A 111,481-nucleotide genomic window follows, 5' to 3' on the forward strand; every position below is an offset into this window, starting at 1 on the left:
GGTCGTTGGAGATGGTGGCGGCGGTGTTGGCGGTGACGAAGGCGGGTGCGGCGTACCTGCCGATCGACCCGGGGTACCCGGCGGACCGGATCGGGTACATGCTCACCGACGCCGCCCCGGTCGCGGTGCTCACGAACCGGCAGGCCGGCGCGGGCCTCCCCGACCGGGAACGGGTGGTCGTCCTGGACGACCCGGAGGTGGCCGCCGCGGTGGCGGAGCAGCCCGGCGACCCCGTCACCGACCGGGACCGGATCGCGCCGCTGCTGCCCGCGCACCCCGCCTACGTGATCTACACGTCCGGTTCCACCGGGCGCCCCAAGGGCGTCGTGGTCAGCCACCAGGGGCTGTCCAACCTGGCCGCGTTCATGGTCGACACCCTGGCCGTCACCCCGGGGTCCCGGGTGGCCCAGCTCCTCTCCCTCAGCTTCGACATGTCGCTGCTGGAGCTGCTGTCGTCGTTGTCGTCCGGGGCGGCGCTGGTCCTCCCCGAGCCGGGGCAGCTGTCCGGGGAGGCGCTGGCGGGCACGTTGCGCGAGCTGCGGATCAGCCACGCCGTCGTGGCCCCGGCCGCCCTGGCCGGGGCGGCGCCCGACAGCCTGCCCGGGCTGGAGTGCCTGGTCGTCGGCGGTGAGGCCCTCCCGGGCGAGATCGTCGCCGAGTGGTCGGTGGGCAGGCGGTTGTTCAACGCCTACGGCCCGACCGAGACGACGGTGTGCACGACGATCAGCGGGCCGCTGTCGGGAGGCGGCCCCCCGCCGATCGGCGGACCGAACTGGAACGTGCGGACGTACGTGCTGGACGGCCGGCTGGCGCCGGTGCCACCGGGCGTGGCCGGAGAGCTCTACCTGGCCGGCCCGGGTCTCGCCCGCGGGTACCTGAACCAGCCCGGGCTGACCGCGCAGCGGTTCGTGGCCTGCCCCTTCGCGTCCGGGGAACGCATGTACCGGACCGGCGACCTGGTGCGCTGGCGGGAGGACGGCGAGCTGGAGTACCTGGGCCGGGTGGACCAGCAGGTGAAGATCCGCGGTTTCCGCGTCGAGCCGGGCGAGATCGAGGCCGTGCTCGCCGCGCAGCCGGGAGTGGAGCACGCCGTCGTCGTGGTCCGGGAGGACCGGCCGGGCGACCGGCGCCTGGTGGGCTACGTGCAACCGGAGGCGGGGCACGCGCCCGACCCGGCGGGGTTGCGGACCGCGGCCGCCCGGGTCCTGCCGGGGCACATGGTGCCCAACGCGGTGGTGGTCCTGGACGCGCTGCCGTTGTCGCTCAACGGGAAGCTCGACCGGAAGGCGCTGCCCGCGCCGACGTTCGCCGCCGCGGCCGGGCGGGAGCCGGCCACGGCCCTCGAAGAGCGCCTGTGCCGGCTGTTCGCCGAGGTCCTCGGGGTGGAGCGGGTCGGGGTCGAGGACAGCTTCTTCGACCTGGGCGGGCACTCGCTGCTCTCGGCCGTGCTCGTCGCCCGGCTGGAGGAGCAGTTCGGCATCACGATCAGCCTGCGGGACTTCCTGGGCGATCCGTCCGTCAGCGGTGTCGCCGGCCGGGGCGCGCTGCCCGCGGCCGGGCAGCCCTGACCCAACCACGCCCGAAGGAGGGAGGAACGATGATGGATCTCGCCGCCAGCGGCGTCACCGTCTACTCGACCTGTCGTTCCAGCATTGGGTACAACGAGCGGTCCCACCTGCGCAGGCTGGTGGAGATCGCCGGGTGGGCCGACGACGCCGGCTACCGCGGCGCCCTGATCTACAGCGACAACACCTCGATCGACTCCTTGATGGCTGCCCAGGCGGCCATCGCGGGCACCGCGGGCTTCGTGCCGCTCGTCGCCGTCCAACCGGTCGACCGGAGCCCGTTCACGCTGGCCCGTGCGGTGTCGTCCCTGGCGCACCTGTACGGCAGGCGGATCGACATCAACTTCGTCAGCGGCGGGTTCAGCCGCGATCTCGCCGTCCAGGGCGACACCGCGTCGCACGACGCCCGCTACGACCGGCTCACCGAGTACGCGAAGATCGTCGAGGAGCTGCTCACGGGCGGCATGGTGACCTTCGCGGGCGAGTACTACAACGTGCGCAGGGCGCGGCTCACCGCTCCGGTGCCCCACGACCTGCTCCCCAAGGTGTACGTGTCCGGCTCGTCGCCGGCCAGCCTCCAGGCGGGCGAGGCGCTGGGCGTCGGACAGCTCTCGTTCCCGCTGGTGCCGGAGGACTTCGTCAGCCCGGGCATCCGCAAGAACAAGTACGGCTCGGGCATCAGCGTGGGGATCATCGCGCGCGAGGACTCGGCCGAGGCGTGGCGGATCGCGCACAAGCGCTTCCCGGCCACCCCGGAGGGGGCCGAGAGGATGAAGATGCTCCTCTCCGCCGCCGTGTCGTCCTGGCAGCCCCAGCTCGCCGCCGTGCCCATCCCCGACGACGCGCCGGGCCAGGCGTACTGGCTGGTCCCGTTCCGCTACCACCACACGTTCTGCCCCTACCTGGTCGGGAGCTACGACGAGGTGGCGCGGGCGGTGGCGACGTACCTCGACGGCGGCATCCGCACATTCGTGCTCGACATCCCCGAGGAGCCGGACGACCTGTGGCACGCGCGCACGGCGATCGAGCGGGCTGTCGCGGCCATGGACAGGTAGCAGCAGCCAACTCGCTGAACGAAGGATGGACGATGACAGAGATCATTGAGACCGACGTCGTGGTCGTCGGCGGCGGGCCGTGCGGTTCGACCGTGTCGACGCTGGTCGCCCAGCAGGGGCACCGGGTGGTGCTGCTGGAGAAGGAGCGGTTCCCCCGCTACCAGATCGGCGAGTCGCTGCTGCCGTCCACCGTGCAGGGCATCTGCCGGCTGCTCGGGGTGTCCGACAAGCTCGACGCGGCCGGGTTCCCCCTCAAGCGGGGCGGCACGTTCCGCTGGGGCGCCAACCCCGAGCCGTGGACGTTCGCCTTCGGGATCTCGCCCAAGTTCGCCGGGACGGCGTCGACCGCCTACCAGGTGGAGCGGATGAAGTTCGACCAGATCCTGCTCGAGAACGCCAAGGAGCACGGCGTCGACGTGCGCGAGGAGCACGCCGTCACCGACGTCGTCGAGGAAGGCGGCCGGGTCGTCGGCGTCAAGTGCACCGACGCCGACGGCGTGCGCCGCGAGATCCGCGCCCGGTACGTGGTGGACGCCTCCGGCAACACCAGCCGGATCCACACCCGGGTCGGCGGGAAGAGGCAGTACTCGGAGTTCTTCCGCAACATCGCCCTGTTCGGCTACTTCACCGGCGGCAAGCGGATGCCCGCCCCGGTCTCGGGCAACATCCTGGCCGTCGCCTTCGAGTCCGGCTGGTTCTGGTACATCCCGCTGTCCGACGAGCTCACCAGCGTGGGCGTGGTGCTGCACCCGGACGCGCTGGAGCGGATCAGGGGCGACCGCGAGCGCGCGCTGCTCGACCTGATCGCGGAGTGCCCGATGATCGCGGACTACCTCTCCGACGCGGAGCGGGTCACCAGCGGCCCCTACGGCGAGATCCGGGTGCGCAAGGACTACTCCTACATCCAGGAGAAGTTCTGGCGGCCGGGCCTGGTGCTCGCGGGTGACGCGGCCTGCTTCATCGACCCGGTGTTCTCCTCCGGCGTGCACCTGGCCACCTACAGCGGGCTGCTCGCCGCGCGCTCGCTCAACACCGCCCTGCGCGGGACGGACGACGCGGACGAGACGGCCCTGTTCGAGGAGTTCGAGCTGCGGTACCGGCAGGAGTACGCGCGGTTCCACGACTTCCTCGTCGCCTTCTACGACAAGCACTCCGACGAGCAGTCGTACTTCTGGAAGGCCAAGAAGGTCACCGGCAGCGCGGCCTCGGAGGTGCAGTCCTTCGTGGACCTCGTCGGCGGCGGCTCGTCGGACGAGCGCGCGCTGGTCGACGCCGGCTCGTACCTCGACCGGCGGGACGGCGAGATCGACGACATGATCTGGGCGGTCGCCGAGGCCGGGGCCCGCATCCAGGTGCAGGCGGCCACCGGCAGCACCGAGGACGAGCAGGTCCCGATCCGCGCCGGCGGGCTGGTCCCCTCGACCGACGGACTGCACTGGTCGCTGCCGGGCCGGACGGCGGCCTGAGGGGAGGACCGGCGCCGCCCGTGGCGCGGCGCCGGTCCTCCGGCGGCTTCCGCGGTGGACCTCCTTCGCCGCACACGACGAGATGACACCGGTTTCCCCGGGTGCCAGTCTCGGCACTGGACCAGCGCAGACCTCGACCGGAGCGGGAATGGACGACAGCCGATGACCATCGAACAGCAGATCCCGAGGGCCGGCGACGTGAGAGCCACGCGCCCGCTCTCGGCCAACGAGGAATTCCTGTGCGCCTTCGACCGGGGCGACGAACTGGGCGTGTTCGGTCCGCGGGGGATCGTCCTGGCCGGCTGGCGCATCCGCGGGACGCTGGACGTGGCGACCGTGCAGCTCGCGCTGGACGACGTCGTCGCCCGGCACGAGGTGCTGCGCACCTCCATCATCCGGGGCGAGGGCGCCCCCCACGCCCTCGTCCGCCCGCCGTGCCCGGTGGACCTCACCGTCGTCGACCTCCCCCCGACGGGGCCGGACGACGACGAGCGCGGGCGCCGGGCGCACGAGTTCCTCGACGAGATCGACCGGACCGGCCGGCTCGGCGCCTCCGCGATGCCGCTGCTGCACGCCTCGCTGGGGCGGTTCGACGACGACGACGCGGTGCTCGTGCTCGTCACCAACCACCTGGTCAGCGACGGCTGGTCCATGCACGTGATCATGCGCGACTTCGCCGTCCGCTACGCGACGCGTCGCGGGCTGCCCGCGCCCGAACTGCCCGCGACCCGCCAGTACGGCGAGTTCACCCGCTGGCAGCAGCAGGCCCGCCGCAGCGACTCCGCCGCCGTGGCGCGCGAGTACTGGGAGGCCAAGCTGCGGGGCGGCACCATGTCCACCCTCGCCACCGACCGGTCCAGGCGGTTCGACGTCCCCCCGCTCTACGCCGTGCACCGGTTCCTGTTCGACCGGGAACTGGTCGACGCCACCGCCTCGCTGGCCGGGTCGCTCAACAGCTCCTCGTTCATGGTCCTCTTCGCCTGCTTCAACCTGTTCCTGCACCGCCGGACGGGATCGGACGACATCATCTCGCCGATCATCACCTCCGGCCGCACGGAACCCGGTTTCGAGGACGCGGTGGGGCCGCTGTTCAACTTCCTGCCCATCCGCACCGACCTGACCGGCTGCGCGAGCTTCGCCGACCTGGTGCACCGCACCCGCGCCGCGCTGCTCCAGGCCTACTCCCACGACCTGCCCTTCAACGACATCATCGCCCAGTCCGCGCCCGAACTGATGAGCGGCGCCGCCACGAGCGTCAACGGCGTCGTCACCGCCTTCCAGATCTCCCAGTTCCCGCCCGAGCCGGAGGAGGGGCGCGTCGGCGACATCCGCTACACGGCGCTCCGCCGCCGCCTCACGTCCACAGTGGACACCTCCGAGATCCCCGACGGCAACATGTGGGAGTTCGACCTCGACCCCGCCGGCGACCTGGTCGGCGTCGTCAAGTTCAACAGCCTCGACTTCGACCACGCCACCATCACCGCGATGGTCGACGAGTACCGCGAGCTGCTGCGCACCTCCCTCGCGTCCCCCGACGCCCCGCTCCCGCGGTAGACCCCGCACGACGACGCCGCACCGCGGAACCCCGCCCGGGCACGAGGGCGGGGTTCCGCGGTGCGCGCCGGGCGTCACGGGTCGCGCGGCGTCACCAGGCCCGATTCGTAGGCCAGGACGACCAGTTGGGCCCGGTCGCGGGCGTGGAGCTTGGTCATGGCCCGGTTGACGTGGGTCTTCGCCGTCAGCGGGCTGATCACCATGCGCTCGGCCACCTCGGTGGTGGACAGGCCCCGCGCCACCAGGGCCACGGCTTCGCGCTCGCGGGCGGTGAGGCGCGCCAGTTCCCGGCTCGGGGCGGCGTCCGGGTGCGGCTGGGCGACGTACCGGGCGATCAGCCTGCGGGTGATCGACGGCGCCAGCAGGGCGTCACCGCGCGCGGCCACGTGGACGGCGTGCAGGAAGTCCTCCGGGAGGACGTCCTTGACCAGGAAACCGGCCGCCCCGGCGCGCAGGGCCTCGAAGACGTAGGCGTCGAGGCCGTAGTTGGTCAGGATCACCACGCGCACCCCGGCGAGGGCCGGGTCCCCGGCGATGCGCCGCGTCGTCCCGATGCCGTCCAGGACGGGCATCCGGACGTCGACGAGCGCCACGTCGGGCAGGTGCTCCCGGGCCAGCGCCAGGCCCTCGCGGCCGTCGCCGGCCTCGGCCACCACCTCGATGTCGTCCTCCGCGTCGAGCAGCGCGCGGAAACCGCTGCGGATCAGCGGTTGGTCGTCGACCAGCAGGACGCGGATCACGGCGTCCGCCCCACAGGGAGTTCGGCGTGGACGGTGAAGCCGCCGCCGGTGCGCGGTGCTGCCCGCAGGCTGCCGCCCAGGGCGGTGACCCGCTCGCGCATCCCGAGCAGGCCGACGCCGGGGACGGGCGCGGTGGCCGGGGTGGCGGCGCCGTCGTCGTCGACCCGGATGACCAGGCTGCCGGGGCGGTGGTCGATCCGGACCGACGCGGTCCCGGCGTCGGCGTGGCGGGCGATGTTGGTCAGCGACTCCTGGACGATCCGGTACGCGGTCCGGTCCACGGCGGCGGGCACGTCGCCGTGCCGCCCGTCGATCGTCAGCGTCGCGTCCAGGCCGCTCGCGCGGGCCCGCCGCACGAGGTCCGGGACCTGGTCGAGCCCGTGCGGCGGCCGTTCGTCGTCGCGCAGCGCCTCCAGGGTCGCCCGCAGCTCCCGGGCCGCCTCTCGACCGGCGTCGCGGATCGCCAGCAGCGCCTCCGGCACCCGCTCGCCCCGCTTGGCCGCCAGGTGGACGGCGACCTCGGCCTGCACCGTGATGACGGAGATCTGGTGGGTGAGCGAGTCGTGCAGCTCGCGCGCGATGTGCAGCCGCTCCTCGTCGGCCCGCCGCCGCGCCGCCTCCTCGCGGGTGCGCTCGGCCTCGTCCGCCCGGCGCTCGGCCTGCCGCAGCGCCTCGCCCGCGGCGCCGGCGGCGATCAGCCACGCCAGCTGGAGGACGTCCCGGGACTCCGCGAACGCCTCGCCCGCGGACCCGTCGCGGAGGAGCAGCATCGAGAGCGGCAGGGCGGTCAGCATGACCACCGAGGCCACCACCGCGACGCCGCGGCGCCCCGCCCGCACGGCCGCGTACACCGCGAACAGGTACGCGACGACCGGCACGTCGAAGCCGACGGCCTGGTACCCCAGCGCGCACGCCCCGGTCACGACCAGCACGGCGACCGGGGCGCGGCGGCGCGCGGCCAGCGCCAGGCCGCCGGCCGCCAGCAACGCCCAGCCGAGCGCGTCGAGGGGCGGGGGCGGGGGCGGGTGCTGCCCGGACACGCCGGTGGTCAGCAGGGCCGCCGCCACGCCGACGGCGACCACCCAGTCCACGATCCGTGCCCCGCGCATGCGTGAACCCTATTCGGGCGCCCGCACGGGCAAGTCCTGCTCGCGGACGACCCCCGACTACCGCGGTGGCGGTAGTCGGGGATCGTCCGCGGCGTCGGCGGTAGCGCGGACCTCCCGCGCGCGCACGACGACCGGCGGCGCGGCGGCCGACACGATCGACACGTCCGCCGTGGGAAGTCGTGGAGAAGAGGAGCACCCCGATGTCCGTGCACCACCTGCTCGCCGCAGACGTCGTCACCCCGGGACCCGGGAGGGCCGCGGCCACCGCCGCCGCGGTGACGGGAGCGGCCGCGGTCGTCGTCGGCGGGATGGCGCTGGCCCGTTCCGCCGGCCGCGGCGCCGGGGACGGGCGGCGCGGAGCCGTCGCGGCCGTCGTGGCGGGGCTGGTCGCGGCGGTCGTCGGCGGGCTGGTCGTGATCACCGCCGACGGCGGCCTCGGCACCGGCAACGGGATGGGCGGCGGCGTCGTGGCCGTCGTGGTGGGGCTGGTCGGCGCGGTCCTCGGCGGGGCAGCCGTCAGGCGGCGCTCCACAGGGCGGGGGCGTTCGGCGGTTCCCAGCCCACCTGCGCCCGGTGGGCCTGGCGGCACGCGTAGGCCGCCCCGCCGTGGGTGACGCGGGCGCCCACCGCGTAGTCCACGCCCGCCGCCCACGTGCCGCCACCGGGCCGCGACGTGGTCGTGGTGGTCGGCCCGGCGCCCGGCACGGCGAGCACGAAGTCGAACGCCGCCGTGCGGCTGGTCCCGTTGTCCTGCACCGTCATCAGCAGCCGGGGGTCGAACAGCGGGTCGGTGTTGTTGCGCGGCTCGTTCGGGAAGTACAGCTGCGTGGTCAGCACCGGCCGGCCGGGTGCCTGCACCTTCACGTGGAGGTGCCTCGTGCGGCCGGGGTAGAGGCCCGGCACGATCGTGGACAGCGTGAACGCGCCCCGCGCGTCGGTGAACTGGTGGCCGCGGAACCGGAAGCCGGTGTTGTCGTACACGCCGTTGGCGTCGGCCTGCCAGAAGTCCAGCAGCACGTCCGCGATCGGTTGGCACGCCAGGCCGAACACGTAGCCGGACACGGTGAGCCGCGTGCCCGGTCCGTCGGGCATCGCGGTGCGCCGGGGCGAGTCCGGCTTGAAGTACGGGCCTTCCATCTGCGGCGGCGTCGGGTCGTCGCCGTCGTCGCACCGCGGCGTCGGCTCCGGGGCGCCGCCCGCGTCGCCGACGGTGCGCGCCAGCGCGGGCACGCCCATCAGGGCGACCGGCAGCGCGACACCGGCGGCGAGCGCGGCGCGCAGCACCGGGCGCCTGCCGAGCCCGCGGCCGTCGTCGCCGGGGGCGGCCTCCGTTGGCACATCCATGTTCGCTCCTCGTGGGGACGTGGTGGGGGACCACCCGAACCTACGAAGGCGCACGGGGTGCGGACGATGGACGCAACCGGCCCGTCGTGGTGATCCTCGCGGGCGCGGGCGGGCCTCACCGCGGAGGCAGGGCCCGCGGGAGCTGCGAACGCCGGAACCCGCCGGGGCTCGTCCCCGCCTCGCGCCGGAAGAAGCGGCAGAAGTACGCCGGGTCGGCGAACCCGACGCGCCCGGCGACCTGCCGCACGCTCAGGTCCGTGCGCGCCAGCAGCCGCTGCGCCTCGCGGGTCCGCGCCTCGCGCACCAGCTGCGACGGCGTCCGCCCGGTGGCCGCCTTCACCACCTCGGTCAGGTGACCCGGTGTCACGCCGATCCGGTCCGCGTGCGCGCGCACGGACCACAGGCCGTGGTCGGTGCGGCCGACCCGCCGGACGAACTCCTCCGCCACGGCCCCGGCCGGCGCGGGCGGCGGCGCGGGCGTCGCGGGCAGCCGGGCCGCGCGCACCACCAGCACGTGCAGCAGCGCCCGCAGCACGGACACCTCGCCGCCCCGCCGGTACTCCTCGTCCAGCTCGGCGACCAGCCGCCCGATCGGTCCGGGCTCGTCGAGCGTCGCCCACGGCCGGGCGCTCAGCCTGCGCAGCAGGTCCCGGTCGGCCGGGTGGTCGAGCAGGAAGTCGTCGGTGAACAGCAGCACGAACCCGTCGAGGCCGCGCGCCCCGTCCCAGTGGTGCACCTGGCCGGGCGAGACGACGCACAGGTGCGGCGGTGCCAGCTCCCACCGCGCGAGGTCGACGACGTGCGCCCCCGTGCCGCCGGTGACGTAGAGGATCTCGTGGAACGTGTGCCGGTGCGGGAACGCCGCCCGCGACAGCGGGCCGATCGTGTCGAACGTGCCGAGGGCGAACGGAGTGCCCACCACCTCCAGCCGGTGCATCGGCGGCCCGCCCCCGCTCGGCTCGTCGCAGGGGGTCCCGGGCAACACGGTGGTGCCGCGCATGTGCCGCTGTCCTCTCGGGGGCCGGACGGGCGGCGGCCACGTCCACCATGGCACGCCCGGCGGCGGGGCGGAACGCGACGGAAGTCGGTCACGGGGTTGATCGACGCCCTGGTCGACGCGTTCGCGTCTTTACCCGTTGCGCGGTGTGGTGGACTGCGTGGATGACCACCACCCCGCTCTGGCGCCGACCGCTGCACCAGCGCGTCGACCGGCTCGCCGTCGCCGACGACGCCGTGGTCGTGCACGAGCGCAACACCCGCCTGGTGCGCGTGGCCCCGGACTCGGGCGCGGCCACCTGGGACGTGCCGGTCGGGCCGTGGCCGCGTGAGCTGGTCGTGGCGGAGGACCGGTGCCTGGTCCTGCCGGCCGCCCCGCCGCACCTGCTGTGCCTGGACCTCGCCACGGGCCACGTCGTGTGGCGGGCGGACGTGCCCGACCACACCGGGAACCTCGTGGTGGCCGACGGCGCGGTGCTGGTCGGCGGGTGGCGCGGCTACACGCCGGTGCTCGCGTTCGACCTGGCGACCGGGCGACCGCTGTGGCGCGACGACCGGCCGGCCACCCGCCCCCTGGCGGTGGACGACGCGGTCGTGCTCGGCGACCCCGGCGGTGACCTGGTCCGGTCGGTGGGCGCGCGTGACGGCGCCACCCGCGTCCGCTGGACCCTGCCCGCTCCTCTGCCGACCGGCGACGGCGCGGTGTTCGCGAGGGCCGGCGCGGACGTCGTGGCCCGGTGCGCCGGTGACCTGCTGGCGAGGCTCGCGCCCGACGGCGGCCTGGACTTCGCCCGACTGCCCGCCACCCCGCTGTCCGCCACCTCGCCGTCCGGCGGCCTGCTGCCCGTCGCACCGATCGTGCTCGGCGACCTGCTGTGGCTGCCGGAGTGGCCCACGGGCTGCACCGCGCTCGACGCGCGGACCGGCGAGGTGGCCTGGCGGATCGACCCGGGCGCGCCCGTCACCTCCGTGCTGCCGCACCGGGGCGTCCACCTGGTCGCCTCCGGCGTCGTCCGCTCCGTGGGCGCGGACGGGCGCGTGCTCGGGCGCACGTGGACCGGCGAGCACGTCACCGCGCTGCACCGCCTCGGCGACGACGTGCTCGCGGTGGGGCGCAGCGCCCTGTCCCGCCTGCGCGGCCCCTGGCCGGGGGCCGATCCACCGGCCCCTCAGGTCGTCCGGTAGGACATCGTGCCGTGGCCCACCGCCACCCCGGGGTGCGCCACCGGCGAGGCCAGCGGCCCGGACCGCGGCCCTTCCGACCCGCCCAGCAGGACCCCGGTCAGCGAGCCGCGCTCGTCGGCCATCGCCCGCGCCACGTCGGCCAGCTCGTCGCCGACCACCGGTGCGACGTCCGGGTTCGCGCGCACGGCGTCCAGCACGGCCCGGCGCAGCAGCTCCTTGATGAACGACGCCGTGACGCCCTCCGTCGCCTCGACCACCGGCCCCAGGTCCGCCCGCAGGTCCACGCCCCGGCCGTACAGCTCCATCAGCCTGCGCCGGCCGTCCGCGTCGGGCCGCGGCACCTCCACCGCCAGGTCCACCCGGCCCGGCCGGTCGGCGAGGGCGCGCTCCAGGTCGTCCGCCCGGTTCGTGGTGAGCACGAACGTGACGTCCGCGTCCGCGCCGATGCCGTCCATCGCCTCCAGCAGCGCGAACAGCAGCGGGTTCGTGCCCGCCCCCGGCATGCCCCGGTCCATCGCGACCAGGTCCACGTCCTCCACCACCACCATCGACGGCTGCAACCGCCGCGCCAACCCCGCCGCCTGGCTGATGAGCCGCAGCGACGCACCGGTCAGCACGATCACCGTGGTGTCGCGCAGCCGGCTCATCAGGTAGCGGACGGTGTGCGTCTTGCCGGTGCCGGGCGGGCCGTGCAGCAGCAGCCCGCGCTTGAGGTGCTGACCGGCGGCGAGCAGCCGCTCCGAGTGCTCGGCGATGCCCACCACGTGCTGCTCGATCGTCTCCAGCACGCCGTCGGGCAGCACCACGGCGTCCGCCTCCAGCGTCGGCCGGGGCAGGAACGTCAGCAGCTCGTTGCCGCGGTGCTCGCTCCACCCGAACGACAGCACCTGGCCGCGGAACCCGTCGTGCTCGCGCACCAGCCGCTCCACCTCGGCCCCGACCGCCCGCGCCGCGGCCCGGTCGGCGGCCAGCACCTCCAGCCGGCACATCGGCGGTCCGAACTCGGTGGGCCCGCGCACACCCAGGAACACCGGGGTGCCGTCCGGCGCGGTGGTCGCCACCAGGCCGAGCTGCACGACGTCCACGGTCTCCGCCGGCCCCGCCGCCACCGTCGCGTAGTCGGCGGACCCGAGCCCGTACGCCTGCCCGTGCCGCGCCGCCAGGAGCGTCCCGAGGATGTCCTCGTGCCCCCGGTGCTGCCCGGACACGCCGAACCACTCGGCGTCGGGCGAGTGGGCGGCCAGGTAGGCGTCCGCTCCGCGCTGGACGTTGACGTGCTCCCACACCTCGAACCGCGTGGACACGGACAGGACCCGGGCCAGCTCGCACCCCAGGTGCCCGCGCACGCGCTCCATCAGCGGCGCCGCCTCCCCGCCCTCCTCGACCAGCGTGGCGGTCAGCTGCAACAACCGTCGCAGGCTGCCCGCGAGAGCCTTGGCGTCGTCCCCGCTCAGTTCGTCCCCCACCACCCCATCATGCACCGGTCCGGCCACGCCGACCCGTTGCTGTCTGGCAACGTGTACGGATGCTCGTGGACGACTCCGGGAACATGGTGAACGCCGCCTTCTCCATCGAGGTGGAAGAGGGCGGTCTGGCGTTGGTGCTCGAGAGCGCCGGCGGGAGGACCGCCGGCGGAGGGGTGCGCAACGCCGACTACAGGGCCGCGCTGGAGCTGTTGCTGCGCCGGCTCGCAGACCTGCGTGCGGTGCTGCACGAAGCGCTGGTGGACTCGAAACAGGCGCGGAAGCTGACCGAGGTGGAGCGGCGCCTGCTCGCGGGTCCGCTACCACTGGTCCCCGAACTGGACTTCCGCGGGCTGCGGCTCGCCCTCACCTCTGCCCAGGGCACGATCGGGCAGCGGGCGGGAGCGCCGAAGCCGGGGAACAACAGCAAGCGCATCCGCCTGCGCTTCGAGGTGCCGGGATACGGGATCGACGACCGCGAACGGGTGGAGCGCCACCTGGCCCAGGGGTACCGGGACTCGCACGACACCGCGTGGACCACGGGACGACTCGACGCGTCCGGCCTCCTGCGCTCGTTCGGGACGCTGCGCACCCACCGGGACGCCCCGCTGCACAAGCCGTTGTCGCTGGTCTGGGCCATCGCGCAGGTCGGGCGAGGGCACGGCCGACTCTTCCGTTGGCGCGAGTTCGAGAAGCCGGTCGCCGACCTCCTGGGCGCGTTCGGCGCCGGCCGGACCTCGAAGTACCCGTTCTGGCACCTCGGCTCGACGCCGGAGCTGTGGGAGGTGCACGGGTTGACCAAGGAGCCCGGTGCGCGTGACGGCGATGCGCAGGCCGGCTTCACCGAGGACGCGTTCCGCCTGCTGACCGACCCGGCGGTGCGGGCCGGCGCGCTGGACGCCCTGCACGCCACCCACCTGCGCGGGGTCGAGCGGCGGGCGCTGTGGCGGGAGGTCGGGCTGCCGGCCGAGCCGCTGGACCCCGCTGCCCGGAACTTCGGCGTGCTCGACGGCACGACGCGGGCCAAGTACCGCCGCGAACAGGGGTACCTCCGGGGCCTGCTGCTGCGCGGGGCCGAGGTGGCGGCGTGCGACCTGTGCGGACGCGAGTTCCCGAAGGCGTACCTCGTCGCGGCCCACATCAAGAAGCGCGAGGAGGCGACCGACGAGGAGAGGCTGGACCTGGCGAACATCGCGATGCTCGCCTGCTCGTTCGGCTGCGACAAGCTGTTCGAGCTGGGCGACATCGCCGTGGACCAGGACGGCACGGTGCTGACCGCACCCAGCGACGGCCCGCTGGACCCGCACCTGCGGCTGCTGGCGGGCCGGGTGGCCCGCGCCTTCCGCCCGGAGACCGAGACCTACTTCCAGTGGCACCGGGAGAACACGTTCGGCAGGGCTACGGGCGGTTGACCGGCTCGATCGCGCAGAGCTTCCGCTGGTGGGCGAGGTGGGCCGGGTCGACGTGGTGCTCGGGATGGCGGCGCAGCCGGCCGGCCCCGGCGCCGTCGTGGACCCACCGGACCACCTCGTGCTCGTCCACGTACAGCGCGAACGTGTCGAACTGGACGTGGCAGTTCGGGCACAGGCACAGGACGTTCTCCGGCACGTCCTCACCGCCGTGCACGCCCAGGCCCACGATGTGCGCGGCCTCGCTGTGGAAGCCGAAGGCGGTGCGCAGGCGCGTACCGCAGAACTGACACCGGTTGTCGTGCAGCGCCTTCACGTGCTTCGCCACCTCCCGGGAGCGCGCGACAGTGGTGCCGGAGACCGGCCGGCGGCCGGGCGTCGTCGTGCCCCGGGCGTCCACCCGCGCGTAGTCCGCGAGGCCGACGAACGCCAGCAGCGCCTCGTGGTCGTCGACGGCGCCGAGGAGACGCGCACGGACCGTGTTGCTCGCCCTGGTCCGGAACGAGACGTCGACCCGCAGGTGCTCGTGCGACCGCGCGGTGAAACCCGCGCGCGGCTCGGTGCCCCCGACCGGGACGACTTCCCACACGCCGGTCCGGCCCAGGTCGTGGAAGGCCGGCTCGGGGTCGCCACCGTCGCCGAACTCGGCCAGCACGGCATCGACGCCGGCCAGGAAGCCCTCCCGGTCGTGCAGGCGTTCGCCGTCACCGACCCGGCCGATCGCCTACAGCGCGGCGAGCGGTTCGCGCAGCGCGGTGCGGTCGAGCGCGAGCAGACCGGAGAGCAGGTCTTCCGCAGGGGAGTCCGGTCGAGCGCGAGCAGACCGGAGAGCAGGTCTTCCGCAGGGGAGTCCGGTCGGTCCTCGCGCAGGTCCACGACGGTGAAGCGCAGGCGCTTCCAGGACGCGGACCACCGACGCGATCCCGCCGGTGAAGTCCCTCGGCCGGAGCACCCGGCGGCCGGGGAGGAACCCGTGGGCGACGCCCACGATCGCCTTGGACGGGTAACGCCGACCGTCGTGGACCAGCAGGAGCGCCCGCGCCTCACCGAAGCCGTAACGCTCCAGGAACGCCTCCGCACCCAGCTCGTCGTGCCGCGCGATGGCGTCGAGCACGTCCTGGCGGCGGATCTCGGACAGGACCACTTCCGGCATCCGTCCATCATGCGCTCTGGCACGGTGTCGGGGTGCCGTTCACGAATGATTCCGGGCGTCCCGTGCACGCGGACTTCGCGATCGAAGCCGAGGGCGACGGGCTGTCCCTGGTGCTGGCGAGTTCCAGCGGGAGAGCTGCTGGTCGCGATGTGCGCAACCCCGACTACCGGGAGGCGTTGGAGCTGCTGTTGCGCCGGCTCGGGGACCGGCGCGCCGTGGTGCGCGAGGTGTTGGTCGACTCGCTCCGGACGCAGCAGCGGAACCTGCCGGAGGAGGAACGGCGGCTGGTGCGCGAGCCCTTGCGGTTGGCGCCCGGTATGGACTTCCTCGCTCTGCGCAGGCAGCTCACCGGGGCGCAACGACGGATCGGCCAGTCGAAGGACGCTACGACTGCGGGGAACGGCACCAGGCGCATCCGGCTGCGGTTGGCAGTACCGGGGTACGGGCCGCAGGACGCTGAGCGGCTGCAACGCGAGCTGGAGCGGCCGCAGATCGACGTCGTGTGGCCCGCCGGCCGCGTGGACGTCGCAGACGAGCTGCGTGTGCGGATCGGCGAGCAGTTGCCCGGCGGCGGGCAGATCGTCGCCGTGCCGGCGGGGGCCGTTGTCGTCGAGACCGCCGGCGGACGCGTGGAGGTCCCGGTGGGCGACGTCCAGGTCCGGCTCGACCGGTTCACGCGGACGGGGACAGCGCCGGTGGAAGACGTGGTGGGTGTGCTGGTCGCGGTGGCCGCAGGCGCGGGCGTGGAGGACGGCCGGGCCGTGCGCACACCTCTGAAGCGGGCCGTCCGGCAGTTCGCCGAGCTGGACGGGCGGGTCACGGCCAAGTACCGGAAGGAGCAGGGCGCGTTGCGCAGTCTGCTCGTCGGCGACGACGAGGTAGCGCCGTGCGCGTTGTGCGGTCGGCCGTTCCCCGTGGAGTTCCTGGTCGCCGCGCACGTCAAGAAGCGGCAGGTGGCGACGGACGATGAGCGCCAAGACCTGGAGAACATCGCGATGCTCGCCTGCTCGTTCGGCTGCGACAAGCTGTTCGAACTCGGCTACGTCACCGTGGGCGAGGACGGCGCGGTGCTCACCGTCTCCACCGGCGGCCCGCTTGACCTGCACCTGGAACTGCTGCGGGGACGGGTGACCGAGGCGCTCCACGCCAGCTCGGCGCCCTACTTCCGCTGGCACCGGGAGAACGTGTTCCGGGGTTGAGCGGGATCGCGCGGGGCGAACGGCGGTTCACGGGATGGTCACGCGGCCAGTGGTGCGGGGGTGGCCACGGGTGTGGGTGGTCGGTGGAGCAGGTTCTGGCGTGGTCGTCGTGCGGGGTCGACGTGTCGGGGCGGGATGAAGACCGGTGTCCCGCCGGTGGTGGTGATCCGCCACTGCGAGTGGTGGATGAGTGTGTGGTGGGTGCGGCAGAGCAGCACGAGGTTCGCCAGGTCGGTGGTGCCGCCGTCGGCCCAGTGGCGTACGTGGTGGGCGTCGCACCACTGGGGTGGTCGGTGGCAGCCCGGGAAGGCGCATCCCCGGTCGCGGGCGTGCAAAGCCCTGCGCTGGGCCACGCTCACCGTTCGCTTGGCGCGGCCGAGGTCGAGTATTTCGGAGTCGCCGCCGAGGACGACGGGGACGATTTTGGCGTCGCAGGCGATGCGGCGGGCTTGGGCGGCGCTGAGGTGGCGGTCGCCGTCGAGCACCGCGTGCCCGAGACCCCGGCACAGGGTGTCGTGGTCGATGGTGACGCTGATGTGCGGGCGCTCTCCGGCCTCCGAGGGCAGGTCGGTGGAGCGTGAGGCGAGGTGGATCAGGTCGGCGAACGCCTCGCCCCTGCGTCGTGCCGCGTCACGCGGGCCGTCCGGCCGTGGTGCGGAGAGCGGTTCGAGCATCGCGGTGAACCGCGCCCCGGTCTCGGCGGACAGTTCGCCGAAGAAATTCGAGTCGTCCGCCGGGCAGGTCGCGCAGGTGCAGTGTGTCGCCGGGGTCGGCGGCGGGTTCGTCCACCTCGTCCACGCGGTCCTGCTCGGCGCGGTCGCGAATCCGGTCGGCGAGCTGCCGCACCGCCTTCGGCTCCACCGACCGCGCCGCCTCGACCAGGATCTCCTCCGACCCCTCGGGCAGGCGCAAAGCGATGGCCCGCGCCAATGCGGTCAGGTGCCCGTCGGAGAGTTCCTCCAACACCGCACCCGTCACGGGGTGCAGGGGTGGGAGCGGTTGTCCGGTGGGGCTGAGCGAGGGCAGGAACAGGCTCACCTGCGCCGTCCACCGCTTGAGGTCACGCGGGTCGGCCCGCACCAACCGCTGGAAGGTGTCCGTGTCGAGCCCGCGCCGCAACACCTCGGCCAACAACCGCAATTGCCTCAGGTGCGCTGCCCGTGCCACAGCCGCGGTCTCGGCGACGGCGTTGAACACGTCGTCGTCGGAAAGTAGCGCGGGCGGGATCTCCATATTTCCCAAGCTATCCGAACACGCGTTCCCTTTCATCACTTGATCAGGTGAACCCGACGGTGTCAGGCGTCGAAGTGACCGGCTTTGATCGCCCCGAGCAGGCCGGTGAGGGTGACGCGGAGGTGTCGCCGGGGGTTCTTGCTGTCCCGGACCAGGGCGCTGTTGCCGCTCCGGGCCACTTCGACGCACTCGTTGCCGCCACCATCGCCGGTGCTGTAGCTGGACTTCCGCCACCCCGGGTGGTTGGTCATCACGCCGCCTCGCCTCCGTGGAGGTCAACTGCCCGTTGCGACCTCGAACCGGGTCGCGGCCTCCAGTATCAGGGCTTTGGACGCCCGGAGGTCCAGGGCGGCGACCTTCCGGCGGTCCCAGGCGACCCGGTAGGGCTCGGTGGCGGTCTCGCGGTCGCGGTAGAAGGACTCGGCGTGGCCGTGAACCTGGACGATGTCGGCGGCAGGGCCGTTGCGGAAGCGCAGCAGGTAGAAAGCCGCGTCCATGCCGGGGTAGGCGCCGGCGGAGATCGGTTGGACCTGGATCTCCACGTTGGGCAGGTCGCACGCCGCCGCGAGGTGGAGGAGCTGCTCCTGCATCACGGTCGGGCCGCCGACGGGCAGGCGCAGGGCGAGTTCGTGCACGACGGCGCGGATCGTGGGCGGGTTGCGCTTGGCGAGCACCTGCTGCCTGGCCTTGCGGAGGGCGACCAGTTCCTCGATGCGCTCGGGTGCGAGCAGGTCGCCGCTGCGCAGCCACAGTTCGCGCATGTACGCCTCGGTCTGGAAGTACAACGGCACGAGGGTCAGCGTCACGGCCAGGACCTCGACGGCCTCGGCGCGTTCCAGTTCCAGGAAGGCGCGGCTCTTGAGCGGGACGAACATGGGGAACTCGCCGCGCCTGGTGCCGGCCCGGACCTCGCGGGCCAGTTCGAGGAGCATGACCAGGTCGTCGCGCCCGATGTCGTACGCCCTGGCCAGCACCTCGATCTCCTGGCGCTTGAACTTGCTCTCGCCGCGCTCCTTGCGGGTCAGCGTCGGACCGGTCGCCTCGATCAGCTCGGCGGCCTCGTCGCGGTCGATGCCGGCCTCCTTGCGGAAGCTGCGCATGGCCGCGCCGAGTTGGCGGCGCTGACCGACGGGGCTGTCGTCAACGAGGTGGGGCACGGGTCGTCCTCTTCTTTATCCGTTGCCATTTCGCACGTGTTGAAAGTGCCCGTATTGAGTGATTCACGAGATTCACCCGGTCGATTAAGGGTGCTAAACGTACGTGCGTGTTCTACTGGTCGTGTTGTTGGCTTTCGATCGCACCTTGTCACACCGACAGCGGTCGGCTGGGGTTTCGCGGTGATCGGTCAACCGAAAGAGGAGATGACATGGCTGGAACGCGGGGGCAGGTCGTGACGAGCCTGGGCATCCACCTGGAGGAGGGCGTCCCGATCGACCTGCGGGGGAGCCTGGGTGCGACGGCGTTCCTGACGATCGGCGACGGCATCGAGGTCGTCCTCGGCGAGTCGCACCTCCGGGCGCTGCGGGACCGGGCCGACTCCGCCCTGGGCGACATGGCGCTGGTCGGGGCCGCCCAGCGGGTGCTGGGGGACGTCGGCGAAGCGGGCGCGCAGGCGTGCACGGCCGCCGCGTTCGCGCGGGCCGAGGCCGAGGCGGCGCGGCGGGCGGGCGCCGAGGATCAGGCCGCGTCGGCGTTCGCCGCGGCCGAGCGCGCGGCGCGGGCCGCGGAACGCGCGCGGGACGCCGTGCGGGCGGCGGTCGAGGCGATGGAGTCGGCCGACGACGCCGCCGAGCGCGCCAGGTACGCGGCCCTGACCGCCCGCGCGGCGACGGGGGACTGACCCGCTCCGGAGTCGTGCGGGCAGGGCTGTCGGAGGGGTCGGTTAGGATCGCGCGATGGCTTCGCAAGAGGTGCTGCGGAGGATCTTCGGCTACGAGTCCTTCCGCGGTGACCAGCAGGAGATCGTCGACCACGTCATCGCCGGCGGCGACGCGCTGGTGCTCATGCCCACCGGCGGCGGGAAGTCGTTGTGCTACCAGATCCCCGCCATCGTGCGCGAGGGCACCGGGGTCGTCATCTCGCCGCTCATCGCGTTGATGCAGGACCAGGTCGACGCGCTGCGGGACCTGGGCGTGCGGGCCGGCTTCCTGAACTCCACGCAGTTCCCCGACGAGCGCGCGCTGGTCGAGGCCGAGTTCCTGCGCGGCGAGCTGGACATGCTCTACCTCGCCCCCGAGCGGCTGCGGACCGAGCAGACGTCGCGGTTGCTGGAGCGCGGCAAGGTGTCGCTGTTCGCGATCGACGAGGCGCACTGCGTGTCGCAGTGGGGCCACGACTTCCGGCCCGAGTACCTGGCGCTGTCGCACCTGCACGAGCGGTGGCCCGAGGTGCCGCGCATCGCGCTCACCGCGACCGCCACGGAGGCCACGCACGCCGAGATCGCGCAGCGGCTGAACCTCGGTGACGCCAAGCACTTCGTGGCCAGCTTCGACCGGCCGAACATCCAGTACCGCATCGTGCCGAAGAACGAGCCCAAGAAGCAGCTGCTCGAACTGATCCGCACCGAGCACGACGGCGACGCTGGCATCGTCTACTGCCTGTCGCGCAACTCGGTGGAGAAGACCGCCGAGTTCCTGGTCCAGAACGGCATCCACGCCCTGCCCTACCACGCGGGGCTGGAGTCGGGCGTGCGCGCGAAGAACCAGGCGCGCTTCCTGCGCGAGGACGGCCTGGTCATGGTCGCCACCATCGCGTTCGGCATGGGCATCGACAAGCCGGACGTCCGGTTCGTCGCGCACCTCGACCTGCCGAAGTCCGTCGAGGGCTACTACCAGGAGACCGGCCGCGCGGGTCGCGACGGGCTGCCGTCCACCGCGTGGCTCGCCTACGGCCTCCAGGACGTCGTCCAGCAGCGCAAGATGATCGACGACTCCGAGGGCGACCAGCAGCACCGGCGCAAGCTCATGGCGCACCTCGACGCGATGCTCGCGCTGTGCGAGACGGTCGAGTGCCGCCGCGTGCGGCTGCTGAACTACTTCGGCCAGTCCGGCACCCCGTGCGGCAACTGCGACACGTGCCTGAACCCGCCCGAGACGTGGGACGGCACCGTGCCCGCGCAGAAGGTCCTCTCCACCGTCGTGCGGCTGCGCAACGAACGGCGGCAGAAGTTCGGCGCCGGCCAGACGATCGACATCCTGCTCGGCCGCAAGACCGCGAAGGTCATCCAGCACGACCACGACCAGCTCAAGGTCTTCGGCATCGGCACCGAGCTGAACGAGAGCGGCTGGCGCGGCGTCGTCCGCCAGCTCCTCGCGCAGGGCCTCCTCGAAGTCGAGGGCGAGTACTCCACGCTCGTCACCACCCCCGCGAGCGACGAGGTGCTGTTCCACGGCCGCGCGGTCTCGATGCGCCGCGAACCCGAGCGCGCCGCCAAGGTCCGCACGGCCAGGAGCACCGCGAAGTCCGCCGCGCCGCAGGTCGAGCTGTCGGCCGAGGCCACGTCGGTGTTCGAGAGGCTGCGGGCGTGGCGCGCCGCGACGGCCAAGGAGCAGGGCGTGCCCGCCTACGTGATCTTCCACGACGCGACGCTGCGGCAGATCGCGTCCACCGGGCCGAGCACCCTGTCCGAGCTGGGTACCGTGAACGGCGTGGGCGAGAACAAACTGGCCAAGTACGGGCAGCAGATCCTGGACGAGCTGAACGCGTGACCGGGCTCCAGCTCACCGACCTGCGCGCCGACTGCTCCCGCTGCACCGGCCTGTGCTGCGTGGTCCCGGCGTTCGGGAAGTCGGACGACTTCGCCATCGACAAGCCGGCGCGCACCCCGTGCCCGAACCTCGGCGGCGACTCCAGGTGCGGCATCCACGCCGAGCTGCGGCCGCGCGGGTTTCCCGGGTGCACGGTGTACGACTGCTTCGGCGCGGGCCAGCGCGTGACGCAGGCGACGTTCGGCGGCACGACGTGGCGCGACGACCCGTCGTCGGCGCGGCGGGTGTTCGACGTGTTCCCCGTGGTGCGGCAGCTGCACGAACTGCTCTGGTACCTCACCGCGGCGCTGGCCCTCGAACCCGCCCGCGAGCTGCACGCCGACCTCGCCGACGTCCGCGCGACCGTGGAGGCGCTGGCCGGGGGCACGCCCGACGAACTGCTCGCGCTCGACGTCGGCCCGCACTGGGGCCGGGCGAACGCGCTCCTGCTGCGGGCGAGCGAACTCGTGCGCGGGCGCGGTCGGAACCGGCGGGGCGCCGACCTCGTCGGCAAGGACCTGCGCGGGGCGCGGATGCGGGCCTCCACGTTGCGCGGCGCGTACCTCATCGGCGCGGACCTGCGGGGCGCGGACCTGCGGCTGGTCGACTTCATCGGCGCCGACCTGCGCGGCGCCGACCTCGCCGGGGCCGACCTGACCGGCGCGTTCTTCCTCACCCAGGCCCAGGTCGACGCGGCGCGCGGCGACGGGACGACGAAGCTGCCCGACGGCCTGCGCGCGCCCGCGCACTGGGCCTGACCGCGCTCCGGCGCTGTCGGTTCACGCCGCGGGGCCGGACCCGGTGGGGCCGAGGCCGGTGCGCCTGCGCCGCACGGTCGAGGCCAGGTCGACCGGGTCGCACGCGGCCAGGTGGTCGCGGACCAGTTCGTGCGGGAAGCGGTGCTCGTCGACCAGCAGCACGCGGTCGCGGGCGGCCTGGACGAGCGCGCCGCGCCGCAGCGGGAACTCGTCGAGCGCGAGCGGGCGGGCGAGCAGTTCGGCGACGACCTGCCAGGGACGGACCGCGAGCGGGGTGACGGCCAGCCCGAGCAGCAGACCGGTGGCCGGCGCCAGGGCGGCGGGCTGCGCGGCGGCCCCGGCGAGCGCGGCGAACCCGACGCCGACCAGGCCCGCGACCGGTAACCAGCGCAGCCTCGCGGCGGGCCGCGCGCCCACCCCGGACCACACCTCGCCGAGCCCTCCCGCGAACACCCCGACCGCCGCACCCGCGGCCAGTCCGGCGCCCAGCCCGGCCAGCACCCCGCCGGGGCCGGTCAGCACCATGACCCCGGCCGGCACGAGCGCGCACACCACCGCCCAGTACCGGTCGCGCGTGCTCCGGTAGGCGACCAGCAGGGACACCGCGACGACGAGCCCGAAACCGAGGGCGGCGGGCCACCGGGAGAGCTGCGCGCCGACCCACCCGCCGACGACCGCCAGGCCGCCGGCGAGCAGCGCGCCTGCCGTGAAGCCGATGGCGGCCCACCGGGCGCCGCGCCACCCGGGCACCCGCGAGCCCGCGCCCCCGGTCCCGTCCGCGTCGACCGGGAAGTCGCCTCGCGGCGCCGACAGCGTCGCCACCGCCGCGCACCCGGCGGCCGTCAGGCCGAACCGGACGCCGACCGCGAAGCACAGCGCCACCGCCGCGCCCGCCAGCGCGCTCGGCGCGGCCCGGCGGAACAGGCGCCACACCGGGGCCGGCCCCACGAAGTCCAGCCACACCCGGCGCGGCGGCAGGGTCGGGCTCACGGCCAGGTCACCGCGCCGCCGCGCGATCAGCGCCAGGAACCTCAGCGCCCGGACCAGCCGCTCCGGCCGCGTCGCGCCCCTGGCGGCCGACTCGACCAGGTAGGTGTCGACCACGCCCCGGTACTCGGCGCGACCCGTGCGATGGGCCAGCGCCAGCAGGCCGAACGCCAGCGGCGTGCGGATCTCGTCCCACAGGTCCGGCTCCTTGGTGAGCGTTTCCCGGAGGCCGTCCAGGCGGGGGGCGCAGGCGGCGATCAGGGCTTCCGCCTCGGCCCGCCGCAGCGGTTCGACCCGCAGCACGTCGTGGCCGGGCAGGGCGTCGACGTCGTCCACCGCGCACAGCACCAGTTGCGGCGGGCGCAGGGCGGCGACCCGGTCCAGGCACGCCGCCCGCTCCGGCCCGGCCAGTTCGTCCAGGCCGTCGAGCAGCAGGGCGAGGCCGCGGTCGCGCAGCCACACCCGGCCGACCCGCGTGCCGATGCCGTACCGCTCCGCGAGGAACAGCAGCAGCCACTCGGCGAAGTCCTCGTCGCGCCGCCACCCGCCGACGTCGACCACGACCGGCACGGGGCGGCCCGGGTCGTCGCGCGCCCGCACCACGAGCGTGCCCGCCAGGTCGAGCAGCAGCGTCGTCTTGCCCGCGCCCGGCTCGCCGACGACGACCAGCGGCACGCGCAGCCGGGTGGGCAGGCGCGGCCCGGCGCGCGGCGCGACGCCGAGCTTCAGCCGCACCTGCTCGGCGAGCGACCCGTCCAGCCTCTCCCGCACGAACCGCTCCACGCCGTCCAGCGCGGACGCCCGGTTGGCGGGGTGCGCGGGCCGGCGCGCCGACAGCCGGGCGCGCAGCGGGTTCCACGCGGCCAGGCACGCGGTCACGGCGGCCAGCACGGCCAGCGCGGGCCACAGCCAGGCCGCCCACGACCCGAGCACGCGGGGCGCCGTCCCGCCGGTGGCGGTGTTGACCGCGATCGGCACGAGCACGAGGCAGGTGACGCTCCCCGCGCCGATCAGGGCGACCAGGCGGGATGCGCGCGCGAGCCGTCGGGTGTCCATGTCGCGCACGACGGTAACGGCGTTCGGGACGCGGTGGTAGGCGAGTTCCCGTGGTCAGGGGGTCACGATGGGTCACGCCCCCAGGAAGTCCACGACCAGCCGGTTGACGGCCTCGGGCCGCTCCAGGAAGCCGTAGTGGCCCGCGTCGGCGACCTCCTCGTACCGCGCGCCGGGGATGGCGTCGGCCACCTCGCGCGCCAGGTGCGGCGGCAGCACGCGGTCGTCGGCGAACCCCACGACGAGGCACGGGACGGTGATGTCCCGGTAGGCGGCGAGGCGGTCGCCGAAGTCGTCCAGCTCCAGCTGCGCCCGCACGCCCTTGCCGGCGGACGGCCCGGCGTACTCCAGGACGTCGAGCCAGTCCCGGGCGGCCACGGGGTCGCGCAGCGTCGCGGGGGACAGGTTCAGCACCGCGGAGACCGCCGCGTGGTACTCGGCGGGCAGGGCGACGCCCTGGTCGTGCAGTGCCCGCTCGCCGCGCGACAGCGCCAGCTGGAGGGGGTCGTCGCGCCCGGCGGTCGCGAGCAGCACCGCCCGCGACACCAGGTCGGGGCGGGCCAGCGCCAGCTCCTGCGCCACCCGCGCGCCGAGGGACGTGCCGACGACGTGCGCCCGCCCGCCCAGCGATTCGACCAGCGCGGCCGTGTCGCCGACCAGGTCGGCCAGCCGCATGCCGGCCGCGCACTCGTCGGTCGGCGGGATGCCCCGGTTGTCGAAGGTGGCGACCCGGAACCCGGCGGCGCGCAGCGCGGGCACCTGGTGCGCGTGCCACACCCGCCCGGGGCTCCCGGTGCCCATCACGAGCACGACGAGGTCGCCCTCGCCGTCGACCTGGTAGCTGAGGTTGATCCCGTTGAGCGCGACGACCGGCATGGTCGGCAGGCTAGCGCGGCCCGTGCGCGGCCCACTCGATCGCCGGGCAGCGGTCCATGACCACGTCGAGACCGGCCGCGGTGACCCGTTCGTAGGCGGCCTCGTCGACCACGTCGAGCTGGAACCACACGGCCTTCGCACCGATCGCGGCGGCCTGGTCGGCGAACTCGCCCGCGGCCTCGGACCGGCGGAACACGTCCACCACGTCCACCGGGAACGGGATGTCGGCCAGCGAGGCGTAGCCGCGCTCGCCGTGCACGGTCTCGGCGTCGGGGTGCACGGGCACGATCCGCTTGCCGTGCCGCTGGAGGAAGCGCGCGACGCCGTACGCGGCGCGGCTCGGCGAGGAGGACAGGCCGACGACGGCCCACGTGTCGCCGTTCGCCAGGACGCGGCGGATCTTGTCGGGGTCGCCCCACGGTTCGGTCATGCCACCAGGGTAGGACCCCTGCATGTGAAGCGATTTCGCGTTTAGGCTGGGCGTGCCGCCGCCGCGGAGCCTTCGAGAGGACATCGTGATGCGCGCCACCCGACTACTCCTGATCGCCGCGCTCGCCGCCCCCCTGGTGACGCCGACGGCGCACGCGCGGCCCGCCGACGGCCGGTACTACGTGCAGAGCGCCACCACCGGGCTGAACGCGGGCGTCTCCGGCACGACCGTGCTCCAGCGCAGGCCCAAGGGCGACGAGGACCACCAGCAGTGGACCCTGTCCGGCCGCACCCTGCGCGAGGGCGACCGGTGCCTGGGCCGCGCCGGCGACCAGGCCGTCACCCTGCCCTGCGACAGCCCCGACGCCCAGTGGGACGTGCTCGACGACGGCGACCGGCACCGGCTCAAGGTCCCCGGCGCCGACCGCCACCTCGTGGCGGTCGGCACGGACCGGGTGCACGTCGGCGCCGGCGCCGACCGCTGGTACCTGACCCCGGTGTCACCGGTCCGCACGCCGGCGCCCGCCGAGGGGCGGCGCCGCCTCGACCAGGTCACCTTCCTCACCGCGCACAACGCCTACGCCAACGGCGTGGACGGCGGCTTCGCCCCGCCGTTCGTCAACCTGGCGCCCAACCAGGCCCGCGGCATCGCCCGGCAGCTCGCGGACGGCGTGCGCGGCTTCCAGTTCGACGTCCACCAGACGCCCGACGGCGCGATCCTGTGCCACAACAGCTGCGCACTGGTCAGCCGCCCGGTCGCGCTGTGGGTGGACCTCCAGCGGATCGTGGACTTCCTGGAGGCGAACCCGCGCGAGTTCGTCACCGTCTTCCTGGAGGACCACGTCTCCGCCGACGTGCTGCGCGCCGAGCTGGACCGGGTCGACGGCCTGGCCGACGTGCTGTTCCGCCCCGACCTGTCGAACGTGCGCGCCACCGGCTGGCCCACCCTCGACACGTTGCGCGCACGCAACGACAGGCTGCTGGTCTTCACCGACCGGACCCGCTCCGGCGACACCGTGCCGCGCGACGCGTTCGGGGTGATGTACCAGTCGGAGTGGACGGTGGAGAACCACTGGTCGATGGGGTCGGGCCTGGGCACGTCCGACTGGTCCTGCTACAGCCGCTGGAGCACGCCGCTCACCCGCACCGAACCCGGCTTCCGACCGCTGTTCGTGATGAACCACTTCCGGGACGTGCCGCTGACCGGCACCGCCACCACCGACAACGGCAAGCTCGCCGACCGGGCCCGCCGGTTCTGCGAACCCGCCGCGCGCACGACGCCGACCTACCTGGCCGTGGACCACTACCACCTGGGCAACCCGATGGCGGCCGTCGCGGCCCTGTCCGCCGAGCGCTTCTAGCGCCGGCCCGGGGGACGGGGCAGCGCGCACCCGGCGGCGGTCGGGTCCAGCCGGCCGCCGCCGACCAGGCACGGCGCCAGCCCGTGCACCGGCTGGCCGTAGCGGGCGCCGGGTCGCACCGTCACCGCGCCCGCCGCGTCCACCTCGCACGGGTTGTCGCGCGTGCAGCGCTCGCCGTTCTCGTTGGTGGTGTTGTTCACCGCCACCACCCGACCGGTCGAGACGTCGACCACGGGCGAGCCCGAGGTGCCGCCCCTGGTGTCGCACCGGCTCGTGTAGCGCATCGAGCCGTGCCACACCCAGGGGCCCTCGCGCAGCTCGTGCACGAACCCGTCGACGTGGCACGAGTAGACCTTGTGCCAGTACCCCGACACCACGCGGATGTCGGCGCCCTCGTCCGCGCGGGTGGTCGACAGCTCCAGGACCCGCGTGCCCAGCGCCTCCACCTCGGAGTTCGTGCTGGTGAGCCGGTACAGCGCCAGGTCGGTGCCGTGCATCGTCGCGTACAGCAGGCGGTCGGCGCGCAGCGTGCCCAGCGTCCCCTCGCCGTCGCGGGACAGCAGGGTGAACGCGCGCCCGCCCTCGGCGTCGACCACCACCTCGCCGGGGTCCATCAGGCGCACGCAGTGCCCGTTGGTCAGCACCAGCGCCGGCTCGTCCGGCCCGGCGCCCGGTGGCCGCACCACCGACCCCGAGCAGCCCTTCATCGACACCGCGCCGGCGAAGTCGACGTCCCGCCGGGCGGCGGCGGGAGCGGTGAGCAGGGGCAGGAGGAGCACGGCGGCGAGCACCGCAACCAGGTGGCGCATGGCGGTCGATCCAATCAGGACCCCTCGCCGGACGCACGCCCGCCCACCCGCCCGCGTTCACCGATACGGGCCGGTGGGCGGACTACTCGCCCGTCGCCCCGTCCGCCAGCTCGCGCAGCAGGTCGAGGTGGCCCACGTGCCGGGCGGTCTCCTGCACCAGGTGGGCGAGCACCCAGCGGACCGTGCGCCCCCGGCCGTCGCGGTCGGCACGGGTGCGGTCGTCCGGCCCGAGGCCCTCCAGCGCCCGCGCCGAGCGCTCCCACTCGGCCCGGTACGCGGCGACCACCGAGTCGACCGTGTCGTCCGCGCCCAGCCGCCACGACGCGTCGGCGTCCTCGCCCCACAGCGACGGCAGGTCCGCCCCGCCGGTCTCGATCGAGAACCACCAGCGCTCGACGGCCGTCAGGTGCTTCAGCACGCCCAGGGCGCTCACCACCGGCGACGTGCCGATCGGGGCCGCGGAGGCGTCGGCCGTGCCCAGGCCCTCGACCTTGGCCACGGCGGTGAGCCGCAGGAAGGTCAGGAACTCGGTCAGCAGGCGCAGCTCGTCGTGGGCGTCGACCCGGGGCCACGCGCGTTCGTTCGAACCCATGTTCGAACCTTAGGGCACCGGCGGGGCCACGCCGCCGGCCGGTCCTTTGCTATCGTCGGCAACGGCGTGTGCGGGCAGACGTCAGGCTGGAGCCACTCCCCGGCGACCGGGTGGCGAATCCGCCGCGGGGTGCAGGCACCCCTGCCCGACGGAGCACCACCAGGACACCGAACCGACGCGTGACCGCGTCCTTGTGCGCCGAGCCGGGCGGCGGGAGCGAGGACTGCCGTGTCGCGATCGTCGTTGACCGAACGACTGGTCGACCTCCGCCGGGCCTACACCGGCGAGAACCTCACCCAGGCCGTGCCCGCGGTCAAGGCCCTGCTGCACGACCTGCCCGACGACCGCCGCGAACGCGTGGTCGACGCGCTGAACGGCCGGGGCGACGCGCGGGGGCTGTTCCTGCCCGACGCCCCGGACGACGACCAGCGCGCGCTGGAGTCCGTCCTGTTCGTGGCGGGCCTCGACGCCGCGGGCCACCTCCAGCTGCGGCCTCCGGCGAGCATGCTGCGGCCCGCGCACGCGTTCCGCGCCGTCGAGCCGCTGCCGCACCCGCGCGTGCACCTCGCCGAGCACGCCCTCGGCCCGCTGCTCTACGAGCTGCTGCCCCGGCACGACGACGGGGGCGTGGCGGGCGTCGCGGGCCTGCGCGTCACCCACCACCCGCGCTCGGTCGAGCTGCGCCTGATCGGCTCGGAGGCGGCCGTGCGCCTGGCGGGCGTGGACGACCGCGCCTGGGAGGAGGGCCTGCGGTACGTCCGCACCCTCATGAAGGGGCGCGACCTGACCGGCGCGTTCGTCGACGGACCGCTCACCGCGGCCGAGCGCGACCAGCTCGCCGGGACCCCCCGCCCGACGGGCCTCGGCGGGCTCCTGCTCCGCCGTTACAACCTGTTCACACGAGCCCCGTGGCTGCGCGCGATGGCGCAGGTCGACCGGTGGTGGGTGGAGTGGCCGCGGAGCCTCGGCGTGGTCCCGGTGGCGGACCGGTTGCTGCACCCGGTGTTCGGGCTGCCCGGTGCCGTCGAGCTGCCCGCCGCGACCGGCGGACTGGCGCTCTCCACCGGCTGGTACGACCTCCACCTGCGGGAAGTCGAGGGACCGGACCCGGACCACGAGGCCGCGCTGGCCGCGTTCGACTGGCCCGAGGGTGTCACCGGGTGGTGGGAACCGCCGCACCCCGTGGCGTGACGGGGGAGGGGACGCCGGTCCGCGCCGGCGTCCCCACGGCCCTTCCGGCGGGGGAGCGCGGCCGGCCGGCGCGCTCGTCCGAACGGTCCCGTCCGACCCGTCGGAACCCGGGCCGGTGGCCGCGATCACGGCCCGACCGCCACGACGCCGACCTGACCGCCGGTAGACTGCGGTTTCGCCCGACGCGACCGCGTCGAACCGCCGCAGAGTGTCAGGAGGACCCCGGTGACCCAACAGGCTGCCGAGGCCCAGCACGAGGTCGCGCCCCGCCGCGTCCTCGTGGCCGAGGACGAAGCCCTCATCCGCCTCGACCTGGTCGAGATGCTGCGCGAAGAGGGCTACGAGGTGGCCGGTCAGGCCGCCGACGGTGACGAGGCGGTCACGCTGGCCACCGAGCTGCGCCCCGACCTGGTCATCATGGACGTGAAGATGCCCAAGGTGGACGGCATCGAGGCCGCGTCGGCCATCGCCGGCCAGCGCATCGCGCCCGTCGTCATCCTCACCGCGTTCAGCCAGCGCGAGCTCGTGGAGCGCGCCCGCGACGCCGGCGCCATGGCGTACCTGGTCAAGCCGTTCGCCAAGCGCGACCTCGTGCCCGCGATCGAGCTGGCCATGAGCCGCTTCGCCGAGCTGACCGCGCTGGAGGACGAGGTCGCCGGGCTCACCGACCGGCTGGAGACCCGCAAGGTCGTCGAGCGCGCCAAGGGCCTGCTGATGACCAAGCAGGGCCTGTCCGAGCCCGAGGCGTTCCGCTGGGTCCAGCGGACCGCGATGGACCGCCGCACGACCATGAAGGCCGTCGCCGAGGCGGTCATCGAAAACTTCGGCTGAGATCGCGCCATGGCGCATAGGGGGATCGGGTACTCCGTCGAGTGCCCGATCCCCTTCGCCGTTCGAGTATCGGACACTTCGGCCTGCCCATTGTTGGTCACTGTTCGCATTGGAGTTGTGACCCGAGGCTATTTGAGCTGGATTTAAGATTGTTAACTGTGGGGCATTTCCCGGTGACTACCGTCACGATGTGGACACAGAGCAGTAAGACCACCTGTTCAGCGAACTCAACTGAAGCTACGTTCCTGCCCTAACCCACGCTCTCGTGTGAGAGCCCGGCTCCGCCTACCGGCGGGCTGGTTGGTGTCATGGGAGGTATTCCGGTGTCAGGAGCACGACTCGGCCGAGTTCTGGTGCTGGCGGCGGCTTCGTCGCTGGTCCTCGCGGCTTGCGCCGGCGGCGGCGGTGGTGGCGGCGACGCGGGTGGCGACGTCACGTCGGTCAAGATCGGGTTCATGGGTGACCTCACCGGTGAGAACTCCGCGATCGTGATCCCGCCGCGGAACGGGGCGAAGATGGCGTTCGACGAGTACAACGCCAAGAACCCCAAGGTCAAGATCGAGATGGTCCAGTACGACAGCCAGGGCAAGCCCGACCAGGCCACCTCGCTGATCACGAAGGCCATCGGCACGGACAAGATCGTCGGCCTCATCGGCCCCGCCTTCTCGGGCGAGTCGAAGGCCATCGGCGGCGTGCTGGAGGAGAACAAGATCCCCAGCGTCTCCCCGTCGGCCACCAACCCGGGCCTGGCCTCCAACGGCTGGACCTTCTGGCACCGCGTCGTCGCCAACGACGACGACCAGGGCCCCGGCATCGCCGAGTTCCTGGTGACGGCGAAGTCGCCCAAGAAGGCGTTCGTCCTGTCCGACGACCAGGAGTACTCCGTCGGCCTGGCCGAGGCGGTCGCCAAGTCCTTCGAGGGCAAGGGCGTCACCGTGGAGAAGGACAAGTTCGCCAAGGACGCGTCCGACTACTCCTCGACCGTCACCAAGGTCGCTGCGGCGCAGCCCGACGTCATCGTCTTCGGTGGCTACTACGCCCAGGCCGGCCGCCTGCTCAAGCAGCTGCGCGACGGCGGCGTGACCGCCACGTTCGCCTCCGGTGACGGTTCGCTCGACCAGCAGCTCGTGACCGGCGCCGGTGCCCAGGCCGCCGAGGGCGCCGTCCTCGCCTGCCCGTGCAACATCCCGTCGGCCGACGTGACCGGCCCGCTCAAGACGTTCTTCGACAACTACAAGACGGCCGCCGGCGCCGACCCGGCCATCTACGCGACCGAGGGCTACGACGCGGCGACCGCGTACATCAAGGCCGTCGAGTCGGGTGCCACCACCCCCGAGAAGATCAACGAGTTCCTGAAGACGGTGAGCTTCGAGGGCGTGTCCAAGCCGATCAAGTTCAAGGCGAACGGCGAGCCGGAGAACAACTCCATCTTCGTCTACCAGGTCAAGAGTGGCGTCCTCAAGCTGCTGGGCCCGGCCGAGTCGGCCAAGCTCGAGGGCTGATCGGGACGGAATAGGCAAGCAAGCTAGCGCTGGGGAGCGGGAGCGTCGTGCCAACGACTGCTTCCGCTCCCCGCCACTATGGCGAAGTTTCTCTCCCCCCGCCCGTCTCGTGAGGCAAACCTGTCATGCTTGATGATTTCCTCAACCAGTTCCTACCCAGCACGGTGGGCGGACTGGTGTTCGGCTCCATCTACGCGCTCATCGCCCTCGGCTACACGATGGTCTACGGTGTGCTGCGCCTGATCAACTTCGCGCACTCCGAGATCTTCATGATCGGCACGTTCACGTCGCTGGTGGTCCTCACGGCCATCGCGCCGGCGTCGCCGCTCACGGGGATCGCCCTGGTCGGCGTGATGGTGTTGATCATCGTGCTCTCGGCGGCCGTCTCGGGCGGCGCCGCCATGCTGCTGGAGGTGGTGGCCTACCGGCCGCTGCGCAAGAAGGGCGCCACCCGGCTCACCGCCCTGATCTCCGCGATCGGCGCGTCGCTGTTCCTCCAGGAGCTGTTCGCGCTCGTCATCATCCCCTGGTTGACCGGCAAGCCCGGCCGCAACCAGCAGCCCGCCCCGCGCATCGTCGACCGCGACACGGTGTTCACCATCGGCAACGCGGCGATCCGCACCGACCACATCATCGTGATCGTGGCGGCGGTGATCATGATGATCGCGCTGGACCGCCTGGTGAACAAGACCAAGATCGGCCGGGGCATCCGGGCCACCGCGCAGGACCCCGAGTCCGCGGTCCTGATGGGCGTCAGCATCGACAACATCGTGCGGACCACGTTCCTCCTGGGCGGCGCGATGGCCGGCGTGGCGGGCGCGCTGTACCTGATGGAGTTCGAGAACACCGACTACCGCATCGGTTTCGTGCTGGGCATCAAGGCGTTCACCGCCGCGGTCCTCGGCGGCATCGGCAACCTGCGGGGCGCACTGCTCGGCGGCATCGTGCTCGGCCTCATCGAGAACTGGGGCGCGATCTTCCTCGGCTCGGAGTGGAAGGACGTCATCGCCTTCACCGTCCTGGTGATCGTGCTGATGTTCCGCCCCACCGGCATCCTCGGTGAATCCCTGCAGAAGGCCCGAGCATGAAAGGCAACGGAGTGTCTGGCAACTCGAACCCGTCGAGGCGCGTGGGCGCGCTGTTCGACGGCGCCCGCGACTGGTGGGCAACCGCGAAGGCGTGGCAGCGGTACGCCCTGTACCTGGCCGCGCTCGTGTTCGCGCTCATCCTGCCCGCGCCGTGGATCGGCTCGTTCATGTCGCCGGGAGCGGACTGGACGTCGGTCCTGATCTTCCCGATCGGCACGTACATCCTGCTGGCCATCGGCCTGAACGTCGTGGTCGGCCAGGCGGGTCTGCTCGACCTCGGGTTCGTGGCGTTCTTCGCCATCGGCGGGTACTCGGTCGCCTACTTCGGCACCCAGTACGGCTGGAACTACTGGGCCACCGCCGTGTTCGGCATCATCCTGGCCGCGGTGTCCGGCGTCATCCTCGGCGCGCCCACCCTGCGCCTGCGCGGCGACTACCTCGCCATCGTGACGCTGGGCTTCGGTGAGATCGTCCGCATCGTCGCGAACAACACCGACGAGATCGGCGGCGCGCGCGGCATCACCAACATCCCGCACCCGCCGGAGATGTTCGGGATGAAGTTCCTGCTCGACCCGGCGCCGTACTACTACCTGATGGTCGCCGCGATCGCGATCGTCATCGTCTTCTCGGTGCGGTTGCAGAAGTCCCGCGTCGGCCGCGCGTGGGCCGCGATCCGCGAGGACGAGGACGCCGCCGAGCTGATGGGCGTCCCGACGTTCAAGTTCAAGCTGCTCGCCTTCGCCATCGGCGCCATGATCGGCGGCCTGGCGGGCGGCATCTACGCGGGCAAGGCCGTGTTCATCGAGCCGAACACCTTCCCGTTCATCCTGTCCGCGACCATCCTCGCCGCGGTCGTGCTCGGCGGTTCGGGCAACCTGCCCGGCGTCATGCTGGGCGCGTTCATCATCGCCTGGCTGCCCGAGCGGTTCCGCGAGGCCGGTTGGCTGAAGGACCTGCTGGGCCGCGACCCCGCCGAGTACCGCATCCTGCTGTTCGGCGGTGTGCTGGTGCTGATGATGGCGCTGCGACCCGAGGGCCTGCTGCCGTCCCGGCGGCGCAGGGCGGAACTGCAGGAGGGGACCGGCGGCATGGGCGCCATGGGCGCCGAGGTCGCGGGTCCCGACAGCGAGGCATCGTCGGAGGTGTCCAAGTGAGCACGCCCGTCCTCCAGCTCGACGCCGTGACCATGCGCTTCGGCGGCGTGGTCGCGTTGCGCGAAGCGCGGATCAGCATCGACGAAGGCGAGATCTTCGCCCTCATCGGGCCGAACGGCGCCGGCAAGACCACCGTGTTCAACGTGGTCACCGGCGTGTACTCGCCCACCGAGGGGCGGGTGCTGTTCCGGGGCGAACCCATCAGCGGCGCCAAGCGGTTCAAGATCACCAAGATGGGCATCGCCCGCACGTTCCAGAACATCCGGCTGTTCCACAACATGTCGGCCCTGGAGAACGTGATGGTGGGCGCCGACGCGCACCACAAGACCGGTGCGATCGGCGCGACGCTGGGCCTGCCGTGGCACCGCAAGGAGGAGAAGCGCGGGCGCGAACTGGCGCGCGAGCTGCTCGACTTCGTCGGCATCCCCGGCCGGATGGACGAGACCGCGAAGAACCTCCCGTACGGCGACCAGCGACGCCTGGAGATCGCGCGGGCCCTGGCGACGGACCCGAAGCTGCTGCTGCTCGACGAGCCCGCGGCCGGCATGAACCCGGCCGAGAAGGAGTCGCTCCAGCACCTGATCCGCAAGATCCGCGACAGCGGGCGGACCGTCCTGCTCATCGAGCACGACATGAGCCTGGTCATGGGCGTCAGCGACCGCGTGGCGGTGCTCGACTTCGGCCAGCTGATCGCAGAAGGGCTGCCGGCAGAGGTGCAGAACGACCCGAAGGTCATCGAGGCCTACCTGGGGGTGTCCGAAGATGCTTCTTGAGATCAAGGACATCCACGTCCACTACGGCAAGATCGCGGCCATCAAGGGCATCAGCCTGGAGGTCGGCGACGGTGAGATCGTCTCGCTCATCGGCGCGAACGGCGCGGGCAAGACGACCACGCTCAAGACGATCTCCGGCCTGCGCCCGCTGACCAGCGGCAGCATCCTGTTCAACGGCGCGGACATCTCCAGGATGCCCGGCCACAAGCGGGTCGTGGCGGGCATCGGGCAGTCACCGGAAGGCCGCGGCGTGTTCCCCGGCATGACGGTGCAGGAGAACCTCCTGATGGGCGCCTACACCCGCAAGGACAGCCTGGACGCCGACCTGGCCGAGGTCTACGAGCTGTTCCCGAGGCTCAACGAGCGCAAGAACCAGTTCGGCGGCACCATGTCCGGCGGCGAGCAGCAGATGATCGCCATCGGCCGGGCGCTGATGACCAAGCCGAAGGTGCTCCTGCTCGACGAGCCGTCCATGGGTCTCGCGCCCATGCTCATCGCGCAGATCTTCGAGATCATCAAGGAGATCAACAAGCGCGGCACGACCGTGCTGCTGGTCGAGCAGAACGCGCAGCAGGCGCTGAAGCTCTCCGACCGCGCGTACGTGCTGGAGACCGGCCGGGTCGTCAAGAGCGCCCCCGGTCCGGAGCTGCTGGACGACCCCCAGGTGCGCGCCGCGTACCTCGGCGGTCACTGACCCGTCCCGCCAGGAGGGGGCCCCACCGCCCGCGGTGGGGCCCCTCGGCGGTTCCGGGGCCCGGCTCAGGGGCGGATGAGCGGGATGTCCGTGCCGGTCACGTCCTTCAGGTCCGTCAGCGTCGGCCCGCCGTACACCCGCAGCGCCAGCGGCTTCGCGTCCTCGGGCAGGTCGTAGTACACGTCGTACTCCAGCCGCACGTTCGCGCCGAGGTCGACGACGTCCGGCTGCCGCTTGATCGTCATCGCCTGCGCGTCGGTCGCGTGCTCGCCCTTCCGGTCGTCCACCAGCACGTGCCTGCGGGCCGCGAACGACACGCTGCTGCGGCCGTTGTTCACCACGCTCATCCGGACGCGCGCGAACCGGCCCTTCGCCTCGAACTCGGCGTGGCTGCCGATGATCGCGTCGATCCCCGTGGTGAGCCCCAGCAGGGTGAACGCCGTGTCGCCGTCCGAGGTGGTGGGCACGTGCAGCGCCCGCTCGTCCGGCCGCACCGTCTGCACGGGCACGGGGTAGGTCTCCGCCGCCGAGGCGGTCGGGGTCGAACCGGCCTGCACGGGGCCGCCCGTGCACCCGCCCGCCAGCACTGCCGCCGCCGCTACCGCCCAGACCGCGCGCACGGTCACCTCCCACGTCGCCGAGGTCCCCATTAGACCGCGCGGTCAGCCCTTCGGCGCGTCTTTCAGGAAGCACGTGAGGCGGGCCGTGCACACGCGGCGCCCCTGCTCGTCGCTGACCGCGATCTCGTAGGTCGCCGTGCTGCGCCCGCGGTGGATCGGTGTGCACACCCCCGTGACCAGGCCGTCCGTGACGCCCCGGTGGTGCGTGCAGGACAGCTCCAGCCCCACGGCCAGCCGCTCCGGCGCCGCGTGCATCGCCGCCGCGATCGACCCGAGGGTCTCCGCCAGGACCGCGCTCGCGCCGCCGTGCAGCAGCCCGTACGGCTGCCGGTTGCCCTTCACCGGCATCGTCCCGACCAGCCGGTCGGCATCCCATCGGGTGATCTCGATGCCCAGCTTGTCGGCGAGCTGTTCCGCGGCGACACCCTGGTCGGTGCCGGGGATGCCCTCAGGTGCTGACGTCACGTGCTGCTCCACTCGGTTCAACGCTGTCGGACCCTCACCCTAGACTCGGCGCGTGAGCACTCCAGGAGCCTCCCGCTTGCTGCTGATCGACGGCCACTCGATGGCCTACCGGGCGTTCTTCGCGCTGCCCAAGGAGAACTTCCAGACCGGGACCGGTCAGACCACCAACGCGGTGTACGGCTTCACGTCGATGCTGATCAACCTGCTGCGCGACGAGCGGCCCACGCACATCGCGGTGGCGTTCGACGTGTCGCGCAGGACGTTCCGCACCGAGGCGTACGCGGACTACAAGGCGGGCCGCAGCGAGACGCCCGACGAGTTCCGAGGCCAGGTCAGCCTCATCAAGGACGTCCTCGACACGCTGAACATCCGCACCCTGTCGAAGGACAACTACGAGGCCGACGACATCATCGCCACGCTCACGACCCAGGCGACGGCGCTCGGCCACGAGGTCCTCATCTCCACCGGCGACCGCGACGCGCTGCAACTGGTCACCGACAAGGTGACGGTGCTGTACCCCGTCAAGGGGGTGTCCGAGATGGCCCGCTACACCCCGGAGTTGGTGCTGGAGAAGCAGGGTGTCCGGCCGGAGCTGTACGCCGACTACGCGGCGGTGCGCGGCGACTCGTCCGACAACCTGCCCAACACCCCCGGCGTCGGGCCGAAGACGATCGTGAAGCTGCTCAACCAGTTCGGCTCGCTCGACGGGCTGGTCGACCACGTCGACCAGGTGCCCGGCAAGGTCGGCGACGCGATCCGCGCCAACCTGCCCAACATCATCCTCAACCGGCGGCTCACCGAGCTGGTCCGCGACGTCGAGCTGCCGTTCGGCCCCGAGGACCTGGCGGCGCGGCCGTGGGACCGCGACGCCGTGCACCGGCTGTTCGACGAGCTGGAGTTCCGCGTCCTGCGCGACCGGCTGTTCGCCACCCTGTCCACCGCCGAGCCGGAGGCCGACGAGGGCTTCGCCGTCAGCGGCGGCCCCGTGCCCGCCGGCACCCTCGGTGCCTGGCTGGACGCGCACGGCCGCGCGGGCCGCGTCGGCGTCGCGTTCCGCTCCGCCGGCGGGGACCTGGAGGGCCTCGCGTTCGCGACGCCCGGCGGCGAGGGCGGCTACGTCGAGGTCGCCTCGCTGACCGAGGAGGACGAGAACGCGCTGGCCGCGTGGCTCGCCGACGCCGACGTGCCGAAGGCGGCGCACGACCTGAAGCTGCCCCTGCGCGCGCTGCGCGCCCGGGGGTGGGTGCTGCGCGGCGTCACCAGCGACACCGCGCTCGCCGCCTACCTCGTGCGGCCCGGCCAGCGGTCGTTCGCCCTCGACGACCTCGCCCTGCGCTACCTCAAGCGCGAGCTGCGCGCCGAGGAGGTCGACGACGGCCAGCTGTCGCTGCTCGCCGACGAGGAGGAGGAGCGCGAGAAGACCGCGCAGGCCGCGATCGTGCGCGCGTTCGCCGTGTCCGAGCTGGCCGACGCGCTCGACGAGGAGCTGGTGCGCACCGGCCAGCAGTCGCTGCTCGCGTCGCTGGAGCTGCCGCTCATGCACGTGCTCGACGAGGTCGAGGCCGTCGGCATCGCGATCGACACCGACCACCTGGCCGAGCTGGAGGCGCACTTCGCGGCGGGCGTGAAGGAGGCCGCGCAGGCCGCGTACGCCGTCATCGGCAAGGAGATCAACCTCGGCTCGCCCAAGCAGCTCCAGGCGGTGCTGTTCGACGAGCTGAACATGCCGAAGACCAAGAAGACCAAGACCGGGTACACGACGGACGCCGACGCGCTCCAGACGCTGTTCGAGAGCACCGAGCACCCGTTCCTCCAGCACCTGCTGGCGCACCGCGACGTGACCAGGCTCAAGTCGACGGTCGACGGCCTGCTCAAGGCGGTCGCGGACGACGGGCGCATCCACACGACGTTCCACCAGACCATCGCCGCCACCGGCCGGCTGTCGTCCACCGACCCGAACCTCCAGAACATCCCGATCCGCACCGACGAGGGCCGCCGCATCCGCGAGGCGTTCGTCGTCGGGCCGGGCTTCGCCGAGCTGATGACCGCCGACTACAGCCAGATCGAGATGCGGATCATGGCGCACCTGTCGGAGGACGAGGGCCTGATCGAGGCGTTCCGGTCGGGGGAGGACCTGCACACGTTCGTGGCGTCCCGCGCGTTCTCGGTGCCGACGTCCGAGGTGAGCGCCGAGCAGCGCCGCCGGGTGAAGGCGATGTCGTACGGCCTGGCCTACGGGCTGTCCGAGTACGGCCTGGCGCAGCAGCTGCGCATCCCGGCGGCCGAGGCGCGCGAGCAGAAGGAGGCGTACTTCACCCGCTTCGGCGGCGTGCGCGACTACCTGAACACGATCGTCGTGGACGCCCGCGAGAAGGGCTACACGGAGACCATCCTGGGGCGGCGGCGCTACCTGCCGGACCTCAACAGCGACAACCGCCAGCGCCGCGAGATGGCCGAGCGGATGGCGTTGAACGCCCCCATCCAGGGCAGCGCGGCCGACATCATCAAGGTGGCGATGCTGGGCGTGTTCCGGGCGCTGGAGGCGTCGGGCCTGAGGTCCCGGATGCTGCTCCAGGTGCACGACGAACTGGTGCTGGAGATCGCCGAGGGCGAGCGCGAGGCCGTGGAGGCGCTGGTGCGCGAGGAGATGGGCAACGCCCACCACCTGGCGGTGCCCCTGGAGGTCTCGGTGGGCGTGGGCCGCTCCTGGGACACCGCCGCGCACTGACCCCCGACCGGGTGGGGCGGGGGAGGGGCGAGCCCTCCCCCGCCCCTCGGTTCCGCTCCCTCAGCGCAGCGGCGTCACGCGCACGTCCCGCGCCGTCAGCACCTCCGCGCACCCGGCGCAGGTGACCGCCACGTCCACCCCGCCCCCGCAGTCGCGGTGGTGCAGGTCGAACGACGGGCCGGGCTCGGGCGACATCCACCGGTCGCCCCACTTGCGCAGCGCCATCAGCACCGGGTAGAGGTCCAGGCCCTTCTCGGTCAGCCGGTACTCGTAGCGCGTCCGGACGTCCTTGTACGCCTCGCGCCGCAGGATGCCCTCCTCCACCAGCGTGCCCAGGCGCTCGGTGAGCACGCTGCGGGAGATCTCCATCGTCGACTGGAAGTCCTCGAACCGCCGCGTGCCGAGGAACGCCTGCCGCAGCAGCAGCAGCGTCCACCGCTCTCCCAGCAGCGCCGCCGGCAACGACACCGGGCACTGCTCGTCCACGACCCTGACCTGTCCCATGGACCCCGACGATACCGCTTGCGTTCGGAAAACGAATCCAGTTAGGGTTCGGAATCCGAACCCAAGGGGCGCCCGCCATGCGAGTCCGCGAACTGCACCGCGCCGAAGCGGCCGACGTCGTCGCCACCGTCTTCCGCGGCCTCTCCCCGCACAGCCGCCACCTGCGCTTCCACGCCCCCGTGCCCCGCCTCACCGCGGCCGTGCACCGCCGCCTCGCCGACCTCGACGGACGCCGCCGCGCCGCCCTCGTCGCCGAGTGCCACCACCGCCCCGTCGGCATCGCCCGGCTCGCGGCCACCGGGGACGCCGCCGCCGAGGTCGCGATCGCGGTCGTCGACCCGTGGCAGCGCAAGGGCGTCGGCACGCGCCTCGTCGCCGAACTCGCCACCCTCGCCGCCGCCCTCGACTACACCGCGCTGCACGGCGACGTCCTCCACGACAACCAGCCGATGCTCCGCCTCGTCCGCCGCCTCCTCCCCGGCGCGCGCCTCACCCGGGCCGAGGACGACGTGGTCCACGTCCGCTACCCGCTCACCGTCACCCACCAGGACCTGGTGGCCGACCTGCGGTGGTGAGCAGAATCGTGGTCATGCGACGCAGCGGCGGCACGCGACGGGTGTTCGGCTTGGTCCTGGCACTCCTCCTGGTCGCGCCGCCGGCCGTCCAGGCGACCCCGCCGGGGGACCGGCCCCTGCCCGGCTACACGATCGACAACCCGCCGCTGCCTCCCGCGCGGGTCGGCGGCCTGCCGTCGCGCGTCCTCCAGGGCGTGCACGAGCACGCCGCGTACACCGTCGAGGTCCCGCCCCGCTGGAACGGCCGCCTCGTCATGTGGGCGCACGGCTACCGCGGCGCGAGCACCGTCCTCACCGTCGACCCGCCCGGCTACGGCCTGCGCCAACGCCTCCTCGACCAGGGCTTCGCCTGGGCCGCGTCCAGCTACTACGCCAACGGCTACGACGTGAGGGCCGGCGTCGAGAGCACGCACGACCTCGCCGTGCGCGCCCAGCGGCTGATCGGGCGGGCGAAGGGCGTCCTCGTCGCCGGCGTCTCCATGGGCGGTCACGTCATCGGCCGCTCGCTGGAGCAGTACCCCGGCTTCTACGACGGCGCCCTCCCGCTGTGCGGCGTGCTCGGCGACCAGGAGCTGTTCGACTTCTTCCTCGACTACAACCTCGTCGCGCAGGCGCTGAGCGGCGTCCGCGCGTGGCCCCCGCCGGCCGACTACCTCGACGCCGTCGTGCCGCGCATCCAGGCCGAGCTGGGCCTGACCGGCACGCCGAACGAGCGCGGCCGGCAGCTCGTCGGGATCACCGTGAACCGCTCCGGCGGCCCGCGGCCCGGCGGCGAGCAGGCGTTCCGGCACTGGAAGGACTTCCTGTTCGGCCTGGGGGCCGCCTCGTCCGGCGAGGGCCTGGCCGCGGACCCCGGCCGGGTCGCCACCAACGCGCTCACCCGCTACGCGCCGAACACCCCGGTCGACGTGGACCGCGCCGTCCGGCGCGTCCTGCCGGAGGACCTCCGGGCCCGCCTCACGCCGTCGCTCACCGAGGTGCCGCGCATCGCGGGCCGGCCGACCGCGCCGGTGCTGTCGCTGCACGACCTGGGCGACCTGTTCGTGCCGTTCTCGATGGAGCAGCTCTACGAGCGCGACGTGCGCCGCAACGGCCGCGGCCACCTGCTGGCGCAGCGGGCGATCCGCGCCGTCGAGCACTGCGAGTTCAGCCCGGTCGAGGTGGGCACCGCCTGGGACGACCTGGTGAGGTGGGTGGACACGGGCCGCAAGCCCGCCGGGGACGTCGTGTCCGACCCCGCGGTCGTGGCCGCGCCCGACTACGGCTGCCGCTTCAGCGACCCGGCCGCCCACTCCGACCCGAACGGCACCCGCCGGCTGTTCCCGCCCTGCTGACGCGCGGTGGGCGCGGCCGGCGCCGCGCCGGCACCCCGACTCGCCGGCGGCCGAACGGCCGGGTGGCGGTCGACCGCGGCGGTAGCCTGACCCGGTGCCGCTCCTGGGACCGCGCGACGAGCTGCCGCACCCCCCGCGCCGGGTGCTCGTGACCGGCACGTCCGGCTCGGGCAAGTCCACCCTCGCCCGGCACGTCGCGGGGTGCCTCGGTCTGTCCTATGTGGAGATGGACTCGCTGTTCCACGGTCCACAGTGGACACCCAGGGCGGAGTTCGAGGCGGACGTGCGGCGGTTCCTGGAGAGGCCGGCGTGGGCGACCGAGTGGCAGTACCGCGCGGTGCGGCCGCTGCTGCTTTCGCACGCGGACACGCTGGTCTGGTTGGACCACCCGAAGCACGTCGTCATGCGCCGGGTCGCCGTGCGCACCACGATGAGGCGCGTGCGACGGGCGGAGCTGTGGAACGGCAACGTGGAACCGCCCCTGCGCACGGTGTTCACCGATCCCGAGCACCTGCTGCGGTGGGCGTGGAAGTCGCACCGCAGGACCGGTGAACGGGTGCGCGCCGTCCTCGGCGGCGAGCACGCGCACCGGCTCGTGGTGGTGCGGCTGCGGGGCCAGCGAGAGGTCGACCAGTGGCGTAGAGGCCCGTTGCGCAGAGCGGCGGAACGGGGTGAGGAGTCGGTGCGATGAGCGAGCGAACGGCGTTGGTGCTGGGCGGCACGGGGATGTTGAGGGGGTGCGCGGACGAACTGCTGGCGCTGGGGTGGCACGTCGTGCTGCCCAGCCGCAGACCCGACGCGGTCCTCGGGCAGGCGGCGAGAGCGTCGCTGAAGAGGGGCGGTCACGTGCCGCAGGCCGACGAGCGGGCGCGCGCGCTGCGCGTCGCGGCGGACTGGGCCAGGCCGGAGGAGCTGGCCGACAAGGTGCGCGACGCGCTGGCGGGGCGACCGGCCGACCTGCTGGTCGCCTGGGTGCACACGAGCTACCGCGCAGCCGTGCTGAGGGCCGTCGCGCCGCTGCTCGCGCCGCACGCGCCGGTGGTGGAGGTGCTCGACAGCAGCGAGATCAACCCGGTGCGCGGCGTGCCGGACCCGACGTTGGAGGGCCACCCGGCGCAGCAGGTCGTGCTCGGGTTCGTCCGGCACGGCGGCGGCACGCGCTGGCTCAGCCACGAGGAGACGTCGGTGGGCGTGCTCGACGCCGTGCACCGCGCCCTGGAGGGCCGCCCGCCGTCGGTGCACCAGGTGGGCGAGATCGACACCTGGGAAGCGCGCAACTAGGCCGCGCGGATCAGGCCGGCGGGCGCAGGCCGCGCACCAGCAGCAGCACCGACTCGCGCACCTCGGCGAGGTCCCGCTCCGGCTGGAACACCTGCCAGTCCAGGGCCACCACGAGCATCGTGCCGAACAGCGCGGCGGACGCGGTGCCGACCTGCACGCCCTCGGGCAGCCGGCCCGCGTCGGCCAGCCGCTGCACCTGGCCGCGCACGATCGACACGATGTCGTCGCGCAGCAGGCCCAGCGTGCCGTGCCACTGGCCGGGCGTGCGCCACAGCTCCGACACCAGCAGCTGCCCGAACGCCGGGTACTCGGCGAAGAACCCGAGCATCCCGTCCACCAGCGACGTCATCGCCGCCTCGGTCCCGTCCTCGTCCTCGGCGACCCTCAACCGCGCGGCCAGCAGGTCGACGCCGTGCCGCAGCAGGGCGTCGACCAGCGCGTCCTTGCTGGCGAAGTTGTAGTAGACGGTGCCCTTCGCGACCCCGGCCTCGGCGGCGATCTCGTCCACCGTCACGCTCGCCGCGCCCCGTTCGCCGACGAGCTTCAGCGCCGCGTCGAACAGCTTCTGCTTGGTGGCGGCGGTGCGGCCGGGGCGGGGGCCGGTCACAGCACCAGTTCGGGTTTGAGGCGAGACGGGGTCCACACCCGCTGCTTGTACGCGGCCAGCGTCGACAAGGCAAGCCCGGCGAGCAGGTAGCCGGCCAGGACCAGCGCGTCCCGACCGACGCCGCCCAGCGGCCCGCCGTACATGAGGTGCCGGAGGCCGTCCACGGCGTAGCCCATGGGCAGGCCGTGGTGCAGCGGGTACAGCGGCACCGGGATCGTCTGCCACGGGAACGTGCCGCCCGCGCTGACCAGCTGGAGGATCAGCAGCACCAGCCCGATGAACTTGCCGACCACCCCGAACAGGGCGTTGAGCCCGTGCAGCACGGCCACGAACGCCGCCGACACCAGGAACAGGAACGCCGGCGCGCCGATCGGGTGCGACGGGCGGATGTCCACCACGAGCGCGACCACCGAGTACCTGACGACGACCTGCGCCACGCCCAGCAGCGCGCCGGGCAGCCAGCCGCCGACCGCGACCCGCAGCGCGGACCGGCCGACCGCGAGACCGCGCCGCGACAGCGGCCTGAGCAGCAGGTACAGCACGAACGCGCCGATCCGCGTGGCCAGGCCGAGGAAGAACGGGGCCAGGCCCGCGCCGTAGCTGCCCGCCGACGTCTGGCTCACCCCGCGCACGGTCACCGGGTCGCCGATGGTGTGGGCGGTCGACTCGCGGGTCGGGTCGTCGGGGGCGGGGATCTCGGACACGCCCGCGGCGAGGCCGTCGTGCAGCTGGTTCGTGCCGTCGACCAGCTGTCGCTCGCCGTCGCGGAGCCGGCCGGCGCCGTCGCGCACCTGCGCCGCGCCGGACGCCAGCTGCGTCGCGCCGTCGTCGAGCCGCGTGATGGCGCCGGTCAGCGCCGGGGTGGAGGCGGCGAGCCGCGCGGCGCCGTCGGCGGCCTCGGCCGTCCTCTGCCGGATCGTGGAGAACCCGAGCAGCAGCTTGTCCGCCGCCTCCGCGCCGACCTCCACCGAGACGGAGCGGCGCACCTCGGTGCCCACCTGGTTGGCGATCGTGGACCCGAGGTAGTTGTTCGCGTCGTTCGTGGTCAGCACGATCACGCCCTGGCGCGGGGTGAACCCGCCGGTGGAGATCAGGGCCTGCGAGAAGTCCTCGGGCAGGGTGAGGGCGAACGTGAAGGTGCCGTCGCGCACGCCCCGCTCGGCCTCCTCCGCGCCCACCCGGCGCCAGTCGAAGCGCTTGCCGTCGACCAGCTCGTCGGCGACGTCCTCGCCCGCGTCGAGGCGGGTGCCGTCACCGGAGACGGCTCCCCGGTCCTCGACGACGAGCGCGGCCGGCACCCGGTCCAGGTTCGCGTACGGGTCCTTGTCGGCGTAGAGGTACAGCGCCGCGTACAGCAGCGGGACCAGCGTCAGCGCCAGCACCGCGAGCTTGGGCAGCCTGCCGGAGGTGATCCGGCGCAGCTCGTTGAACGCCATCCGGAGCGCGGTCACTCGGACTCCTCGGGGGTGTTGTCGGCCCCGATGCGGGCCGTCGGGACGCCGAGGAACCCGGCGGAGGTGGTCGTGCACAGCACCACGACGGAGCGGTCGCCGGTGACCTGGGCGCGGGCCGGCTCCCACCAGGTCGCCGGGTCGCCGTGGTAGCGGTCGGGGCTGTCCAGGACGAGGACGGCGGCGTCCGGGCGGCCCGCGGCCAGCTCCAGCAGCAGGGCGCGCCGGGTGTGCGGGGGACGTTCTCGAAGCGGTGGTCGTGGTAGCGGTCGGCGTCCCGCTCGACCAGCCAGTCGGCCACGGCCTTGCGCCCGCTGGGCGCGCCGTTCACGGCCAGCTCCTCGCCCACGACGCCGGCCAGGGACAGCGAGCCCTCGGGTTCGCTCACGTCGGGGGAGTCCACCGGCACGACCCGCCTGCGCAGCTCGCGCTCGTCGGGGGCCACCTCGCCGGTGCTCGGCCGCATCCGGCCGGACAGGACGAGCGCCAGCGCCGTGCGCCCGGTGCCCGGCCGCAACTCGGAGCGGTGTGATCCGGGTGTCGCCGACGAAGTGCCACCCGGTTCAGCGCAGCGCGCCGGCCGGGCGGACCTCCCACATCGTCCACAGCGGGCGGTAGCCCTGCCGGGGCCAGAACACCGAGGACAGCGGGTTCGGCGGGTTGTAGTAGAGGTAGGTGCCGACCGTGCCCAGCCGGGCCAGCTCGCGGTGCGCGAACGCCATCAGCTGCCGACCCACGCCGCCGCCCCGCGCGCCGGGCAGCACGGACACGCAGTTCACGTACCCCCAGCGGCCCGTCGGCAGGCGGGTCGAGGTCAGGTTGCCCGGCTCGGACGTCACCACCGCGCACTCGGCCAGCGCCACCGCGATGCCGTCCCGCTCCGCCAGCCACGCCGGACCGCCCGCCGCCAGCCGCTCGGCCAGCGCCCGCCGCTTCAGCCCGACCGCGTCCGGCCGGTGCACCGTGGAGCCGACCATCGACGAGTAGCGCAGCTCGGCCAGCGCCAGCGCGACCACGGTGTCCAGGTCCGCGGGCGTGGCCCGGCGGATCGTCGCGCCACCCGTCACCGGGGGCGGCGGGGCCTGCCGGACCGCGATCACGGTCAGCGGCACCAGGCCGTGGTCCAGCAGCGCCCGCGTCGACTCGGCGTCCCGGCTCGGCCAGGTCAGCACGCACGCCGAGTCCCGCTCCGCCGGGTGCAGCAGGTCCAGCCGCTGCCGCCACGCCCGCAGCAGCGCGTCCATGCCCGCCGCGCCCGTGCCGCCCAGCAGCGGCGTCAGCTCCCACACCTCGCTGGCCGACCACAGGCGGGCGGGGGAGCGGTGCTCGTGCACCCGGCGGGTGAGCACGCCCGCGACGCGCGTGCCGTCCGGCAGCGCCGCGGTCAGCACGTCCCCGTCCGCGGGCGCCACCGCGGGCGGCAGCAGCGGGTCGATGCTCGCGAAGCGCACGCCCTGCGCCTCCACCAGCCCCCGCCCGACGGTCATGCCCGGCAGATTACGACTTCCGCGTCCGGAAGATCGCGGTGCCCGGGAACAGCCGGCCGCGCAGCGGGCTCCACTGGCCCCAGGTGCGGGTGTGCCCGGCGGGCCACTCCGGCTCCACCACGTCGAGCAGCTCCAGGCCCGCGCCGACGAGCGCCCGCACGTAGTCGCCCGTGGTCCGGTGGTGCTCCACGTACGTCGCCCGCCCGGTCCCGTCGACCTCCACGTACGGGGTGCGGTCGAAGTAGGACTGCGTCACGGTGAGGCCGTTCGGACCCGGGTCGTCCGGGAAGATCCACCGGATCGGGTGAGTCACGGAGAAGACCCACGGGGCGCCGGGGCGCAGCACCCGGGACACCTCCCGGAACACCTCGCCCACGTCCGCCACGAACGGCACCGCGCCGAACGCGGAGCACGCCGCGTCGAACGACGAGTCCGCGAACGGGAGCTGGTCGGCGCTCGCCTGCACCAGGGGCACGGTCGTGCCGGTCCGCCCCGCCGCCGCGACCGCGTGCCGCAGCATCCCCGCCGAGATGTCGAACGCCACCGCGTCCGCGCCCCGCCGCTTCAGCCAGCGCGCGCACGGCGCCGAGCCGCAGCCGACCTCCAGCACGCGGCGTCCGCGCACGTCGCCGAGGTAGCCGACCTCCTCCTCGCGGACCCCCTCGGGGCACCACACGAAGTCCGCCTCGCCCAGGAAGTCGCCGTGCTCGGCGTGGTAGTCGTCGGCGTCGGCGTCCCACCAGACCCGGTTCGCCGCCCGCGACTCCGCCGCGTCGACGCCCCGCTTGGCGATGCCGGTCGTGCCGAGCGCCAGTTCGGCGCTCGCGTGCTGGTCGGACACACTGCTCCATTCACGCGGACCGGTTTGCCCGGTGGTCGTCGAGCCGCGTACGATACCGCGTGCGTGGTGCGTTCGCGCTGCCCATGATCGGTGATCTCCTGGTGAGTCGGTCTTCGCGGTGGGGCGCGCCCTCCGCGAAGCGTCGAACCCGCAGGCCGAAACCCCAATCCGTACCGGAGCCACCTACCTAATGTCCACCGACACCACCACTGTCCCGGTTGCCGCTGCGCCGAAGCAGGTCGCCATCAACGATATCGGGACGGAGGAGGACTTCCTCGCCGCTATCGACAAGACGATCAAGTACTTCAACGATGGCGATATCGTCGAAGGCACGATCGTCAAGGTCGACCGGGACGAGGTCCTGCTCGACATCGGCTACAAGACCGAGGGCGTCATCCCCTCGCGCGAGTTGTCGATCAAGCACGACGTCGACCCCAACGAGGTCGTCAAGGTCGGTGACGAGGTCGAGGCCCTCGTCCTCCAGAAGGAGGACAAGGAAGGTCGGCTGATCCTCTCCAAGAAGCGCGCTCAGTACGAGCGCGCCTGGGGCACCATCGAGGCGCTCAAGGAGAAGGACGAGCCCGTCAAGGGCACCGTCATCGAGGTCGTCAAGGGCGGCCTGATCCTGGACATCGGTCTGCGCGGCTTCCTCCCCGCCTCGCTCGTCGAGATGCGTCGCGTCCGCGACCTCCAGCCCTACGTGGGCCGCGAGCTCGAGGCGAAGATCATCGAGCTGGACAAGAACCGCAACAACGTGGTCCTGTCCCGCCGCGCGTGGCTGGAGCAGACCCAGTCCGAGGTCCGCAGCGAGTTCCTCAACCAGCTGCAGAAGGGCCAGGTCCGCAAGGGCGTCGTGTCCTCCATCGTCAACTTCGGTGCCTTCGTGGACCTGGGTGGCGTGGACGGCCTCGTGCACGTCTCGGAGCTGTCCTGGAAGCACATCGACCACCCGTCCGAGGTCGTCGAGGTCGGCCAGGAGGTCACGGTCGAGGTCCTCGACGTCGACATGGAGCGCGAGCGCGTGTCGCTGTCGCTCAAGGCGACGCAGGAAGACCCGTGGCGCCAGTTCGCCCGGACCCACGCGATCGGCCAGATCGTGCCGGGCAAGGTCACCAAGCTCGTCCCGTTCGGTGCGTTCGTCCGCGTGGACGAGGGCATCGAGGGCCTGGTCCACATCTCCGAGCTGGCCGAGCGCCACGTGGAGATCCCGGAGCAGGTCGTCCAGGTCGGCGACGACGTCATGGTCAAGGTCATCGACATCGACCTCGACCGCCGGCGGATCTCGCTGTCGCTCAAGCAGGCCAACGAGGGCTTCACGGTCGACTCCGAGTTCGACCCGACCCAGTACGGCATGGCCGCCGAGTACGACGACCAGGGCAACTACATCTACCCCGAGGGCTTCGACCCGGAGACCCAGGAGTGGCAGGAAGGCTTCGACAAGCAGCGCGAGGAGTGGGAGCGGCAGTACGCCGAGGCCCACACGCGCTACGAGGCCCACATGAAGCAGGTCGCCAAGGCCGCTGCCGCCGAGGAAGAGGCCGCGGGCGAGACGAACTACTCGTCCGGTGGCGACGCCCCGGCCGCCGCGTCGTCCAGCACGGGCGCCCCGGCTCAGGCCGGCGGCACCCTGGCCAGCGACGAGCAGCTGGCCGCGCTCCGCGAGAAGCTGTCGGGCGGCGCCTGATCAGCACCCCGGTCACCGACCGGTAGGCACGACGGGATCGCCCCCCACCCTCACGGGTGGGGGGCGATCCCCTTTCCCGCGAGTCGTACGCCCAGCCCCCGCGAGTCGTACGTCCAGGACCCGCGAGTCCAACGTCCAGGAGCTCTGGGTTCGGCGTTCGGGACCCCGGGTCCCGCGTTCCCGAACGGGCTGCGAACGCGGTGTCGTGCGCTAGGTTGGGAACCCTATGAGCGCGCGGATGATGCTGCTGCCGGTGGTGCTGGCCGTCGTCTTCTCGGCCCTCGCGCAGGCGTGCTCGTCCGTGGCGCCGCCGCCCGCGCCGCCGCCGCGGATCCCGACGATCCTGCCCCCGACGACGATCAGCCGGACGCCGCAGATGGCCGACCGGCCGCTGCCGGAGGACTGCGAGTTCGTCCTGACCGTCGAGGTGCTCGACCAGAAGCTCGGCCGCGAGCTGGGCGGCGAGCTGAAGCAGATCATCGGCGTCCCCGAACCGTCGCTCGGCCGCACGGGCAAGATCGACTGCTACTACGGGCTGGGCCAGCGGCAGCCGATCGCCGCCGCACCCGTGATCGTCGGCCTCGCCACCTACGTGGACGAGCCCACCGCGGCCGGACGGGTCGCCGACAGCGTCACCGCCGAGCGCGAGGACGGCGCCACGATCACCCCCGTCGAGGTGACCAGGCACAAGGCCAGCCTGGTCGTCACCAGGACCGAGCGCCTGCTGGTCGGCTCGCTCGGCAAGACCACGTACGTGGTGCGCGCGAAGGCCGGGTTCCTGCCGGACGAGCAGGTCGGGCCCTTCCTTGTCGCGCTCGCCCAGCAGTCCATGACGCCCGTCGAGGAGGACTGAAGATCGCGGCCGTGGCAGGCTGACCCCCATGTTGCGCGTGGGCCTCTCCGGGGGAATCGGGTCGGGCAAGTCGACGGTGGCGGGCAGGCTCGCCGAGCACGGCGCGGTGGTGATCGACGCCGACCGGCTGGCCCGCGAGGTCGTCGAACCCGGCACGGAGGGCCTGCGCGAGATCGTCGAGGCGTTCGGCGAGGACGTCGTGCGGGACGGCGCGCTCGACCGGGCGGCGCTGGCGGCGCGGGTGTTCACCGACGACGCCGCGAGGGCCACCCTCAACGGCATCACGCACCCGAGGATCGCCGCCCGCACGGCCGAGCTGATCGCCGCCGCGCCCGAGGACGCGATCGTCGTGCACGACGTGCCGCTGCTCGTGGAGAACGGCATGGCCCCGCTCTACCACCTCGTGCTCATCGTGCACGCCGACGTCGAGGAGCGCGTGGTGCGCCTCCGGGGGCGCGGCATGCCCGAGGAGGATGCCCGGCGGCGCATCGCGGCCCAGGCCGACGACGAGCGGCGCCGCGCGGTGGCGGACGTGTGGCTGGACAACTCCGGCACGCCCGACCTGGTGCTCGCGCGCGTCGACGAGCTGTGGGCGGACCGGCTGGTGCGCTACGAGTCGAACGTGCGGCTGCGCCGGTACGCCCCCGGCCCGCCGGTCGTCGTGCCCTACGACGCCACGTGGCCCGAGCAGGCCCGACGGGTCGCGGCGCGGATCGCCCTGGCGGCGGACGGCAGGCGGGTCGAGCACATCGGGTCGACGGCCGTGCCGGGGCTGGCCGCGAAGGACGTGCTGGACTTCCAGCTGGGCGTGGCGTCGCTGGAGGAGGCCGCCGGGCTGGAGGACGCGCTGGCGCGCGCCGGGTTCCCGGGACTGGGCCTCCGCGAGGACGCGGTGAAGCGGGTGGGGGACGCGCCGGAGCTGTGGCACAAGCGGCTGCACGCGGGCGCGGACCCGGGCCGGCGGGTCAACCTGCACGTCCGCGTCGAGGGCGGCCCGGCGTGGGAGTGGGCGGTGCGGTTCCGCGACTGGCTGCGGGCCGACGCGGCGGCGCGGGACGAGTACGCGGCGGTGAAGCTGGAACTGGCGGAGCGGCACCGGGGCGACGCGGAGGGGTTCGCCTACGGCGAGTCGAAGGAGCCGTGGATGTCGGCCGCCACGGCCCGCGTCGACGCGTTCTTCGCGTCGCAGGAGGGCTAGGGCGACGGCCAGGTGTCGAAGATGCCCCGGTGGGTGAGCCACGCGCCGAGGTCGTGGCGGTGCAGGCTCACCTCTTCCAGGGTGCGGTGCACGATCCGCAGGGCCTGGTCGGCGTCGTCGGCGTTCAGCACGCGACCGGCGACGGCGGCGGCGAACTCCTCGGAGCGCACGATGCGGGCCGTCGTGCCGCCCGGCACGGCCAGGCCGAGCAGGAGGTCCGTGGTGCGCCAGTGGCGGCTGTCGCGCTGCACCCGCACGGCGGACAGCACGCTCGGCCCGCTGCGCGCGTGCCGGGACCGCGGCTTGTGGTGGGTCAACCGGAGCCCCAGTTCGGGCATCAACCAGGTGACCTCCGAATCGGAGAACGGGTCCTCCGGGGTCGGGCACTCCAGGCGCAGGCCCCAGTGCTCCACCCGGCAGGTGGACAAGCGCCGCGCGCCGCCGCTGGAGTAGCTCCGAACAGCGCTGACGGTGTCGACGACGTCGACCAGCTGAGGTGTGATGACCGCTCCCACGCGACCCGAGGGTAGCCGCAGATGTGCGCCGGGTAACTGTGCGGGTCGATTCGTTATATCACGGTCTGTGGTGAGGGGGGTCTCTATCCGGTGACGGACTCAGGGGATGGTTGACCTGCGAGTGTGACTGTCTGTATTACCCGCGACGCCACGTCGTGATCATCCCCAGCGAGGCCAGCCAGCGCACGGCGTCGTGCCCGTGCGCGGCGATCCCGGCCACCGCGCGGTAGGTGTTCTCCAGCGCCCACTGGGCCCGCTCCGGCCGGAGGAGGCCCTGGTCGAGGGCGCCGAGCAGCTCGTCCGTGTCCAGCACCGTCACGCCGCGCCCCGTGCGCACGAGGATGTCCAGGTACAGGTCGACGGTCTTCCACACCGAGCCGCTGGAGCTGATCTCCACGAGGTCGATGTACAGGTCGTAGTCGCGCTCGTGGCCGGGGTGCCACGACTGCCTGGTCACCCGCAGGCCCTGGGACGGCAGCAGCCACGACTCGAAGTGCGACAGGTGCGGGTGGCCCGGCACCGGCCGGAACATGTACAGGCCGTGCGGGGTCAGCCGGTACTCCTCGACGCCCCGGAGGTGGCCCTTGGGGTCCGTGTTGCTCTTGGCGTCCAGGTCGAAGTACTCGATCTTCGGCGGGTGGATGTGCATGCGCGTCCCGGCGGAGCTCGTCGTCACAGCGCGACCCTAAGCACCGGAACCCGCTGAACACTCACTTTTGTCACCCGAAAGTAGGATGATCGCTTACTCTTCCGCCATGTTCGGCATCATCCGCCCCTGCCGCAACCGCCTGGCACCCGACCTGCGCGAGTCGTGGTTGGCGCACCTGTGCGGCCTCTGCCTCGCGCTGCGCGACGACCACGGCCACCTCGCGCGCGTGGTGACCAACTACGACGGCCTCGTCATCTCCGCCCTCGTGGAGGCGCAGTCGGGGCGTTCGCGCAGGTCCGCGGGGCCGTGCGCGCTGCGCGGGATGCGGTCGGCGGACGTCGCGACGGGCACGGGCGCCCGGCTGGCCGCGTCGGTGTCCCTCGTGCTCGCCTCGGCCAAGGTCGGCGACCACGTCGCGGACGGCGACGGCGTCTTCGGGCGCCCCGGCGCGCGCGGCGTGGGCAGGCAGGTCGCCCGCCGGTGGGCCGCGCAGGCCGCCACCACCGGGCACGACCTGGGCTTCGACACCGCCGTGCTGGTGGACGCGGTCGCCCGGCAGTCGTCCGTCGAGGCCGCGGCGGCCGGCGGGACGTCCGTGCTCGCGGTGACCGAACCGACCGAGACCGCCGCGGGCGAGGCCGTCGCGCAGACCGCCGTGCTGACCGGCAGGCCCGGGAACGCGGCGCCGCTGCGCGAGGTCGGCCGCCTCTTCGGCCGGTTGGCGCACCTGCTCGACGCCGTCGAGGACCTGGCCGAGGACCGCGCGTCCGGCGCGTGGAACCCGCTGGTCGCGACCGGGACGTCCCTGGAGGAGGCGCGCCGGCTGTGCGAGGACGCGGCCCTGGGCATCCGGCTCGCCATGGCCGAGGTGGAGTTCGCCGACGACCGGCTCGTCCACGTGCTGCTGGTGCACGAGGTGCGCGAGTCGATCGGGCGCGCGTTCGGCGAACCCCACGTCCACACGCCCGGCCATACCCCGCCGCCCGGGTGGCAGCCCGGCCCCGGCATGTACGACCCCTACCACCAGGGCGGCGTGGCGCCCCCGCCCCCGGTGCCGCCCGCCTCGGCGCCCGGTCGCGGCGGTCCGCCGACCCCGCCGAAGGGCGGCCGGCGCAAGCGCGGCGACGACCCGGCCGGCTCGGGCAGCGGCCTGTGGGCCTGGCCGAAGCTGCGGCAACCACCCGTCTCCCGCGGCCTCCTCACCGGCTGCCTGGCCGTGCTCTACCAGTGCGGGACGTGCCAGTACTGCTGCCGCGACCCCTACCCGGGCGCGTGGAGCGGCAAGTGGCGCGAGGCGTGGTGCAACTGCGACTGCTCGGGCTGCGACGGCTGCTGCACCTGTTGCGACTGCAGCTGCTAGCCCGTCCACCAGGGACGACGCGAAACTGTCGTACCCGGGGCGTACCTTCGTCACCGTGGCATTCCCTACCGAGATCCCGGTCAAGGCGCACTCGGCGCACCGCCCCGTCGGCGACATCCCGCGCACCGACGGGAAGTTCCGCGTGGTCAGCGACTACCAGCCCGCCGGCGACCAGCCGGCGGCGATCGCGGAGTTGGAGCGGCGCATCCGGGGCGGGGAGAAGGACGTCGTGCTGCTCGGCGCGACGGGCACCGGCAAGTCCGCCACCACGGCGTGGCTCGTGGAGAAGGTGCAGCGACCCACGCTCGTCATGGCGCCGAACAAGACGCTGGCCGCGCAGCTGGCCAACGAGCTGAAGGAGTACTTCCCCGACAACGCGGTGGAGTACTTCGTCAGCTACTACGACTACTACCAGCCCGAGGCGTACATCCCGCAGACCGACACCTACATCGAGAAGGACTCGTCGGTCAACGAGGACGTGGAACGGCTGCGCCACTCGGCCACCATGAGCCTGCTGACCAGGCGCGACGTGATCGTGGTCGCCTCGGTGTCGTGCATCTACGGCCTCGGCACGCCCCAGTCCTACCTCGACCGGTCGATCCAGCTGGAGGTCGGCGGCGAGATCGAGCGCGACCTGCTGCTGCGCGCCCTGGTCGACATCCAGTACTCGCGCAACGACCTCGCGTTCAACCGCGGCACGTTCCGCGTGCGCGGCGACACGGTGGAGATCATCCCGGCGTACGAGGAGCTGGCGATCCGCGTCGAGTTCTTCGGCGACGAGATCGACAAGCTGTACTACCTGCACCCGCTGACCGGTGACGTGGTCAAGGAGGTCGACGAGCTGCGGATCTTCCCGGCGACCCACTACGTCGCCGGGCCGGAGCGCATGGAGAAGGCGATCCGGAACATCGAGCTGGAGCTGGCCGAGCGGCTCGCCGAGCTGGAGCGCCAGGGCAAGCTGCTGGAGGCGCAGCGGCTGCGCATGCGCACCGCCTACGACGTCGAGATGATGCGCCAGGTCGGCTTCTGCAACGGCATCGAGAACTACTCGCGCCACATCGACGACCGCGCGGCCGGCACCGCGCCCGCCACGCTGATCGACTACTTCCCGGACGACTTCCTGCTGGTCATCGACGAGTCGCACGTGACCGTGCCGCAGATCGGCGGCATGTACGAGGGCGACGCGTCCCGCAAGCGCAACCTCGTCGAGCACGGCTTCCGGCTGCCCAGCGCGCTCGACAACCGCCCGCTCACGTGGGAGGAGTTCGCCGACCGCATCGGCCAGACCGTCTACCTGTCGGCCACCCCCGGCCCGTACGAGATGGGCCAGGCCGGCGGCGAGTTCGTCGAGCAGGTCATCCGCCCCACCGGCCTCGTCGACCCGAAGATCGTGGTGAAGCCGACCGAGGGGCAGATCGACGACCTGGTCCACGAGATCCGCGCCCGCGCCGAGCGCGACGAGCGCGTCCTGGTCACCACCCTGACCAAGAAGATGGCCGAGGACCTCACGGACTACCTGCTGGAACTGGGCATCCGGGTCCGCTACCTGCACTCGGACATCGACACGCTCCGCCGCGTGGAGCTGCTCCGCCAGCTGCGCCTGGGCGAGTACGACGTCCTGATCGGCATCAACCTGCTCCGCGAGGGCCTGGACCTCCCCGAGGTCTCCCTGGTCGCGATCCTCGACGCGGACAAGGAGGGCTTCCTCCGCTCGGGCACCAGCCTGATCCAGACGATCGGCCGCGCCGCCCGCAACGTCTCCGGCGAGGTCCACATGTACGCCGACCGCGTCACCGACTCGATGCAGCACGCGATCGACGAGACCAACCGCAGGCGGGCCAAGCAGATCGCGTACAACGAGGAGCGGGGCCTCGACCCCCAGCCGCTGCGCAAGAAGATCACCGACATCCTCGAACAGGTCTACTCCGAGGCCGAGGACGCCATCGAGCCGGGCGGCTCCGGCCGCAACGCCTCGCGCGGCAAGAAGCCGACCGGCGACCCGGGCGCCTCGGGCCGCAGCTCCGGCCTCCTGGCCGACCGCGACCCGTCGACCATGGCGAGGTCCGAGCTGGCCGACCTGGTGCAGAGCCTGACGGACCAGATGATGGCGGCGGCGCGCGAGCTGAAGTTCGAGCTGGCGGGCCGGTTGCGCGACGAGATCCAGGACCTGAAGAAGGAGCTGCGCGGCATGGACGCGGCCGGCGTCAAGTAGCGCGGGACCGCTGCCGCGACCCGACGACCGCGGAGGAACCGCCGTGACGCTCGACGACGTCGTCGCCCACTGCCTCGCCAAGCCGGGCGCCGAGGAGACCTACCCGTGGGGCGAGTCGGAACTGGTGTGCAAGGTGGGTGGCAAGGCGTTCGCGTTCATCGGGCTGGTCGAGCACACGGTGGGCGTCAAGTGCGGCGCGGACGCCGAGGACGCGGCGGCGTGGCGGGAGCGGTACCCCGGTGACATCGCGGTGAGCGCCTACGTGGGCCGCTACGGCTGGAACCGCGTCGACCTCACCGGCGCGGTGCCGGACGACGACCTGCTGGAGCTGCTCGACGGGTCCTACGACGCCGTCGTCGCCACGCTGCCGAGGAGCAGGCGGCCGAAGAGCGAGCCGTGACGAGGGGGCGCCGGGGAGAACCCCCGACGCCCCTCCGCACGTGGCGGGACGTCAGCTGGTGATGTCCTTGGTGGCGAACTTGCGCGCCGCCAGCAGGGTGAAGAACGCCCCGAAGCCGAGCGCCGAGAACGTCCCCATCGCCATCTGCGACCAGTCGACGTCGGTGGACAGCAGGTCGACCCACGCCAGCGCGTAGTGCGTCGGCAGGTAGTTCCGCAGGTCCTCCAGGGCGGTGATCTGGTCGAGGATCTGCGACAGGATCGACGCCAGCACCGCGCCGCCGACCGCGCCCAGCGGCGCGTCGGTGGACACCGACAGGTACAGCGCCAGCCCGGCCACCCAGAACAGGTGGATCGCGATGTAGACGACCGCCAGCGCGAGGCCGAGGACGCCGTCCGCGAACGGCGCCGCCTCGCCCGTCGGCGAGACCAGCTCGCCCGCCCCGTACCAGACCACGCCGACGCCCAGCGCCACCAGCGGCAGCAGGACGAGCGCGAACAGGGACAGCAGGCCCGACGCGATCGCCTTCTGCCGCAGCAGCCGGTGCCGCGGGATGGGTGCCGCCAGCAGGTACTTCAGCGACGACCACGACGCCTCGGACGCGATCGTGTCGCCGAAGAACAGCGCCACGATCATCGGCAGCAGGAAGCTGCCGGACACGAACAGCGTCAGGATGACGAAGTTCACGCCGCTGGCCGTGGCCAGGTCGACGAACCCGCCGGAACGCCGGTTGGCCTGCGCCTCGCCGATCTCGAACGCCACCACCAGGATGACCGGCAGCAGGACGAGGAACCCCAGCACGAGCTGGGTCCGCCGCCTGCGCAGCTGCCGGGCCAGTTCGACCCGCAGCGGCAGGGTCCGGCTCGCCCGGTAGCCGACCTTCGAGCCGTCCGGGGCGACGGAGGAGTGCTCCGCCGCCGCCGCGTTCGTCAGGTCGGCGATCGCCGCCGGGTCGGTGTGCACGCCGTTGGTGCTCATTCGCCCACCAGTTCCAGGAACGCGTCTTCCAGTCGTCGCCGCGGACCGGCCTGGTCCACCGCGACGCCCGCCGCCACGAGCGCCTCCAGCGCGGACGCGCGGGGCGTGCCGTTGAGGCTGGCGTGGACCTGTTCGCCGTCCACGCTCACGTCGTGCACGCCGGACAGCCCGCGCAGCACGTCGGCCGCCTCGTCGGGTCGGTCGACCCGGAAGCTGGCCTCGCCGCCGCCCGTCGCGATCTCCTCGACCGGACCGGCCGCGACCAGCGACCCCTTGTGCATCACCACGACGTGGGAGCACGTCTGCTCGACCTCGGCGAGCAGGTGCGAGGACACCAGCACGGTGCGCCCCGCCGCCGCGTAGCGGCGCAGGACCTCGCGCATCTGGTGGATCTGGGGCGGGTCGAGCCCGTTGGCCGGCTCGTCGAGCACCAGCAGGTCCGGCAGCCCGAGCATGGCCTGCGCGATGGCGAGGCGCTGCCGCATGCCCTGGCTGTAGGTCCGCACGCGCCGGTTCACGGCGCTGCCCAGGCCCGCGATCTCCAGGGCCTCCTCGACGTGCGCCTGCTCCGCCGGGCGGCCGGTGGCCGCCCAGTACAGCCGCAGGTTCTCCGCGCCGGACAGGTGCGGCAGGAAGCCGGAGCCCTCGACGAACGACCCGATGCGCGACAGCACCGGCGCGCCGGGGTGCACCTTGTGCCCGAACACCCGGATGCCGCCCTTGCTGGGCCGGATCAGGCCCATCAGCATCCGCAGCGTGGTGGTCTTGCCCGCGCCGTTGGGGCCGAGCAGGCCGAGCACCTGGCCGTGCTCCACCCGGAACGACAGGTCCTTCACCGCGGTCAGCCCGCCGGGGTAGGACTTGGTCAGGCCCTCGATGACGAGCGGCACCGATTCGAGCGACGGGTCGACGTCGGCCGACAGCCTGCGCCGGAACCAGGCGACCACGGCGGCGATCACGCACGCGATCAGCACGATCGCGATGCCCCACAGGGCGGTGGTCGGCACGTCGCTGGTCGCGTTCACGCCCGCCACCACCGGCACCGACAGCGCCGGGGACGCCAGCGACACGCGGTACGCGGCGGGCTCGCCGGCGTTGGCGTAGGCCTGGTCGGTGGTGGACACGACGACCTGGAAGCGGTGGTCGCTCTCGACCGGCCGCACCGCGCCGGGCAGGGTCACGGTCACGTCGACCGGTGTGCCGTCGGCGGGCAGGTTCGCGACCCGCACGGGCGCCACGGCCGAGCCGGGCAGCGTGCGCACGCCGTTGGCGTCCGCGTCGTAGAGCTTCACGAACAGCACGGCGCCGTCCGCGGGCACCGGCTGGCCGGGCACCGCGGCGACCCGCAGCCGCACGGTCGACGCGCCGGTCAGCAGGGTCTGCGAGGTCTGCGGCTCGCTCTGGAACACCGCGGACTGGCCGGGCAGGTCGAGCGCGAGCCGCGAGGACAGCGAGCTGGACCGCGACAGGATCGACCCGAGGCCGGGCAGGCTGGACACGGCGGCCGGGTTGCCGCCCGCCGGGTTGATCACGACCTGCTCGCGCCCGCTCAGCGCCACGTCGGTGCGCGACACCGGCGGGGAGCCCGCCAGGCCCGGGTAGGCCGGGGCGACGACGGTGCGCAGCGCGGGCGCGCCGCTGCTGCGGAACGCGCCCGCCACCGTGTACTCGAAGCCGGTGCCGGGGTCGGCGCCCTGGCCGCGCAGGTGGAAGTCGAGCCAGTCGGCGATCTGCCCGCGCAGCTCGGGGCCGGGGGAGCCGCCGTCGTGGCCGCCGGAGTACCAGACGACCTTCACCTTCGCGCCGTTGGCGGCGATCTGGCGGGCGTTGGCGTCGGCCTGGTCGAGGCCGAAGAGGGTGTCCTGCTCGCCCTGCACGATCAGCGTCGGCTGGGTGATCCTGCCGGTCACCGCCGCGGGGGACGCGCGGCGCAGCACCTCCAGCGTCTGCGGGCCGGCCTTGCCGGTGGTGGCGACCTCGGTGTACGCGGCGCAGACGTCGGCCTGGAACCGGCCGCACGCGCCGGCGACGGGACCGGCGGGCCGGTCGTCGCCCTGCTGGGGCGGCGCCGGCTGGGTGGCCGCCGCGGCGGCGCCCGCCACGTTCTGGTCGTCGTCCTCCTGGCCCGGCTCGACGGCTTCCTGACCGGGGTTGGCGGCGTCCGCGCCGGACAGGCCGGCGGAGAAGAAGATGCCCGCCCACGACCGCTTGAACACGCCGTTGTCGGCGAACGCGCCGGGCGAGGGCGTGGAGGCGTCGACCGCGTCCGGTCGCGCCGAGTTCGGCAGCAGCGCCTGGGCCAGGTCGTTGTAGGTGATGACCGGCGCGATGGTGTCCACGCGGGGGTCGACGCCGGCCAGCGACAGGGCCAGCGCGCCTCCGTAGGAGCCGCCGGTGACGCCGACGCGCGGGTCGCCGCCGCCGTCGCGCACGACCTCTTCGCGGGTGGCCAGCCAGTCGAGCAGCTTCTGCGCGTCGCGGACCTCGTGGTCCAGCGAGTTCAGCGCGATCTGCCCGGTGCTGCGGCCGAAGCCGCGGGCCGAGTAGGCCAGCACGACGAAGCCGCGCTGCGCCAGCTCGGTCGCCTGGGCGGCGACGCTCTGCTTGCTGCCGCCGAAGCCGTGCGGGAGCAGGACCGCGGGGGCGGGGGTGCGTTCGGGCAGGTACAGGGTGGTGTCGATCTGGACGGTGCCGTCGCTGTCCGGGCTTTCCGGCACGTCGATCACCGCATCGCGGGTGCTCACCGGGGCGGGTTCGTCGCCACCGCGCGTCCAGACCACGACAGCGCCCACCAGGGCTATGACGAGGACCAGCGCGGGGAGCGACCACCTGCCGCGGAGGCGGTTGAGGGAGGCCACGGCACGACCTTATGCGCGCACGGCTGAGAACGGCGTGTGAGCGGGGCGCGCCGCTCTCAGCGAATCACCCGAAAACGACGAAACGGCGTGCCCCTGATCACCTCGACTGGCGCGGACCGGCGGTCATGCGTGAGACTGTGCGCAGGTGGAGGGGAGTACTCCCTAACGCGGTGGTGTCGTCAGCACGGAGCCCGGCGTGGGGCTCCCGGTGCCACCGGTCGACCGGTGCGTTCGTCCGGTCGGCGGAGGAGACCTCCGGTCATTGGCGTGCGCGCGGTGTACCGGAGGGTTTCTCGATGTCTGTTCCCCTGTGGCTGTGGTTCGCCACGATCGCCGGCCTGGTCGTCCTGCTCGCCGTCGACCTCTTCATCGTCGATCGCAAACCGCACGAGGTCACGATCGGCGAGGCCGGCCGGTGGGTGATCTTCTACGTCGGCGTCGCGGTCGCCTTCGGCCTCGGCATCTGGTACTTCTCCGGCGGCACGTACGCGGGCGAGTTCTTCGCCGGGTACATCACCGAGTACTCGCTGAGCGTCGACAACCTCTTCATCTTCCTGATCATCATGACCACCTTCAAGGTGCCCGCGATCCACCAGCACAAGGTGCTGCTGATCGGCATCCTGATGGCGCTGGTCATGCGCGGCATCTTCATCGCCGTCGGCGCGGCGGTCATCGCCCAGTTCAGCTGGGTGTTCTACCTGTTCGGCGCGTTCCTCATCTACACCGGCTACAAGCTGGCGTTCGCCGGCCACGACGACGAGGAAGAGGAGTACAAGGAGAACGTCGCCACGCGGATCGTGCGCAAGGTCTACCCGGTCACCGACCGGTACCACGGCGGCGACTCGTTCGTGAAGATCGACGGCAGGCGCTTCGTCACGCCGATGTTCATCGTCATCGTGGCCATCGGCACCACGGACCTGCTGTTCGCGCTCGACTCGATCCCGGCGATCTTCGGCCTCACCAAGGAGCCGTTCCTGGTCTTCTCGGCCAACGCGTTCGCGCTCATGGGTCTGCGCCAGCTGTACTTCCTGCTCGGCGGCCTGCTCAACAAGCTGGTCTACCTGTCGATCGGCCTGTCGGTGATCCTCGGCTTCATCGGCGTGAAGCTGATCCTGGAGGCGCTGCACACCAACTCGCTGTCGTTCCTCAACGGCGGTGAGCCGCTGCACGTGCCGACCATCGGCATCGAGCTGTCGCTGTCGGTGATCGTGGGCGTCCTCGCCATCACCACCATCGCGAGCCTGATCAAGGTCAAGCGCCACCCCGAGGCGGCGCTGCACGCGGCCGCCGACAAGCCCGCCGACGTCCGCGTCGAGGACCGCTCCGAGTGACCGCCGGGTGACGGTCCGCGTGACGTTCTGTGAGCGTCAATAACTCGTAAGCCTTGCTAATAAACCGTCCGGTAACGTGCTGGGGCGTGCGCCCCGATGACTTGCAGCAGCTGACCCTCCCCGGCTCCGTGTCGGTACGGGGGGACCTCGTCCTGGTGAACGTCGCCACCCCGGACGTCGCCGCGAACACGTACCGGGGCGGGCTGCACCGCGTGCCCCTGGACGGTTCCGGGGCACGGCGCTGGACGTGGGCGGAACGCGACCTGGCCCCCCGGATCTCCCCGGACGGGCGCTGGGTCGCGTTCCTGCGCGTCGCGCGGCGGGGCACGCCGCCGCAGCTGCACGTCATGCCCGCCGACGGCGGCGACGCGCGTGCGCTGACCGACCTGCCGCTGGGCGCGGGCGCGCCGGTGTGGGCGCCCGACTCCCGCCGGCTCGCGTTCACCGCGCGGGTCCCCGAAGCCGGCCGCTACGGCACCGCGCTCGCCGACGGCGACGAGGCCCCGACCCCGGACGCCGAGGCGCCCCGCCACATCACCCGGCTCGACTACCGCATCGACGACGTCGGCTTCACCGCCGACCGGCACACCCGCCTGTTCACCGTCGACGCGCTCGACCCCGACGCCTCGCCGGTCGAGCTGACCGACGGCGCGTTCCCGGTGGCCGACCCGACCTGGAGCGCCGACGGCGACTCGGTCGTGTTCGTCGCCGACCGCGACCTCGGCCGCGCCGAGACCATGTACAGCGACCTGTACTCGGTGCCCGCCGCGGGCGGCGAGCCGACGCTGCTGGTCGCCTCCCGCGGCCAGGCCGCGTGCCCGGTGGCGCTGCCCGGCGGCGGCGTCCTGTTCTACGGCACCGAGTTCCCCGGCGGGCACAGCGTCGCCCGCAACCTCGGCCTGTGGCGCTTCGACGGCGAGGCGGGCGGCGAGGCCGTGCGGCTCACCGACACCGAGACCGTGGACTGCGAGAAGGCCGCCGGCCCCGCCGTGGTGACCGGCGACGGCGTGCTCGTGGCCGTGCGCAACCGGGGCGCCGTGGAACTGCGGCGCGTGCCGCTCGACGCCGTGGGCGCCGTGCTCGACGACCTCGAACCGCTCGCCGGCGAGCGCGCCGAGGTCAAGTCCTTCGCCGCGGACGGCGACGTCGTCGTGGCCGTCGTCTCCACCCCGGACAACACCGGCGAGGTCGTGCGGGTCGGCGGCGAGGTGCTCACCGCCCTCGGCTCGACCGTCCCGCTGCGGCCCGCCGTCGAGCTGACCGGCACCGCGCCCGACGGCTACCCGGTGCACGGCTGGCTCGTCCTGCCCGAGGGCGAGGGGCCGCACCCCGTCGTGCTCACCGTGCACGGCGGCCCGTTCATGTACCACGGCTGGGGCTTCTACGACGAGGCCCAGGTGTACGCGGCGGCCGGCTACGCGGTCGTGCTGCCCAACCCGCGCGGGTCCGCCGGGTACGGCCAGGCGCACGGCCAGGCCGTGGTCGGCGCGTTCGGCACGGTCGACGTCGACGACGTCCTCGCCGTGCTCGACGTCGCGCTGGAGCGGCCCGAGCTGGACGCCGACCGGGTCGGCGTGATGGGCGGCTCCTACGGCGGCTTCATGACCTCGTGGCTGGCCGCGCACCACGGCGAGCGGTTCCGGGCGGCGTGGAGCGAGCGCGCGGTCAACGCGTGGGACTCGTTCGCCGGGTCCTCCGACATCGGCTGGTTCTTCACCGACGCCTACTGCGGGCCGGGTCTGGAGAAGCAGCGCGCGATGAGCCCGCTGACCTACGCCGAGAAGATCTCCACGCCGTTCATGGTGGTGCACTCCGAGCACGACTGGCGCTGCCCGCTGGAGCAGGCCCAGCGCCTGTACGTGGCGCTGCGCCGCAACGGCGTCGAGGCCGAGATGCTGCTGTTCCCCGGTGAGGGCCACGAGCTGACCCGCTCGGGCAAGCCGCGCCACCGCGAGCAGCGGTTCGGGCACGTCCTCGCCTGGTGGGGTCGCCACCTGCGCTGAACCGGGCGAAATCCCGGGTCCCGGTATCCCGCGGGCGGCAGACTGGTGCCTCGTGGAGGAGGTCGAACCACATGGCGAACCCCTTGCCCCGACCCACCGGGACCTACCTGGAGACGCTGCCGGACGCCGCCCGGGGCGCGCTGCTCGACCTGGGCGCGTCCCGGCTCCACCGGCGCGGCGAGGCGCTGATGCGGGAGGGCGACCTCTCCGACCACGTCGTGCTGATCGAGCAGGGCCTGGTGAAGGCCACCGTCACCCTGGAGAACGGCCGGGTCGCGCTGCTCAACATCAAGGTGGGCGGCGACCTGATCGGCGAGATGGCGCTGATCACCGGCGAACCGCGCTCGGCGACCGTGACCGCGTGCGTCGACAGCCGGGTGCGGGTCGTGTCCGCCGCCACCTTCACCCGGTTCCTCACCGACCACCCGGCCGCGCACTTCGCCCTGGACCGGACCATCGTGCGCACCATGCGGTGGGGTGAGCAGCGGCGCACCGACTTCAACGGCTACCCCGCGTCCGCGCGGCTGGCCCGCGTCCTGGTGTACCTCGCCGACGCCTACGGCCGGAAGTCGGTCGGCGGCGTCGCGCTCGAGCTCGGCCTCACCCAGGGCGAGATCGGGTCTCTGGTCGGTGTGGAGGAGGACACCGCGCGGCGGGAGTTCCGGACGCTGCGCGACCGCGAGGCGATCAGCGTGGGGTACCGGTCGGTGACGATCGTCGACCGCGACAGGTTGCGCGAGATCGGCGAACTCACGTGAAACGGGAAACCCGGTGATAGCCCTACTTCCGTAGGCCCGTGCGGGGGATGCTCGCGGGGTGACGCTGGAAATGGTGACCCCGTTGCGCGGACTGGTCTACCGACTCGTGGTGGCCGTCGACGTGGAGGGGTACAGCAAGCTCGACGCCCTGGACCAGTCCCTGGTGCAGGCGCGGCTGAGCGACGTGCTGGACGCGGCCGCCCGCAACGCCGGGTTGGACCGCGACCTGTGGTACCGGCAGGTGCGGGGCGACGGCGAACTGGCCGTGCTGCCCGCCGACGCCGACGCCGCGTGGGTGGTCGCCCGCTTCACCGAGCAGCTGGCGCGCGCCCTGGCCGACCTGAGAGCCGCGGGGACCCCGCTGCGGATGCGCCTGGCGATGCACTGCGGTCCGCTCACGGCGGGCGCGTTCGGGCTGGTGGGCGACGCCCCGATCGTCGCCTGCCGGCTGCTGGACGCGAAGGTGGTGCGCGAGGAGCTGGCGACGTCCGACGACGACCTCGTGCTGGTGATCTCCGACCGCCTGTTCGCCGACGTGGTGCGCACCCGGTTCCACGACCTGGACCCCACCCGGTTCCGGCCGGCCAGGTTCCGGGTCAAGAGCACCCGGTACTCCGGTTACCTGTGCACCGTCGCCCCGGTGCGCGGTTGACCGAAAGCTAGCGGACGGCGAGCCGGTTGCGGCACGCTCTCCCGATGCAGTGGACCGTGCGGGCCGGACGGCCCGACGACGCGCCCGAGATCGCCAGGATCAACGTGGACGCCTGGCAGCACTCGTACCGGGGGATCGTGGACGACCCGGTGCTCGACCGGATGCTCCCGGAGAGCAGGCTCCCGGCGTGGGCGCGGGTGCTGCGGCTGCCCGAACCCAGCCGCGTGTTCGTCGCGGTCGAGGAGGGCACCGGGCGGATCGGGGCCTACTGCGCGGTGGACGCGGTGCGCGAGACCACCGACGCCCACCCCGACCTGCACACGGGTGAGCTGGTGGCGATCTACGCCGACCCCCGCTTCCGCGGCACGGGGGCGGGCCACGAGGTGCACGAGGCGGGTGTGCGCCACCTGCTCGACCAGGGTTTCCGGTACGCGGTCCTGTGGGTGTTCCAGGACAACTCGCGGAGCCGGGCGTTCTACGAGGCGCACGGGTGGCGCCACGACGGGCTGGTCCACCGCTACGAGCTGGGCGACCAGGAGCTGCCCGAGGTCAGGTACGGCCGGTTCCTGTCCGCGCCGCGCCGCCGCGCCCGCCAGGCCCGCAACCTGTGACCGGCGGGGCGTGACCGCCCGTCAGCCGAGCAGCGTGTAGTTCAGCTCGTCGCACACCCGGCCCAGCGGCAGGTCCAGCCCGGGGTGCTCCAGCGGCAGCAGCACGTCGGGCGAGACGGGCAGGCCGGTCGCCCCGGGCGGGTCCCACAGGCACACCGCCGGGGCGCCCGAGTCCATGGACGACCGGTACCACAGCCCGTCCAGCTCGGGGTAGGCCGCGCGGATCGCCCGCGCCCACTGCCGGGTCATGTGCTTGGGCCCGGAGCTGATCTCCTGCGAGGCGCCCACCCGGGTGGGCCACAGCCCGACCAGGTCGAGCAGCCGCAGCGTCCGCCGCGGTCGCATCACCACCAGGAACGGGCTGCGGGTGCGCCGGTCCACCACCGACGTCGCCTGGAACACCTCGGCCACCGACGTGCGCACGGTCAGCCCGAAGTACAGCACTCCCTGGTCCTGGGCGTGCGCGGGCGCCCCGTCCGCGGACGGGGGGTGGGTGTCGAAGCGGGCGTGCGCCAGCGGCCCGGTGTAGCGGAAGCTGTTCCAGCGCTGCGGGTGCAGGCCCTTGGCGGCGAAGATGCGCACCAGGCGGGTCGCCCGGTGAACGGCCACGACGTCCTCGGTGCGGCGGAGGCTCGCCTGGAGCACTGCGGGAGCTGGCGGCTGGGGAAGCCGTGACATGCGCGTCCAGGGTCTCGGGGGAGGGGGATCGCGGGACGCGTGGTCCCGCCGGGGCGCCGCTCAGGCGGGGGTGCCGAGCTGCGCGGCGAGCGCGGTCACGCGGCGGGGGTCACCGCCGGCCAACAACCACTCGCGGGGCGAGGTCGGCTCGCCGTCGACCGACAGGTCCTCCTGCTCGGTCGTCATGAACCCGGCCACCACCAGGGCGGGCTGGTCGGCGGGCACGGCGGCCAGCACGGCCTCCAGGCCCGGGAGCACGCCGTCGCCGGCGAACTGCCACGCGGGCAGCCGCCAGCTGCCCCGGTCCTTCCAGCCGACGAGGCGGCCCATGCCGAGCCGGTGCCGGATGCGGCTCGTGTCCACGCCCAGTTGGCGGGCCGCGTCGGCCACGGTCAGCGCCGAGTCGCGCAGCACCGCGTGCGCCACCACCGTCCGCGCGCGCCCCTGGTCGTCGGAGGGGCGGTGCGGGCCGAGGTCGAGGCCCACCTCCACCAGCGCGTCGCGCTGGTCCGGGGAGAAGTAGCCACCCGGGTCCGGGTGCGGAGGGGCGAGCCTCTTGGCGGCGTCGGCGACGAGGGACAGGAACTCGTCGGGGGTGACCTGGAGACCTGCCCTGGCCAACACCGCCTCAAGCGCTGGACTCATGCGCACAGGGTATCCCGTGCGTGCGCCTTTGTGCGGCCATGTAGCTCGAATGTCCGAAACCGGGAACTGTGCGCGCACAATGCACAACACTACGTAAACAACCGAGGTGGGGCATGGTGACCTGGGACTCACCCGGCCGCTGGATACGATGCCGCCGGACGAGAGGTCGGGGGTGGTCCGGTGGTGGTACCGGTGCGCGTGGACAAGCGGGTGGCCGGGGTGGCGGCCCTGTGGGCGGGGGCGGTCGTGACCGCGCTCGTCGTCGTCCTCCACCGCTCCGGGGGTGACATCGGCCTGCTCGACCTGCGCGTCTACCGCACGGGCGGCGAGGCGTGGCTGGAGGACGTGCGGCTGTACTCCGACGGGTTCCCGAAGCCCCTGGACGGCCCGCCGTTCCCGTTCACCTACCCGCCGCTGGCGGCGTTCCTGTTCAGCCCGCTCGCCCTGGTGCCGTGGTCGGCCGCCGTGCTGATCTGGACCGGCGTCGGCCTCGCGCTGCTCACCGGCGTCTGCCTGGTCACCGCCGAGCACGCCTACGGGCGCACGCAGCGCGCCCTGCTCGTCGGCCTCGGCGTGGCCCTCGGGTCGCTGCTGCTCGAACCCGTCACCGCGACGCTCGACTTCGGGCAGATCAACCTCGTGCTGCTCGGCCTCGCCGCGCTGGACTGCCTGCTGCCCAAGACCCCCTGGCCGAGGGGGCTGCTCATCGGCCTGGCCGCCGCCGTCAAGCTCACGCCGATGGTGTTCGTGCTGTTCTTCCTGCCGCGCCGGCAGATCAAGCCCGTCGTCACGGCGGTCGCCTCGTTCGTCGGGTTCGGCCTCGTCGGGTTCGCCGTCGCGCCGACCGACAGCGAGCAGTACTGGTTCGGCGCGCTGCTCGACCCCGGCCGCGTCGGCGGCCTCGACTACGTGGCCAACCAGTCGCTGCGCGGCCTGGTCAACCGGTGGGGGCTCACCGGCACCGCCGAGACCGCCGTGTGGGGGCTGCTGTGCCTGGCCGCCGTCGCGCTGGTGTGGGTCGCCGCGGCGCGGTCCGGGCAGGACCGGGTCGGCGCGTTCCTCGCGGTCGCCGTGGGCGGCCTGCTCGTCTCGCCCGTGTCGTGGACGCACCACTGGGTGTGGGTCGTGCCCGGCATCGTCTACCTGCTGCACCGGTCCTGGCCGTGGGCCGCCGCCGTCGCGCTCCTCTTCTGGCTCGCACCCCAGTGGTACATGCCGTACGAGGACAAGCTGGAGCAGACCTGGACCTGGTGGCAGCAGGTCGTCGGCAACGCCTACGTCTGGGCGGGCCTGGCCGCGCTCGTCGTGCTGGCGCTGCGACCCCGCCCCGCGGCGGTCACGACCCCGTGATCAGCGCGACCGCGCGTTCCCGGGTCGCCTCGTCCACCTCGCCCAGCCGGAAGCCGCGCGCCACGATGTGCGCCACCAGCTCCGGCTCCGGCGGGAGGCCGTGCTTGCGCAGGTAGTGCGGCACCGCGCCGGCCCACACCCAGGTGCCGTCGGTGCGGAAGTTCAGCGGCACGTCCACCTCGGCCGGCACGAACTCGTCCACGTCGAGGTTCCGCGCGGCCAGCACCACCGGCGCGGCCTCCAGGTAGGTCAGCAGGGCCTCGCCCAGCTGCCGGTCGATCGCCTGCCGGTTCACCACCGGGCGGCCCGCCCCGTCCCGCCCGTCGTACACGTGCGCGGTGCGCAGCTCCTGCCGCCGGGGCGGCAGGCCCACCCGCTGCCGCAGCCAGTCCGGGATGCGGTCGTCGTGCCGGGGGAACGCGCGCAGCTCGTCCCGGAAGCCGATGACCGGCGGCGGGTTGCGCCAGCGCGGCTCGTCCTCGGCGTTGAAGTCCACGGCGAACGCGGCGGGCGCCTCGATCTCGTACACCGCGCTCAGCCACGTGCCCCGGTCCGGCTGGTGCATGCCCGCCCGCAGCTGCCCGAACAGCTGGACCACGTCCAGCGGGGGCCGCACCGGCCGCCACTGCCCGTCCGGTCCGGCGAACGCCAGGTCGACCTCGACGTGCCTGCCCGCCGCCCGGTACTCGGCGCGGATGCGCTGCCACCCCGGGGGCAGCGCCGGCAGCATGGCACGGCCGATCTGCTTGACGAGCCTGCTCTGCTCCTCCTCGGACAGCGGTGTGGCTGGCTGGCTCATGCGACGAACACCCTTTCGGCTCCCCCCGACACGGTGCGCTGATCTTAACGGCCACGACACACCGCCGGGGTCCGGTCGGGTCAGCCCAGCCGCTCGTCCCGGACCAGTTCGCCCCGCTCGTTCCACTCCTTGACGTGCAGCGGCCAGCCGTTGGCGGAGAACGTGCGGTGCGCGGCGAGCGTGCCGTCGGGGTGCCACTCGTACCACTCGCCGACGGCCCTGCCCATGTGGTTCTCGCCCCGGGACTTCACCCTGCCGTCGGGGTAGTACTCCTCCTGGAGCCCGTTCGGGATGCCGTCGTAGTAGGTGGTGAGCTCCAGCAGTTCGCCGTTCTCGCCCCGGTACTCCGACTCGCCCGTGAACGGCCCGTCGTCGTACATGACCCGCTGGGTGTCGTCCACGTAGGTATCGGACTCGTCGATGCGCATCGTCATTCCGCCACTGGAGGTATCAGGTCGCCCTTCGCGCGGTAGTCGAACGGCGCGTACCGGAGCCTACCGCTGTAGCTCCCGACGTCCCGCAGGATGACGCTGCAGTTGCCGCACGCCGGACCGGGGTCGCCGATGTCGCCGGTCTTCACCTTCACGCCGTCGGCGTCCCTGCGCATCTGCTCCTGGAGGTTGCGCGGGTCGAAGCGCATGTCCCGCAACGCCTCGCGGGGCAGTGCCGGCGGCGGCGACTCCGGTCCGTGCTCGGCCGACCAGTCCTGCTCGTGCTGCCGCTGACGGGCCCACAGCAGTTCGTTGACCGCCTTCACCTCGGCGTGCCGCAGTGGCTGGTCCGGGTGCACCTGACCCGGGAGGACCCAGTCCTGCAACAGGTCGTCGCCGTTCTCGTCCTTGAGGTGCCCCGGGCCGTCCGGGTTCTTGACCGGCGCCTGCTTCACCCGGTCGGGGGCCTCCATGATCGGGTGCTCCCACACGTCCATGTCGCGGTGGTTCTCCCGGAGCAGCGGGTGGAGGTTCTTCGGCGGGATGAGGTCGCCGGTCCTGCCGTTGACGCCCTCGGTGACCAACCCGGTCCGCAGGTCGACCGCGACCGCCACGTAGGGGCCGTTCGCCCGTCCCTGGCGCCCGCCGTGGTTTGCGGCCCGCGCCTCGGCCAGCTCGCCGATGTACTGCTTGACGGGTTTCCCGTCGACCGTCTCGATCCGCCCGTCCTTCACCGTCACCCGGTCGGTGTCGGAGATGTCGATCCGCTCCAGCACCGCACCGCGGGTCCGGTCGGGCAGCGGACCCGACACCGGCGCGTCCGGTGTCGGGGACGGGGCGTCGGCCGGCGGGAACTCCGTGGGTTCGCGCGGCGTCGTGGCCGTCGGCGGCTTGTGCTCCTCGTCCGGGGGCGCGGCGCGGTCGCGGGCGTCGCCGGCGTCGGTGTGGTCGACCTCGTCGGCGCCGTGGGTGCCGGGCGCGTAGCCGTCGCCGCCCGCCGGGGTCCGCGTGCCGTCGGGGTGGTGGGTCTGCCACTCGCCGTTGGGCGGGATGCGGGGGTGGCGGTTGCCGTCGGGGCCGATGTCGGCGTCGCTGGTGTAGACGCGTCCGTCGGCGTCGGTCCAGGCGGGCTTGGTGGGGGCGAGGACGTCGGCGCCGGTGTGGCGGGAGAGGCGGTCGGCGAAGTCGTTGGTACCGGCGTCGCAGCCGATGAGGCGGACGGGGGTGCGGCCGTCCCAGCCGTTGCGGCGCAGGAGGTCGCCGTACTGCTCGGGGGTGTAGGTGTGGTTGCCGATGCGGGCGCGTCCGTCGGGGGTGATGTGGACGTCGGCGGTGAAGCGGTGGGGGTCGGGCGGGACGCGGTGGGGCAGGTCGCCCATGTCGGAGTCGCCCCGGTGGTGGCTGATGCCGGCCGGGGTGGTCTCGCCGTGGCGGGCGTGGGCCTCGTCGATGCTCGGCTGATCGCTGCCGGGGCGGTCGCTGTCGGCCCTGTCGCCGTCGACCCTGTCGCCGTCGACCCGGTTGTCGTCCGGGCGGTTGCTGTCGGGCCGGTTGCTGTCGGGCCGTTCCGTGTCGGGGCGGTCGTTGTCCGCTCGACCACCGGGTCGGCTGGGGTCGGCGCCGTCGTGGTGGCGGCCGGTGCCGGGCGTGGGGTCGGGATCGCGGCGCGGCGGGGTCCACGGCTCCGCGGCGCGCGGGCGGGCGCCGTCGGGGGCGTGAGGCGCGTCGGGCCGCACGGGCGGGCCGTGGTGGCCGACTGCCGGAGGGGTCGGTCCAGCGCCGCCACCGGGCCGGCCGTGCGGCGGAGTGCCGGGACCGGTGTGGGTCGGCCCCGTTCCTCCCGGCCGGCCGTGTCCCGGGCCGTTGTTGCCCGGTGCGCTGTGGCCGGGGCCGAAGTCGCCCGGACCGGTGCTGCCGGGACCGTTGGGGCCGGGGCTGTGGTGACCGGGGCCGTTGTGGCTGGGGGCCACGTGACTCGGGCCGGTGTGACTCGGGCCGGTGTGACCGGGACCCGCGTGGCTGGGGCCGAACGACGAAGGTCGAGGGGCTTCGGGGCCGCGTGCCGCGGGGACACCCGAGCCCGTGTCACCTCGACTGCCGGGGGTTCCGGTCCAGCCGCCACCGCTGCCGGGGCGCGGGCCACCGCCCGGCGCGCCACCACCAGCAGGGGGGCCACCGGGGTTGCCCCCACCGGGAGCACCGCCCGGTGCCCCGCCGGGCATGCCGCTGCCGGGCATGCCGCCGCCCATGCCGCCGGGCGGGTTGGGGTGGTTGCCGGGGGTGGGGGGCTGGTTGTGGCGCGGGGGCGCCTCGGGCGTCGCGGCGGTCGAGGTCGAGGTGTGGTCGTAGCGCGAAGGCGCGGGGGCGCCCGGTGCTCCGCCGGTCGGGGAGCCGCCGCCCGGTGCGCCGCCGTTGTGGTACCCGCCCGGGGTGTTGCCCGCGGGGGTGTTGCCCGCGGGGGTGTAGGTGCCCGGTGCGGGCCGGCCGCCCGGACCGCCCCGGTGCTCGCCGAGGGGCGTGGTGCCGCCACGCGGGTTGCCGGGGCCGGGAGTGCCCGGCACGGGGGCGCCGCCGCGCGGCAGGTCGTTGTCCGGGCCGTCCGGGGCGCGCCCCGGGCGTGGTGCGGACGGGGGCCCGTCGGGGTCGCGGCCCGGCCTGGGCGCGTCGGTGGCGGTGGAGGTGCCGGAGGTCGTGGTGGTGTCGCCGGGACGGCCGGTCGGGGTGCCGGGGTCGGAGGTCCCGCCGTCACGACCCGTGCCGCGGTCACCGCCGCCCGGGGTGCCGCTCGGTGCGCCGCCCGGTGTGCTGCCGGGTGTGCCGCCCGGCGTGTCGACGTCCGCGCGGCCGGTCTGCAGGAACCCGCCCCGCTTGATGTTCTTCGGGTCCAGCACGTCCAGGCCGGTCGCCTTGCCTGCGAGCTTGCCGACCACCTTCATGATCTTCTCGAAGATCTCGACCAGGCGCTTCAGCAGCGGTGAGACCCTCTTGATCGCGTCCAGCAGGTCCTGGACGATCTTCGCGATCTTCGCGGCCCACCGCGAGATCGCGGTCACCGCCTGCGCCACGATCACCGGCGTCCCGAACCCCAGCGTGAACGCCGCCTCCAGCACCCAGGCGATCAGCTTCCCCACCAGGTCGGCGATCAGGTCGCGCACCACTTCGCGCACGAACGCCACGACCATGCCCATCATGCCCACGACCGTGCCCACGGTTCCCGCGGCCGACGCCGCGCCGGACAGCGCGTCACCGTGGGCCTTCGAGTTCTCCGCGTACGCCTCCGCCGCCGAGCCCGTCCACCCGGCCAGGCCCGTGGACACCGCCGACGCGTAGTCCTCGGCGATCGTCCCGAGCTCGGTGGCGACGTTGGTCCAGGTCGTGGAGTACGACTCGATCACCGGAGGGTTCCCGGCCAGCCAGTCCAGCATGTCCTTGAGCGGCTGGACGTGCTCCATCAGGAACGACGCCGCCGAGGACATCAACGTCCCGAACGGGTCGATCGCCATGGCGGCGGCGTCCGCGGCCAACCCGACCATGCCCAGGCCGGCCCCGACCCAGTCACCGTCCTTGACGCCGTTGAACGTGTCCATCGCCGACTCGGCGATGGAGATCCCGGTCGCCCAGTCGTTGTCACCGGTGCCCGCGTTGACGAAGCCCCCCGGCTCCGCCGGCGCCTGCGCCACCAACGGGTTCTCGCCGGCCATCAGCCCGCCGACCCGAAGCCGTCGCGGATGGCGTCCTCCATCTCGCGGTACTGGGCCACCGTGTTCCGCACGGACTCGCCGGCGGCCTCCATGGCCTCGACCGCGCCCTGGAGCGCGTCCAGGCCCCACTGCTCGACGGGGTCCAGCATCATCCGGAACGGCTGGCAGATGACGCCGTAGGCGTCCGTCGGCATGCTCACCGTCCTGGCGGCGTCCACCGCGCCCTGGAGGCGCGAGCCCAGGTCGGTCAACTGCTTGCCGTGCGCGTCGAGGTTGTCCGCGACGATCTCGAAACCGGCCATTGCCTACCCCCTTGAACCGTGGTCACGACAGGAAGGACCGCCCGCCGAAGTCGTCGTCCTCGTCGTCCGGGCGCGCGTGCCGCCTTGGCGGTGGCGGCTGGGTGGGACGGGGCGGGCCGGGCGGCTGCCGGGGCGTGTCGTCCTCGATGCCGAACCGCATCTCGCGGTTGACCGGGGGCGGCGGCGGGACGTCCTCGTGCGGCGGGGCCGGGAAGGTGCGCTTGGCCTCGTCGAACAGGGCGTTGGCGGTCTGGTCCCCGGTGCCGATGGTCTCGGCCATCGCCTGCCGGAGCAGTTCCGGGATGCGGGACTGGGCGCGTTGCAGGGTGCGCATGACCTCGGCAGACACCTCCGCCATCCGCTTGTCCCGCGCGGACTCGGCGATCTCCAGGTGGGTCAGGATGCCGTTGGAGCCGATGGTGAGGCGGACCGAGCCGTCGCGCGAGGTCTCCGAGATGGACAGGCCCTGCACGCGGGCCGCCATCTCCTGGTAGCGCTCCGCCTTCCGCTCGATGTCCTGCTGCCACTGGCCGAGCATCCGCTCGGACGCCCCGACGTCCTCGGGCACGACGCCTTCCCCCTCGACGAACGGTCTTCTCGCGATCCCCGTCAGGATGACGCACACGGGAACGGCCCGGTTCCGCGACGGGGTCGAATGCTCCGGACGGAGCAGCCGCGGGACCGGGCCGGGCGCCTCGGCTAGTTCACGCCGAGCAGGTCCACCACGAAGATCAGCGTCTCGCCGGGCTTGATCACGCCGCCCGCGCCGCGGTTGCCGTAGCCCAGGTGGGCGGGGATGACCAGCTTGCGCCGGCCGCCGACCTTCATGCCGGCCACGCCCTGGTCCCAGCCGGCGATGACGCGGCCACCGCCCAGCGGGAACGAGAACGCCTCGCCGCGGTCCCAGGAGGCGTCGAACTGCTCACCGGTCGAGTGCGCCACACCGACGTAGTGGACGTGCACGAGCTGGCCGGGGGCCGCCTCGGGACCGTCGCCGACGGTGATGTCCTCGATCACCAGGTCGGCGGGCGCGGCGCCCTCGTAGGGCTCCACCACGGGCTTGCTCGGGGCCATGTCACTCTCCTGTGCTCGCTGTCAGCCCCTGTCGGGGCGGTCGGCGACTACTCAACCACGCCCGCCCGCGTGCGGCCGATCGGCCCAGCACGACCGCCGTCGGCGCGCTTCCCGCGGTGGCGCGCAACCGCTTCGCGCCCTCGTCCCGTCCTGGGGGCATGAGGCGATGGTCCTGGGCAACGCGGGCGGCGCTCGTGGGCGGCACGGCGCTGGTGGTGGGGGTGAGCGCGGCCTCGGCCGTGCCCGCGCCGGAGGTGGACTGGCGGATCGTGCCGCCGATCGAGGCGGTGCCGGTCGACCTGGTCGCGTACGACTCGTGCGAGAACGCGCTGCACGGGTTGCGCGCCGCGGTCGCGCCGCACGTGGGCGTGTACGGCCTGGGGGGCGGTGGCTACGCGGTCCCCGCCGCGGGCGACACGGGCGTGGCGCTCGACTCGCGGGCCGGCGGCACGCCACCGGTCGCGCCGCAGCGGTCCGCGGGCGAGAAGTCCGCGCCCGGCCAGTCCGCGCCCGACCCCTCGGCGCCCGACCCCTCGGCGCCGGAGCACTCGGGCACCAACACCCACGAGCGGGGCGTCGACGAGCCGGACCTGGTCAAGACCGACGGCAAGCGGGTCGTCACGGTGGTCGACGGCAGGCTCCGCGTCCTCGACGTCGCCTCGACCGCGGTCACCGGCACGCTGGACCTGGCCGACGCGCCCGCGTCCCAGCTGCTGCTGCACGGGGACCGCGCGCTGCTCGTCGGCGGGGCGCACTCCCCGGCGGAGGGGACCCCGGACGGCGGCGCCTCGATCACCCTGGTCGACCTGTCGGGCGAGCCGGAGGTGCTGGGCACGCTGCGCGTCGACGGCCGGTACGTCGACGCGCGGCAGGTCGGCGACGTGGTGCGGGTGGTCGTCCACTCGGGACCGCGACTGCCGTGGGTCCACCCGGTGGACGGCCGCGGCGAGGCCGAGTCGCTGATCGGGAACCGGGAGATCGCCGCCACCGCGCCGATCGACGCGTGGCTGCCGCGCTACGAGCTGAGCGACGCGGGGGGCCGGACCTCGCAGGGACGGCTGGTCGCGTGCGACCGGGTCAGCGCGCCCGTCGGCAGCTCGGCCGCCTCCATGCTCTCCGTGCTCACCTTCGACTTCCCCGGCGACCTGGGCACCGGTGACGCGGTGACGATCGTGGCCGACGGCGACACCGTCTACGGCACGGGCACGTCCCTCTACGTCGCCGACGACCACCACCTGCGCCCGCAGGCCCGCGGCGCGCCCACCGGACCGCCGACGACCGCGATCCACCAGTTCGACGTGTCCCGGCCCGGCCCGCCGGAGCACGTGGCGTCCGGCCGGGTCGCGGGCGCGCTGCTCAACCAGTACGCGCTGTCCGAGCACGCCGGCCACCTGCGGGTGGCGACGACGTACGGCGACGCGGCGGTCGTCACGAGGCGGGCCGCTCCCGCGACGCAGAGCGCGGTGATCGTGCTCAGGCGCGAGGGCGCGGAGCTGAAGGAGGTCGGCAAGGTCGAGGGCCTCGGCGTCGGCGAGCGGATCCACAGCGTCCGGTTCGTCGGCCCGGTCGGGTACGTGGTGACGTTCCGGCAGGTCGACCCGCTCTACACGCTGGACCTGTCCGACCCGACCGGGCCGCGCGCGGTGGGCGAGCTGAAGATCACCGGGTACTCGGCCTACCTGCACCCGGTCGGCGACGGCACGCTCATCGGCGTCGGCCAGGAGGCCACCACGCGGGGCCGCACCACGGGCACGCAGGTGTCGCTGTTCGACGTGTCGGACCCGGTCGCGCCGACCAGGGTCGCCGCGCACCACCTGCCCGGCGCGAACTCCGAGGTCGAGTACGACCCGCACGCGTTCCTGCACTGGCCGGACCGGGACCTGGTGGTGCTGCCGGTGGTGACCGCGCCGGTGGAGCCGGAGGTCGGGGCGCCGCCGAACGGGACGGCGGGGAAGCCGGTCGCGCCGCCGGTCGGCGGGGTGCTCGTGCTGCGGCTCGCCGACCGGGCGTTCTCCGCGCTCGGCGAGATCCGGCACGAGGCCGTGCCCTACGACGCGGGCATCCGCCGCGCCCTGGTGATCGGCGACGACCTGTGGACGCTGTCCGCCACCGGCGTGCGGGTCACCCGGATCGACGGGCTGGTCGAGCGGGCGTGGGTGCCGTTCACCTGATCCGGTCGTGCAGCAGGCGGTGCGCGAGGACCGTGCCGCCCGCCATCGCGGCGGGCAGCACGACCAGCGCCGCCAGCGGGACGAGGCACAGAAGGTAGACGGGCACGGCGAAGCCGAGCGTGACCGCGCGCCTGCGGCGCAGCACCTGCCTGCGCACCGTCAGGTTCAGGCCGCGCCGGGTGAAGGGGATCGCGGTGAGCTCGATGCCGAGCAGGGTGGCGTTGACGCACACCGCGACCACCGGCACCACGGTCTGGCCGACCACCGGGATGAACCCGGCGGCGAACAGCGGGATGGCGCACAGGATCGCGATGCCGACCAGCAGCACGGCGTCGCGCGCGCCGACCGCCGCGGACCTGAGCCAGCTCGCCCGCTCGGCCTCGGGCACGCCGCCGAGGTGCTCGTCCTCGATCGTCTCGGCGATGTGCTCGTAGAACGGGCCGCCGACGATCAGCGTGATCGCGGTGAACAGCAGCAGGCCGACCGCGACGAACGCGCCGATGACGCCGAACCCGGCGGCGAACCGGACGACCGAGCGGGTGGTCGCGCTCCAGTCGTCGGCGAACGGCGTGATCCACGCGGCGATGTCGTCGACGTAGACGGCGAGCCCGACCAGGCCGCCGATCAGCAGCACGGTGGTGAGGAGCGCCGGCACCGCGCCGATCAGCAGCAGCTTCGGCGAGCGGAACACCAACCCGAACCCCTGGCCGAGCAGTCGAACACCGGTCGAGAAGTCCCGCAGCACCCTGATCACGGCGGGGAGCATAACCGCGCGCCCGGAACGGCCGGTGCCCGTTGTCCGGAATGCCCGGACCGGCGGGTCCGCCCGCTGGTCGAGGTCGGTGCCCCGCACCCCCGAAACGGCGGTGTGCCCGCTCCGGGAGCGGTGCCAGGATGCGGGGTCTCGCGAAGGGATCGCCCGAAGGGACGGGGATGGCACTCGATCGCACCGACCCGACCGCGGGACGGCCCGACGCGGCGACCCCCGGCGGTCCGCTGCCGCCCCTGCCGCCGTCGCTGTGGCACGGCGCCGAGGTGCGCGAGGCGGTGCGCCACCGGTCGCCGGGCGCCGTCGTCGCGGCGGCCCGGCGCGCGCACGGCCTGCGCCAGGACGAGCTGGGGGCGCTCGCGGGCTTCTCGCAGTCCGCGATCTCCCGCCTGGAGGCGGGCAGCAACATCGCCTACGACCTGCGCGTGCTGCGGCCCCTCCAGCGGCTGCTCGGCATCCCCGCGCACCTGCTCGGCCTGTCCGACCACACCGTGCCGGTCGAGGCGGGGGACGTGCGCGGGCTCGCCCCCGACCGCGCGGCCGGCCTCGGCGCCGGCCCCGGGACCGACGCGCACGACGTGCTCGGCCTGGACGCGGCGGCGCTGACCGCGCTCACCGGCTCCGCGGTGTTCGGCGGCGGCCGGGACGGCGGGCCGATCGCCGACGACGCGTTCGAGCACCTGCTGGTGCTGCGCCGGGTCGTCAACGACGCGCACAACTGGCGCGGCTTCGCGGCGCTCGTGCCGACCGTGCGCGCCCTGCACGACTTCATCGACGCGCTGCGCCGCTCGGCGCGCGGGGAGCAGCGCCGCAGGCTGCTCGCCATCGGCGCGGTGTACGCGGAGTTCTCCGGCTGGCTGCACGAGGAGACCGACGACCCGCGCGGCGCGGTCGGCTGGACGGCCCGCGCGCTGGAGCAGGGCCAGGCGGCCGACGACCGCGACGTCGTGGCCTACTCCTACATCCGGCTGTCCCAGCTCGCCGAGGCCGACGGCGACGCGGACCGGGTCGTCGGCCTGGCCCGCGCGGCGCGCCGCGAGCACGGCGCGAGCCCCGTCGTGCGGGCCATGGCGCTGCGCCAGGAGGCCCGCGGCCTGGCCGCGGCGGGCGACGAGACGTGCATGGAGCGGCTCGACCTGGCCGACGCCGAGTTCCGGCGCGTCCGGTCGCCCGACGGCGACGCGTACTGGATCGGCTACTGCTTCACCGCCGAGCACATCGCGCTGGAGCGCGCGTCGAGCTGGCTGGAACTGGGCCGGCCCACCCGCGCCATCGAGGTCTACGAGGACCTCCAGCAGCGCCGGTGGCGGCGCATGTGCCTGTGGGAGCAGGGCGTGCACCTCGCGAAGCTGGCCTGCGCGCACGCCCTCGCGGGCCACCGCGACCGGGCCGCGGAGCTGGCCTGGGAGGCCCTCGACGCGGCCCGCGCCACCGGTTCGCCGCACGTGGTGCAGGAGCTGGCCAGGCTGGGGCACTGGGAGGGCGCGCCGGACGTCGCCGAACTGGCGCGCGGCGCCGGGTGGGACGGCGGGGCGTGACCGGTCCCATGCGAGTTCCGCATACGACCGCACCGATCGCGACGCGGGGCTTCGCCGACCGGCGGCCGACCCCCACGATGAGGGGATGACCCAACCGGAACCCACGGGCTCGCCACCGCGGGACGACACCGGTGACCGCGGGGACGACCACCCGGCCCGGGTGCGCCGGCGCTGCGGCCCCTACCGCCTGGACTTCTACGCCACCCCGGACGCGGTGGTGTGCGTCGTGACCGACGAACTGGTGGTGTCGTGAGCCCGTCCCCGCGCGCCGAGGAACCCGTGCTGCTGGTGCGCAGGCTCGACCACGCGCCGGGCGAGCGGGAGCGCGGCTGCCACCTCGTCCCGCTGCCGGACGGCACGCGGTCGGCCCTGGTCACCCTGTGCGGCGAGCGGATCGACGTCGCCGCGGCGGAGCTGCTGCCCGAACCGGACGGCGTGCCGTGCGTCGCGTGCCTGCTCTCCGCCCCGCCGGCGCGCCCCTGACCCGGGCGCGGGAAGGCCACGGGCACGGGGAAGGCCCCGGACCTGGTCGGTCCGGGGCCTTCCCGCGAGCGGCCGTCGGGTCAGCGCCGGCGGCGGAAGCTCAGGTTCCGCGCGCCCGCGCCCACACCCGCCAGGTGCAGTGCCACGCACAGCAGTCCCGCCAGCAGCAGCGTGCCGCCGTCCAGCACGGTGCCGAACGAGGCGTTCGCCAGGTCCAGCAGGAGGGCGAGGCCGAAGATGACCGCGGCGATGATCGCTAGCACGGGAGCCTCCCGGTGTAGTAGTTGACCGGGACTTACCCGGCGCCACCGGCGCCCAAGCGGGCATTCGGCCCAACTTCGGGGCCGGGCCGGGCCGGGCCGGGTCAGCGGTCCCGCGTCAGCCGCGGCACGCCGACACCGGACCCGGCCCAGGCGACCAGCCCGGCGACGTCGATCCCGTGCGGCGGCCCGTCGGTGTACGGTGCGATGTTGGCCGCGCCGCGGCCGAGCAGCGACCGCGCGCCCGAGGCGTTGCCGCGCGCGGAGTGCGTGAGGCCGACCGCGAGCTGCGCCAGCCCGCGCCACAGCTCGCGCTCGTGTTCGGGCGCGGCCTTCCACGCGTCCTCCAGCACCTCGTGCGCGTGGAACGGGCGGCCGTCGTCGAGCAGCCGCTGCGCCTCGGTCAGCGCCTCCGCCGGGGTGCGCGGCACGCCCTCGGGCTGGCGCTCCACACCCGGCAGCCCGTAGGGCAGCGGACGGCCGAGCCCGTCGCGCGGTCGCGCGTTGCGGGCCCGGCCCTGCTCGTCGCGGTCACGGGGGCTCGTGCTCATGCCGTGATCGTGTCACGAACCCGCGCGGACGTCAGCGCTCGGCCGCGGCCGCCCCGACCGCGCCGGCCTTGACCGGCCCGGAGAACCGGAGCTGGTTGCCCGACGGGTCGCGGAACGCGCAGTCGCGCACCCCGTACGCCTGGTCGACGGGCTCCTGCATGACCTCGGCGCCCGCGGCCCGCAGCTTCTCGAACGTGGCGTCGCAGTCGTCGACCCGGAAGATCAGGGAGCTGAGCGAGCCCTTGGCCGGCAGCGCGCGCAGCGCCCGGGCGTCGTCGGCCGGCCTGCCCATCGACGGGTCCTCCAGCACGATCTCCAGCCCCGGCTGGTCCGGGGACCCGAGGCTGAGCCGGCGGTACTGCTCGATCGGGGCGTCCCGGAGGCGCGGGCGGGCACGTCCGCGGGAGGGTCAGACGCCCGCCACCGACTGGATCCACGAGCGGTACCGCGTCACGTTCGTGTAGGCGGTGGTGGTCTGCCGGTCGCTGGTGGAGGCGACGCCGACCTGCACGCCGCCGGCCATCATCGGGCCGCCCGAGTCGCCGCCGGCGGTGATGCCGTCGCCGCGCCGGGCGCAGATCGCGCTGCCGCCGTAGGCGTCGGTGCAGCCGCCCGTGACGGTCACGTTCGCGACCTTCAGGTACCGCGACTGGCAGTTGATCTCCGAACCGCACTGGGACGTCGCGCCCCAGCCGTACACCTGCACGGACTGGCCGACGGTGACCGAACCCGGCTGGCCGAGCCGCGCGTAGCCGGCGCTCACCGAGCGGTCCAGGCGCACCAGCGACAGGTCGGACGAGTGGTTCACGGTCTGCACGCCGTTGGCGACGGTGCCGCCGGAGGTCTGGTCGAGGCTGCCGATCCGGAACGACAGCCCGCCACCGCTCACGCAGTGCTTCGCGGTGAGGATCCACGTGGGCGCGATGATCGTCGCGCTGCACGTCTGCCGGCCGTTGGAGAAGAGCCGGGCTGCCCACGGGGCGTTGCTCGCGTAGCCGCCGCCGATGATGTACGGCGTGACACCGCCGTCCGGGGCGGGCGCCGCCGCGCCGGACGGCACGGCGGTGGGCAGGGAGAGCAGCGCGGCCGCGATGGCGGGGACCAACCTGGTGATTCGCACGGTTCCTCGTTTCGTCGAGACACGCGATTCCTCGCGCGCAGGGATGTCTCGGGTCATGGGATTCGTACCACCCGACCGGGTGAAAAGGGCCATATCGAATCGGTTATAACGTGGGCCCCGTGCTTGTCGAAATGGCCATCGGGGGCGCCTGCGGGGCCGGCTTCGAGTACGCCGACGCGGACCACGTGGGCAGGCACGACACCCTCGTCGGGTACGTGCGCGACCCCGTGCGCCCGGGGTTGGCGTACGCGCGGGGTTTCCAGGGGCTCCCGGGGTCGGTGCGCACGGGGGAGGAGTTCCTCGCCCGCATCCGGCCGGACACCGACAAGAGCGGCGCGGCGATGCGGGTCGTCCCGGTCGGCCCGCTGCCCGACGTGCTGCACCACAGCGACGTGCAGCCCCGCGTCACGCACGACACCCCGGACGGGGTCGCCCCGGCGCGGGCCGCCGCGCTCGCCGTGCACTACTGCCACCGCGGGCTGCGGGTCGGGGCCGGTCGCCGACGTCGGCGCGTGGGTCGCGGACCGGCTGGGCTCACCGGTGTGGGCGACGCCGTGGCGGGGCGCGGTGGGCGCGAAGGGCGTGACGAGCGCGCGGGCCGCGCGGACGGCGTCCCTCGTGGACGGTCCGGAGGACGGGCCGTTCGGCCGCGCCCACCTGTCCGCTGTGGACGCCCTGCTCCCGTGGCGCGCGAGCGACCCGGGACCCGGTGCGGCGCACCGGGTCCCGGCGCGGACGCCGTCAAGCCCGGCGCACCGGCATCAGCGGCGTCGGCGTCAGCGGCGTCGGCGTGGAGGTGAGGAACCCGGCCACCAGTTCCACGCACAGGTCGGGCCGCTCGAACAGCATCAGGTGCGAGCTGCCCGGCACGATCGCCAACTGCGCGTCGGCGATCCCCCGGTACAGCGCGACGGTGTGCTCCAGGTGCACGATGTCGTCGTCGCTGCCCAGCACCAGGACGGGGCAGGTGATCGCCGCCAGGTCCACCACCTCCGGCGCACGCGCGGCGCGGGCGAACTTGTCCACCACCACCGGGAAGTGGTCCCGGCCGTCCGGCGACACCTCGGCGTACCGGTCGACGACCGCCGGGGGGAACCGCCCGTCCGGCTCCGGCAGGAACAGCCACCCGTCGGCGGAGAAGCCGGAGTTCAGCACCACCAGCCGGCGCACCAGGTCCGGCCGCCGCGCCGCCGCGCCCAGCGCCACCACCCCGCCCGCGCTGTAGCCCACCAGGTGCGCCGGGCCGCCCACGACCCGCTCCAGGAACCCGACCACGTCACCGGCGAGCAGGTCCGCGTCCACGTCGCCGGGCACGTCCGGGGTGCGGCCGTGGCCGCGCCGGTCCACCAGGAACACCCGGAACCGGTCGGCGAGCCGCACCAGGTTCGGCTCGAAGTCCCGCGAGTCGCCGAACCCGCCGTGCAGCAGCACCAGCGGCTCGCCCTCGCCGCGCACCTCGAACCAGGTGCGCACGCCGTTCACGTCCTCGTACATCGGTCGTCCTCCCGTGGGGTCTCACCCATCGGTACGGAGCCGACCGCCGAAAGTCATCGGCAGCCCGAACAACCCGAAGAGCGAATCGCCGAGGTACGTGGCGCAGGAGACCGCGCGCGAACCCGAGAACTCGACCACGACCAGCGCGAACGCCCGGAGCACGCCCTCCTCGTCCGGCCGGTACTGGCCGAACGCGGGCACGCCGTTCGCCCGGGTCGCGACCACCCGCGCCGCCTCGCAGCCCGTGCCGGGGACCGCGAGGACGGCGGCGACGGCCGCCCGCCCGCGCAGCCACCACGCGAACGGCGGCATGGTCATCGTCGCGTCCTCGTGCAGCACCGCCACGAGCGCGTCGACGTCGTACCGCTCGAACGCGGCCGTGTAGCGCTCCAGGAGGCCCTCGTCGACCGGCTCGAGCGGCTCCGGCTTCCGCGCGGCCAGGGTGGCGCGGGCCCGCTGGAGCACGCTGTTGACGGACGTGACGCTGGTGCCGAGCAGGTCGGCCACCTCGTGCGCCCGCCAGACCAGCACGTCGCGCAGGATCAGCACGGCCCGCTGCCTCGGCGGCAGGTGCTGGAGCGCCGCGACGAACGCGAGCCGCACCGACTCCCGCCGCTCGACGAGCACGTCGGCGGGCAGCACCCGCGCGTCGGGCACCGGCTGCACCCACGCCTCCGGCGGCAGCGGCTCGCCCAGCGGCGAACCCGGTGCGGCGGGACCGGTCAGGTCCGCGGCCAGCGCCCGGCGCCGCGCGCCGCGCAGCATGTCGAGGCACACGTTCGTGGCGATCGCGTACAGCCACCGCCGCAGCGGGCCGCGCGCCGGGTCGAACCCGCCGCGCCACGCCCGCACGAACGTCTCCTGCACGGCGTCCTCGGCCTCGAACGGCCCGCCGAGCATGCGGTAGCAGTACCCGGTCAACTCCACGCGGTGCTTCTCCAGGTCCAGGTCCAGGTCCACCGGCACACGGTAAACTCGCGGCGGCGCCCCTCGACCCCTCGGTGCAGCCCACCCCGCGTGGCACGACCGCGCGGACACCCCGCTCGACCGCCGCGTCCGACCGCCGCGTCCGACCGCCGCGTCCGACCGCCGCGTCCGACCGCTGTGTCCGATTACCGAAGCCACCCGAGGAGTCCCCGTGGCGCGCACGTTCACCAGTTCCCCGGTCCGCGACCTGCTCGCGCTCGCCAACCGCCCCGAGGTGATCTCGTTCGCGGGCGGCCTGCCCGCACCCGAGCTGTTCGACGTCGACGGCCTGCGCGCCGCGTTCGACCAGGCCCTGTCCCGCCGCACCCTCCAGTACGCGCCCACCGAGGGCGACGTGGACCTGCGTGCCCTCGTCGCCGCCCGGATGACCCGCCGCGGCCTGCCCACGACCGCCGCCGACCTGCTCGTCACCACCGGTTCGCAGCAGGCGCTCGCGCTCGTGGTCACCGCGCTGCTGGAGCCGGGCTCGGTCGTCGCCGTCGAGGAACCCACCTACCTCGCCGCGCTCCAGTGCTTCCAGCTCGCGGGCGCCCGCGTCGTGCCGGTCGCCGGCGACGAGCACGGCGTGGACCCGGCCGCGCTGGCCGAGGTCGTCGAGCGGGAGCGGCCCGGGCTGCTCTACCTCGTGCCGACGTTCGCCAACCCCACCGGCCGCACGCTCGACGCCGGGCGCCGCGCCGCGGTCGCCGCCGTCGCAGACCGGCACGGCCTGTGGGTGGTCGAGGACGACCCGTACGGCGAGCTGCGGTTCCGCGGCGAGCCGGTGCCCCCGCTGGCCTCCTTCAGCGACCGGGTCCTGCACCTGGGCAGCTTCTCCAAGATCGGCGCGCCCGGTCTGCGACTGGGCTGGCTGCGCGCGCCCGAGGCGCTCCTGCGCACCCTGGTGATCGTGAAGCAGGCCGCCGACCTGCACACCTCGGTCCTCGACCAGGCCGCCGCCGCGGTCTACCTCGGCGCCACGGACCTGGACGAGCACGTGCGCGGCCTGTGCGCCGCCTACCGGGAGCGGCGGGACGCGATGGTCGCGGCGCTGCCGTCCACCACGCCGGAGGGCACGCGGTGGACCGACCCCGACGGTGGCATGTTCGTGTGGCTGACCCTGCCCGGCGACGTCGACACCGGCGAGCTGGTGGGCAAGGCGCTGGAGCGGGACGTGGCGTTCGTGCCCGGCGCGGCGTTCTACGCCACCACACCGGACCGGTCGACGATGCGGCTGTCGTTCACCACGAACACGCCGGACGGGATCGCCGAGGGGATGCGCCGGCTGGCGACCGTGCTGCGGTAGACCGGTTCGCGCGGGCAGGCCGGTTCGCGCGCTGTCGCCGGTTCCCCGGTCCGGCCCGGTCCGGGGAACCGGGAACGGCAGGTCGGACGGCGTCGCGGCCCGCGCGCGACGGCCCCGCCCGGCGGCCGCGACCTAGCTTCGCCCCATGACAGAACCGCTCCCGAAGTCCGGACCGCGCCGGGTGGTCGTCGTGCTCGGTGCGCTCGTGGTGCTCCTGATCGGCGCGTCGGCGCTGGCGATCACGCTGTTCGCCGGCGTGCGCGACGACCGCGACCTGGAGTCGCAGCGCCTGGACCAGGTGTCGACCGCCCGGTCCGAGGCGCAGGGCAGGCTGTCGGGCACGACGGCGTCGATCGACGAGGTGGCCGACGGGATCGCCCGCCTGGAGGCCGCGAACGCCGAGCTGCACAAGTGCGCCGACCCGGCCAAGGACACCATCATCGCCGCGCGGGACGACGACGACGCGGCGCTGGGCCCCGCCGTGGGCCGCGCCTCGGACAACTGCTGAGCGAGGGGAACCGCACATGACGACGTCCGAACCCACCCGGCAGGCCGACCCCGTCGACGTCCGCACCGCCGACGTCCACCCCGCCGGTCGGCAGCCGACGGGGATTCCGCCGCTCACCCCGCCGCTCACGGCCGCCCCACGCCCCGGCAGGGCGCCGGTCGTCGTGCTCACCGCGCTGGCCGTCGTGTTCGCGGTCGTCGCCGCCGTCTTCACCGTGCTGCACGCCGACGCGGGCGACGAGCGGGACCGCCTCACCGCGGCGCGACTGGAGGAGGAACGCGCCCTCTCCGGGCTCCAGGCCGAGCAGGAGGAAGCCGACCGGGTGCTGGAGGACAACCGCTCCCGCCACACGACCCTGACCACCCGACACGACGTGCTCACCCGGTGCGTGGACGCCGCCAAGGCGTACTTCGACCTGCCGCCCGTCGATTCGCCCGAGTCGTCACGCCTGTTCCGCATCATGTACGAGGTCTGCCCGCAGGTCTGACTCCCGGGCCGCCTGCACGCCGCGGACCGCCAACCGGTCCGCGCGCTCGTTCTCCGGGTGCCCGGAGTGGCCCTTCACCCAGTGCCACTCGACGTCGTGCGGCACGAGCGCGGCGTCGAGCCGCTGCCACAGGTCGACGTTCTTCACGGGTTGGCGGGCGGAGGTGAGCCAGCCGTTGGACTTCCACTTCGCCATCCACGACAGGACGCCGTTGCGGACGTAGGTGCTGTCCGTGTGGATCCGCACGGTGGCCGGCCGCTTCAGCGTCTCCAGCGCCCGGATCGGCGCCATCAGCTCCATGCGGTTGTTGGTGGTGGCCGAGGACTCCCCGCCGAACAGGTCGCGCTCGTGCTCCCCGTACCGCAGCACCGCGCCCCACCCGCCCGGTCCCGGGTTCCCGCTGCACGCGCCGTCGGTGTAGATCTCCACCACCTGCTCCACGCGCAGAACATACCGGGGCGTTCGCCGACGGCCGATCAGCCGACGGCGGACCCGCTGCCGCCGGCCGCCGCCGGGGGTGCACGGTGTGCGGCATGGACCTGGGTTTCAGAGGAGAGGTGGCGGCCCTCTACCGCCGCTACCGCCGCGGCTACCCGCCGCCGGTGGTCGACGTGCTGGTGGACGCGTTCACCCTCACGCGTGACGACGTCGTGGTCGACCTGGGCTGCGGCACGGGCCAGCTCGCCGTGCCGCTGGCCGGACGGGTGCGCGGCGTGGTCGGAGTGGACCCCGAACCGGACATGCTCGCCGAAGCCCGGGCCGCCGCCGGCGACCTGCCGAACGCGACGTGGGTGGTCGGCTCGGACGCCGACGTGCCCGCGCTGCGCGCCGTCCTCGGCACCGGTTCGGTCGGCGCGGTGACCATCGGCCAGGCGCTGCACTGGATGGACCGCGAACGCCTGTTCGCCGAGTTGAAGACCCTGGTGAGGCCGGGCGGCGGCGTCGCCGTGGTCACCAACGGCACCCCGCTGTGGCAGCAGGGCAGCGGGTGGTCGCGGGCACTCGGGGCGTTCCTGCGCGACCACCTCGGCCCGGGCGGCGACCGCGCGTGCGGCACGGACGAGGAGTCCCAGCGGCAGTACGCCGCCGCCCTGTCGGCCGCCGGCTACGACGTCACCGCGACCACCGTCGAGTACACCGCGCCCCTGACGGCGGATGCGATCGCGGGCGGCGTCCTGTCCGCGCTCCCGGTGGACCGCCTGCCGGCCGACCGGGCCGCCTTCACCGCCGCCCTGGAGAACGCCGTGGCGCCGCACGCGCCGTTCGCCGAGGACGTGCGCGTCGCCGTGCTGACGGGGCGGCGCGGCTGACGCCCGCCCCGCCGGCTCACCCGGCGACGGGGACGGGGAGGCGGTCGAGCGCGGACAGCGCCGCCCGCACGGTCTCCGGGGCGGCGGGCAGCAGGGGCAGGCGGACGGCGGGGGTCGGGATGCGGCCCAGGGCGTGCAGGACGCCCTTGACGACTGTCGGGTTGGGCGCGGCGAACAGGGCGTCCGACAGCGGGGCGAGGGCGTTCGCCAGCGCGCGCGCCCTCGCCGGGTCGGTGCGCCAGGCGTCGACCAGGTCCGCGAACCCGGCCGTGACGACGTTCGCCGACGCCAGGATGCCGCCGTGCGCCCCCATGGCCAGCAGCGGCGAGATCACGAGGTCGTCGCCGCCCAGGACGGCGAAGTCCGCGGGCGCGTCGGCGAGCAGGGCCACGGTGTCGGCGTCGATCCCGCCCACGGCGTGCTTGACACCGGCCACGCCCGGCACGGCGGCCAGGTCGCGCAGCGCGCCCGCCGACAGGTGCTGCCCCGTCCGGTACGGGATGTTGTAGACGATCAGCGGCACCGGGCTGAGCGCCGCCAGGTGCGCGAAGTGCGCCACCACCCCCGCCTCGCCCGGCCGCACGAACGGCGGCACGGTCGCCAGCGCGGCGGTCACCTCCGACGGGTCCAGCGCGGCCAGCGCCTCGGCCGTGCTCGCGCCGACGGTCAGCGGCACGCCCCGCTCGCGGCACACGCCCGCGACGAGGTCCACCACGGCCCGCCGCTCGGCCTCGGTCAACGACCCCGGCTCGCCGGTCGTGCCGAGCGCCACCAACCCGGCCGCGCCCTCGTCCAGCACGTCGTCGGCCAGCCGTCGCAGGGCGTCGAGCGCCACGCGGCCGTCCGCGTCGAAGGGCGTGATGAGCGGGACGTGCACACCGGAGAGCGTCATGAGGTCCAGCGTCGAGCACGCGATGCGTAAGGTCCAGTTCGCATCCCTGACGAGAACCGTAAGCTCACCTTATGCTCGACGTGCGCCGCCTGAGTCTGCTCTGCGACCTGACCCGCCTCGGCACGATCGCCGCCGTCGCCCGCGCCAACGCCTACACGCCGTCCGCCGTCTCCCAGCAGCTGTCCGCGCTGGAGCGCGAGGCCGGCGTGCCGCTGCTGGAGCGCACCGGCCGCGGCGTCGCCCTCACCACCGCCGGCCGCGTCCTGGCCGAGCACGCCGAGTCCGTCCTGGCCGCCCTCGAACGCACGACGGCCGCCCTGGCCGCGGTGTCCACCGGCCTGTCCGGACCGCTGCGCATCGGCGCGTTCCCCACCGCCGTGCGCACGCTCCTCCCCGCCGCCCTGGTCGCGCTGGGCGAGCAGCACCCCGGCCTGGAGCTGATGGTGACCGAGCTGGACCCGGTGGACGTGCCCGCCGCCCTGCGCGAACGCCGACTCGACGTGGGCCTGCTCAACGACTACGACGTGGTCCCCGTCGTGCCCGACCCGTCCCTCGACGCCGTGCCGCTGCTGGACGAGACCGTGTACCTCGCCGTGCCCGCCACCGCGCCGATCACCGGCGACCCGCTGCGCGCCGTCCGCGACGCGGACTGGATCATGGCCGGCCCCGGCACCCTCTGCCACACCGCCACCACCCTGGTCTGCCGGGCCGCCGGCTTCGCCCCGCGAGCACGTCACCACGCGGACGAGTTCACCACCGTCCTGGCGCTGGTGGCGGCCGACCAGGGCGTCTCCCTGGTGCCCCAGCTCGCCGCCGAACACCCGCCCCCGGGCGTCCGCCTGATCCCCCTGCCGACCCGCCGGAGGACCCGCGTCGCCTACCGCGGGGGAGCGGCGACCCACCCGGTCACCGCCGCGTGCGTGACGGCGCTGCGCGACTCGGTGGACGCGTTCCTGCGCCGCTGACCTCCTGCTCGGGCCGTCCCGGCCGACGCCGGCCGGGTGGCCGACCGATCCGCGCGGCTCGTGCGTGAGGATGGCGCGGTGAAGTGGACGCGTGCGGTGCGGCACCTGTGGGACCTGGCGGAGAAGTGCGCGGAGCTGGACGGTCCGGCGGGGGCGGTCTACCAGGTGCGGGTCGTGGGGTTGTGGGCGGTCGGCGACGTGCTCGGCGAGGCGCGCGACGTCGACCGGGTCACCGTGGCGCTCGCGGTCGACCTGCCGGTGGACGAGGTGCCCTGGCGGAGCGAGCCGGCCGGTGCGGAGCACTGGGGCAACGCGACCCGCATGACGAGGAACCCGATCACGCCGTTGTGGCGGTCGGCGCGCGGCCCGGTCTGGAACCACCGCGTCGAACGGCCCGTCCTGGTGTGGGACCCGGCGGGCGGGGTGGCCGAGGAGACCCTGGAGGCCTTGGAGGCGGGACGCGGTGACCGGCTCCGACCACCCGCGCCGAGTGCGGGCGAACTGCGCGAGCGGCTCCACGACGAGTTGGACGTGAGCCTCCGCGCCCTGCGCGGCCGGACGCGCGCCTACGAGGAGAAGCGCTGGCGCCCCGGCAAGCTCGACCCGGTCGCCGACGACCTGTGGCGGGCCGGGGTCGGCTACCTCGACGTCCTGGACGCCCTCGAACGCACCGCGAGCGGCTGACCGCGCTCGGCCGGCGGATCGTGCCGGCGGAAGCGCCGGGTCCTCCCGCCGGGAGCGCTGTCACGCGTCGGACGGGAACCGGCGCGGCAGGAGCAGCGCTTCGAGTCCGCCCGTCCCGCTCTTCAAGAAGACCGGTGTTCGAGGGGACATCGACGCGCCCTCGTCCGGTGGAGTTCTTCTCGTCACGGGCGACACATGTCGCGGAGTTCGTGGGGATCGGCTGTTGCGCCGCGCCCGGGACCACGGAGCGATCTACGCCTGTGCAACACGTGAAACTGAATCGCGTTCACCGTCGTCACGGCTGGAAATGACTTCGGTCGACCTCTGGAAATGGATGGTCCGCAGGTTTGCCCTGCGATTGTACAAGTGAGGTGCGAATCTACCTCGTGTCAAGGTGGGCATCATGACGACTCCGCGGTACGAACCACGAGACCCGACCGCGCCTGCCGTTCGGAAGAAGAAGGGCAAGTTCAAGGTCTTCCTGGTCTTCCTGGCGGCGGTCATCGGTGTCGTGATCGTCGTCAACGTGGCGAGCGGTGGAGGAACCCGGACCTCCACGGGAGGTGCGGAAAGCACTGAGGGGCCGGCCGTCGCGCCGGTGGAGGGAGCGGTTGCCCCCGGGATCGGCACACCGGTGCGCGACGGCGCCTTCGAGTCCACGGTCCTGGGAGTCGAAAGGAAATCCCGGATCGGCGACGAAATCCTCGCCAAGGATGCTCGGGGTGAGTTCCTGCTGATCACCGCGACCGTGAAGAACATCGGTGACCGACCCCGGTCGTTCGCCGGTGAGAACCAGGACTTGTTCGACGTCTCGGGCAGGGAGTACTCCGCGGATTCGACGGCGGCGCTCTACCTCGGTGATGCCAAGTCGCTGTACGAAGAGATCAATCCCGGGAACCAGGTCACCGGAGTGGTGGTCTTCGACGTTCCGATCGGCTCGGAGGTCGCGCGGGTCGAGCTGCACGACTCCGCGTTCTCCGACGGCGTTTCCGTGGCTCTCGGGCGATAGGTTCTCCGTCGTGCCGCCACGCCGTCCCGAGGGTGACGTGGTCCTCCCCACCCGGTAACGGCGAGTCTCCCAACGGCGGACACGGTGCCGTCACCGGCGCGCGGTCTCCCACAGCGCGGCGATGGGCAGCGACACCAGTCGGTCGCCGAAGCCGATGCCCCCTTGGCGGCCGGTGTGGAAGACGACGCCCAACGTGAACTGATCGCCCAGCAGGTCCCGCAACGTGGTCAGTCCCCGGAAGTCCTCCGCGGTCACGGTGTCCTTCGCCTTGGCCTCGATGCCGACCACCTGGCCGTCGTCGCGCTCCAGGACGACGTCCACTTCCGCCCCTCCGCTGACCCGCCAGTGGTGCAAGCGGACCGCTGTCTCGCTCCACGTCGCGTGCTTCGCCAACTCGTTGACGATGAACGTCTCCACGAGGGGGCCGCGAGCCGGTGCGACCGGCTTCGCCAGGGACTCGGGGGAGATGCCCAGCAGCGACGCGGCCAGGCCGGTGTCCGTGAGGTGCAGTCTGGGGTGCTTGACGACACGTGCCGTCAGGTTCCTGGACCAGGCCGGCAGGCGGTGCACCAGGAAGACGGCTTCGAGGAGTTCGACGTAGCGGTTCACCGTGGTGCGGTGCAAGCCGGTCTTGTTCGACGTGTTGGCGCTGTTGTGCTCTTGAGCGGTGGTCGAAGCGAGGTGCGCGAGCAGTGACGTGATGGCGCTCGGCTCGTTGATCCGCGACATCTCGCGGATGTCGCGTTCCGCGATCGCCCGCACGTAGCTGCGGAACCAGGCGCGTCGCGCCCGGGCGGTCTTCATGAGCGCCGGTTCGGGAAAACCACCTCGGCACAGGCGTGTGAAGTAGCCCGCCCGGTCCACGGCGGACGGCGGGAGCGACTTCAGCGAGTCCGGGTCGTCGAACGCGATGTCGACGAAGTTCTCGAAACTGCCTTCGAACTCGCCTTGCGAGAACGGCCACACGTCCACGACCGCGCCGCGCCCGGCGAGCGACTCGGACAGGCTCGGTGTGGCGAGGAAGCGGGTGGACCCGGCGAGGACGTAACGACCCGGCGAGGGAGTGGCGTCGACCTCGGCCTCGATCGCTCGCACGAGCGGGTCACCGGCTCGTTGGACCTCGTCGATGAACCGCGGTTCCCCGCCGCTGGTCGCGAAGGCCAACGGATCGCCGACCGCCGCCTGCAGCAGCTGCTCGTCGTCGAGGTTGAGCAGCGTTCCGCAGTGCTCGTGTTGCATCTGCCTGAGCAGCGTGGTCTTCCCGGCTTGGCGCGGACCGTTGAGGGTGACAACCCTGAAGGTCGAGAGGTACTCCTCCGCCACGACACTGCAAGCGCGAGTCAGACTGGTGTGGTCCATCTGCCGCTCATCAGGGATTACGCCATGCGCCAGGCGGACTGACCGTACACCTCACATGCCTCCGAACCGACATTTGACGGACGATCCAACCGACATTCGACAGTAGTCCCGACCGACAAAGCGATGATCTTGCTCGATGCGCCTGCCCAGCGGGCGAGCGAGGATGAGCGGCCGTCCGCCGGTGGCGGGCGGGACGCGTCGGGCCGAGCGGCGACCGCGTGGACCGCTCACCAACGTCGCCCGCGTCCGATGCCGCTCCACCCCCGCCGGGAAGGCGAGGGCTGAGGTGGGCGTGCCACTCCTCGGACGTGGGGGTGACGCCGCCTGAAGGCCGGCGTCACCCGCACGGGACCTGGCTCACCAGCCGCGTGAACGCCACTCGTCCAGGTGAGGACGTTCAGCCCCGAGGGTGGTGTCGTCCCCGTGCCCCGGGTACACCCAGGTGTCGTCGGGCAGCACGTCGAACACCCGTTCCACCACATCGGTGAACAACGACGTGAAGGTTTCGGGCGACGTCGTCCTCCCCACCCCGCCCGGGAACAGCGAGTCGCCGGTGAACAGGTGCGGGTGGCCGTTCGGGTCGCGGTACAGCAGGGCGATCGACCCCGGCGTGTGGCCGCGCAGGTGGACCACCTCCAGGGCGACCTCGCCCACCCGCACGGTGTCGCCGTGCTCCACCAGGAAGTCCGGCGGGATGGGGAGCACCCCCGCGTCCGCCGGGTGCGCCACCGTGTTCGCCCCGTTGGCGCCCGCCACCGCGCCGAGGGCTCCCCAGTGGTCCGCGTGCTGGTGCGTCGTCACGACCGTCTTCAGCCTCGGCCGGTCGAGCGAGTGACCCACCACGTCGGACAGGCGCACCGGGTCCGCTGCGGCGTCGACGAGCAGCGCCTCGTTGGTGGCCCGGCAGACGAGCAGGTAGGCGTTGTTGTCCATCGGGCCCACGGAGACCTTCGTGATGGTCAGCGCGTCCAGGGTGCGTCGCGCGGCGGGGCCGTCCGGGGCCACGTGCCCCGCGTAGTCCTCGAGTACGTCCACAGTGGCCGACGGTAGCCGACCGCGCACCCTTCAGGGTCCCCACAGGTACCTGCCTTAGGGTTGTCGACGAACCCCGCCGCGCCGCCGATTCCTCCGAATAGGGTTTCTCCGCCTCGTGCCTACCAAACGCCGGATCAACTGGGACGTCCTGCGCATCGCCGCCGTGCTGTGCGTCCTCCTCCAGCACGCGACCCACGCCGGGCCGTCCGTCCACCCCGAGTTGAGCGCCCCGGTCTTCACGTTCAGCCTGGAGTTCGGGGCCAGCGCGCTCGTGGTGATCTCCGCGTTCTTCGCCTGCGCCTCGCTCGCCAAGGGCGCACCCGGACGCTTCCTGCGCAGCCGCCTGGCCCGCCTGCTGCCCGCCTACGTGGTGGCCGCCACGGTCACCTACCTCGTGCTGCGCCACGTCGCGCCGGCCGGCTGGAGCGAGCTGGAGCCGCGCGACCTGCTGTTCAACGCCCTGATGCTGCAGAACTGGGTGCCGGGGGTCCGCCTGGTCGACTTCTCCTACTGGACCCTGCCGGTGCAGGTCACGGGCTTCGTCGCGGGCGCGCTGCTGGCCTCGCGGGTCCGCGGCAACGGGGTCAAGGCGCTGGTGTGGGCGCTCGTCCTGGGGCCTCTGGTGATGCGCGTGTGGACCGAGGAACCCGGTGTCGTGCGCACCTTCTACGACGGCTTCGGCGTGCACCGGGGCCAGCTGTTCGCCATCGGCGTCGGCATCTGGCTCTGGGCGAGGGGCCGGCTGGGCGACACGCACCTGTTCGCCCTGCTCACGGCCGCGCTCCTGGCGCAGGCGGTGCACAGCGCGGACCTGGCGTCGACCATCGGGCTCGGCGTGCTGCTGATCGCCGTGTGCGCCGCGGCGGGCGGCGCGGACTGGGACGTGGCGCCGGTGCGGGCCCTGGCTCGCCCGATCAGGTGGTTGGCGGGCATCTCCTACGGCGTCTACCTGGTGCACCAGGAGATCGGCTACGTGGTCATGGCGAAGGTCGCCGCGTTCGGCCCGTGGGCCGAGCTGGCGGCGTTCACCGGGACGGCCGTCGTCCTCGGCTGGCTGCTCACGCGGTTCGTGGAACGGCCGGCGCACCGCGCGTTGACGGCCAACCCGAACGGGTCGGTCCTGGCCGGCCTGGTGCTCGCCGCGCGGCTGCTCGCCGCCCGGGTCGTGGGGGCTCAGAGCCACCTGGGCAGCGTCGGCGCCGTCCCGCTCAGCTTCGCCCCGCTCCGGCGGCCGGTCAGCCACCCGAGCACGTCCGCCGCCGCGCCGTCCACGTCGGGCGACGTCGCGTCCGCCGCGCCCAGCGACCAGCCGCGCTGACGGCCGTCCGGGAACACCGCCCGGACGTGCAGCGGCGGCACGTCCGGCCGGTTCGCGTACTGGCCCACCGCGTCGGCCAGCAGGTGGTCCAGCACGTCCTCGGGCAGGGCGTCGAACCCGGTGCCGCGGTCGAGGTCCACCAGGTGCACCCACACCTCGCGGACCCGCAACCACGGCACCCGGCTCGCGCTCATGGGCACGCCCGTCACGGGGTGCGCCAGCCGGTTCTCCCAGGCGCTGTCGGGCAGCTCACGCCCGGCCGTGGCGAACCGGTCGCACGCCGCGTCGAGGTCGGCGCGCAGCAGCTGCGGCAGGCGGCCCGCACCCTCGTCGATGTCGGCGTCGCGGTCGGCGCGACTGGGGTACATCAGGTGCTCGACCCCGGTCTTCGCCCAGGTCAGGAGGTTGACGAGGCCGTCGGCGTTGCGCGCGAGGTGGGTGACGACGTGCGCCCGCGTCCAGCCCGGCAGCAGGCTGGGGCCGCGCAGCGCGCGCTGGTCCAGCTCCGCGACCACCTCGTACAGCGCCTCCGTGGCCCGCTCCACGGCGGCCAGCCCGGCCTTCGCGTCGTGGATGGGCGCGGAGTGCCCGCGCGGCGCGGGTACGCTCGTCTGGGCGGATCGGACCTGGGCGGCATCAGCGAAGCTCATGGGCACCTCATCCCGGCGTCATGCGGCCGAACGGCCTATCGGTCCAGCGTAGGGGCGTCGTCCGCCCCCCGGTAGAGCCGTTGGCGCACGATCGTGGGAGAGCTGTCGCCACGTTTTTGTCGGTGGCCCCGCCTAGCATGGTCCGAGCCCCTCCCGACAGACCCCGACCCAGTGGTCCGATAGGCTTTTCGAACGTCTGTTCGGGGGAAGGTCAACTTCGAAGGGAACAGCTGTGGCCGACCGGCTCGTCGTTCGCGGGGCACGCGAGCACAACCTGCGGGGGGTGGACCTCGACCTGCCGAGGGACAGCCTCATCGTGTTCACCGGGCTGTCCGGCTCGGGCAAGTCCAGCCTCGCCTTCGACACCATCTTCGCCGAGGGGCAGAGACGGTACGTCGAGTCGCTCTCCGCCTACGCGCGGCAGTTCCTCGGCCAGATGGACAAGCCGGACGTGGACTTCATCGAGGGCCTCTCGCCCGCGGTGTCGATCGACCAGAAGTCGACCAGCCGCAACCCGCGCTCGACCGTGGGCACCATCACCGAGGTCTACGACTACCTGCGCCTGCTCTACGCGCGCGCCGGCAAGGCGCACTGCCCGCAGTGCGGCGAGGCGATCAGCAAGCAGACGCCGCAGCAGATCGTCGACCAGGTGCTCGCGATGGAGCAGGGCACGAAGTTCCAGGTGCTGGCCCCGGTCATCCGAGGCCGCAAGGGCGAGTACGTCGACCTGTTCTCCACGCTCCAGTCGCAGGGCTACTCCCGCGCCAAGGTCGACGGCGTCGTGCACGCCCTGGGCGAGGTGCCGAAGCTCAAGAAGCAGGAGAAGCACCACATCGCGGTCGTCATCGACCGGCTGAGCGTGAAGGCGAGCTCCAAGCAGCGGCTCACCGACTCGGTGGAGACCGCGCTGCGGCTGGCCGACGGCCTGGTCGAGCTGGAGTTCGTCGACGTGCCGGAGGGCGACCCGGGCCGGGTGCGCGGCTTCTCCGAGAACCTGGCCTGCCCCAACGGCCACCCGCTGGCGATCGAGGACCTGGAGCCCCGGTCGTTCTCGTTCAACTCGCCCTACGGCGCGTGCCCCACCTGCACCGGCATCGGCGTGCGCAAGGAGGTCGACCCGGAGCTGGTCGTGCCGGACGACGAGCTGTCGCTCGGCGAGGGCGCCATCGCGCCGTGGGCCTCGGGCCAGACCGCCGAGTACTTCACCCGCCTGCTGGAGTCGCTGTCGCTGGCGATCGGCTTCCGGATGGACACGCCGTGGCGGCAGCTGCCCGCGAAGGTGCAGAAGGCGGTGCTGCACGGCGTCGACGAGCAGGTCAACGTCCGCTACCGCAACCGCTACGGCCGCGAGCGCTCCTACTACGCCAACTTCGAGGGCGTGATCCCGTTCCTGGAGCGGCGCCAGGAGCAGACCGAGTCCGAGTACATGAAGGAGAAGTACGAGGGCTACATGCGGGAGGTGCCGTGCCCGGTGTGCCGGGGCACGCGCCTCAAGCCGGAGATCCTGGCCGTCACGCTGCACCACTCGACCAAGGGCGACAAGTCGATCGCCGAGGTCTGCAACATGTCGGTGGCCGAGTGCTCCGACTTCCTCGACGGGCTGCGGCTGGGCAGGCGCGAGGCGATGATCGCGGGCGCGGTGCTCAAGGAGATCCAGGCCCGGCTGCGGTTCCTGCTCGACGTCGGCTTGAACTACCTGTCGCTGGACCGCGCCTCGGGCACCCTGTCCGGCGGTGAGGCGCAGCGCATCCGGCTGGCCACGCAGATCGGCTCCGGCCTGGTCGGCGTGCTGTACGTGCTGGACGAGCCGTCGATCGGCCTGCACCAGCGCGACAACCACCGGCTGATCGAGACGCTGACCCGGCTGCGCGACCTGGGCAACACGCTGATCGTCGTCGAGCACGACGAGGACACCATCCGCACGTCCGACTGGGTCGTCGACATCGGCCCCGGCGCGGGCGAGCACGGCGGCCAGGTCGTGCACAGCGGCCCGTACAAGGCGCTGCTGAAGAACAAGGACTCGATCACCGGCGCGTACCTCGCGGGCCGCCGGGAGATCCCGATGCCCGCCGTCCGCCGCCCGGTCGACCGGAAGCGGCAGCTGACCGTGGTCGGCGCGCGCGAGCACAACCTGCGCGGCATCGACGTGTCGTTCCCGCTCGGGTGCCTGGTGTCGGTGACGGGCGTGTCCGGCTCGGGCAAGTCCACGCTGGTCAACGACATCCTGGCCACGGTGCTGGCGAACAAGCTCAACGGCGCCCGCCAGGTACCCGGCAGGCACACCCGGATCAAGGGCCTGGAGCACGTCGACAAGCTGGTGCAGGTCGACCAGTCGCCGATCGGCCGCACGCCCCGGTCCAACCCGGCCACGTACACGGGCGTGTTCGACCACATCCGCAAGCTGTTCGCGGCCACGACCGAGGCGAAGGTGCGCGGCTACCAGCCGGGCCGGTTCTCGTTCAACGTCAAGGGCGGGCGCTGCGAGGCGTGCGCGGGCGACGGCACCATCAAGATCGAGATGAACTTCCTGCCGGACGTCTACGTCCCGTGCGAGGTGTGCAAGGGCGCCCGCTACAACCGCGAGACGCTGGAAGTGCACTACAAGGGCAGGACGATCTCCGAGGTCCTCGACATGCCGATCGAGGAGGCCGCGACGTTCTTCGAGCCGATCAACGCGATCCACCGGCACCTGCGCACGCTGGTCGAGGTGGGCCTCGGGTACGTGCGGCTGGGCCAGCCCGCGCCGACCCTGTCGGGCGGTGAGGCGCAGCGCGTGAAGCTGGCCTCGGAGCTGCAGAAGCGGTCGACCGGCAAGACGGTCTACATCCTCGACGAGCCGACCACGGGCCTGCACTTCGAGGACATCCGCAAGCTGCTGGGCGTGATCAACGGGCTGGTCGACAAGGGCAACTCGGTGATCGTGATCGAGCACAACCTGGACGTCATCAAGACCTCCGACTGGCTGGTCGACATGGGTCCCGAGGGCGGTTCGGGCGGCGGCACGGTGGTCGCCGAGGGCACGCCGGAGCAGGTCGCCGCGGTGGCCGAGAGCTACACGGGCGAGTTCCTGCGCACGGTGCTGCCGCAGGCGGCGGCGGTCGGCTGAGCCCGGTCGGTTCGGGAGGGCGTCCCGGGGGTAGTGGGACGGCATGGGGCTGAACCACTACCGCTTCCGGAGCACCTGGTCGCTCGACGAGCCGCCCGCGCTGGTCCACGAGGTGCTGGCCGACCTCGCCGGCTACCCGCGCTGGTGGCGGGAGGTGCGCGGCGGACGGCGGCTGGACGACGACACCGCCGAGCTGCGCCTGCGCTCGGTCCTGCCGTACGAGCTGGTCGTGGTGCTGCGCCGGGACGTGGACGACCCGGCGGTGGGCGTGCTGCGGGCCGTGCTGTCCGGTGACATGGACGGCACGGCCACGTGGCGCGTCGCGCCCGAGGGCGGCGGGACGCGCCTGGTGTACGAGCAGGAGGTCGTGGTGCGCAGACGCCTGCTGCGGCTGCTCGCGCCGGTGGCCCGCCCGCTGCTCGTCGCCAACCACGCGCTGATGATGCGCAGCGGCCTGCGCGGCCTGCGCGCCCGACTGGCGGGTGAGCGGACCGCCTGGTACTCCAGCCGTAGTCGTGATCAGTAGCTGACGGCCCCTCAGACCGGCCCGGGCGCGACGTCGTGCAAGACGAAGGTGGCGAACCCGAGCTCACGCCGCAAGCCGCCGAGCCAGGTGTCACGGTGCTCGCGGGCGGCGGTGAGCGCCTGGTTGCGGTCCTCGACGGTCGGGGCCGACCGCACGGCCCAGTCGACGAGCGAGCCGGTCCAGCTGAACTCGTAGTCGTCCCATTCGGTCAGTGTGCTGACATGCCCGAAGGACGGCTCGAGGCCGTGCCGGTGGAAGGCCCGCACCAGGCCGGCGAGGTCGGGGACGGAGTCTGCCGGTAGTCCGAGCGCGGCCGGCGCTGCCGCGGACGGGGTCCCCTCCCAGATCATCTCGCCGATCAGCGCCTGACCGCCGGGGCGCAGGTGCTGCCGGACGGCGACCAGCATGTCCTCCAACCCGCCGAAGGCGTGCCGGGCGCCGACGCAGAGCACCACGTCGAAGAGCCCGTCGTTCCAGGTGGCGGCGTCGGTCTCGATCCATCGCACCCTGTCCGTCAGCCCGCGCTCGCCGGTGCGCCGGGCGGCCGAGGCCGGCAGCACGTGGTCGATCCCGACGCCTGTCGTCGCGGGATGGTCCAGCAGCACCCGCTGCAACCACTCGCCCTCACCGCAGCCGAGGTCGACCGCGCGGGCGCCGGCGGCGGGGCTCAACCACCCGATCAACTCGCGCAACCGGTCGGGCGCGACCGGCGCCGCGATGGGATGGCGCAGGTGCGCGATGTCGAAGATCTCCGATCGGTCCACCGAGGTAACGCTAGTACTCCAGCCGTCGTTCGTGATCCACGACTGATGGCGGCTGCTTGCCGTCGGTAGTGGCCGGCCTGGGCAGGGGCTTGGTGCCGACGACGCCACCGGGACCATGCCAGGGCTTGGGCAGCAGTCTGGGCCGGGGCTGTTGCTGCGGTGAACAGCCGCCGGATTTCGCTACGGGCAATGGGATCGGTTCCTCGATGGTGTCGACAGCCGCCCTGGTCTGGCCGGCGGTCGTGACCGACAGGAAGGAGCGGTGGAACGCCGGCATGTCGTGCGCGACGGCCCCACCGGCAGCCCGAGCACGAACCGCCCAGCTCGCCGGCGCGGCTCCACCCGGCCGAACCGGCTCCCGCCCCGGCTCGTGAGCTTCTCGAATGCAGCAGACCGGCCATCCACGTCTACGGTGTGATCAACGGCCATCGCCCGGTCCTCTCCGGTCCACAACCGCGGGTGTTCCAGGCGGTGCCGCCGCTCGAGCGGGCGGTGCTCCGGGAGCACGGGGAACGCTGAAGATCGTTGTGAACCACCTCGGGGTGGCGTCCGTGTCGGTGGCATCGGTTGCCGCGAAGGGACGCGGGCGATCACCCAGGGGAGGTCCACCATGACCCTCACTCGTGCGGTTGCACTCGGGGCCGCGGCCTTGCTCGGCACCGCTCTGCTCGGCGCGTGCGGCCAGGTCGCGACCCCCACCGCCGGCACGCCGCTCCAGGCGGGCGCGGCGGGCGACGAGCCGGTCGTCGAGCGGTTCGCCGGGGCCGCGGAACTGGCCACCACCGTCGTGCCGGAGCTGGGCGCGGTGCTCACCGACGGCGAGGGCCTGACGCTGTACCGGTTCGACGGGGACACGGCCAAGCCCCCGACCGCCACGTGCGCCGGCGCCTGCGCCCGGACCTGGCCGCCCGCCCTGGCCACCTCCGGGGACGTGGAGGTGCAGGGCGTCGACCAGGCTCTCGTCGGCACCGTCGACCGCGCGGACGGCACCCGGCAGATCACCGTCGCAGGCTGGCCCGTCTACCGCTTCGCCGAGGACACCGCGCCCGGCCAGGCGGGCGGGCAGGGCGTGGACGGCACGTGGTTCGTCGCCGCGCCGGACGGCGGGAAGGCGCTCGCCCCGGCCTCCGGCCTCGCGCTGACCACCGCGTCCGCCGGGGCGCTGGGCACCGTGCTGACCGACCGCGAGGGCATGACGCTGTACCGCTTCGACGAGGACTCCGCCGACCCCTCGACGTCGACCTGCGGCGGCGACTGCGCCGCCGCGTGGCCGCCGCTGCTGGTCGACACGGCGAACTTCGAGGTGCGGGGCGTCGACAGGTCGCTGGTGGGCACGGTGACCCGCGCGGACGGCACGCTCCAGGTCACCGCGGCCGGGTGGCCGCTGTACCTGTTCTCCGGGGATGGGCTGTGCGGCGACGCCGAGGGGCACGGCGCGGGCGGCGTGTGGTTCGCCGCGGCGCCGGACGGCTCGAAGGCCGGCTGACCCGCGCGGCCGGTGCCCCCTTCGAGGGGTGGGGGGCACCGGCCGCGCGCCACACCACCGGGCCGAGCGGCGCGGCCGCGGCGAAGCCCACCACCGACCGGGCCGTCTCCAGCGCGGTCCACGTCCGGAAGGTCTCCTCGACCGACGGGCCGAAGCGGCGGGGCGGTGCCGAGCCCGGACGGCGTCGGCAGCCTCCCGTCGAGTGCCGCGACCGGTCGATCACGGGCGGCTCCGGGGGTTGCGCAGGGACGTGCCGGGCAGGGCGCCGGTGCGCCGGCCGTCGTCGACCACGGGCACCCCGTTGACGACGACGTCGGTGATGCCCGCGGCGGCCTGCCGGGGCTCGTCGAACGTGGCGGTGTCGGCGACCGCGTCCGGGTCGAACAGCACCAGGTCGGCGGCGAAGCCCTCCCGAACGAGGCCGCGGTCGGCCAGCCGCAGCCGCCGCGCGGCCCGCCCGGTCAGGTGGTGCACGCACTCCTCCAGCCCGAGCACGCCCAGTTCGCGCACGTACCGGGCGAGGTAGCGGGGGAACGTGCCCCAGGCGCGCGGGTGCGGCCGGTCGCCGACGAGCAGGCCGTCGCTGCCGCCGGTGTGCGCGGGGTGGCGCATGATCGCCCGCACGTTGTCCTCGTGGCCCACGTGCATCAGGCACGAGGTGCCGAGGCGCTCGGAGACCAGCACGTCGAAGTACAGCTCGGCGGGCGGCCGACCGGCGCGGCGGGCGGCCTCGGCGACGGACAGCCCCACCAGGTGCCCGTTCCCGGGCCGGCGCACGCCGTTGACCTCGATCGCCTCCCAGTCGACGGGCACGCCGTGGCAGCCGTCCGAGCCGACCTCCTCGACCTCCGCCCGGATGCGCTCGCGGGTGGCCGGGTCGGACAGCCGGGCGAGCGTGGCGTCCGGGCCGCCCTCGCCGGCCCAGCTGGGCAGCAGCGCGGACAGGTACGTCGCGCCCGGCAGGTACGGGTAGCTGTCCAGCGTGATGTCCGCGCCGTCCGCGATCGCGCCGTCCAGCAGGGCCAGCAGCTCGCCCGCCCGGCCCCGGTTGACCTCGAAGTTCATCGTGGCGTGCGCGAGGTGCAGCGGGCAGCCGGAGTCACGCGACACGGCGATCATCTCCGCGTACGCCTCCAGCGCGCCCGCGCCGTAGCTGCGGTGGTGCGGGCTGTGGAACCCGCCGTGCTCGGCGACGACCCGGCACAGCGCGGTCAGCTCGGCGGTGTCGGCGTACATGCCGGGCGTGTAGGTCAGGCCGGACGACAGGCCCATCGCGCCCTCGCGCAGCGACGTGGCCAGCACCTCCCGCATGCGGTCCAGCTCGCGGTCGGTGGGCGGCCGGTCCTCGTGGCCGACGCACAGCATGCGCAGCGTGCCGTGCGGCACGAGGTAGGCGGCGTTGACGGCGATGCCCCGGTCGAGCCGGTCGAGGTACCCGCCGACCGAGCGCCAGTCCCAGTCGAACCCGGCCGGGTCGTCGTTCCACCCGGCCAGCTGGTCGCGCAGCACGGCGAGCACGTCGTCGTCCACGGGCGCGTAGGACAGGCCGTCCTGGCCCAGCACCTCGGTGGTGACGCCCTGGGTGACCTTGGCGAGGTGCTCGGGGTTCGCGAGCACCTGGAGGTCGGAGTGGGAGTGCATGTCGATGAAGCCGGGCGCGAGCACGCGCCCGTCGGCCTCGACGGTCCGGCCGCCGGTGACCCGGTCGCCGATCGCGGCGATCCGCCCGTCCCGCACGCCCACGTCCGCCCGGCGGCCGGGCGCGCCGGTGCCGTCGACCACCAGCGCGCCCCGGAAGACGATGTCCACGCCGCCGTCCCTAGAAGTAGGTGCGCACGAGGTCGACGACGGTGGTGCCGTCGACCACCGGGATGAGCTGCCACTTGTCGAACACCGTGCACGGGTGGGACAGGCCCAGCCCCACCCAGTCGCCGACCTCCACCGGGTCGTCGGGGGAGAGCCGCAGGAACGCGTGCTGGTCGTTGAGCGCGGTGACCTCCGCGTCCAGCGGCCGGACCGCGCCGTCCCGGCCCCGCACCAGCTGCGGCTCGGGCAGGCCCTCGTCGAACGACGCGTCGCGCTTGCCGAGCGTGAGCAGCGCCAGGCCGGGCTCGGGGCGGGAGGTGACCTGGGCCCAGGCCCGCAGCGCGGGCCTGAACGGCTCCGCGCCGGGCGTGCGGCCCAGTGGCGAGATGCCGCGGTAGAACCCGTCGTCGTGGGTGACGTACGCGCCGCTGCGCAGCACCGGCCGCACCGGGAACGGCCACTCGCGGGTCAGCGCGGCGGCCACCTGGTCGAAGTACGCGCTGCCGCCCGCGGTGACGACGGGTTCGTCCACTTCGAACTCGTCGCGCAGCCGGACCGCCAGGTCCCGCAACGACTCCAGGTAGCGGTCGATGGTGGCGCGGGCCCCCGGTGACGCGTCGTGCGCCAGCGCCCCCTCGTAGCCGCCGACGCCCGCGAGCCGCAGCGCGGGGCTGGCGCGCACCGCCCGCGCGACGGCCAGCGCGGTGTCGTGGTCGCGCGCGCCGGTCCGGCCGCCGGGCGCGCCGACCTCCACCAGCACGTCGACCGGGCGCGGCGGCGTGCCCAGCACCTCGGTCATCCGCTCGACGCCCGCCACGGAGTCCACCCAGCAGGTGAACTCGAACGTCTCGTCGGCCAGCTCGTCGGCCAGCCACCGCAGGCCCGCGGGGTCGACGAGCTGGTTGGCCAGCAGGACGCGGCCCACCTCGAACGCCCGGTAGACGCGCACCTGGCTGATGGTGGCGGCGGTGATGCCCCACGCGCCGTGCGCCAGCTGGCGGGCGAACAGCTGCGGGGCCATCGTCGTCTTGCCGTGCGGGGCGAGCAGCACGCCGTGCTCGGCGCACCAGCGGGCCATGGTGGCCAGGTTGTGCTCCAGGGCGGCGGCGTCGAGCACGACCAGCGGGCCGACGAACCCGTCGGCGAACAGGTCGGGCCGGCGGTCGACCAGCTCGCCGACCGTGCCGCCGAACGCGTCGGCGGGCAGGCCCTTGAAGCGCCAGTCCACGCGGTCGTGGCGGATGGCGTCCACAGCGTCGAGGTCCACGGGATCGGCACTCCTCACGTTGCATTATACGCAACGGCTATTGCGCGATGTGATGTCGAAGTGTGTAACATTCGGCTCGCCGCCCGTCAATGCGAAGGCGCTGGGAGGAGCACGGATGCGGTTCGACCTGCCGGGTGGCGTGGTGTGCCTCGGCGAGACCATGGCGGTGCTGGTGCCCGCCGAACCCGGACCGGTGCGCGCCGCGCGCACGTGGACCCGGGCGATCGGGGGCGCCGAGTCCAACGTGGCCATCCACCTGCACCGGCTCGGCGTGCGCAGCCGCTGGGTGGGTGCCGTCGGCGACGACGCGTTCGGCGGGGCCGTCCTCGACGCGGTCAGCGGCGCGGGCGTCGACGTCACCGGCGTGCGGGTCGACCCCGACCGGCCCACCGGCCTGTACGTCAAGGAGGCCGACGCCGCCGGCAGCCGCGTCCGCTACTACCGGCGCGGGTCGGCCGCCTCCGCGCTCGGCCCCGACGCGCTCGACCGCCTCGACCTCGGCGACGCGCTGCTCGTGCACGTCACCGGCATCACCGCCGCCCTGTCCGACAGCTGCCTCGACCTGCTGCGGGCCGTGCTCGCCGCGCCGCGCCGGTCGCCCGTGTCGTTCGACCTGAACTGGCGGCCCGCCCTGTGGCGCGACCGCGACCCCGCCGTGCTGCGGGAGCTGGCCGACGCCGCCGACGTCGTGCTCGCCGGGGCCGACGAGGCGCAGGCCGTGTGGGGCACCGGCGACCCCGACGGGCTGCGCGCCCTGCTGCCCGGCCCGAAGACGCTGGTCGTGAAGCACGGCGCGCGCGGCGCGACCGTCGTGGAGGACGGCGCGACGACGTTCCAGCCGGCCCTGCGGGTCGACGTCGTGGAACCCGTCGGGGCGGGCGACGCGTTCGCCGCCGGCTACCTCGCCGCCCACCTCGCGGGCGAACCGCCGGCCCGCCGGCTGCGCGTCGGGCACCTCCAAGCCGCCTCCGCGCTGCTCACCAGGGAGGATGTCGGCGAGTCGCTGCCGTCCCACGTCACCGCGCCGCTGCTGGACGCCGACTCGGACACGTGGGCCGCCGCACACCTGAGGAGACGTCGATGAGCCAGAGCCTGGACCGGGCCCTCACGCTGGTGGGTGAACTCGCGACGGGGCCGAAGACCCTGGAGGAGCTGTCCGGCGTCGTCGACGTCCACAAGTCGACCGCCCTGCGGCTGCTGCGCACCCTGGAGTCGCACCGGTTCGTGCAGCGCGACGGCGTGCACCACTACCGGCTGGGCACCGCCCTGTTCGACCTCGCCAACCGGGCGCTGGAGGAGCGCGACGTGCGGCGCAGCGCCGAGACCGCGCTGCGCGAGCTGAACTCCCGCACCGGCTACACCGTCCACCTCGCGTCCTACGAGGGCGGCGAGGTCATCTACATCGACAAGTACGACAGCACCCACCCGATGCGTATGTACTCCCGCATCGGCCGCCGCGCGCCGCTGCACTGCACGGCCGTGGCGAAGGTGCTGCTGGCCGACCTGCCCGAGGCGCGGCGGCGCGAGGTCGCCGCGACCATCGACTACGTGCCCCTGACCGCGAACACCCTCGTCACGCCCGAGGCGTACCTGGCCGAGCTGGAGCGCGTGCGCGCCGCCGGGTACGCCGTGGACAACGCCGAGCACGAGGACTTCATCCACTGCGTCGCCGCGCCGATCAGGGGCGCGCGCGGCGAGGTGGTGGCCGCCGTGTCGATGTCCGTGCCGAAGGTCCTGCTGGACTTCGACGGACTCCTCGGCCACCTGCCCGACCTGCTCGCGACCGCGCGGGCGGCGTCCGTCGAGTGCGGCTGGTCGCCGCGCGACTGAGGAAGAGGACAACGCATGTCGAAGACCGAGATCCGCACCGCCGCCGCGCCCACCCCCGTGGCCGCCTTCTCCCAGGGCGTCCGCAAGGGTCCGATCCTCCAGGTGGCGGGCCAGGTCGCGTTCGACCCGGGGAGCGGCGCGATCGTCGGCGACACCGTCGCCGAGCAGACCGAGCAGGCGATGCGCAACGTCGAGGCCGTCCTGGCGGCCGGCGGGGCGTCCCTGGCCGACGTGGTGATGCTGCGCGTCTACCTCACCGACACCGCGCACTTCGCCGAGATGAACGAGACCTACAACGCCCTGGTGACCGGGACCCCGTTCCCGGCCCGCACCACCGTCTACGTGGGCCTGCCCGAGGGCCTGCTGGTCGAGATCGACGCCCTGGCCGTCCTCGACTGACCCGCGCGTCGCGCGTTCGCGACCCGTGAGCCGCGCGTCCACGGTCGGGGAACCGGTGTACTTCTGCCGGTTGTTCTGCGTGGTGCCCCGCGACGCCGGGCGGTTGACTGGGACCACCCGAGAGCACGTCATGGAAGGACCCCGGCGATGGCGAGGAACGCGTCACCGATCGGCTGACCTCACGTGTGCGGCCCGGTCGCGGAACCCCCCGGCCGCGACCGGGTCGCCGAGGTCGTCGAGGACGTCGGCGAGCGCGTCGAGCACATCCGCCAGGTCGTGGCGGCGCTGCTCGTCGGCCAGTCCCGCGGCGCGCACCAGCTCGACCCGCGCACCCGCCGCGTCGCCGAGCCGGTGCAGCGCGACCCCGCGCAGGTGGTGCGCGTCGCACAGCGTCGACGGCGCCGTGGTCCCGCGCAGCGCGGCCAGCGCCTCGTCCGCCGCCGCCAGCACCTCCGGCCACCGGTCCAGCGGCGCCAGGCTGTGCGCGGTGCGCACCAGCAGCTGCGCCGTCATCTCCGCCGTCATCGCCGGTGCCAGGCCCAACCGGCCCGAGCGCACGACCCCCAGCAGCTCCCGGTGCACGACCACCGCGTCCCCGTACCGCTCCAGCCCGTGCAGCACCAGCCCGAGGCAGGACAGCGCGATCTGCTCGCCCAGCGCGTACCCCGCCCCGCGGAACAGCACCTGCGCCCGCCGCGCGTCGCCCCGCGCCGCCTCCAGCCGGCCGGACCGCATCTCCGACACCGCCCGGTAGTGCATCGCCCAGCCCTGCTCGACCACGTCCCCCGAGGCCACGGCCGCGCGCCACGCCTCGTCGTGCAGCGCCAGCGCCTCGTCGTGGCGGCGCAGCAGCACGCCCAGCGTCCAGGTCAGGAAGTTCAGCTGCACGGCCTCGTCGCGCACGCTGCCCAGCGCCCGCGCCGCCGCCACGCCCGCGGTGAACACCTCCACCCACGTCTCGCCGCGCCCCCGCTGGTCCGAGTACCAGTGCATCGCCGTGGCCAGCCGCAGCACGTCCCCGTGCCGACCGTCCCGCGCCGCCCACCGCAGCGCGCCCGTCCAGTTCGCGGTCTCCGCCGTGAGCCACGCGTCGGCGTCCTCCTGGCCGCGCAGGTCGCCCACCGGCGAGCCGTCCGCGTCCGGCCCGAAGAACCCGGCCGCCGCCACCGCGGTGTCCAGCAGCAGGTCCACCACCCGCTGCCGCGCCCGCTCCACCACGGGCGCCGGGTCCTCGTCGACCAGCCGCTCCCCGGCGAACACCCGGACCAGGTCGTGGAACACGTACCGGCCCGGCACCTCCGCGGTGTCGAGCAGGCTCACGTCGACCAGCTCCTCCAGCGTGTCCTCGGCGGAGAACCGGTCCACGTCGGCCAGCGCCGCCGCCAGGTCCGCCCCGAAGTCCGCACCCGGCACCAGCGACAGCCGCCGGAACAGCACCGCGGCCTTCCCGCCCAGCTGCCGGTAGGACATCTCGAACGCGGTGCGCACCTGGAGGTCGCCCGCCGTCAGCGCGGTCAGCCTGCGCCGCTCGTCGCCCAGCTGCTCCGCCAGGTGCGCGATCGTCCACTTCGGACGGCTGGCGAGCCGGTTGCCCGCGATGCGCAGCGCCAGCGGCAGGTGCCCGCACAGCGCGGCGACCCGCGCCGCCGCCACCGGTTCCGCGCCGACCCGCGCCCGACCCGCGATCGCGCCCAGCAGCTCCAGCGAGTCGTCGGCGTCGAGCACGTCGAGCCCCAGCCGCAGGCCCGCCTCCAGCCCGCCCAGCACCAACCGCGACGTCACCAGGACCAGCGACCCGGCGCCGGTCGCCAGCAGCGGACGCACCTGCCCCTCGTCGGAGGCGTTGTCCAGCACCAGCAACGTCGACCGCTCGCGCAGCAGCGCCCGGTAGAGGTCCGAGCGCTCGGCCTCGCCGGCCGGGACCTGCTTCTCGTCCACGCCCAGCGCCACCAGCATCCGGTGCACGACCTCCGAGGGGTGCACCGGCCGCGCGTCCATGCCGCGCAGGTTGAAGAAGAAGCAGCCGTCGGGGAAGCGCCCCGCCAACCGGTAGGCCGCCCGCACCGCCAGCGTCGTCTTGCCCGCGCCCGGCGGCCCGTGCAGCACCACCAGCGACGTCGCGCGCCGCGCCGACCCCGCCGCGTCCAGGGCGGCCAGCTCGTCGTCCCGGCCCGTCAGGTCCGCCACGTCCGGCGGCAGCGCCGACTGGGCCACCGGCGGCTCGGGGGCCCGCCGCGCCCGGCCCTCCTTGGCCGCGTCCAGCAGCTCCTCGACCTCGTGGCGCGCCAGCGCCAGCACGCCCGCCAACGCCTCCACCGTGCGCCGCTGCGGTCCGCGGGCACGTCCGCGCTCCATGTCGCTGATCGCCCGCACGCTGACCCCGGAACCCCCCGCCAGCTCCTCCTGGGTCAGCCTCACCCGGCGGCGGTGCGCCCGCAGCAGGTCACCGAACGTCGTACCCACGCCCTCGACATTAGTGGCCCGCACGGGCCGCACCGCCGCCCGGCGGCGCGAACGGTGACCGTTCGCGCACGATCCGGCACACCGCGGTCCCCCGGCGGCCCGAGCCTGGTAAGACCACGCACCATGAAGTGGTACGCGGACCGTCCTGCCCGGCTGGCCCGGCAGGTGGCGGCCGACCTCGTGGCGGTGGCCTGGGTGTGGTTCTGGGCGACCCTCGCCCTGGCGGTCGGCGAGGCCGTCCGCGCCCTGCGCGCGCCCGGCGACGGGCTCGTCGACGCCGGGCGCGGCCTGACGGACACGTTCGGCGAGGCCGCCGCGAAGGCGCGCGACGTGCCGCTGGTCGGCGGCCGGCTGGCCGAGGCCCTCGACCGGGGCAAGGACGCCGGGGGCACGCTGTCCGACGCGGGGAACACGCAGATCCAGGCGGTGGAGACCACCGCGCAGTGGCTCACCGTGGCGCTCGTCGCGATCCCCGTCGCGTTCCTGCTCATCACCTGGCTGCCGCTGCGGCTGAGGTTCGCCCGCCGGGCGAGCGCGGCGGCGCGGCTGCGCGACCAGGGCCGCCTCGACCTGCTCGCGCTGCACGCGTTGAACAACCTGTCCCTGCGCGAGCTGGCGAACTTCCCCCAGGACCCGGTCGAGGGCTGGCGCCGCCAGGACCCCGAGGTCGTCCGGGCCCTGGCGACCCGGCAGCTGCGGGCCAGCGGCGTGCGGGCCTGACGGGGCCGGTCCGGGCGCGGGGCCCGGACCGGCGTCACCGCCGGATCACCCCATGCGGTGCCAGAACACCTGCCCGCCCGGGCCGTAGAGCACCACGTTCGAGTCGTTCTGCACGATCAGCCGGTCCGCCGCCGTGCCCCACGTGTGCGTGTGCCACTTCGCCACGCCCGCCGCCGTGTAGATCACCAGGTTGCCGTCGCCCTGGAGCACCACGTGCGTCGCGCCCGTGCCCCACGTGCCCGAGGACCACAGCGCCTGACCGGCCGCCGTGTACAGCACCAGGTTCCCGTCACCCTGCATGACCAGCGTGAACCGGCCGTCCGCCGACGTCCGCGACTGGCCCGCCTGGAGCGACTCGCCGCGCAGCAGCGTGTCGTTCGACGGCTGCGGCGTCGAGGAACCCGTGAACAGCAGCAGGTTCGGCGACCCCGTGCCCGGGTTGGCCACCTTGTTCGGCGTCGCCGCCGACACCAGCGCGTCCCGCACCTGCTGCGGCGTCGCACCGGGGTTCGCGGCCAGGTGCAGCGCCGCCGCGCCCGCCGCGTGCGGCGACGCCATCGACGTGCCGCTGATCGTGTTCGTGGCCGAGTCGCCCGTGCTCCACGCCGACGTGATGCCCACGCCCGGCGCGAACAGGTCCGTGCACGTGCCCCAGTTGGAGAACGTCGCCCGGCCGTCGCCGGAGTCGCTCGCGTTGACCGTGATGGCCTCCGCCACCCGCGCCGGCGAGTACGAGCAGGCGTTCGCGTTCGAGTTGCCCGACGCCACCGCGTACGACACGCCCGACGCGATCGAGTTGCGCACCGCCGCGTCGAGCGCGTCGTTCGCACCGCCGCCCAGGCTCATGTTCGCCACGGCCGGCTTCACCGCGTTCGCCGTCACCCAGTCCACGCCGGCCACGACGCCCGCGATCGTGCCCGAACCCGAGCACGACAGCACCTTCACGCCGTGCAGCCGCACGCCCTTCGCGACGCCGTGCGCCGCACCGCCGACCGTGCCCGCGACGTGCGTGCCGTGCCCGTTGCAGTCGGTGTTGTTGCCGTCCCCGGTCGTGTTGGCGTCGAACGTCGCCCGCCCGCCGAAGTCCTGGTGCGTCGTGCGGATGCCCGTGTCCACGATGTAGGCGTGCACGTTCGCCGCCGTCGTGGCGTAGCGGTAGTTCGCGTCGAGCGGCAGGGCGCGCTGGTCGACCCGGTCCAGGCCCCACGACGGCGGGTTCGGCTGGTCGGCCAGCAGCCGCACGTGCCGGTCCGGCGTGACGTAGTCCACCGCCGGGTCGGCGGCCAGCCGCTTCGCCGCCGCCTCCGACATCCTGGCGGCGAACCCGTTCAGGGCCGCCGAGTACCGGTGGGTGACCTGGCCGTCCACCTCCGAGGTGAACGCGTGGCCGTCCTTCAGCACCACGATGTAGCTGCCGGCCACGGCGTCGGGGCCGCCGGCGTCGCGGATCGACGCCTCGGCGGCCTGGGCGGGCGCGGCGACCATCGCGGCGGTGGCCGCGACGATCGCGCCGGCACCCGCCAACCTGGTCCAGGGCGCGCGGAACTCTCCCATGTCGGGTTCTCCCTCGTGCAGGGTCGGGGATCAGGGGTTCGCGCGAACCCCCTCGACCATGGCACGGGGTGAGCACCCGTCACAGGACGTGGCGGGCGGGCCTTCGGGTGGGCCTTCGGTGCGGCGGGCGCCGCGTCGGCGGCGGGCCGCGTCAGTACACGGGGCCGGTGTACTTCTCGCCCGGCCCCTGGCCCGGCTCGTCCGGGAAGACGGACGCCTCGCGGAACGCCCGCTGGACCGACTGGAGGCCCTCGCGCAGTGGGCCGGCGTGCGGCCCGAGGTACTCGACCGAGGCGGTGACCAGGCCCGCGAGGGCGGTGATCAGGCGGCGGGCCTCGTCCAGGTCGCGGCGCGGGCTCGTGTCGGGGTCCTCGTCGGCGAGGCCCAGGCGTTCGGCGGCGGAGCTGAGCAGCATGATCGCCGCCTTGCTGATCA

The 111,481-nt window shown here is 73.6% G+C and carries 108 protein-coding genes and 1 pseudogene (1 of these 109 cut by a window edge); 56 read left to right on the top strand and 53 right to left on the bottom strand.

Features of this window, described 5'->3' with window-relative positions:
* The 4 genes from CKY47_RS32080 to CKY47_RS32095 form a co-directional block, all read left to right on the top strand.
* On the top strand, positions 1-1,568 hold a 1,568-nt coding region (locus tag CKY47_RS32080), incomplete at its 5' end, for a non-ribosomal peptide synthetase (protein WP_306750091.1).
* Between the two features lie 29 nt (positions 1,569-1,597).
* Positions 1,598-2,620, top strand: a complete 1,023-nt coding sequence (locus CKY47_RS32085; protein WP_306750092.1) for an LLM class flavin-dependent oxidoreductase — start codon at positions 1,598-1,600, stop codon at positions 2,618-2,620.
* Positions 2,621-2,652: 32 nt separating this feature from the next.
* On the top strand, positions 2,653-4,086 hold the full coding sequence (locus tag CKY47_RS32090) for an FAD-dependent oxidoreductase (RefSeq protein ID WP_306750093.1): 1,434 nt from the start codon (positions 2,653-2,655) through the stop codon (positions 4,084-4,086).
* Positions 4,087-4,248: 162 nt separating this feature from the next.
* Positions 4,249-5,640, top strand: a complete 1,392-nt coding sequence (locus tag CKY47_RS32095) for a condensation domain-containing protein (protein WP_306750094.1) — start codon at positions 4,249-4,251, stop codon at positions 5,638-5,640.
* 74 nt (positions 5,641-5,714) lie between these two features.
* Here CKY47_RS32095 and CKY47_RS32100 read toward each other — a convergent pair whose 3' ends face one another.
* The gene (locus CKY47_RS32100) at positions 5,715-6,380 is read right to left on the bottom strand and encodes a response regulator (protein WP_306750095.1); all 666 of its coding nucleotides are present in this window, start codon (positions 6,378-6,380) and stop codon (positions 5,715-5,717) included.
* Entirely contained in the window at positions 6,377-7,489 is a 1,113-nt protein-coding gene (locus CKY47_RS32105) for a sensor histidine kinase (protein ID WP_306750096.1), read from the bottom strand. The genes CKY47_RS32100 and CKY47_RS32105 overlap by 4 nt, the downstream gene beginning before the upstream one ends.
* A gap of 308 nt (positions 7,490-7,797) precedes the next feature.
* On the opposite strand from CKY47_RS32105, the gene CKY47_RS32110 reads away from it, so the two are divergent.
* Positions 7,798-8,103, top strand: coding sequence for a DUF6223 family protein (locus CKY47_RS32110; RefSeq protein WP_306750220.1), 306 nt, complete (start codon positions 7,798-7,800; stop codon positions 8,101-8,103).
* On the opposite strand, the gene CKY47_RS32115 is transcribed toward CKY47_RS32110, so the two are convergent.
* Both CKY47_RS32115 and CKY47_RS32120 read right to left on the bottom strand, forming a co-directional pair.
* A complete protein-coding gene (locus tag CKY47_RS32115) occupies positions 8,006-8,833 on the bottom strand; it encodes a dioxygenase family protein (RefSeq protein WP_306750097.1) in 828 nt (275 codons plus the stop codon). The two genes, CKY47_RS32110 and CKY47_RS32115, sit on opposite strands and share 98 nt — an antisense overlap.
* A 115-nt stretch (positions 8,834-8,948) precedes the next feature.
* Positions 8,949-9,833: a helix-turn-helix transcriptional regulator gene (locus CKY47_RS32120; RefSeq protein ID WP_306750098.1), complete on the bottom strand. Its 885-nt coding sequence runs from the start codon at positions 9,831-9,833 to the stop codon at positions 8,949-8,951.
* A gap of 161 nt (positions 9,834-9,994) precedes the next feature.
* On the opposite strand from CKY47_RS32120, the gene CKY47_RS32125 reads away from it, so the two are divergent.
* Positions 9,995-11,014, top strand: coding sequence for an outer membrane protein assembly factor BamB family protein (locus CKY47_RS32125; RefSeq protein WP_306750099.1), 1,020 nt, complete (start codon positions 9,995-9,997; stop codon positions 11,012-11,014).
* On the opposite strand, the gene CKY47_RS32130 is transcribed toward CKY47_RS32125, so the two are convergent.
* Complete coding sequence (locus CKY47_RS32130; protein WP_306750100.1) at positions 10,999-12,480, bottom strand: AAA family ATPase; 1,482 nt, start codon at positions 12,478-12,480, stop codon at positions 10,999-11,001. The genes CKY47_RS32125 and CKY47_RS32130 overlap by 16 nt on opposite strands.
* Before the next feature lie 59 nt (positions 12,481-12,539).
* Between CKY47_RS32130 and CKY47_RS32135 the strand changes: the two genes are divergently transcribed.
* Entirely contained in the window at positions 12,540-13,889 is a 1,350-nt protein-coding gene (locus tag CKY47_RS32135; protein WP_306750101.1) for a phosphorothioated DNA-binding restriction endonuclease family protein, read from the top strand.
* On the opposite strand, the gene CKY47_RS32140 is transcribed toward CKY47_RS32135, so the two are convergent.
* Entirely contained in the window at positions 13,876-14,607 is a 732-nt protein-coding gene (locus CKY47_RS32140; RefSeq protein ID WP_472909124.1) for an HNH endonuclease, read from the bottom strand. The genes CKY47_RS32135 and CKY47_RS32140 overlap by 14 nt on opposite strands.
* Positions 14,608-14,610: 3 nt before the next feature.
* Positions 14,611-15,039 (bottom strand): ScoMcrA-related endonuclease, encoded by a 429-nt coding sequence (locus CKY47_RS32145; protein WP_306750103.1) that lies wholly within the window; start codon positions 15,037-15,039, stop codon positions 14,611-14,613.
* A gap of 32 nt (positions 15,040-15,071) precedes the next feature.
* Between CKY47_RS32145 and CKY47_RS32150 the strand changes: the two genes are divergently transcribed.
* Positions 15,072-16,238, top strand: coding sequence for a hypothetical protein (locus CKY47_RS32150; protein ID WP_306750104.1), 1,167 nt, complete (start codon positions 15,072-15,074; stop codon positions 16,236-16,238).
* 38 nt (positions 16,239-16,276) lie between these two features.
* Here the strand turns inward: CKY47_RS32150 and CKY47_RS32155 are convergent, their stop codons facing one another.
* The 4 genes from CKY47_RS32155 to CKY47_RS32170 form a co-directional block, all read right to left on the bottom strand.
* Positions 16,277-16,912 carry an HNH endonuclease signature motif containing protein gene (locus CKY47_RS32155; RefSeq protein WP_306750105.1) on the bottom strand — a complete coding sequence of 212 codons (636 nt, stop codon included), beginning with the start codon at positions 16,910-16,912 and terminating at the stop codon, positions 16,277-16,279.
* The gene (locus tag CKY47_RS32160; protein ID WP_306750106.1) at positions 16,869-17,471 is read right to left on the bottom strand and encodes a hypothetical protein; all 603 of its coding nucleotides are present in this window, start codon (positions 17,469-17,471) and stop codon (positions 16,869-16,871) included. Before CKY47_RS32160 ends, CKY47_RS32155 begins: the two co-directional genes overlap by 44 nt.
* Positions 17,472-17,533: 62 nt before the next feature.
* Complete coding sequence (locus CKY47_RS32165; RefSeq protein ID WP_306750107.1) at positions 17,534-17,722, bottom strand: DUF397 domain-containing protein; 189 nt, start codon at positions 17,720-17,722, stop codon at positions 17,534-17,536.
* Positions 17,723-17,746: 24 nt separating this feature from the next.
* Entirely contained in the window at positions 17,747-18,628 is an 882-nt protein-coding gene (locus CKY47_RS32170; RefSeq protein WP_306750108.1) for a helix-turn-helix domain-containing protein, read from the bottom strand.
* Between the two features lie 209 nt (positions 18,629-18,837).
* Here CKY47_RS32170 and CKY47_RS32175 point away from each other — a divergent pair, with 209 nt between their 5' ends.
* Genes CKY47_RS32175 through CKY47_RS32185 form a run of 3 tightly spaced genes read left to right on the top strand, consistent with a single transcriptional unit; the run spans position 18,838 to position 21,975 of the window.
* Positions 18,838-19,311, top strand: a complete 474-nt coding sequence (locus CKY47_RS32175; protein ID WP_306750109.1) for a hypothetical protein — start codon at positions 18,838-18,840, stop codon at positions 19,309-19,311.
* Between the two features lie 55 nt (positions 19,312-19,366).
* The gene (gene recQ / locus CKY47_RS32180; protein WP_306750110.1) at positions 19,367-21,178 is read left to right on the top strand and encodes a DNA helicase RecQ; all 1,812 of its coding nucleotides are present in this window, start codon (positions 19,367-19,369) and stop codon (positions 21,176-21,178) included.
* The gene (locus tag CKY47_RS32185) at positions 21,175-21,975 is read left to right on the top strand and encodes a pentapeptide repeat-containing protein (protein ID WP_306750111.1); all 801 of its coding nucleotides are present in this window, start codon (positions 21,175-21,177) and stop codon (positions 21,973-21,975) included. The genes recQ and CKY47_RS32185 overlap by 4 nt, the downstream gene beginning before the upstream one ends.
* A 21-nt stretch (positions 21,976-21,996) precedes the next feature.
* On the opposite strand, the gene CKY47_RS32190 is transcribed toward CKY47_RS32185, so the two are convergent.
* From CKY47_RS32190 to CKY47_RS32200, 3 genes are all read right to left on the bottom strand, one after another.
* Entirely contained in the window at positions 21,997-24,018 is a 2,022-nt protein-coding gene (locus CKY47_RS32190) for a hypothetical protein (RefSeq protein ID WP_306750112.1), read from the bottom strand.
* Positions 24,019-24,090: 72 nt separating this feature from the next.
* Positions 24,091-24,891, bottom strand: coding sequence for an alpha/beta fold hydrolase (locus CKY47_RS32195; RefSeq protein WP_306750113.1), 801 nt, complete (start codon positions 24,889-24,891; stop codon positions 24,091-24,093).
* 10 nt (positions 24,892-24,901) lie between these two features.
* Positions 24,902-25,321, bottom strand: a complete 420-nt coding sequence (locus CKY47_RS32200; RefSeq protein WP_306750114.1) for a CoA-binding protein — start codon at positions 25,319-25,321, stop codon at positions 24,902-24,904.
* An 88-nt stretch (positions 25,322-25,409) separates the two neighbouring features.
* Here CKY47_RS32200 and CKY47_RS32205 point away from each other — a divergent pair, with 88 nt between their 5' ends.
* Entirely contained in the window at positions 25,410-26,681 is a 1,272-nt protein-coding gene (locus CKY47_RS32205; RefSeq protein ID WP_306750115.1) for a PI-PLC domain-containing protein, read from the top strand.
* Here the strand turns inward: CKY47_RS32205 and CKY47_RS32210 are convergent.
* Together CKY47_RS32210 and CKY47_RS32215 are read right to left on the bottom strand one after the other, a co-directional pair.
* Positions 26,678-27,490 (bottom strand): S1 family peptidase, encoded by an 813-nt coding sequence (locus tag CKY47_RS32210; RefSeq protein ID WP_306750116.1) that lies wholly within the window; start codon positions 27,488-27,490, stop codon positions 26,678-26,680. The two genes, CKY47_RS32205 and CKY47_RS32210, sit on opposite strands and share 4 nt — an antisense overlap.
* A gap of 82 nt (positions 27,491-27,572) precedes the next feature.
* Entirely contained in the window at positions 27,573-28,082 is a 510-nt protein-coding gene (locus tag CKY47_RS32215) for a DinB family protein (protein WP_306750117.1), read from the bottom strand.
* Positions 28,083-28,310: 228 nt separating this feature from the next.
* Here CKY47_RS32215 and CKY47_RS32220 point away from each other — a divergent pair, with 228 nt between their 5' ends.
* From CKY47_RS32220 to CKY47_RS32250, 7 genes are all read left to right on the top strand, one after another.
* Complete coding sequence (locus CKY47_RS32220; protein ID WP_306750118.1) at positions 28,311-29,273, top strand: hypothetical protein; 963 nt, start codon at positions 28,311-28,313, stop codon at positions 29,271-29,273.
* A gap of 225 nt (positions 29,274-29,498) precedes the next feature.
* Entirely contained in the window at positions 29,499-30,104 is a 606-nt protein-coding gene (locus tag CKY47_RS32225; RefSeq protein WP_306750119.1) for an ANTAR domain-containing response regulator, read from the top strand.
* Positions 30,105-30,427: 323 nt separating this feature from the next.
* Complete coding sequence (locus CKY47_RS32230) at positions 30,428-31,606, top strand: branched-chain amino acid ABC transporter substrate-binding protein (protein ID WP_306750120.1); 1,179 nt, start codon at positions 30,428-30,430, stop codon at positions 31,604-31,606.
* Positions 31,607-31,731: 125 nt separating this feature from the next.
* Positions 31,732-32,694 carry a branched-chain amino acid ABC transporter permease gene (locus CKY47_RS32235; protein ID WP_306750121.1) on the top strand — a complete coding sequence of 321 codons (963 nt, stop codon included), beginning with the start codon at positions 31,732-31,734 and terminating at the stop codon, positions 32,692-32,694.
* On the top strand, positions 32,691-33,848 hold the full coding sequence (locus tag CKY47_RS32240) for a branched-chain amino acid ABC transporter permease (RefSeq protein ID WP_306750122.1): 1,158 nt from the start codon (positions 32,691-32,693) through the stop codon (positions 33,846-33,848). The genes CKY47_RS32235 and CKY47_RS32240 overlap by 4 nt, the downstream gene beginning before the upstream one ends.
* A gap of 32 nt (positions 33,849-33,880) precedes the next feature.
* Positions 33,881-34,621: an ABC transporter ATP-binding protein gene (locus CKY47_RS32245; protein ID WP_306750221.1), complete on the top strand. Its 741-nt coding sequence runs from the start codon at positions 33,881-33,883 to the stop codon at positions 34,619-34,621.
* Positions 34,611-35,315: an ABC transporter ATP-binding protein gene (locus CKY47_RS32250; RefSeq protein ID WP_306750123.1), complete on the top strand. Its 705-nt coding sequence runs from the start codon at positions 34,611-34,613 to the stop codon at positions 35,313-35,315. Before CKY47_RS32245 ends, CKY47_RS32250 begins: the two co-directional genes overlap by 11 nt.
* A 65-nt stretch (positions 35,316-35,380) precedes the next feature.
* On the opposite strand, the gene CKY47_RS32255 is transcribed toward CKY47_RS32250, so the two are convergent.
* Together CKY47_RS32255 and CKY47_RS32260 are read right to left on the bottom strand one after the other, a co-directional pair.
* A complete protein-coding gene (locus CKY47_RS32255) occupies positions 35,381-35,935 on the bottom strand; it encodes a DUF4352 domain-containing protein (RefSeq protein ID WP_306750124.1) in 555 nt (184 codons plus the stop codon).
* Positions 35,936-35,977: 42 nt separating this feature from the next.
* The gene (locus CKY47_RS32260; RefSeq protein WP_306750125.1) at positions 35,978-36,400 is read right to left on the bottom strand and encodes a hotdog fold thioesterase; all 423 of its coding nucleotides are present in this window, start codon (positions 36,398-36,400) and stop codon (positions 35,978-35,980) included.
* 52 nt (positions 36,401-36,452) lie between these two features.
* On the opposite strand from CKY47_RS32260, the gene polA reads away from it, so the two are divergent.
* Positions 36,453-39,128 carry a DNA polymerase I gene (gene polA, locus CKY47_RS32265; RefSeq protein ID WP_306750126.1) on the top strand — a complete coding sequence of 892 codons (2,676 nt, stop codon included), beginning with the start codon at positions 36,453-36,455 and terminating at the stop codon, positions 39,126-39,128.
* Positions 39,129-39,188: 60 nt separating this feature from the next.
* Here the strand turns inward: polA and CKY47_RS32270 are convergent, their stop codons facing one another.
* Complete coding sequence (locus tag CKY47_RS32270; protein ID WP_306750127.1) at positions 39,189-39,632, bottom strand: winged helix-turn-helix transcriptional regulator; 444 nt, start codon at positions 39,630-39,632, stop codon at positions 39,189-39,191.
* 77 nt (positions 39,633-39,709) lie between these two features.
* On the opposite strand from CKY47_RS32270, the gene CKY47_RS32275 reads away from it, so the two are divergent.
* The 4 genes from CKY47_RS32275 (at position 39,710) to CKY47_RS32290 (ending at position 42,822) form a co-directional block, all read left to right on the top strand.
* Positions 39,710-40,207, top strand: coding sequence for a GNAT family N-acetyltransferase (locus CKY47_RS32275; protein WP_306750128.1), 498 nt, complete (start codon positions 39,710-39,712; stop codon positions 40,205-40,207).
* 14 nt (positions 40,208-40,221) lie between these two features.
* Positions 40,222-41,541, top strand: a complete 1,320-nt coding sequence (locus tag CKY47_RS32280; RefSeq protein ID WP_306750129.1) for an alpha/beta hydrolase family protein — start codon at positions 40,222-40,224, stop codon at positions 41,539-41,541.
* A gap of 94 nt (positions 41,542-41,635) precedes the next feature.
* On the top strand, positions 41,636-42,232 hold the full coding sequence (locus tag CKY47_RS32285; protein WP_306750130.1) for a P-loop NTPase family protein: 597 nt from the start codon (positions 41,636-41,638) through the stop codon (positions 42,230-42,232).
* Positions 42,229-42,822 carry a Rossmann-fold NAD(P)-binding domain-containing protein gene (locus tag CKY47_RS32290; RefSeq protein ID WP_306750131.1) on the top strand — a complete coding sequence of 198 codons (594 nt, stop codon included), beginning with the start codon at positions 42,229-42,231 and terminating at the stop codon, positions 42,820-42,822. The genes CKY47_RS32285 and CKY47_RS32290 overlap by 4 nt, the downstream gene beginning before the upstream one ends.
* A 10-nt stretch (positions 42,823-42,832) precedes the next feature.
* Here the strand turns inward: CKY47_RS32290 and CKY47_RS32295 are convergent, their stop codons facing one another.
* The 4 genes from CKY47_RS32295 to CKY47_RS32310 form a co-directional block, all read right to left on the bottom strand.
* Positions 42,833-43,429, bottom strand: coding sequence for a TetR/AcrR family transcriptional regulator (locus CKY47_RS32295; RefSeq protein ID WP_306750132.1), 597 nt, complete (start codon positions 43,427-43,429; stop codon positions 42,833-42,835).
* Positions 43,426-44,880 carry a YhgE/Pip family protein gene (locus tag CKY47_RS32300; protein ID WP_306750133.1) on the bottom strand — a complete coding sequence of 485 codons (1,455 nt, stop codon included), beginning with the start codon at positions 44,878-44,880 and terminating at the stop codon, positions 43,426-43,428. The genes CKY47_RS32295 and CKY47_RS32300 overlap by 4 nt, the downstream gene beginning before the upstream one ends.
* Before the next feature lie 563 nt (positions 44,881-45,443).
* Positions 45,444-46,367, bottom strand: coding sequence for a GNAT family N-acetyltransferase (locus CKY47_RS32305; protein ID WP_306750134.1), 924 nt, complete (start codon positions 46,365-46,367; stop codon positions 45,444-45,446).
* 10 nt (positions 46,368-46,377) lie between these two features.
* Positions 46,378-47,208, bottom strand: a complete 831-nt coding sequence (locus CKY47_RS32310; protein WP_306750135.1) for a class I SAM-dependent methyltransferase — start codon at positions 47,206-47,208, stop codon at positions 46,378-46,380.
* A gap of 190 nt (positions 47,209-47,398) precedes the next feature.
* On the opposite strand from CKY47_RS32310, the gene rpsA reads away from it, so the two are divergent.
* The 3 genes from rpsA (at position 47,399) to coaE (ending at position 50,943) form a co-directional block, all read left to right on the top strand.
* Entirely contained in the window at positions 47,399-48,892 is a 1,494-nt protein-coding gene (gene rpsA / locus CKY47_RS32315; protein WP_306750136.1) for a 30S ribosomal protein S1, read from the top strand.
* Positions 48,893-49,118: 226 nt separating this feature from the next.
* The gene (locus CKY47_RS32320; protein ID WP_306750137.1) at positions 49,119-49,745 is read left to right on the top strand and encodes a hypothetical protein; all 627 of its coding nucleotides are present in this window, start codon (positions 49,119-49,121) and stop codon (positions 49,743-49,745) included.
* A gap of 28 nt (positions 49,746-49,773) precedes the next feature.
* Complete coding sequence (coaE, locus tag CKY47_RS32325; protein WP_306750138.1) at positions 49,774-50,943, top strand: dephospho-CoA kinase; 1,170 nt, start codon at positions 49,774-49,776, stop codon at positions 50,941-50,943.
* On the opposite strand, the gene CKY47_RS32330 is transcribed toward coaE, so the two are convergent.
* Positions 50,940-51,458 (bottom strand): ribonuclease FAU-1 family protein, encoded by a 519-nt coding sequence (locus CKY47_RS32330; protein WP_306750139.1) that lies wholly within the window; start codon positions 51,456-51,458, stop codon positions 50,940-50,942. The genes coaE and CKY47_RS32330 overlap by 4 nt on opposite strands.
* Positions 51,459-51,594: 136 nt before the next feature.
* The gene (locus CKY47_RS32335) at positions 51,595-52,107 is read right to left on the bottom strand and encodes a ribonuclease FAU-1 family protein (protein ID WP_306750222.1); all 513 of its coding nucleotides are present in this window, start codon (positions 52,105-52,107) and stop codon (positions 51,595-51,597) included.
* 106 nt (positions 52,108-52,213) lie between these two features.
* On the opposite strand from CKY47_RS32335, the gene CKY47_RS32340 reads away from it, so the two are divergent.
* Genes CKY47_RS32340 through CKY47_RS32350 form a run of 3 tightly spaced genes read left to right on the top strand, consistent with a single transcriptional unit; the run spans position 52,214 to position 56,079 of the window.
* On the top strand, positions 52,214-53,467 hold the full coding sequence (locus tag CKY47_RS32340; protein WP_306750140.1) for a DUF5685 family protein: 1,254 nt from the start codon (positions 52,214-52,216) through the stop codon (positions 53,465-53,467).
* A gap of 55 nt (positions 53,468-53,522) precedes the next feature.
* Positions 53,523-55,679: an excinuclease ABC subunit UvrB gene (gene uvrB / locus CKY47_RS32345; RefSeq protein ID WP_306750141.1), complete on the top strand. Its 2,157-nt coding sequence runs from the start codon at positions 53,523-53,525 to the stop codon at positions 55,677-55,679.
* Between the two features lie 43 nt (positions 55,680-55,722).
* Complete coding sequence (locus CKY47_RS32350; protein WP_306750142.1) at positions 55,723-56,079, top strand: MmcQ/YjbR family DNA-binding protein; 357 nt, start codon at positions 55,723-55,725, stop codon at positions 56,077-56,079.
* Positions 56,080-56,130: 51 nt separating this feature from the next.
* Here CKY47_RS32350 and CKY47_RS32355 read toward each other — a convergent pair whose 3' ends face one another.
* Positions 56,131-57,057, bottom strand: a complete 927-nt coding sequence (locus CKY47_RS32355) for an ABC transporter permease (protein WP_306750143.1) — start codon at positions 57,055-57,057, stop codon at positions 56,131-56,133.
* Positions 57,054-59,915, bottom strand: coding sequence for an alpha/beta fold hydrolase (locus tag CKY47_RS32360; RefSeq protein ID WP_306750144.1), 2,862 nt, complete (start codon positions 59,913-59,915; stop codon positions 57,054-57,056). The genes CKY47_RS32355 and CKY47_RS32360 overlap by 4 nt, the downstream gene beginning before the upstream one ends.
* Positions 59,916-60,211: 296 nt before the next feature.
* Here CKY47_RS32360 and CKY47_RS32365 point away from each other — a divergent pair, with 296 nt between their 5' ends.
* The 5 genes from CKY47_RS32365 to CKY47_RS32385 all read left to right on the top strand — a co-directional run bounded on the left by CKY47_RS32365 (position 60,212) and on the right by CKY47_RS32385 (position 65,270).
* Entirely contained in the window at positions 60,212-61,246 is a 1,035-nt protein-coding gene (locus CKY47_RS32365) for a TerC family protein (protein WP_306750145.1), read from the top strand.
* 86 nt (positions 61,247-61,332) lie between these two features.
* A complete protein-coding gene (locus CKY47_RS32370; RefSeq protein WP_306750146.1) occupies positions 61,333-63,249 on the top strand; it encodes a S9 family peptidase in 1,917 nt (638 codons plus the stop codon).
* Positions 63,250-63,320: 71 nt separating this feature from the next.
* Complete coding sequence (locus CKY47_RS32375) at positions 63,321-64,007, top strand: Crp/Fnr family transcriptional regulator (RefSeq protein WP_306750147.1); 687 nt, start codon at positions 63,321-63,323, stop codon at positions 64,005-64,007.
* 58 nt (positions 64,008-64,065) lie between these two features.
* Positions 64,066-64,659, top strand: coding sequence for a hypothetical protein (locus CKY47_RS32380; RefSeq protein WP_306750148.1), 594 nt, complete (start codon positions 64,066-64,068; stop codon positions 64,657-64,659).
* A gap of 44 nt (positions 64,660-64,703) precedes the next feature.
* Positions 64,704-65,270, top strand: a complete 567-nt coding sequence (locus CKY47_RS32385) for a GNAT family N-acetyltransferase (protein ID WP_306750149.1) — start codon at positions 64,704-64,706, stop codon at positions 65,268-65,270.
* A 21-nt stretch (positions 65,271-65,291) separates the two neighbouring features.
* Here CKY47_RS32385 and CKY47_RS32390 read toward each other — a convergent pair whose 3' ends face one another.
* On the bottom strand, positions 65,292-65,948 hold the full coding sequence (locus CKY47_RS32390) for an RES family NAD+ phosphorylase (RefSeq protein ID WP_306750150.1): 657 nt from the start codon (positions 65,946-65,948) through the stop codon (positions 65,292-65,294).
* 60 nt (positions 65,949-66,008) lie between these two features.
* Positions 66,009-66,593 (bottom strand): DNA-binding protein, encoded by a 585-nt coding sequence (locus tag CKY47_RS32395; protein WP_306750151.1) that lies wholly within the window; start codon positions 66,591-66,593, stop codon positions 66,009-66,011.
* 180 nt (positions 66,594-66,773) lie between these two features.
* Here CKY47_RS32395 and CKY47_RS32400 point away from each other — a divergent pair, with 180 nt between their 5' ends.
* Positions 66,774-67,943 carry a glycosyltransferase 87 family protein gene (locus CKY47_RS32400; protein ID WP_306750152.1) on the top strand — a complete coding sequence of 390 codons (1,170 nt, stop codon included), beginning with the start codon at positions 66,774-66,776 and terminating at the stop codon, positions 67,941-67,943.
* Here the strand turns inward: CKY47_RS32400 and CKY47_RS32405 are convergent.
* The 6 genes from CKY47_RS32405 to CKY47_RS32430 form a co-directional block, all read right to left on the bottom strand.
* Positions 67,930-68,742 (bottom strand): hypothetical protein, encoded by an 813-nt coding sequence (locus CKY47_RS32405; RefSeq protein WP_306750153.1) that lies wholly within the window; start codon positions 68,740-68,742, stop codon positions 67,930-67,932. The genes CKY47_RS32400 and CKY47_RS32405 overlap by 14 nt on opposite strands.
* Before the next feature lie 80 nt (positions 68,743-68,822).
* Positions 68,823-69,176, bottom strand: coding sequence for a toxin-antitoxin system YwqK family antitoxin (locus CKY47_RS32410; RefSeq protein WP_306750154.1), 354 nt, complete (start codon positions 69,174-69,176; stop codon positions 68,823-68,825).
* On the bottom strand, positions 69,173-72,874 hold the full coding sequence (locus tag CKY47_RS32415; RefSeq protein WP_306750155.1) for a DUF8616 domain-containing protein: 3,702 nt from the start codon (positions 72,872-72,874) through the stop codon (positions 69,173-69,175). Before CKY47_RS32415 ends, CKY47_RS32410 begins: the two co-directional genes overlap by 4 nt.
* On the bottom strand, positions 72,874-73,176 hold the full coding sequence (locus tag CKY47_RS32420; protein ID WP_306750156.1) for a type VII secretion target: 303 nt from the start codon (positions 73,174-73,176) through the stop codon (positions 72,874-72,876). The genes CKY47_RS32415 and CKY47_RS32420 overlap by 1 nt, the downstream gene beginning before the upstream one ends.
* 22 nt (positions 73,177-73,198) lie before the next feature.
* Complete coding sequence (locus CKY47_RS32425; RefSeq protein WP_306750157.1) at positions 73,199-73,744, bottom strand: YbaB/EbfC family nucleoid-associated protein; 546 nt, start codon at positions 73,742-73,744, stop codon at positions 73,199-73,201.
* Positions 73,745-73,875: 131 nt separating this feature from the next.
* Positions 73,876-74,250, bottom strand: a complete 375-nt coding sequence (locus CKY47_RS32430) for an FKBP-type peptidyl-prolyl cis-trans isomerase (protein ID WP_306750158.1) — start codon at positions 74,248-74,250, stop codon at positions 73,876-73,878.
* A 158-nt stretch (positions 74,251-74,408) separates the two neighbouring features.
* Between CKY47_RS32430 and CKY47_RS32435 the strand changes: the two genes are divergently transcribed.
* A complete protein-coding gene (locus CKY47_RS32435; protein ID WP_306750159.1) occupies positions 74,409-76,421 on the top strand; it encodes a beta-propeller domain-containing protein in 2,013 nt (670 codons plus the stop codon).
* Here the strand turns inward: CKY47_RS32435 and CKY47_RS32440 are convergent.
* Entirely contained in the window at positions 76,414-77,166 is a 753-nt protein-coding gene (locus CKY47_RS32440) for an EI24 domain-containing protein (protein WP_371320777.1), read from the bottom strand. The two genes, CKY47_RS32435 and CKY47_RS32440, sit on opposite strands and share 8 nt — an antisense overlap.
* A 188-nt stretch (positions 77,167-77,354) precedes the next feature.
* Here CKY47_RS32440 and CKY47_RS32445 point away from each other — a divergent pair, with 188 nt between their 5' ends.
* From CKY47_RS32445 to CKY47_RS32455, 3 genes are all read left to right on the top strand, one after another.
* Entirely contained in the window at positions 77,355-78,728 is a 1,374-nt protein-coding gene (locus CKY47_RS32445; RefSeq protein ID WP_306750161.1) for a helix-turn-helix domain-containing protein, read from the top strand.
* 85 nt (positions 78,729-78,813) lie between these two features.
* Positions 78,814-78,981, top strand: coding sequence for a hypothetical protein (locus CKY47_RS32450; protein WP_306750162.1), 168 nt, complete (start codon positions 78,814-78,816; stop codon positions 78,979-78,981).
* The gene (locus CKY47_RS32455) at positions 78,978-79,211 is read left to right on the top strand and encodes a hypothetical protein (protein WP_306750163.1); all 234 of its coding nucleotides are present in this window, start codon (positions 78,978-78,980) and stop codon (positions 79,209-79,211) included. The genes CKY47_RS32450 and CKY47_RS32455 overlap by 4 nt, the downstream gene beginning before the upstream one ends.
* A gap of 80 nt (positions 79,212-79,291) precedes the next feature.
* On the opposite strand, the gene CKY47_RS32460 is transcribed toward CKY47_RS32455, so the two are convergent.
* The 4 genes from CKY47_RS32460 to CKY47_RS32475 all read right to left on the bottom strand — a co-directional run bounded on the left by CKY47_RS32460 (position 79,292) and on the right by CKY47_RS32475 (position 81,142).
* On the bottom strand, positions 79,292-79,474 hold the full coding sequence (locus CKY47_RS32460; RefSeq protein WP_306750164.1) for a hypothetical protein: 183 nt from the start codon (positions 79,472-79,474) through the stop codon (positions 79,292-79,294).
* A 101-nt stretch (positions 79,475-79,575) separates the two neighbouring features.
* Entirely contained in the window at positions 79,576-80,022 is a 447-nt protein-coding gene (locus tag CKY47_RS32465) for a DUF309 domain-containing protein (RefSeq protein ID WP_306750165.1), read from the bottom strand.
* Positions 80,023-80,053: 31 nt separating this feature from the next.
* Positions 80,054-80,332: a VOC family protein gene (locus tag CKY47_RS32470; RefSeq protein ID WP_306750166.1), complete on the bottom strand. Its 279-nt coding sequence runs from the start codon at positions 80,330-80,332 to the stop codon at positions 80,054-80,056.
* A gap of 99 nt (positions 80,333-80,431) precedes the next feature.
* Positions 80,432-81,142 (bottom strand): S1 family peptidase, encoded by a 711-nt coding sequence (locus tag CKY47_RS32475; protein ID WP_371320775.1) that lies wholly within the window; start codon positions 81,140-81,142, stop codon positions 80,432-80,434.
* A gap of 119 nt (positions 81,143-81,261) precedes the next feature.
* Here CKY47_RS32475 and CKY47_RS32480 point away from each other — a divergent pair, with 119 nt between their 5' ends.
* A complete protein-coding gene (locus tag CKY47_RS32480) occupies positions 81,262-81,942 on the top strand; it encodes an ADP-ribosylglycohydrolase family protein (protein WP_306750167.1) in 681 nt (226 codons plus the stop codon).
* Here the strand turns inward: CKY47_RS32480 and CKY47_RS32485 are convergent.
* Together CKY47_RS32485 and CKY47_RS32490 are read right to left on the bottom strand one after the other, a co-directional pair.
* Positions 81,884-82,636 carry an alpha/beta fold hydrolase gene (locus CKY47_RS32485; protein WP_306750168.1) on the bottom strand — a complete coding sequence of 251 codons (753 nt, stop codon included), beginning with the start codon at positions 82,634-82,636 and terminating at the stop codon, positions 81,884-81,886. The two genes, CKY47_RS32480 and CKY47_RS32485, sit on opposite strands and share 59 nt — an antisense overlap.
* Before the next feature lie 21 nt (positions 82,637-82,657).
* Positions 82,658-83,596, bottom strand: a complete 939-nt coding sequence (locus CKY47_RS32490; protein WP_306750169.1) for an RNA polymerase subunit sigma-70 — start codon at positions 83,594-83,596, stop codon at positions 82,658-82,660.
* A gap of 178 nt (positions 83,597-83,774) precedes the next feature.
* On the opposite strand from CKY47_RS32490, the gene CKY47_RS32495 reads away from it, so the two are divergent.
* The 3 genes from CKY47_RS32495 (at position 83,775) to CKY47_RS32505 (ending at position 85,903) form a co-directional block, all read left to right on the top strand.
* The gene (locus CKY47_RS32495) at positions 83,775-84,908 is read left to right on the top strand and encodes an aminotransferase-like domain-containing protein (RefSeq protein ID WP_306750170.1); all 1,134 of its coding nucleotides are present in this window, start codon (positions 83,775-83,777) and stop codon (positions 84,906-84,908) included.
* A 145-nt stretch (positions 84,909-85,053) separates the two neighbouring features.
* Positions 85,054-85,416, top strand: coding sequence for a hypothetical protein (locus CKY47_RS32500; RefSeq protein ID WP_306750171.1), 363 nt, complete (start codon positions 85,054-85,056; stop codon positions 85,414-85,416).
* Between the two features lie 16 nt (positions 85,417-85,432).
* Positions 85,433-85,903, top strand: coding sequence for a hypothetical protein (locus tag CKY47_RS32505; RefSeq protein WP_306750172.1), 471 nt, complete (start codon positions 85,433-85,435; stop codon positions 85,901-85,903).
* On the opposite strand, the gene rnhA is transcribed toward CKY47_RS32505, so the two are convergent.
* A complete protein-coding gene (gene rnhA, locus CKY47_RS32510; RefSeq protein ID WP_306750173.1) occupies positions 85,859-86,344 on the bottom strand; it encodes a ribonuclease HI in 486 nt (161 codons plus the stop codon). The genes CKY47_RS32505 and rnhA overlap by 45 nt on opposite strands.
* 92 nt (positions 86,345-86,436) lie before the next feature.
* Here rnhA and CKY47_RS32515 point away from each other — a divergent pair, with 92 nt between their 5' ends.
* Entirely contained in the window at positions 86,437-87,213 is a 777-nt protein-coding gene (locus tag CKY47_RS32515) for a class I SAM-dependent methyltransferase (RefSeq protein ID WP_306750174.1), read from the top strand.
* A 16-nt stretch (positions 87,214-87,229) separates the two neighbouring features.
* Here CKY47_RS32515 and CKY47_RS32520 read toward each other — a convergent pair whose 3' ends face one another.
* Positions 87,230-88,105, bottom strand: a complete 876-nt coding sequence (locus CKY47_RS32520) for a dihydrodipicolinate synthase family protein (protein ID WP_306750175.1) — start codon at positions 88,103-88,105, stop codon at positions 87,230-87,232.
* 71 nt (positions 88,106-88,176) lie between these two features.
* Between CKY47_RS32520 and CKY47_RS32525 the strand changes: the two genes are divergently transcribed.
* The 3 genes from CKY47_RS32525 (at position 88,177) to CKY47_RS32535 (ending at position 90,763) form a co-directional block, all read left to right on the top strand.
* Positions 88,177-89,070, top strand: coding sequence for a LysR family transcriptional regulator (locus tag CKY47_RS32525; protein ID WP_306750176.1), 894 nt, complete (start codon positions 88,177-88,179; stop codon positions 89,068-89,070).
* Between the two features lie 78 nt (positions 89,071-89,148).
* On the top strand, positions 89,149-89,754 hold the full coding sequence (locus CKY47_RS32530) for a DUF7711 family protein (protein WP_306750177.1): 606 nt from the start codon (positions 89,149-89,151) through the stop codon (positions 89,752-89,754).
* Between the two features lie 403 nt (positions 89,755-90,157).
* The gene (locus tag CKY47_RS32535) at positions 90,158-90,763 is read left to right on the top strand and encodes a DUF4352 domain-containing protein (protein ID WP_306750178.1); all 606 of its coding nucleotides are present in this window, start codon (positions 90,158-90,160) and stop codon (positions 90,761-90,763) included.
* Positions 90,764-90,853: 90 nt separating this feature from the next.
* Here the strand turns inward: CKY47_RS32535 and CKY47_RS32540 are convergent, their stop codons facing one another.
* Entirely contained in the window at positions 90,854-92,122 is a 1,269-nt protein-coding gene (locus tag CKY47_RS32540; protein WP_306750179.1) for an ATP-binding protein, read from the bottom strand.
* A gap of 357 nt (positions 92,123-92,479) precedes the next feature.
* Positions 92,480-93,157 carry an MBL fold metallo-hydrolase gene (locus CKY47_RS32545; RefSeq protein ID WP_306750180.1) on the bottom strand — a complete coding sequence of 226 codons (678 nt, stop codon included), beginning with the start codon at positions 93,155-93,157 and terminating at the stop codon, positions 92,480-92,482.
* A gap of 115 nt (positions 93,158-93,272) precedes the next feature.
* Here CKY47_RS32545 and CKY47_RS32550 point away from each other — a divergent pair, with 115 nt between their 5' ends.
* A complete protein-coding gene (locus tag CKY47_RS32550; protein ID WP_306750181.1) occupies positions 93,273-94,475 on the top strand; it encodes an acyltransferase family protein in 1,203 nt (400 codons plus the stop codon).
* Here CKY47_RS32550 and CKY47_RS32555 read toward each other — a convergent pair.
* Positions 94,400-95,125 (bottom strand): annotated as a pseudogene (locus CKY47_RS32555) (maleylpyruvate isomerase family mycothiol-dependent enzyme); the annotation flags it as partial. The gene CKY47_RS32550 and the pseudogene CKY47_RS32555 sit on opposite strands and share 76 nt — an antisense overlap.
* 232 nt (positions 95,126-95,357) lie before the next feature.
* Between CKY47_RS32555 and uvrA the strand changes: the two are divergent.
* Both uvrA and CKY47_RS32565 read left to right on the top strand, forming a co-directional pair.
* Complete coding sequence (gene uvrA, locus CKY47_RS32560; RefSeq protein ID WP_306750182.1) at positions 95,358-98,231, top strand: excinuclease ABC subunit UvrA; 2,874 nt, start codon at positions 95,358-95,360, stop codon at positions 98,229-98,231.
* A gap of 43 nt (positions 98,232-98,274) precedes the next feature.
* On the top strand, positions 98,275-98,757 hold the full coding sequence (locus tag CKY47_RS32565; protein WP_306750183.1) for an SRPBCC family protein: 483 nt from the start codon (positions 98,275-98,277) through the stop codon (positions 98,755-98,757).
* 11 nt (positions 98,758-98,768) lie between these two features.
* On the opposite strand, the gene CKY47_RS32570 is transcribed toward CKY47_RS32565, so the two are convergent.
* Positions 98,769-99,521: a class I SAM-dependent methyltransferase gene (locus tag CKY47_RS32570; protein ID WP_306750184.1), complete on the bottom strand. Its 753-nt coding sequence runs from the start codon at positions 99,519-99,521 to the stop codon at positions 98,769-98,771.
* 649 nt (positions 99,522-100,170) lie between these two features.
* Here CKY47_RS32570 and CKY47_RS32575 point away from each other — a divergent pair.
* On the top strand, positions 100,171-101,007 hold the full coding sequence (locus CKY47_RS32575; protein ID WP_306750185.1) for a hypothetical protein: 837 nt from the start codon (positions 100,171-100,173) through the stop codon (positions 101,005-101,007).
* A gap of 219 nt (positions 101,008-101,226) precedes the next feature.
* On the opposite strand, the gene CKY47_RS32580 is transcribed toward CKY47_RS32575, so the two are convergent.
* Complete coding sequence (locus tag CKY47_RS32580; protein ID WP_306750186.1) at positions 101,227-102,816, bottom strand: N-acyl-D-amino-acid deacylase family protein; 1,590 nt, start codon at positions 102,814-102,816, stop codon at positions 101,227-101,229.
* Positions 102,817-102,826: 10 nt separating this feature from the next.
* Positions 102,827-104,098 carry an amino acid deaminase gene (locus tag CKY47_RS32585; protein ID WP_442638275.1) on the bottom strand — a complete coding sequence of 424 codons (1,272 nt, stop codon included), beginning with the start codon at positions 104,096-104,098 and terminating at the stop codon, positions 102,827-102,829.
* Positions 104,099-104,195: 97 nt separating this feature from the next.
* Here CKY47_RS32585 and CKY47_RS32590 point away from each other — a divergent pair, with 97 nt between their 5' ends.
* Genes CKY47_RS32590 through CKY47_RS32600 form a run of 3 tightly spaced genes read left to right on the top strand, consistent with a single transcriptional unit; the run spans position 104,196 to position 106,309 of the window.
* Positions 104,196-105,164 carry a sugar kinase gene (locus CKY47_RS32590; RefSeq protein ID WP_306750188.1) on the top strand — a complete coding sequence of 323 codons (969 nt, stop codon included), beginning with the start codon at positions 104,196-104,198 and terminating at the stop codon, positions 105,162-105,164.
* Positions 105,161-105,910 carry an IclR family transcriptional regulator gene (locus tag CKY47_RS32595; RefSeq protein WP_306750189.1) on the top strand — a complete coding sequence of 250 codons (750 nt, stop codon included), beginning with the start codon at positions 105,161-105,163 and terminating at the stop codon, positions 105,908-105,910. Before CKY47_RS32590 ends, CKY47_RS32595 begins: the two co-directional genes overlap by 4 nt.
* Before the next feature lie 15 nt (positions 105,911-105,925).
* A complete protein-coding gene (locus CKY47_RS32600) occupies positions 105,926-106,309 on the top strand; it encodes a RidA family protein (RefSeq protein WP_306750190.1) in 384 nt (127 codons plus the stop codon).
* A 162-nt stretch (positions 106,310-106,471) separates the two neighbouring features.
* Here the strand turns inward: CKY47_RS32600 and CKY47_RS32605 are convergent, their stop codons facing one another.
* A complete protein-coding gene (locus CKY47_RS32605) occupies positions 106,472-108,772 on the bottom strand; it encodes an ATP-binding protein (protein ID WP_306750191.1) in 2,301 nt (766 codons plus the stop codon).
* A gap of 123 nt (positions 108,773-108,895) precedes the next feature.
* On the opposite strand from CKY47_RS32605, the gene CKY47_RS32610 reads away from it, so the two are divergent.
* Positions 108,896-109,492, top strand: coding sequence for a hypothetical protein (locus CKY47_RS32610; protein WP_306750192.1), 597 nt, complete (start codon positions 108,896-108,898; stop codon positions 109,490-109,492).
* A 45-nt stretch (positions 109,493-109,537) separates the two neighbouring features.
* Here CKY47_RS32610 and CKY47_RS32615 read toward each other — a convergent pair whose 3' ends face one another.
* On the bottom strand, positions 109,538-111,046 hold the full coding sequence (locus CKY47_RS32615; RefSeq protein ID WP_306750193.1) for a S8 family serine peptidase: 1,509 nt from the start codon (positions 111,044-111,046) through the stop codon (positions 109,538-109,540).
* A 151-nt stretch (positions 111,047-111,197) separates the two neighbouring features.
* Positions 111,198-111,481 carry the 3' portion of a DUF1844 domain-containing protein gene (locus CKY47_RS32620; RefSeq protein ID WP_306750194.1) on the bottom strand. The gene runs 70 nt beyond the window's last position, so only the last 284 of its 354 coding nucleotides appear in the window; its start codon lies off the right edge, out of view; the stop codon is at positions 111,198-111,200.

This window comes from Saccharothrix longispora, from assembly GCF_030852425.1.
Lineage (GTDB): Bacteria > Actinomycetota > Actinomycetes > Mycobacteriales > Pseudonocardiaceae > Actinosynnema > Actinosynnema longispora.

What these genes read in the sequence shown, in the direction of transcription:
- CKY47_RS32085 (WP_306750092.1), top strand. Translation starts at nt 1,598, where the DNA reads ATGATGGATCTCGCCGCCAGCGGCGTCACCGTCTACTCGACCTGTCGT.
- CKY47_RS32090 (WP_306750093.1), top strand. Translation starts at nt 2,653, where the DNA reads ATGACAGAGATCATTGAGACCGACGTCGTGGTCGTCGGCGGCGGGCCG.
- CKY47_RS32095 (WP_306750094.1), top strand. Translation starts at nt 4,249, where the DNA reads ATGACCATCGAACAGCAGATCCCGAGGGCCGGCGACGTGAGAGCCACG.
- CKY47_RS32105 (WP_306750096.1), bottom strand. Translation starts at nt 7,489, where the DNA reads ATGCGCGGGGCACGGATCGTGGACTGGGTGGTCGCCGTCGGCGTGGCG.
- CKY47_RS32110 (WP_306750220.1), top strand. Translation starts at nt 7,798, where the DNA reads ATGGCGCTGGCCCGTTCCGCCGGCCGCGGCGCCGGGGACGGGCGGCGC.
- CKY47_RS32115 (WP_306750097.1), bottom strand. Translation starts at nt 8,833, where the DNA reads ATGGATGTGCCAACGGAGGCCGCCCCCGGCGACGACGGCCGCGGGCTC.
- CKY47_RS32120 (WP_306750098.1), bottom strand. Translation starts at nt 9,833, where the DNA reads ATGCGCGGCACCACCGTGTTGCCCGGGACCCCCTGCGACGAGCCGAGC.
- CKY47_RS32125 (WP_306750099.1), top strand. Translation starts at nt 9,995, where the DNA reads ATGACCACCACCCCGCTCTGGCGCCGACCGCTGCACCAGCGCGTCGAC.
- CKY47_RS32135 (WP_306750101.1), top strand. Translation starts at nt 12,540, where the DNA reads ATGCTCGTGGACGACTCCGGGAACATGGTGAACGCCGCCTTCTCCATC.
- CKY47_RS32145 (WP_306750103.1), bottom strand. Translation starts at nt 15,039, where the DNA reads ATGCCGGAAGTGGTCCTGTCCGAGATCCGCCGCCAGGACGTGCTCGAC.
- CKY47_RS32155 (WP_306750105.1), bottom strand. Translation starts at nt 16,912, where the DNA reads ATGCTCGAACCGCTCTCCGCACCACGGCCGGACGGCCCGCGTGACGCG.
- CKY47_RS32160 (WP_306750106.1), bottom strand. Translation starts at nt 17,471, where the DNA reads ATGGAGATCCCGCCCGCGCTACTTTCCGACGACGACGTGTTCAACGCC.
- CKY47_RS32165 (WP_306750107.1), bottom strand. Translation starts at nt 17,722, where the DNA reads ATGACCAACCACCCGGGGTGGCGGAAGTCCAGCTACAGCACCGGCGAT.
- CKY47_RS32175 (WP_306750109.1), top strand. Translation starts at nt 18,838, where the DNA reads ATGGCTGGAACGCGGGGGCAGGTCGTGACGAGCCTGGGCATCCACCTG.
- recQ (WP_306750110.1), top strand. Translation starts at nt 19,367, where the DNA reads ATGGCTTCGCAAGAGGTGCTGCGGAGGATCTTCGGCTACGAGTCCTTC.
- CKY47_RS32190 (WP_306750112.1), bottom strand. Translation starts at nt 24,018, where the DNA reads ATGGACACCCGACGGCTCGCGCGCGCATCCCGCCTGGTCGCCCTGATC.
- CKY47_RS32195 (WP_306750113.1), bottom strand. Translation starts at nt 24,891, where the DNA reads ATGCCGGTCGTCGCGCTCAACGGGATCAACCTCAGCTACCAGGTCGAC.
- CKY47_RS32200 (WP_306750114.1), bottom strand. Translation starts at nt 25,321, where the DNA reads ATGACCGAACCGTGGGGCGACCCCGACAAGATCCGCCGCGTCCTGGCG.
- CKY47_RS32205 (WP_306750115.1), top strand. Translation starts at nt 25,410, where the DNA reads ATGCGCGCCACCCGACTACTCCTGATCGCCGCGCTCGCCGCCCCCCTG.
- CKY47_RS32210 (WP_306750116.1), bottom strand. Translation starts at nt 27,490, where the DNA reads ATGCGCCACCTGGTTGCGGTGCTCGCCGCCGTGCTCCTCCTGCCCCTG.
- CKY47_RS32215 (WP_306750117.1), bottom strand. Translation starts at nt 28,082, where the DNA reads ATGGGTTCGAACGAACGCGCGTGGCCCCGGGTCGACGCCCACGACGAG.
- CKY47_RS32235 (WP_306750121.1), top strand. Translation starts at nt 31,732, where the DNA reads ATGCTTGATGATTTCCTCAACCAGTTCCTACCCAGCACGGTGGGCGGA.
- CKY47_RS32240 (WP_306750122.1), top strand. Translation starts at nt 32,691, where the DNA reads ATGAAAGGCAACGGAGTGTCTGGCAACTCGAACCCGTCGAGGCGCGTG.
- CKY47_RS32245 (WP_306750221.1), top strand. Translation starts at nt 33,881, where the DNA reads ATGCGCTTCGGCGGCGTGGTCGCGTTGCGCGAAGCGCGGATCAGCATC.
- CKY47_RS32250 (WP_306750123.1), top strand. Translation starts at nt 34,611, where the DNA reads ATGCTTCTTGAGATCAAGGACATCCACGTCCACTACGGCAAGATCGCG.
- CKY47_RS32270 (WP_306750127.1), bottom strand. Translation starts at nt 39,632, where the DNA reads ATGGGACAGGTCAGGGTCGTGGACGAGCAGTGCCCGGTGTCGTTGCCG.
- CKY47_RS32275 (WP_306750128.1), top strand. Translation starts at nt 39,710, where the DNA reads ATGCGAGTCCGCGAACTGCACCGCGCCGAAGCGGCCGACGTCGTCGCC.
- CKY47_RS32280 (WP_306750129.1), top strand. Translation starts at nt 40,222, where the DNA reads ATGCGACGCAGCGGCGGCACGCGACGGGTGTTCGGCTTGGTCCTGGCA.
- CKY47_RS32290 (WP_306750131.1), top strand. Translation starts at nt 42,229, where the DNA reads ATGAGCGAGCGAACGGCGTTGGTGCTGGGCGGCACGGGGATGTTGAGG.
- CKY47_RS32305 (WP_306750134.1), bottom strand. Translation starts at nt 46,367, where the DNA reads ATGACCGTCGGGCGGGGGCTGGTGGAGGCGCAGGGCGTGCGCTTCGCG.
- rpsA (WP_306750136.1), top strand. Translation starts at nt 47,399, where the DNA reads ATGTCCACCGACACCACCACTGTCCCGGTTGCCGCTGCGCCGAAGCAG.
- CKY47_RS32320 (WP_306750137.1), top strand. Translation starts at nt 49,119, where the DNA reads ATGAGCGCGCGGATGATGCTGCTGCCGGTGGTGCTGGCCGTCGTCTTC.
- coaE (WP_306750138.1), top strand. Translation starts at nt 49,774, where the DNA reads ATGTTGCGCGTGGGCCTCTCCGGGGGAATCGGGTCGGGCAAGTCGACG.
- CKY47_RS32335 (WP_306750222.1), bottom strand. Translation starts at nt 52,107, where the DNA reads ATGCACATCCACCCGCCGAAGATCGAGTACTTCGACCTGGACGCCAAG.
- CKY47_RS32340 (WP_306750140.1), top strand. Translation starts at nt 52,214, where the DNA reads ATGTTCGGCATCATCCGCCCCTGCCGCAACCGCCTGGCACCCGACCTG.
- CKY47_RS32355 (WP_306750143.1), bottom strand. Translation starts at nt 57,057, where the DNA reads ATGAGCACCAACGGCGTGCACACCGACCCGGCGGCGATCGCCGACCTG.
- CKY47_RS32365 (WP_306750145.1), top strand. Translation starts at nt 60,212, where the DNA reads ATGTCTGTTCCCCTGTGGCTGTGGTTCGCCACGATCGCCGGCCTGGTC.
- CKY47_RS32375 (WP_306750147.1), top strand. Translation starts at nt 63,321, where the DNA reads ATGGCGAACCCCTTGCCCCGACCCACCGGGACCTACCTGGAGACGCTG.
- CKY47_RS32385 (WP_306750149.1), top strand. Translation starts at nt 64,704, where the DNA reads ATGCAGTGGACCGTGCGGGCCGGACGGCCCGACGACGCGCCCGAGATC.
- CKY47_RS32390 (WP_306750150.1), bottom strand. Translation starts at nt 65,948, where the DNA reads ATGTCACGGCTTCCCCAGCCGCCAGCTCCCGCAGTGCTCCAGGCGAGC.
- CKY47_RS32395 (WP_306750151.1), bottom strand. Translation starts at nt 66,593, where the DNA reads ATGAGTCCAGCGCTTGAGGCGGTGTTGGCCAGGGCAGGTCTCCAGGTC.
- CKY47_RS32405 (WP_306750153.1), bottom strand. Translation starts at nt 68,742, where the DNA reads ATGAGCCAGCCAGCCACACCGCTGTCCGAGGAGGAGCAGAGCAGGCTC.
- CKY47_RS32410 (WP_306750154.1), bottom strand. Translation starts at nt 69,176, where the DNA reads ATGACGATGCGCATCGACGAGTCCGATACCTACGTGGACGACACCCAG.
- CKY47_RS32415 (WP_306750155.1), bottom strand. Translation starts at nt 72,874, where the DNA reads ATGGCCGGCGAGAACCCGTTGGTGGCGCAGGCGCCGGCGGAGCCGGGG.
- CKY47_RS32420 (WP_306750156.1), bottom strand. Translation starts at nt 73,176, where the DNA reads ATGGCCGGTTTCGAGATCGTCGCGGACAACCTCGACGCGCACGGCAAG.
- CKY47_RS32430 (WP_306750158.1), bottom strand. Translation starts at nt 74,250, where the DNA reads ATGGCCCCGAGCAAGCCCGTGGTGGAGCCCTACGAGGGCGCCGCGCCC.
- CKY47_RS32435 (WP_306750159.1), top strand. Translation starts at nt 74,409, where the DNA reads ATGAGGCGATGGTCCTGGGCAACGCGGGCGGCGCTCGTGGGCGGCACG.
- CKY47_RS32445 (WP_306750161.1), top strand. Translation starts at nt 77,355, where the DNA reads ATGGCACTCGATCGCACCGACCCGACCGCGGGACGGCCCGACGCGGCG.
- CKY47_RS32450 (WP_306750162.1), top strand. Translation starts at nt 78,814, where the DNA reads ATGACCCAACCGGAACCCACGGGCTCGCCACCGCGGGACGACACCGGT.
- CKY47_RS32465 (WP_306750165.1), bottom strand. Translation starts at nt 80,022, where the DNA reads ATGAGCACGAGCCCCCGTGACCGCGACGAGCAGGGCCGGGCCCGCAAC.
- CKY47_RS32485 (WP_306750168.1), bottom strand. Translation starts at nt 82,636, where the DNA reads ATGTACGAGGACGTGAACGGCGTGCGCACCTGGTTCGAGGTGCGCGGC.
- CKY47_RS32500 (WP_306750171.1), top strand. Translation starts at nt 85,054, where the DNA reads ATGACAGAACCGCTCCCGAAGTCCGGACCGCGCCGGGTGGTCGTCGTG.
- CKY47_RS32505 (WP_306750172.1), top strand. Translation starts at nt 85,433, where the DNA reads ATGACGACGTCCGAACCCACCCGGCAGGCCGACCCCGTCGACGTCCGC.
- CKY47_RS32515 (WP_306750174.1), top strand. Translation starts at nt 86,437, where the DNA reads ATGGACCTGGGTTTCAGAGGAGAGGTGGCGGCCCTCTACCGCCGCTAC.
- CKY47_RS32520 (WP_306750175.1), bottom strand. Translation starts at nt 88,105, where the DNA reads ATGACGCTCTCCGGTGTGCACGTCCCGCTCATCACGCCCTTCGACGCG.
- CKY47_RS32525 (WP_306750176.1), top strand. Translation starts at nt 88,177, where the DNA reads ATGCTCGACGTGCGCCGCCTGAGTCTGCTCTGCGACCTGACCCGCCTC.
- CKY47_RS32535 (WP_306750178.1), top strand. Translation starts at nt 90,158, where the DNA reads ATGACGACTCCGCGGTACGAACCACGAGACCCGACCGCGCCTGCCGTT.
- CKY47_RS32540 (WP_306750179.1), bottom strand. Translation starts at nt 92,122, where the DNA reads ATGGACCACACCAGTCTGACTCGCGCTTGCAGTGTCGTGGCGGAGGAG.
- CKY47_RS32565 (WP_306750183.1), top strand. Translation starts at nt 98,275, where the DNA reads ATGGGGCTGAACCACTACCGCTTCCGGAGCACCTGGTCGCTCGACGAG.
- CKY47_RS32590 (WP_306750188.1), top strand. Translation starts at nt 104,196, where the DNA reads ATGCGGTTCGACCTGCCGGGTGGCGTGGTGTGCCTCGGCGAGACCATG.
- CKY47_RS32595 (WP_306750189.1), top strand. Translation starts at nt 105,161, where the DNA reads ATGAGCCAGAGCCTGGACCGGGCCCTCACGCTGGTGGGTGAACTCGCG.
- CKY47_RS32600 (WP_306750190.1), top strand. Translation starts at nt 105,926, where the DNA reads ATGTCGAAGACCGAGATCCGCACCGCCGCCGCGCCCACCCCCGTGGCC.
- CKY47_RS32610 (WP_306750192.1), top strand. Translation starts at nt 108,896, where the DNA reads ATGAAGTGGTACGCGGACCGTCCTGCCCGGCTGGCCCGGCAGGTGGCG.
- CKY47_RS32615 (WP_306750193.1), bottom strand. Translation starts at nt 111,046, where the DNA reads ATGGGAGAGTTCCGCGCGCCCTGGACCAGGTTGGCGGGTGCCGGCGCG.